The organism is Amycolatopsis sp. cmx-4-54, assembly GCF_046548895.1.
In the GTDB taxonomy this organism is placed as follows: domain Bacteria; phylum Actinomycetota; class Actinomycetes; order Mycobacteriales; family Pseudonocardiaceae; genus Amycolatopsis.
The window spans coordinates 169,870-281,538 of record NZ_JAEBEJ010000003.1 but is presented as its reverse complement, the minus strand read 5'-3'; the positions used below and the strand labels follow the sequence as shown (position 1 = coordinate 281,538).

The following is a 111,669-nucleotide window of genomic DNA, read 5'->3' as shown; positions in this document are numbered from 1 at the left end:
CATGCTCCAGTTCGAGGTGTCCGGTCAGGGCTGGCACGGCAAGGCACGCGCCGAGCTTGTCGCCCGCGTCGCGGAAGCCTACGGCGCTCAGGTGTGCACGCTGGGAAACAAGATGAACGGATCGCCGCGCTGGGTCCTGATCATGGCTCCTGGTGCCACGCTCAAAGCTCTGGAACTTCTCCTGCCGTCGATCGTGCTGCAGGCCGAAACGAACGGCATGAGGGCGACCCGCGAACACATGGCGGGGCTCAAGGGCCGGTTCGACACCTCGGCTAACGCCAACATCGAGCGTCGGACGTTCTTCCGCAGCTACTTGCCCGGCTACGGGCGCGGTGTGGCCGACAAGATCGCCGAGTCCCGAAATGCTATGGCGGACAAGGTAAAGGGGAAGACGGGCGAGCTTGTCTTGGTCTCCGACGCCGAACGCACCAAGGCCGCCTTCGACAAGAAGTTTCCTGACCTCAAGCCGGTCCGGGGTGACAAGTACAGCGAAGCCGGTGCCGACGCGGGCCGCCGCGACGGCCGCACCGCCGACACCGGGCAGACCAAGGTCGGCGGCGGCAAGCGCGAGGTGACCGCCGGTTAACCACCCGACCCGCCGCCCCGGTCCTGCACCACGGACCGGGGCGGCGGCACACTGGTACCGGCCCACCACCGAGGCGGGCAGAGGAGGACAGAGACACGTGATCCCGGCGGGCCGCACGCTCATCACTCAAGAGGACGTAGCCGCGCTCTACGGCATGAGCCTGCGCACCGCTCAACGGGCCGACCCGCCGCCGTGGGAGCGGCCGGAGCACCCGCGACAGGTCAACCCGGTGCGCGGGCAGCGCGGACACCGCCGACTCTGGGACGCCGAGCAGGCCACCGCTTACGCGCACGGCAAGCCGGTGCCCGAACTGCCGCCGCTCGGCAGCCCGGAGGATCTCCTCGACCGGGCCGAGGCAGCCGAAGAGGCCGAGATGAGCACCGCCACGTGGCTGCGCTACGAGAGCGCCGAACGCAAGCGCGACCGCGAACCCGGCGAACGACCGCTCGTCCCGCCGCCGGACCAGGTGTTTGGCGGTGAGCCGTTTTGGTACCGCCGCACCGTCGAGGCCTACCGGGCCGACCGCGCGGACCCGGACCGTCCTCGCGGCGGAGGACGACCGCAGGGAACACCCGAGAAAGTGCCGCGCGCCGAGCTGGCCACGCGCACCGCCGAACTGCTTCTCGAACGTGACGAGGATGGGCAACCACTGTCCACTTCGGAAATCGCGCGACGTCTCGGCGTGCACTACCGGACCGCGCTTCGGCACGTGACCGCCGCACGTGAACAGAACCAGGTTGCGCCTGACCAGCACCGAACGTAAAGTCATTCACGTTGGACCCGTGTGCGTGTCGCACGGTCCCCTCGACAGCGACAGAGCCCCGGTTACTCCCTCCCCCTCATGTAGCCGGGGCTCTGTCGCGCCTCGCCCCCGTACCGACAGGACGGGGGCTTTCTCATGTCCGCATGGTCCGGCAGCGATCGCGCCGCCCGTCTCCCGCGCACCTGGCCCACGATCCGCCGCCGTGTCCTTCGACGTGACCCGACGTGCCGCGTGTGCTGGTCCGCGCCGTCGACCGAGGTCGATCACATCGTGCCCGGCGACGATCACCGCGAGAACAACCTGCAAGGCATCTGCTCACCGTGTCATGCGAGCAAGAGCGGACAGGAAGGCGGACGCGCAGCCGCAGCACGACGCCCGTCCGCGCGCCGACCACCCGAACCGCATCCCGGCCTGATCGAAAGGTGACCACATGCGCGTGAAACTGTTGCGCCCGCTCGGCGGACGACCCGGCGGCAGCGTCATCGACCAAGACACCGCCGCCGCTGAATGGCTGCTCTCGGTCGGGTTCGCAGTCGCCGCTGATGACGCTGAGCCCGTCGACGAGCCCGGACCGGACACCGAACCGGCACCGGTCGAGCCGTCGCTCGGCACCGAAGCGGCGGCCAGCTCCGCGCGGCGCGGACGGCGTTCGCCACGTACCGCCCCTGGGGGGTGACCCCGCGCCACGGCCGCCGCACACCGGTTAGGCATAGCACCTCGCGGTCTGTACGAAACTCGGGCGTTTTCGCCACACCGCCCAGTTGCCGGCCGCAGCCTGCGGCGAACCCATCACCGAACCCGAAGGCGGTGCGTCGTCCGCTGAACCTTCTGTCCTCCGCCCAACGAAAGAAGACCGCCGCTGAGTCCGAACCCGACTTTCGCCCGAGCACCGTCGTTCCCCGGCTCGACCAGCTCTCCGCCCGCACTCTCGCCCGACGACAGCGTGACGCGACCGCCGCCGGGAGGACCCCACACTGACCCGTCCGTCCCGCTGCTAGTCGCGCCGTGCCACTGGTCGGCAGCGCAGTACGCCGTCCTTCGCTGGCACTACTCGCAGAAGATGCCGAGAAGCAAGATCGCGCCGTTCGGGATCTGGGAACACGGTGAATTCGTCGGCGCGATCATCTTCGGCCGCAGCGCCACCGCCGCTCTCGGCAGCCCCTACGGCCTCGGCCAGACCGAATGCGTCGAGCTGCTGCGCGTGGCGCTCCGGCCACATGAGCACCCGGTCACGCAGATGCTCGCCGCGAGCCTCCGTCAGCTCCGCGCCGCCTGCCCTGGGCTTCGGCTGATCGTGTCCTATGCCGACACCGCCCAGGGGCACCACGGCGGGATCTATCAGGCCGGTAACTGGATCTACACCGGCACGACCGCGCCCACCAACGCCTCCTACGTCGTGCATGGGCAGCTCGTGCACGGCCGCACCTTGCGGCACATGGCCGTGCACCGCCCGGCAGGGGAAACCGCGGAAGCCTTCGTGCGCCGCACCATCGACCCCGGCGTCACGCGGGTGATCGAGCGCACGGTGAAACACCGCTACCTCTACCCGCTCAACCGCTCGACCCGCCGCCAGGTCACCACCCTGGCGAAGCCCTACCCCGAGAAGGAGCCCACGGAATGACACCGAAGACCACCTCCGACCAGATCCCCGGCAGCGTCGGGCTCCTGACACCGCCGGAGAAAGACCGCTACCGCGAGAAGTTCGCCGTCCTGGTCGAATGCGCCGACGCCGCTGCCCAGGAAGCCGTGTACGTCGAGCTGCGGGAGCGCGGATGGCGGTGCAAGGTGGTGACCGTGTGAAGCGGATCTCAATCCGGCACCGCTCACCGGCCGCCGAGTCCTACCGTGCCGCGCGGATCAAAGCGCTGTTCAACGCCACCGACGACCAGGCCACCCGGTTCGAGCTCGACGCCGATCTCGACGTCGAGGACGACCGGTGGCGCATCGGGGTTGTGGTCGGCCCGTCCGGGTCGGGCAAGTCCTCCATCGGCGCGCGGATCTGGGACGACACCGCGATCTATTCCGGCGACGGCTGGCCCGACGACGCGCCGATCGTGGACGCCATCGCACCTGATTCCCCGGTGGACGAGGTTACCGCAGCACTGTCCCAGGCCGGTCTCGGCGACGTTCCGGCGTGGCTTCGCCCGTACACCGTCCTCTCGACCGGGCAGAAGTTCCGCGCCGACATGGCGCGCATCCTCGCCGAACGACCGCCCCGCGTCGTAGTGGACGAGTTCACGTCCGTCGTTGACCGGCAGATCGCGCGCGTCGGCGCTGGGGCGTTCGCGAAAGCGTGGCGGCGCGGGACCGGGCAGGCCGTTCTGCTCACCTGCCATTACGACGTCCTTGATTGGCTGCAGCCCGACTGGGTGTATGACACCGCCACCGGCACATTTACTCGGGGGTCGGTTCAACACCGGCGGCCGAGGATCAACGTGGAGGTCCGGCTGGGCGGGTGGTCGCTTTGGCCGCTTTTCAAGCCGCATCACTATCTAGACGTCGGCCCGATGATCGCGGCACGGGTCTACGCCGGATTCATCGACGGCGAACCGGTCACGCACCTCGGCGTCTCGACTCGTGGCCTGTACTTCAAACGCGCGGGGAAGAGCATCACCGCCGTTGAGGCCCGCGCCGCCCGGCTGGTCGTCATGCCCGAATGGCAGGGAGCCGGGCTCGGGACACGGTTCCTCAACCATGTAGCCGGGCTGCAATACGCCGGGAAGGGCGTTCTCCCTGACCGGGCGATGACGACGCTGTTCCACACCTCGCACCCGCACCTGTGCGCCGCGCTGCGCCGAGATCCGCAATGGCGTCAGATCTCGGCAGCGCTGCACGGCACGAATAAGGCCAAGAGCCGCGCCTCCATCAAGGGCGCTCCCCGCGGGCTCGCGGAAGCCGGATACGGCGGGCACTTCCGGCCGATCCAGGGCTTCCGTTACTACGGTCCGCCGACCTGACCCGAAGCCGCGGAGGTGATGGTCCATGGCGATCACCGGACGGCCGCCGTCGGCGAACCCGCGCAACCGCAACGCGAAAGCCTATGACTGGACGCCGGTCGAGGCGGTGCCGTTCGACGGACCATCCCCGGACCTGCCCCGCAACGGCCGCAAGAAGTGGCACCCGGAAACGGTGGCGTGGTGGGAAGCGGTTCGCCGGATGCCGCACTGCCGGCTGTGGGCGGAGACGGACTGGCGGTTCGCGCTGGAGACCGCCGTCCTGGTGGACGCGTTCTGGCGCGGTGAGGCCGCCCGTGCCGCCGAACTCCGGTTGCGGGCGGCCAAGCTCGGGCTCACCCACGAGGACCGGCTCAAGCTCCGCATCCGGTACACCACCGCCGAGGACACCGACGCGCCCCCAGCACCGGACCCGGCGGCGGTGACCCGCCTCGATGACCGACGCAAGAGGCTGGGCCGTGGCACGTGAGCTCGTCTACGCACCCGGACATGACCGGAACCGCTCCCTCGGCTGGCTCGGCGCGGCCTGGATCGAACACTGGACCATCCACGGACCGGGCGACGTCCAAGGCGAACCGGTAGATCTGGACGACGAGTTCGCGGGCTTCCTCATCGACTCCTACGCGCTCGACCACCCCGGACGACGGCTCTACAGCCGCGCGGTACTCTCCCGCGCGAAAGGCCGCGCCAAAAGCGAGATCGCGGGCTTCATCGGCCTGTTCGAGGCATTCGGGCCGTGCCGCTTCGCCGGATGGGCCGGGGGCGGGGAAACCTACACCTGGCGCGATTTCACCTACACCTACGCGCCCGGCGAACCGATGGGCCAGCGGCTCACCTACCCCTATATCCGTTGCCTGGCAACGGAAGAGTCCCAGACCGGGAACACCTACGACGTCATTCACTTCAACCTCACCGAAGGCCCGCTCGGTGAGGACCTGCCCAAGAACGCCGCCGGGCTGACCCGGATCGAGATCCCCGGCGGCGGCGAGATCGTGCCCTCCACCGCCAGCTCGTCCGCCAAGGACGGCGGTAAGGAATCCCTCGCGATCTTCGACGAGCCGCACCTGTACACCACTGCCGAGTTGCGCCGCATGTTCAAGACGGTGGACCGCAACCTGCGCAAGAGACGGACGGCGCAGCCGTGGGCGCTGCTGACGTCCACGATGTACCAGGCCGGGGAAGAGTCCATCCTCGAAGCGCTCGACAAGCAGGCGAAAGCGATCCGGGAAGGCCGCGCCCGCTCAGCGCGGCTGCTGTGGGATCACCGCGAAGCGCCTGCCGCCGTCGATCTCACCGACCTTGACCAGATGGTGGCGGCGCTACGCGAGGTCTACGGACCGGCCGCCGACTGGATGGATTTGCCCGGCATCGTGGAGAACGAGTTCTGGGACCTCACCAAGGCTATCGAGGAATCCCGCCGCTACTTCTTCAATCAACGGTCTTCCGCGGCTACGGCCTGGACCACCGCGCCGGAGTGGGACTCCTGCCACGATCCCGGCCGCGAGCCGCTCAGCGACGGCGATACCGTGGTCATGTTCTTCGACGGCAGCAAGAACGACGACGCCACCGGGTTGGTGGCGGTGCGCATGTCCGATGGACACGCCGCCGTGCTGCATTGTCAGGAGAAGCCCGAAGGCCCCGCCGGGGCCGGCTGGGAGGTCGACCGCGTGGCGGCCGACCTCGCCGTCCGCACCGCCTTCGAGCGGTTCGACGTCGTGGGGTTCTTCGCCGACACTCGCGAGTTCGAGTCTTACGTGGACACTTGGGGGTGGGACTTCGGCGACCGCCTCATCATCGACGCCACCACCGGCCGCAACCGTCACGCCGTCGCCTACGACATGCGCGGCAAAACCCCCGAGTTCGCTCCGGCCGTGCAGCGGACGCTCGCCGAGATCCGGCAGTCCGCACTGACCCACGATGGGGACGAGCGGCTGAAACGGCACATCCTCAACGCTCGGCGTCACCCGACCCGCTACGGCGTCCTTATCCGCAAGGAAACCCCCGACTCGCCGCACAAAATCGACCTCGCGGTCTGCCTCATCGGCGCCCGCCACGTCCGACGTCTCGTGTTAGCGTCCCCGGAATGGGCAAAGCGCGGACGTAAGCGGACAGGTCGCCTTCGTGTGTTCACCTGAGGCCGCGCGGTGCCCTGGCGGCGTCCTGCAATAACGTCAGATCGAAACGCGACGTTGTCAGATCATCACTCACCACGAGGATTTGACGGCCGGGATCGCCAGGTGCATGATTGTGTGGTGACTGAAGGTAAACGAAATCCCATCATTGCTGAATGGCTTAACGGACTTTCAACGGGTGATCGAGATGAGGCCAGGGTGGCCGCACTGAGGGCAACGAACCAGCTCAACGCCCTGCGCGTGTCAAGTGAGCTCGGCGTAGGAAACTTCCCGGATAACGTACTCACGGCATGGGCCATCGAGATCGTTCGCGCGCATCGAGTGGTAAACCAATCAGAATCCGCTTTTATCGAGGAAGCGCGCAACAAAGGATGGACTTGGGAGCAAATTCGTGATCGGCTCGGATTTCAGAGCCTGGAGGTCGCCAAGGGACGACAGGAGGCACTTGCGCTCGAACTGGAACGCACGCAGCCGCCGAACATACCTGGCGCGTACAGCTAGCGGCAGTGAACGCGCTCATCGTGCGGCGAGGTTATTCGAGTTACACGATGTGGTTCTAGTTCAGAGCACCCGCCGATCGAGTCGTCTGCTGCGGGTCGCAGCAGGCGACTCGATCAGCAGTTGATGGCTGCTACTTGTCTAGTGTCATCTTGCCGTCATATTTGTGAAGTTTGCCGATGTCGCCGCTGCCGTACCAGAGTTCGGCGATCTCGTTGTTGCCAAACTCTGCACACCAGGTGTACTTCCAGCCGAATGTGTCCGCGAGAAGATTGGCCGCCCCGTCGCACATCTGGCAGGCAGTCAACCGGCTGTCGCCGTAGTAGTGGTCGTAGTACATATTCGTCACATCCGGCTTGGTGAGCAACCCACCGTCGCAGCCGGGACTGATGCCCATTCTCTCGATGGATGACGGACTACCGTTTGCGACTGACGCGTCCGCAGCGCTCGCGACGCCGGAACCCATGATCAGGCCAGCAGCGCTGGCGGCAATAGCGGTCAATAGGCCAATCTTTCGCATGGCTAAACCCTTTCATTGCGTAAATTGAATTTCGTATTACTGCGCATTGGTACCATGTCTGCTCGTAGGCATGGCCCATTAGGATTGCGGCCGAAAATTGCCGAATCATGCAAAAATGTGCCGTGAAATTCTAGTGATTATCCCCTCCCGCAAACCACGTTAGTTAGTTGCCTTCTGACTGACCACCCGCCATCCGGGTGATAGATCGACAACTGTTTGACCTGTGGAATCAGCCCGACTTGCCGCTGCATGCAGCGGTTTCCGTCAATGCGAGGGGCATCAAGGGCTAAATCATTTTGGGGGGTCGTATCTCGCTATCGAAACCTGATGCACAAGACGTTGCTAGGCGAATTGAAGCGATCTGGCCGGATAGATTGCGCAATGACCGTATTCACCGTTATGTCCAAGGTGACCACGATCTGCCGTTCGCGCCCCGTTCGGCGCGCAAGGCCTACCGCTGGCTGCTGGACCGATCGCGCACCAACTGGTGCCGCCTGCTCATGCAGCTTCTCGCGCAGAACCTGTTCGTGGACGGCTACCGCGTGCTCGGACACGATGATGCGGTCGAGCCGCTCGGCTGGTCGCATTGGGTCCGTAATGGAGTGGCTCGACGTCAGGCGGCGGTACATCGCGCGACGCTGAAATACGGCTGGGCTTACACCACCGTCCTGCCGGGTGATCCGGTCCCGGTGATCCGGGGTGTGTCGCCGAGGCACATGACGGCGGTTTACGCCGACGAATCGGACCACTGGCCGGTGTATGCGTTGCAGCGCAAGACCTCGTGGACACCGGACGGGCCGCGCATGATGTATCGGCTGTTCGATGACCGCGCCGTCTACACGCTGGCCGAGAACAAGCTCGGAGAAGGGCCGTCCTATCTGGATCACGCCGAGCACGGCCTCGGTGTCTGCCCGGTAGTGCGGTTCCTCGACGAGGACGACCTCGACTCCGACACCCCCGGCGTGGTCGCTCCAGTCCTGGATATCCAGGACCGGCTGAACTATCAGACGTTCCTGCTGATGACGACCGGCGAGCACGGCGCACACCGTCAGCGGTGGGCCGCCGGGCTCGAACTCGATGAGGACGAAGAACCGCCCATCGGGCCCGACCGGCTCCTGCACTCCGACAGCCCGGAGACGCGGTTCGGAACGTTCGACTCCACGGACATGACCGGCTATATCGCGGTGCTGGAGCAGATCCTGCGGCACCTCGCGGCGATCACCCAGACCCCGGCGTGGTCGTTGCACGGGTCGCTGGCCAACCTCGCGGCCGACACCATCGACGCCGCCGACGCCGGTCTCCAACGACGAGTCGGTGAGCGGAAGACCTCCTACGGCGAGTCGTGGCAGCAGGTCCTGCGGCTGTCTTGTCTCGCCGCCGGGAACCTCGCGGGCTGGGACGACACCAGCGCCGTGGTCCGCTGGCGCGACACTTCCACTAGGTCGCTGGCTGGAGTGGTCGACGCCTGGGGCAAGGCAGTGCAGATGCTCGACGTCCCCGCCCGCGCGACGTGGGAGCGCCTACCAGGAGTAACCGACCAGGACGCCCGACGCTGGGCCGACATGCCCCGTCCCGTCGACGGGCACACGCTCCTGGCCGACTCGTTGAGCCGCGCGACCGACCCGGACCGGGGGTGACCCGTTGGCGACGTCACCGGATGGACGGGCGGCGACCCGCGCGCACAAGCTCGCGCAGGGCCGTCTCGCCGTGCGCGTGGTCTCCGAGGTGCTCACCGTCTGGCAGGCGGTAGACCCGCTCCGGCTCGCGGCCCTCGACTGGTCCTCACCGATTCTCGCGGCACTCGGCCGTCTCCGGTCCGAGTCCCGCGACCTGGCGACGACCTACTACCAGACCCTGCGCCGCGCCGAGGCTCCCACCGGTCCGCGTCTGCCGCGCGAAGCGTTCGCCGACGAGGACGACCGGTGGCGCGAACGGGCACTGACCTCGCTCCGAGTCACCGGTACTCGCGCAATCGCCCGGCTCGTCGGTGCCGGTCTCGACCCCGCCCGCGCCCTGGACCAGACCGGTCCTGGGGTCGCGGCCGCCTCGGTCCGGCACACCCTCGCGGCCGGACGGTCCCGCGTGGAAAGGGCGACCGCCGCCGATCCGGCCGCGCGCGGATGGCTGCGGGTCACCGACGGCGACCCGTGTTGGTGGTGCGCGATGCTCGCCAGCCGCGGAGCCGTGTACCTGTCCCGAGAGTCCGCCAGTACTCGAGGTGGCACCGAGGCCGAGTACCACGACGGCTGCGGCTGTCAGCCCGAGCCGTTCTTCCATGCGCCAGTGCTCCCGGACACCACGCGCGAGTTCGGCGCCCTGTGGGCCGATTCCACGCAAGGGCTGTCCGGCAAGGACGCCCGCCTCGCGTTCCGCCGCGCCTACGAAGCGCGCCGCGCGAACGCCTCCTGACCGGCCGCCCGCCCGGATTCCGAGGACAGCCCTCCACATTTCCTGTCCCACTGCGGAAACCGGGCGGGCAGGCCACTCCACCTCGCTCAACACCAGCACGGAGGACCGCTTGACCGACACCACCACCGGCACCCCGCCCGCCGACGACACGGCCGCCACCGCACCCACGACGGCGGCACCGCCGCCCACCCCGAGGCCGGCTGCGGCGGCCGAGAAGCCCGCGGAGCACCCGGAGCTGGCGACCCTGCGCGAGCAGGCGCAGCAGCTCACCGCCCAGGCCGAGACCGCGCAGCAGCGCGCGGAGAGAGCCGAACTCGACCTCGCCCGGCTGACCTCGATCCGGTCCGCGCACCTGCCGGACGCGCTCGCTGCCCGCCTGCACGGTGCCAGCGAAGACGAACTCAAGGCCGACGCCGCCGCGCTGGCCGAGATCATCACCGCCCTGATCGACGCGGCGGCCCCGCCCGCCCGCGCGGCCACGGCTCAGCCCGTCGAAGCGCTCCGGCCCGCCGCGAGTGCACCGATCGAACCGGTCGAGGACACCCCCGAGCAGATCAGCCGCCTCGTCTGGGGTTCCTAACCCACCCGCTCACCGCTCTGAATCTCTGGAGGCTCGTACCCGCCTATGGCGAACAAGTTCCTTACTCCCAAACAGCTCGCGTCCGCGTCCATCGCGGCCCTGACCCAGCAGACCGTCCTTGCCGGAACCACGTGGCGGGACGCCGAAGCGGACTTCGGCGGCAAGCAGGGCGACACCGTGACCGTGCGCACCGAAACCGTGGTCGGCGCGGCCCGCACGTTCAACCGCGCGGAGGGCAAGCCCATCGTGGTGGACGACGTCGAAGAGAAGTCCGTCGACGTCAAGCTCGACACCTACCTCTACAAGGGAATCAATCTGCCGGACGAGCAGCTGACGCTGAACGTCAAGGACTTCACCAAGCAGATCGCCATGCCGCAGGCCAAGAGCGTCGCGACCGGCGTGGAAACGATGGTCGCCGCGCAGATGAACGCCCTGCCCTCCGGCGTCCCGGTCAAGGCGGACGGTACCGACCTGCACCGCCAGCTGATTCGGGCGCGAGCAATGCTGAACAAGGCGGGCGTCCCGTTCGACCAGAGGTGGTTCGCGGTGTCCACCGAGCTGGAGTCCATGCTCCTCAACGACGAGGTAAAGAAGCTGGTCCCCGTGGACGCCTCCGGCTCCCCTCAGGCCCTGCGCGAGGCGATCATCGGGCGGCTTTACGGTTTCACGATCCTGCCGAGCAACTACCTCGCGGACGGGTCCGGTGTCGCGTACCACACCAGCGCGTTCCCGCTCGTCACCCGCGCGCTGGAAGTCCCCGCAGGGGCCACCTTCGGGCAGGCTATGAGCTTCGACGGGTTCGCGATGCGGCTGGTCCGCGACTACGACCCAGGTTTCCAGCAGGACCGCAGCGTCGTCTCGACGCTGGCCGGAGCGAGCACCACCGTGGACGACGGCGCGGTCAAGCGGGCCGTCAGGTTCACCACTGCCGCCGCGTGACCGAACCGGCGGAACCCGCTCCGCTGGCCTCCCTGGCACAGCTCAAGGCGAGGCCCGGCGTCGTCATCGTCGGTTCCGATGCCGAGGCCCGCGCCCTCACCGCGCTCGTCGACGCCTCGAACCTCGTGCGCGCCGAGCTGCCGCCCGCATTGCTCACCGGACCGGTTCCGCCCGCCGCTGTCACCGTCGTGTGCCAGGCGGCGGGCCGGGCCGTGCGCAATCCACAAGGCTTCGAGTCCGAGACCGCCGGGCAGTACTCCTACCGCTACGGCGACGCGGCCACGTCCGGGGTCTACCTCACCGAGGACGAGCGCACTCTCCTGCGGCGGATCTCCCGCCGCAGCGGCCTGCGCTCGGTCCGCACCCCCTACGCGGCAGCCCCCGACAACTCGGCCCCCTACAGCCTGCCCGTGGCCGGACACTCCGAGCCGTTCCCGTGGGAGCCCCCACCGTCGTGAACCTGCCGCACGAACTGACCGTCATCACGCCGCGCGAGATACCCGACGCCTACGACAATCCCGCGCCGACACTCGACTACGGCCCGGACGCGCCACGTCGCCCCGTTGCCGGCCTCGTGCTCCCCGGCGGCGCCGCCAGACGCGGCGGAACCGACGCCACACCGGGCCGCACGGCAGTCACCGGCTCCTGGTGGCTGCTGACCACCGAACCCGTTCACGCGCGCGAGCGCGTCATCCACAACGGACGCACCTTCACGGTGGACGGCGAACCGGCCCGGTTCGAGCCCCGTCCCGGTTTCGTCCACTACGAAACCGTCCTGACCCACACCGAGGGCTGACCTATCGCATTACCGCCCATCTTCGGAATCACCATCGACAGCGACGGAGCCCGCGAACTCCTCAACTCCGCGGAAGTGGCTGCCGCCGTGCACGCGGCGGCCGAACGGATCGCGGCCACCGCCAGCGCACAAGGCCACCGGGTCACCAGCGGCGCACCGCTACCGGTGAAGGTGATCACCGAGGCCGGGACTGATCGCCCCTCGGCCACCGTCGCCGTCACCCACCCCGCTGGAGTGGGCATGGAGGCGCGGCACGGGCTGCTCAAGCGCGCCGCCGAGGCCAACGGCTTCGAGGTCACCGGCCTCGACCCCGGCACATCCCGATGAGCCCGTTGCCGCCGGTCCCGCTCGACGGCGCCGAACTCGTCGTCCGGCGGCTCCGCGCGTACCTCGCCGCCGTCACCGATCCGACAGCCGCACGGGTCCAGGTCTCCACCGAGACCGGCCGAGGGCACGACGGGGGACCGCCGTCGTTGCCCTGGCTGCTGGTCGCCGAGGACGGACACGGCTGGGACTGGCCTGCCGTTCAGCGCGTCGTCATCCGCCTCACGTGCTGGCACCGCGACACCCACACCGCGAAACGACTCGCCGGGGTCGCGCTCGGCCTGCTGTGCGCGCCGCAGCCACGCGGCGCACTGCTCCGCGGAATCCCCGTTGCCGCACCGGTCGCCGGAATCGACCCCTACACGGCCGCGCCGCTCGCAACCGCGAGTCTCACCGTCCACCTGCGGACGCCAAACTGAACCACCGCCCGGAGGCTTTCCGCTACATGGCAATGAACTCAGCGCTCGTGCGCGTACCCGGAACCGGCGAGATCGCCCTCGCTCCCGCCGACACCCCGGAACCGGCCGACGCGACCAGCCCGCTCGCGGCCCCGTGGACCGGTCTCGGTCTGTCCACACCGGACGGCGTGACGCTGTCCAGGAAAGTGGAGAAAGAGGCAACCGAGCACTGGCAGCAACTCACTCCCGCCCGCTACATCTACAAGTCCCAGGAACTGACCATCGCGTCGACGTTCCAGGAGACCAAGGGCGAAGTCCTGTCCGTGTACTTCGGCGGGATGAAGTTCGCCGCAGTCGGCACGGGCACGCCGAAGAACTACCGGGCTGAACTCAGCTCCATCCCGAAAAGCGACGTTCGCGCTCTGTGCGTCGACTGGGTGGACGTCGTTTCTGATGAGGAGGTCTACAGCCACCGGCTCTATCTGCCGCGCGCCGAGGTCTCCGAAACCCAGGACGCGCAGTTCTCACGAACTCAGGAAGCCCGCTGGGGCCTCACTTTCTCCGCTCTCGCGCCGCCGAAGGGAAAGAGCTACATCGCGGTCTGGCTGACCAACGACCCCGCCGTCTTGTTCGGTGCCCCCGCTGTCGCGACCGGCGCGCTCGACGTCATCACCGAGGACCTGCCGAGCGCGAAGTGACGTTCGCACCATCCGGACACCAACTCATCGAAGGAGCACACACGACCGATGGCGACTCGACAGCGCGCGGAAGCGACGGGAAAGCCCGCTTCACCCGGCGGGAATTTGGCTGTGACGTGGCGCGGCAAGAAGTTCACGCTGCCCACCCCCGACCGGTTCCCGCTCGCCGCGATGGAAGCGGAAGAAGAAGGTAGGCACCTGACCGCGCTCAAGCTCATTCTCGGCGCGGACCAGTACTCGACCTGGCGAGCCCTGGCCTCCACTGCCGCCGACGCCGAAGACTTCTCAACTGTCGTAATGCAGGAGCTGGGGCGGGGAAACCCCTGACGGTCGCCGTCCTGCTGGCGGATGAGGCGACCGCTGAAGCACTCGAAACAGACCTTCTCCGGTATGGGGTCGATCTCCTCGACGTCTACCGGGGCAGTTTGTCCTACCGGCGACTCTGTGCGCTGGTGACCCATCTGCCCGGCGACGCCGCCGTGTGGCGGGTGGTCGATCCGAACGGTGGCTGGACGCGCGCGGATCTCCTGGCCTCGGTCACCGAACGCAGGGTCACTGCCCTGTGGGCGACCGTAGCGGCAGCACTGGGCCACGAACTGACCGACGAGCAGCTCGCTGACCCGCTCCAGGCGCTCACCGGTGGACACGGCTCACCGACCGCCGGGCAGCCCGAGGCCGGCTGCGGCGAGCCGGAAATGAAGTCACTGCGGGAGATCGCCGTATGGATGCGTAACGGGTAACACCTCGATAGCCGGGCGGGGGTGAACGCCTGGTGGCGACGGTCGGTCACGCCTACTTCAGGCTCATGCCTAGCCTGCAAGGGCTCGGCCGCGAGATCCGCGACCAGGTGCGGACGTCGGAGCGGGACGCGCCCGCGATCACCTTGTCCGCGCAAGTCCAGACGGCGCTGCTGAAAGAGCAGATCCGCACGGCGGCGCGCGAGGGCAACGAGTCCGCGATCCGGCTTCTGGCTGAGCTGGATGCTGTTCCCGCCGAGACCCGGTTTCAGCGGCTCACGCGGGAACTGAGCGGGCATTCGGTTGTGATCAAGGCCGTCGCGGACAAGTCGATCGGCGCAACCGTGCGCGGCCTCGGTGAGCTGGATGACGGTCTGAACCGCGCCACCGTGCAGTTTACCCGGATGACTCTGACAGTCGGCGCGTCCGTGCTCAAGTACGCCGCGCTGGCCGCCGCCGTGGGCCAGGCCGTGACAATCGTTGGCGGCCTCGGCTCCGCGGCGGCGACCGCATCCGGGGCCCTGCTGGTGGTCCCTGCGGCGGGGATCGCCGCAGCTGCGGCGATCGGCACGCTCAAGCTCGGCGTCGCAGGGTTCTCCGACGCTCTGAGGCAGTCGGACCCGCAGAAGTACGCCGAGGCGATCAAGGACTTTCCGCCCGCGATGGCGGCGGCCGCGAACGCGGTCCGTGCGCTGCGTCCGGAGTTCCTCGGTCTGCGGCAGGAGGTTCAACAGCGGCTGTTCACCGGCCTGGCTTCGGAGATCACCGCGCTGTCCGGCACATATCTGCCGTTGCTGCGGCACGGGCTGGGCGGGATCTCCGAGGGCCTGAACGCCGGTGCGCTTGGCTTCGTCGCGTTCGCCCGTGAAGGTCGCACGGTCTCCGACGTCGGGGCGATCCTGGGCAGCACTTCGGCGACCATGCACGAGCTCGCGCAGGCGGTGCAGCCGTTCCTGCAAGGGCTGCGCGATATCGCCGCCGTGGGCGCGGAATTCCTGCCCGGCTTCGGCTCCGGCCTCGCCGACGGCGCGCAGAAGTTCGCTGACTTCATCGCGGCGGCACGCGAGTCCGGGCAGCTCCGCGACTGGCTCTCGGCCGGACTGTCGGCCGTCGGTGACCTGGTCACGGTTCTGAAGAACCTGGGGCAGGTCGTGTATGGGGTGTTCTCCGCCGCCAGCACCGGCGGCGGTGGGCTGCTGACGGTCCTGGTCGACGTTACGGGCCAGATGGCCGAGTTCGTGCGCTCCGCCGAAGGCGCGGGCGCGCTCAGCCAGATCTTCACCGGCCTGCACGCCGTCACCTCCGGTTTGATGCCGGTTCTCGTCGCGCTCGGCCAGGCCATCATCGGCTCGATCGCCCCGGCGATCGCGCAGCTGGGGCCGATGATCGGGACGGCGTTCGCCGCGCTGGCCCCCGCGATCGCTCCGCTGGGCCAGGTCCTCGCTGCCTTGGCTCCCGTGCTGGGCACGGCGGCCCAGGCGTTGGCGGCGGTCCTGGTTCCGGCGGCTGCCGCGCTGGCCCCGATTGTCGGCGCGCTGGCCCCGGCCGTCGCGGAGCTGGTGGGGCAGCTCGGCGGCGCTCTCGGCGCGGCGGTCACCGAGCTGACTCCCGCCCTGGTGGAGCTCGCGCGGACGCTCGCGCCGTTGATCACGCAGTTCGGCGGGCTCCTGGTGCAGGCGTTGCGGCTCGCGGCCCCGGCGCTCGGGCAGCTGCTGACCGCGCTGTCGCCGATCATCGGGCAGCTCGGTGGCGCGCTGCTGCAAGCCCTCGCGGCCGTGCTGCCGGTGCTGTCCGCGCTGGGCGGGGTGTTCACCTCGGTGCTGCTGGCCGCCCTGAACGCGGTCATGCCGGTGCTTCCCGTTGTGGTGCAAGCGATCCAGCAACTCGCAGGCGTCGTGTCGACCGCTTTGCAGGCGGCCACGCCGGTGCTGTCGGAGGTCGGCGGGCTGCTCGGTCAGATCGCTGGTCAGATTCTCGCGGCGTTGCTGCCGGTGATACCGCCGCTGGCAGAAGCGTTCCTCGGGATCGTGACCGCGCTATTGCCGATCCTGCCGCCGCTGCTGCAACTGGTGTCCGGGCTGCTGCCGCCGCTGCTCGATTTGGTGACGTCGCTGCTGCCGGTGATCGTGCAGGCCGCAGGACTGTTCACTCAGCTCGCCGTCGCGCTGACCCCGCTGATCACGCAGATCAGCCAGCTGTTGATGCCGATCATCCTGGAGCTTTTCGGGCTGGTGAAGGGCAAGTTCTCCGCGATCGTGGAGATCATCTCCGGTGCGCTGACCGTGATCTCCGGCGTTATCTCTGTGGTGACCGGTTTGATCTCGGGCAACTGGGATCAGGCGTGGACGGGCGTGAAGAACATCGTCTCCGGTGCCTGGGGAATGATCAAAGGGATCGTCTCGCACAGCATCGGCGGCGTGCTCGATCTCGTCGCCAGCATTCCCGGCCGCATCCTCGGCGCGCTCGGCAATCTCGGTTCCCTGCTGTGGGAAGCCGGGCGGAACGTGATCCGCGGCTTGGTCGACGGCCTCACCTCCGGGTTCGGCTGGGTGAAAGACCGGCTCGGGGAACTCACCAACTGGATCACCTCGTGGAAGGGACCACCCGCACGGGACCGGGTCCTCCTCACCGGGAACGGCCGCTTGATCATGCGCGGTCTGCTGAGCGGGCTGGAAGATGGCGAATCGCAGATCCGGGACTACCTGACCGGCCTCACCAACACCCTGCACGTGGACACACCACCCGCTACCGGCACCGCATCGGCGGTGAACGGCCAGACGTCGGCACCGGTCCGGCCGGTGTTCCCGTCGGGGACGTCCGCGTTGGATGCCGCGTCGATCTCGGCCGCTGTGACGGCGGGGGTGCTGCTCGCGCTGGATGGCGCGCGGCTCCGTGTCGATGGGGCTGGGACTGCGCGACTGGTGAACACGGTCAACGCAGCCAACTCCCGACGCTGACGAAAGGGACGGTGATGGCGGTGGTTGATTCCGTGTTCTGGCTGGGGCCGCTCGGCGCGCTACGGGCGCTGCCGTCACCGTCGCTGGGTGGTGCCCCGGAAATGGTGCCTGTCCGCACCGGCGGGCTGCATCGGTCGATCACGGGGCGCCCGACAGTCGACCGGCTCGGGATCCGCCGCACCTGGGTCCTCACCTGGCCCTACCTTGACGAGGACACCCACCGGTGGCTGTCGCTGCTGTACGCGGGCCTGCTCGGCGGACCGGTGTGGTTGCTGGACCCGACCGCTGGAAACCGGCTACCTGTCCAGGTGGCCACCGCCGGGAGCGTCGAGCATGGCCCGGAAGGGTTCGCCACTGCCGGAACCCTCACCTGGCAGGCCGCCCCGGTCACCCCACCCGATCACCCCGCACCTGCGGGGTCCGGGGCTCTGACCTGGACCACGGCCGACCCTGGCGGCGGTCTGCTGCTGACCCGGTCCGCCGTCCCGATCCTGCCGGGCGAGCCGGTGACGTTCGCCGCCAGCGTCGCCTCCACGGTCCCGGTGGCGCTGACCGCGTTCGTGCTCAACGCGGCCGACGTCGTGATCACCACCATGTCGACGACACCGGCCACACCCACCAGCGGCGGCGCCCGGATGAGGTTGACCGTGCCCGCGACGGACGGTGCCGCGTCGGTACGCCCGGGTCTGCTGCTCGGGCAGGCCGCAACGGTGACCACCTCGGCGTGGTCGCTCACCAGCGGACCGGAGCCGGTGGTGTGGTCGGCCGGGGGCGGCGCCGCGATGGTGCTGATCGAGTCGATGCCGTGGAAGTACCCCGTTCCCGGGTCGTTCGCGACCACGCTCACCCTGCTGGAGGTATAGGTGACCCAACTCGACGAGCTGGCGGCGGCGGTCGACGCCGCGCAACGCCAGCCCCGCGCCAAGGTTCGCGTGGACTGGGGCCGCAGCGGCGGGTTCGACCATCCGCTCTCGGATCTGTCCACTGTGGCCGAAGACCTGGTCATCGAACGGCAGATCTCCGGGGATCTCCCGGACGAGTGCACCCTGATCGAGGGCTACACGACCGCGACCCTGGCCGCCACCCTCGCCGGCCAGCGCGCCGACGATTCCCGCGACATTGCCCGGATGCTCACGCCGTACAGGCCGGATTCCCTGCTGCGCGACACCGACCTCGTTGACGCCCCGTTGACGTGTGACCTGGGGTTGCTCACCGCGTCGGGGCGGGAACTCGTCCGCCAGTTCACCGGCTCCACCCGCACGCTGACGTTGTCGGCGACCGGCCGGTCGGTGACGCTGGCCGCGCTGGATCCAGCCGAAACGCTCCGGGCATCGGTGACGCTGCCGCCGGTCGCGCAAGAGGAGGAGCAGCACTACAACACCACCGAGTGGCCGTTCCAATGGCGCATCAACACCCAGTGGGTCATCGACTATGTGTTGCGGCGCAACGGCATTTTCGCCTCCCCACCACCCCGGCCCGACTGCATGTTCGCGATGACCTGTCACGGCGGCCTGATCGCCGACGTCGGGTTCAACTCCGACTTCGGCTACGGCGAAAGGCTCGACGCGAGCGTGCCCGCGTTCATCCCTGGCCCCTACGGGATGCTCGCGGCAAACGGGACGGCGAAACTGTCCGCGAACATGAACGCCAACGCGGCGCTGGAGTTCTATCCCAGCTGGCCAAACCGGGGGCACCTGTTCGAATTCCACTGCAAAGCCGGTGCCAGCAACACCTTCGCACCGAACATGAACGGCGACATCCTCAGCATGAGCACCGGCGTCCGGGGCATTTCCGGTGGGACGTTCGCCGTCGGCGTGACCACCGGCGGGCGAGTCGTGCTGAAGGTCCACTCGAACCGGTCCCTGGTCACCACGATCAACGGCCCCGCCTTCACGGGTGAGGCCGCGTGGCATCGGGTCGGCCTCTGGTTCCGCTACACCTCGTACCCCACGTACACGATCGAGACCTGCTGGATGGTCGACGGCATGATCACGCCCATCGCGACCGAGACCGTGCCCCTGATCTCCGAGGAAAGCAGCAGCCTCGGAACCCGGGTCTTCGCCTGCACGCCGGTCCCGGTGAGCTGCCTGCACATCAGCATCGCGGCCGCGCCACCTGCGGACTGGGGCGCCCCGCACACGCCACAAGCGGAAGTCGACACCGGCCTGAACTGGATGACCGGCCTGCCCGACATCGTCAACGCCGACTCCTTCGACGTCCTCAAACAAGCAGCGGCAGCGGAGTTCGGGGTGATCACCTACACCGAGAACGGGCGGTTCCGGTTCCTTAACCGCGACACCGTCCACGCACTGGCCGCGCAGCCCGCAACCGCGACACTCTCCGCTGCCGGGGCGCTCACTGAACTGTCGCTCTCGACCTCGCTGGACTCGATCCGCAACGAGATCAGCCTCACCGCCACACCCCGGCTGAAATCCATGAAAGACGTCAACGTCTACGAACCCGCGACCGCCGACGAACTCGAAGCGCCCATGGGCACCAGTCGACCGATCGTCACCTTCCACACCAGATCCACGTTCAACGGCAACCTTCTGTCGGTGTACCCCCTCAGCACCTACACCAACGAAGGCTACAAACATTTCTCCGCGTGCCGCCCGATACGCCGGGACACCGGAGCCGAGGTCACGACCGGCATCAAGGTACGAGCGATGCCCGTCAGCCAGGACCGCGTCAAGCTGGAAATCCAGAACACCAACACCTTCGCCCTGCGGTTCGCCCTCGACGACCGCCGCACGCCAGCCTTGCGGCTGGTCGGTAATCCCGTGATCAATGGCCGCCCCATAGCCCACGTCGCCACCCATGACGCCTCCATCGCCCGCTATGGCCGACGTGTTCTCGCCCTGCCGGACAACCCGTTCCGGCAAACCCTCGACTCCATGCAGGCCATCACGACGTCCCTGCTGGCCGACCTCGCCCAGCCCACCACCGTCCTCAGAGACATCGCCGTCGTCGGTGACCCCCGCCGACGGCTCCTCGACACACTCCACATCCACGACCCCGACGGGCTCGGCGGCCCTATCGCCGCTGTCGTCATCGGCAGCCGCCGGACCCTCAGCACCACCGACGGTCTCGCCGACACCCTCACCCTCCGGGTCCGCCGCTGAGCCCTTGGAGCCGCCCGTGACGCCTGACTGGCTCACCGCGCTGGCCGCGTTCCTCGGCCCCGCCACCGGTGCCCTCACCGGACTTCTCGCGGCCCGCCGCGCGATCCGCACCGCCCGTACCTCGGCCGATCACCAGGCGCTGGCCGAGCTGCACGCCGGATATCAGGCGCTGCTGAAAGACCGCGCCACCCACACCCGCGACGTCCTGGCCGAACTCACGGCCGTGAAAACCGAACTGTCCGCCGTGCGCCAGGAGAACGCGCGGCTGCTGCTCGAAGTCGGCGCCCTGCGCGCCCAGATGAACAAACCGATCACGGAATCCCCAACACGCCAAGGAGAACTCGAACCCTGACCGACTACGGCATCGACGTTTCGCACTGGAACCCGGTTAAGGACTGGAAAGCCGTGCGAGGCAACGGAATCAGCTATTGCTCGTTCAAGCTCACCGAGAGCACCGGCTACGTCGACCCGACCAGCGGCCCGCGCATCGCGGCGGCTCGATCCGCCGGCATTGCGCCCGGCGGTTACCACTTCGCCCGCCCCGGTGACCCCGTCGCCCAGGCCAACCATTTCGCAACCCAGCTTCGGCTCAACGGCCTGCATAGCGCCGGGTCGCTCGCGCCGATGCTCGACATGGAAGCCGCGGAGCTGCGCGGCACCGCCAACAGCTTCGTCCCGGCGTTCATCGCTCGGCTGCGCGCCGTGATCGGCGTGCACCGGGTCCTCGTCTACGCGAACCTGGACTGGTTCACCCGCGTCCTCGACCCCGCCCGGTGGGCCGACGACGGCGTCCTCCTCTGGATCGCCCGCTACAACGGTAACCCCGGCAACCCCGGCTGGACCCACCCGAAGCTGGCGCTGCACCAGCACACCCAAACAGGGACTGTCCCCGGCATCGGCGGCAACGTCGACCGCAACGCCACTATCGGGAACTACGCCCTCGCTGACCTCACCATCAACGGCAGTGGTCCGGCTCCACAGCCGGTTCCTCCGGCACCGACGCCTCCGGCCGACACCGAGGTCTACACCGTTCGATCCGGGGACACCCTCTCCGGCATCGCCGCCCGATTCGGCACCACCGTGGCCAGTCTCGTGGCACTCAACGGGATCACGACCCCGGACCGGATCTACACCGGGCAGCAGGTCCGAATTCGTGGCGGCACAGCCGCCGGGCGTCGATATCAGGTTCGGTCCGGCGACACCCTTTCCGCGATCGCCGCACGGTTCGGTACGACGGTCGCCGCAGTGGCCTCGCGTAACGGCATCGCGAATCCGAACCGCATCTACGCGGGCCAATGGCTCACGATCCCGTGACCGAAGGCGGCGGGGGCTGGCTGGTCCTATTCGTCCTGCTGACCTGGCTGACCTGGAAGACCGCCCGAGCGCTCGTGCGCTCCTACGACTACCTCGACTCCCTTCCTCCCCGAAACCACAAGGAGAAACGCACCATGTCCCGTTACCCCCTGCGCGTCGCCGGATCGATCGTCGGCGCGCTCACCGCGATCGTGTCCGGTCTCGTCGGCTCCGGCCTGTTCACCGCCGACCAGGGAAGCGCCGCCACCGGTCTCATCACCGCAGTGATCACCCTGCTCACCGCCTTCGGTGTGGTCGTCTCGACGGAAAAGAAGGTCACTCCGCTCGTGGACCCCCGCAACACGGACGGCGAGCGGCTGACGGCTTCCCAGGACGGAGACACCTTCGATGCCTGACACCACGTCCGCCCCGTCCGCGCTCGACCCGCAGTCGGTCCTGACCCCCGCCGAGGTAGCCGCCGCGCACGCGGCCGCCGTCGACGCACCCCCGTTCACCGACGATCAGCGCGACCAGTTGCGCAGCATCTTCGGCCCAGCCGTGCACCGCCTGCACACCACGAACACATAGCCCCACGCCAAAGAGCCCCGGCCCTCCCTCACGGGAGCGCCGGGGCTCTTTCTTGCGTCGAGCGCTACGCCGCGACCGCTTCCTCGACCTCATCGACACCCGGAATGGGCGCCGGACGCCCGAGCCACGACAGCGTGATCGCCCTCGGGTCGAACGGCGCGCGGCCGCCCTTGGTTCGCTGCAATCTCGGCCGGACCAGCGCGCGCACCACGTTCCGCTTCTGCGCCACCGGCAGCGATGCCCACACCTCCGGAGCTTGCGGGCCCATGAGCCCGGACACCACCGGGGACACACCGACCTCCTTCGCGCGCTGTTCGGCCGCCGCGATCTTCGGCAGCAGGCTCGCCTCGATCCGCGCCAGCCGTTCCGGCGTCAGTTCTCCCTTGATTGCCGTATCGGTGAACGCATCGAGCCGCGCACGGAAGTCCTGGGCCTCCTTGACCCACCGGCTCAGATCGTGAGCCTGACCCGCGACCTGGAACAGTTCGCGAACCTCATCGGACGCAAGCCGGTGCAGGATCGCCTCGACCACGAGCGAGTCAGCCTTCGCCATGTTCCGGGTGAGATGCCCATCCGGGCACTTATAGATCTTGTGCTGGCGATCCTTACCAGTCGAAACCGGCTTCTCACAGACGCCGCAGAGCATGATCCCTGACAGTAGGTACTTGACCCGCGTGCCGTCCTTCACCCATCGCCGTGAGGGGTCACTGAGCTTTGCGACGACCGCGTAGTGGTCCTCCGGCTCAATGATCTTCGGCCACGTGCCCTCTCGGATGATCGTTCCCCGCCAGACCCGCAAGGCCGCCAGCGCGGGATTGAGTCCAATATTGCGAACCTTCGCCGAATCCCACTTACCTGGCATCGGGTGCGCCGAATGCGCGCGGTTCATGTCCTTCGCCACCTGCGCCGGAGAATCCGACCGCAGTCGGACAAGCGCGTCATAGGCCGACTCCTGCTGCTCAACGGACAAGCCGTCCAGGAATTTCGCCCAGCCCTCGGCATCCTGCGAAAGGGCGTGAAGCTTCCGGACCTGATCGGCCCGCCACACCGTCGCGCGGGCACACGAGATCCCCCGCTCGTTGAAGTCCCTCGCGATCTCCGACTCGTTGCCGGTCTCGATCAACCGTTTGACCAGTTCCACCGCCGCCGGTTGCGCGTCGGGATCGATCAGCCGGTCGGCCTCACCGGTCTGCGGGTCGTATTCCACCTTGAACCCGAACGACACGGGTCCCGCCCACAGGCCCGCCCTCGCACGAGACTCGACACCGCGAAGAACCCGCTTGCGCAGCTTCTCCGACTCCCGCTCGGCGTCCATCGCATCTTCGGCGGTATCAATGCGGTCGTCCGGGTCGTTCATGTCATAGACGCGGTCCTCATAAGCCCAATAGCCGCCCGTCTTCGACAAGAGCTTCCGCATCCGCACGAACGTGTCCAGTTCACGCTGCGCCCGGCTGTTTTCCCAGGTCCACAGCGTGTTCGCCTCACCGGTCGCGATCAGACGCAGGGCTTCCTCGTAATCGCCGCGTACCTCGGTCCCGTACCTCGATGCCGACAGGTCGTTGTCGACCAGAACCGCAACCACCACGGCCCCCGCCCGCTCACACCACGCCTTGCCCGCCTCGATCTGCGAACCGACCGAGACCTTCCGGCCCTTCGTATCGCTCGATGCCCGCGCGTAGATCACCACCTGCAACTGCGGCAGATCTCCCGAAGCGGCCCGAAACACTCGATTTCTCGATGCCCTACCCATGAATGAACCCCCATGCACACCGGGGGTGGAGGTCGCCATTGGACCCTGTACCTGGCTGATCAAGCTTAGCCGACGAGCCGCAGGTCAAGGCCCCTTCCTGTCCGCTCAGCGCGTCCAGGACGTTCCCAGCGGGCACCTCGGTACTCTCGACGTGCCCCGACGGGGGCTGGACCCGCGACCCCGCAGGTCCAGCCCCCTTTTCAAGCTTCGTTCCGTTCATGGTTTAGCAACGTAAGTAGGAACGCAGCTAAAGTGGCTTTCGCAACGCTGCACCTGCGGGGAAAGCGCCCTTCGGCTCCCTCAGTACAGCGTGCGCGGGTTCGCGTCGATGCGGACGTGCACCAGATGCGGCCGCTCGTCCGGCAGCGCGGCCTCCAGCACCGGCTTGAGGTCCTCCGCCTTCTCGACGACCGACGTGTTCAGCCCCAGACTCTTCGCCAGCGCGGGGAAATCGATGCCGCCGAGGTCGACGCCCGGCACCTTCTCCCCGCCCGCGGCCTCGCCGAGGATGCGCACGGCGGCGTACTGCGAGTTGTCGAAGATCACGAACGTCACCGGCAGGTTGTGCTGCGCCGCCGTCCACAGTGCCTGGACGCAGTACATGCTCGATCCGTCGCCGAGGATCGCGACGACCTTGCGGTCCGGGCGGGCCAGCGCGGCACCGACGGCGGCCGGGAGGCCGTAGCCGAGGGTGCCGCTGGCGACGGTGAGGAAACCGGTGTCGGTGGCCTTGATCGGCAGGTGGTCGTGCAGTTCGTTGCGGTGGCTCGGAGTCTCCTCGACGACGATCGCGTCGTCCGGCAGGACCTCCGAGATCACCGAGTAGGCGAAGGCCGGGGTGATCGGCGTGACCGCGGCGGGCTTTTCCAGCCTGGCGCGGGGTTTCGGCGCTTCCCGCGGCGCGGCGCGGTCCAGCAGCGCGCGGATCGCGAGCATCGGCGTCGCGCGGATGCCGGTGCCTTCCGCGGCCCTGGCGAGGATCTGGTCGTCGTCGCTGACCAGGAACAGCGGCGGCAGCGCGGTTTCCGACTCGCCCCGGTACACGTGGTAGGTGAACGCCGGGGCGCCGATGACGACCACGAGATCGTGCTCGGTCAGCGCGTTCGCGAGCGTTTTCCGTTCCGGCTGCAGGAATCCGAAGAACTGCGGGTGGTCCTCGGGGAAGGAGCAGCGCGCCCCCATCGGCGGCGCCCAGACTCCGGCGCCCACCTTCTCGGCCAGCTCGACGACGTCCGGCACGGCGCCTTCCCCGTCGATACCGGGGCCGACGACGATCGCCGGACGTTCGGCGGCGTCCAAGGCGGACACCAGTTCGTCCAAAGCGGACGGATCGGGCGCGAAACCGGGGATCCGCGGCCGGGAGACGACCGGCTTCGAGGTCTCGACGTCCCAGTCGTCGACCGGCACCGAGACGAACACCGGACCCATGGGCGCCTGCGTCGCGATGTGGTACGCCCGCGCCAGCGCCGCCGGGACGTCCTCGGCCCTGGCGGGCTCGCAGCTCCACTTCACGTACGGCTTGGGGAAGTTCGCCGCCTCGACGGCGCCGAGGAAGGGGTCGTCCGGCAGCAGCGACCTGGTCTGCTGGCCCGCCAGGATGATCAGGGGGGCGTTGTTGCGGTACGCGGTGAAGACATGCCCGAGCGCGTGGCCGACCCCGCCGGCGGAGTGCAGGTTCACCAGTGCCGCCTGCCTGCTCGCGCGGGCGTACCCGTCGGCCATCGCGACGACGGACGCCTCGTGGAGCGCGAGCACGTAGGTGAAGTCGTCGGGCCATTCCGTCAGGAAGGCGATCTCGGTCGTGCCGGGATTGCCGAAAACGGTGGTCAGGCCCAGATCGCGCAGCAGTTCCCTGGTCGCGTCACGTACGGTGCGGGTAGCCATGGCCACACGCTATCTCGTCCACACCGGATAGTTGAAGATGCAACCTCGTATCACCGTATGTGGTCTGGACCTGACCCCCCGCGTACGGCACCGCCCGCATTTCGTCCTCTGAATGCGGTAGTCGCATACGCGGCCTACTCCTTGACCAGCGCCGCCCACTCGCGAACGGCGGCGACGTCCACAGTGTCCATGCCGGACTCCCAGCCGCCAGGGCGGACCGCGCCGCCGACGTGGAACGCGTCGACCCCGCCCGCTCGCAGCAGATGCACCTGCTGTGCCCGCAGGCCGCCGCCGACCAGCAGCCGAGGCCCGTCCTCACGGCGGGCGAGCCGCTGCAACACCGAAAGCCCGTGCGCGACGCCGTGCGGATGCCCGGCCGCGAGCACCGTGTCGCAGCCGAGGGAGGCCAGCTGGTCGTAGGCGCGCAACGGGTCCCGCGCGCGGTCGATGGCGCGGTGGAAGGTCCACGGCAGCCCGTCGAGCTCCTTGACCAGGGTCTCGCAGGCTTCGACGTCGATTTCGCTTTCCAGGTCCAGGAAGCCGAAGACGAACTCCCGCGCACCCGCGTCGATCAGGCGCGCGGCGTCCGCACGCAGCCCGTCGAGGTCACCGGCGGCGAAGGACATGTTGTCGCGCAGCATGACCCGCACCGGGAGATCGGTGGCACCGAGTACTTCGCGCAGCGTCCCGACCGACGGCGTGAGCCCGTCGCTGGCCATGTCGCTGACCAGTTCGAGGCGATCGGCCCCGCCCTCCTGCGCGCGCTCCGCGTCCACCGCGGTCAGCGCGATCACTTCCAGCAGGCCGGTTTTCGGGGTCATGAACCTTCCAATTCGCTCAATGTCCGTCGGTGAACCCGCGGCCGCGACAGCGGAGCCTTCGGCGGAGGCGGGTTCAAGCTCAGGGTCGCCTTCCGGGTACATCGCAGCTCCGCACGTTCGCTCAATCCGAGGGGTTGTCTTCACCCCTGGCGTGGCGACCGCGCCGGAATCCGCCTTGCAGGCTGGTCATCCGTTCGCGGACCGCTTCGGGGGAAAGTGAGAGTATCGGCCTCTCCCCTCGCGGCTTCTCCGGCCTGTCGTCCTGCGACCGGGCCTCGGGAACGACGGCGGGCAGCACCGGCCAGGTCTCCTCCGCGCCGTCCTCCTGTTCCAGTTCGGCGGGCGTCGGCCAAGCGGGTTCCGGCTCCTCTTCCTTCGGCGCCACCGGCTTCAGTGTCGGTTCGGTCGGCTCGTCGGGATCCTCGGGTACGGCGTGCTTCACCGGCTCGAACGATGGCAAGGAAGGCGGGCCGGGTTCCGCGGGCGAAGGTCCTTCGCGCGGGCCTCCGTGGTCGAACCACTGCGAAAGCACGCTCTGGTACTTCGGCATCCGCTCGGTCGGCGCGTCCAGCTCGAGATGGTCGACGGCGTCGTCGTCCGAAGACGGCCATTCCGGCGGGTTCTCTCGCTCGACGACGGGAGCGCGCCGCAGCGGCCCGGGGTCCAGCACGGGCGCGAACCGCGACTCCTCGGCGCTCTCCTGTGGTTCCGGCAGCGGCGGGACTTCCAGTGGCGGCTCGGGTTCCGGCTCCGGGACGACGACGGTCACGGGCACGGGTTCCGGCATCGGGGCCCGCCGGGGCGCCTCGACGATGAGCTCGGCGGGCACGACGACCACCGCGGTGATCCCGCCGCCGTCGGCGGACCGGAGGCGGACGTCGATCTGGTGCCGGATCGCCAGCGTCGCGACCACGAACAGGCCCATCCGCCGGGAGACCTCGACGTCCACGTCGGGCGGGTTCGCCAGCCGCGCGTTGGTCCGGTCGATCTCCGCCTGCGGCATCCCGGCGCCGTGGTCGGAGATCTCGATCTGCCATTCCCCGCGATCGGTCTCGTGCCCCTCGACCTGCACCATCGTGCTCTGATCCGAATAGCGGGTCGCGTTCTCCAGCAGCTCGGAGACCACGTGCACGAGGTCGTTGACGGCCTCGCCGCGTACCGCGATCCGCGGCGCCGGGCCGAGTTCGATCCGCTGGTAGTGCTCGACCTCCGAGAGCGCGGCGCCGATGATCTCGTCGGCGACCACGGCGCCACCGTCCTCACGGACGACGTCGGTTCCGGACAACACCAGCAGGTTCTCGCTGTTGCGGCGCATCCGGGTCGCGAGGTGGTCGAGTTCGAAGAGCCCGGCTAGCGTGTCGGGGTCCTGTTCGTCGGCCTCCATGCGGTCCAGCACGGACAACTGCCGCTCGACGAGATCCTGGCTCCGCTGCGACAGGTTCACGAACATCGCGTTGATGTTCTCCCGCAGCATCGCCTGTTCCCCGGCGAGCCGGACGGCCTCGCCGTGCACCGCGTCGAACGCGCGCGCCACCTGGCCGAGTTCCTCGCGGCTGAACACCGGGACCGGGGCGACGGCCAAACGCCGCCGCAGGTTCTCCGGCTGCGGTTCGGGGTCGCTCAGCAGACCTTCGACGGCAGCCGGCAGCTGGTGCTCCGCGACGTGGAGCGCGCTGCGGCGCAGGATCCGCAGCGGCCGTAACAGCGAACGCGCGATGATCACCGAGAGCACCCCGGCGACGACCAGCACGGCGAGCACGATGCCGCCGTCCCAGATCGCGGACGTCCTCGCCCGTGCCGCGAGGGCGTCGGTGCGTTCCTGAAGCTGGACGAGCAGCGCCTGCTGCACCTGGTGGGCCAGATTGACCGTGTAGGTGGCCGAGGTGTCCCACTGATTCGGGTCCAGCCCGCCGAGCCCCTGATCGTTCTCCGCGCGGATGAGCGCCGATTCGACCATGTCGTTGCCGATGTCGACGATCAGACCGATGACCGTGTCGTCGTACATCCGCTGCTGCTCGGGGGTCGCGAAAGTGCGGTAGTCGTTGCGGGCGGCGGCGAGTTCGGCCTCCGCGCCGAGCAGCGCGCGGGTCCGGTCCCGGTTGAGGCCGCCCTCCGCGAGCGCGGCCGCCATGATCGCGCGTTTGACCGACATCTGGTCCTTGACCCGCGCGAGCGCGTTGCCCGCGAGGCGGAGTTTCCCCAGATCCGGGTCGGAGACGTCGGCGGCGGTGGAATCGCTGATGTCGAGCAGACCGGAGATCAGGTCGCTGTAGGAGCGCAGCACCGCGTCGGCGGGGAAGGCGGAGTGTTCCGCGGAAAAGCGGAGGCCGGTCAGCACGCGCAGCCGGTCGCTGGTCTGCTGCAGGCTGGTCGCGGTCTTGCCGCCGAGCCTGCTCTTGCTTTCGCCGAGCGTGCGGTCGAAGGTGCCGATGGCCTCGTCGACGCGCTTGCGCTGTTCGGTCAGTTCGGAAAGGTCGCCCTTGCGCTCGCCGGCGACGAAGCGGACGGTGAGATCTCGTTCGCGCTGGAGCTGGTGCACGGCTTCGGCGACGGTGCTGTCGACGCGGCCGCGGGTGGCGAACTCGGCCAGCTGCCTGGCGTCCCGCAGATCGGAGTTGACCCGGAGACCGACGAGGGCGACCACCGCGAGGGCGGGAATCAGGAGTACCACGAAGAGTTTGGTACGCAGGTGCCAGTTCCGCAGCCGCCAGCGCCCGCCGACACGAGGATGCCGTTCCGCCGCGTCGCCCCCACGGGGACGCTTGTCGCGACGGGCCACCTGGTTTCCTTTTCCCACCACGGGACCCTTTCCCATGGCTGACATCGGGGACGAGAGCCCGAACCTACTGTAGAGTAACAAGGTTCGAGAACGATCGAAAGCCGCGCCATCCGGCGCCTCCCGCAGGCGATCGTATGGGGCCTGGACCATACGATCCAGAAGGAGGAGCACATTCTCTCGGTAGGTGAGCGGTGACGAAGATGCGCGTCTTGGCGATTCCGCTGGTAGCGGCGCTGCTGGCGGCCGCCGGTTGCGGAGTGTTTTCCGGCGGTGACGCAAGCACCGACGCGCCACTCGAACGGACGGAACTGCGCATCGGCGTCGGCAGCCCCATCGACACGGCACCCTTGCGGGTCGCCGTCGCCGACGGGAAGTTCACCGCGGCCGGGCTTTCCGTGACCCTCGTCGAAGTTCCCGCCGACCAGGCGATCGGCAAACTCTCCGCGGGCGAGATCGATCTGGCGTTCGCGAGCGACGTGTCGATCTTCCGCGCCGCCGCGGCCGGGACGGCGCTCCGGTTGCAGGGCGAGGCGTACACCGCCGGCCGCAACACCATGGCGCTCGTCACACTCCCCGGCTCCGACTACACCGAGCCGACGCTGAAGAAGTCACCGAAGATCGCGGTGAACATGCTCGACGACGTCGGCGTGCTGGCGGCCCGCTCGGTATTGGGGACCGCGGGCGTCGACGTGAACCGGATCCAGTTCAAACAGCATCCGTTCGACCGGATGCCCCAGGCGTTGCAGGCGGGCGAAGTCGATGCCGCGTGGATGGTCGAGCCGTACATCACCAGGGCCGAGAAGGAGCTCGGGGCGAGCATCCTCGCCGACGGCGCCCGCGGCGCGACACTGGACTTCCCGATGTCGTCCTACGTTTCGACGGGAGCCTTCGGACAGGGCAACGCCCGCACGCTCGCCGTCTTCCGCAAGGTGCTCGGCGAAGCGCAGGTGCGGGCGGCCGACCCGGCCGTCGTCCGCGACGCGCTGCCGTCGTTCTCCGACATCGACCGGACCACGGCGTCGCTGATCTCGCTCGGGACGTACCCGGTGTCCCTCAACGGCATCCGGCTGCAACGCGTCGCCGACCTGATGCACAACTCGGGGATGCTCGGTGCGCGGCTCGACGTGCAGTCGATGGTGGCGCGCCCCTAAATGTTCTCTCCGGTCGGCCTGAGGCACACGGTGCGCACGGGCGGTCCGGTGTAGCGCAGTTCGGTGTCCTCCGGCATGCAGACGGCCTCCGATCCCCGCATCACCGTCGCGCGCGCCTCCGCGCTGATGTCGGTGCAGCGGACCTTCGCGATCCGCGTCTCGTGCACGACGTCGCGCAGGCAGTCCCCGCTCTCGACGTTCAGCGCGAGGCAGAGCGTCTTTTCCGCCCTCTTGCTCGACGAACCCCCGTACAGCTCGAACTGGATGTAGTCGGCGGTACGGCAGTCCGAGGAGCCCGTCCGCACCTCGTCGACGCGGAAGGTCGCGCGAGTCGACGAGCAGCCGGCCGTCGTGTAGCTCTGTTTGCCGCTCGCTTCGTCGGTCAGGTACAGGCATTTGCCCGCCTCGACCTTGCCGAACCGGCTCGACTGCGAGAGCCCGAAGGCGGCCAGGCTCCCCAGGCCCAGCGCGGCGACGACGCCCAGCACGATCGAGGCCTTGGCCAGCACGCTCAGCGGCGGCGGCTTGGGGAACGGCGTCGGCGGTACCGCCTCCGGCATCGGAGGCAGCGGCGCGGGCGCGTTGAACGGGTCGTACTCGGGTGTCCCGCCGGTCGGTGTTGTCGTCAAGGTCCCCTCCTGCTCACCTGCCGCATATCCTTCCACCAGCGGTGCCGCGGCGGGGGCAAGTGTGGCCGGAACGTATAAAGGACGTTGTGACCGATGGCCCGCTGATCGTCCAATCCGACAAGACCGTGCTCCTCGAGGTCGACAACAGCCAGGCCGACGACGCGCGGATCGCCATCGCGCCGTTCGCCGAACTGGAACGCGCGCCCGAGCACGTCCACACCTACCGGATCACGCCATTGGCGTTGTGGAACGCCCGCGCGGCGGGCCACGACGCCGAACAGGTCGTCGACGCGCTGACGACGTACTCGCGCTTCCCCGTCCCCCAGCCGCTGCTCATCGACATCGTGGACACGATGGGCCGGTTCGGGCGGCTGCAGATCGCCAACCACCCGGCGCACGGCCTGGTGATGTCGACCATCGACCGCGCGGTGCTGGAGGAGATCCTCCGGCACAAGAAGATCAGCCCGATGCTGGGCGCCCGCATCGACGAGGACACCGTCATCGTGCACCCGTCCGAACGCGGACGGCTCAAGCAGGCGCTGCTGAAGGTCGGCTGGCCCGCGGAAGACCTCGCCGGCTACGTCGACGGCGAGGCGCATCCGATCGACCTCGCCGAGGTCGACTGGGAGCTGCGCGACTACCAGCGCAAGGCCGCCGAGGCGTTCTGGGCGGGCGGGTCCGGCGTCGTCGTGCTGCCGTGCGGCGCGGGCAAGACGCTGGTCGGCGCCGCGGCCATGGCGCACGCGAAGGCGACCACGCTGATCCTGGTGACGAACACCGTCGCCGGACGGCAGTGGAAACGGGAGCTGGTCGCGCGGACCTCGCTCACCGAGGAGGAGATCGGCGAATACTCCGGGGAGAAGAAGGAGATCCGGCCGGTCACCATCGCGACGTACCAGGTGGTCACGCGCAAGACCAAGGGCGAGTACAGGCATCTGGACCTGTTCGATTCGCGCGACTGGGGCCTGGTCGTCTACGACGAGGTCCACCTGCTGCCCGCGCCGGTGTTCCGGATGACCGCGGACCTGCAGTCGCGGCGGCGGCTCGGCCTGACCGCGACCCTGGTGCGCGAGGACGGACGCGAGGGCGACGTGTTCTCCCTGATCGGACCGAAGCGGTACGACGTCCCGTGGCGTGACATCGAGGCGCAGGGCTGGATCGCGCCGGCGGAATGCACCGAGGTCCGGGTGACGCTGACCGACGCCGAGAGGCTCGCGTACGCGACGGCCGAGGCCGAGGAACGGTACAAACTGGCGGCGACCGCGGACACCAAGACCAAGGTGATCAAATCGCTGGTCGACCGGCATCCCGGCGAGCCGACCCTGGTCATCGGGGCCTATCTCGACCAGCTGGAGATGATCGGTGACGAACTCGACGCGCCGGTGATCCAGGGCGCGACGCGGAACAAGGAACGCGAGGAACTGTTCGACGCGTTCCGGCGCGGCGAGATCAGGACGCTGGTCGTTTCGAAGGTCGCGAACTTCTCGATCGACCTGCCGGAGGCGTCGGTCGCCATCCAGATCTCCGGGACCTTCGGTTCGCGGCAGGAAGAAGCGCAGCGGCTCGGACGGCTGCTGCGGCCCAAGGGCGACGGACGGCAGGCGCATTTCTACTCGGTCGTCTCGCGGGACACCGTCGACACGGAGTACGCGGCGCATCGGCAGCGATTCCTGGCGGAACAGGGGTACGCGTACCGGATCGTGGACGCGGACGACCTGCTGCGGCCCATGTAGCCGCCCGCTTCGGTCCTGCCAAGTACGTGAAGGCCCCCTTCATTGCGTTTAGCGCAGTGAAGGGGGCCTTCATGTACTTGGCAAGGCGTGAAGGTCGAGTTTGCTCGGCTGAGCCGAGGGAAGGGGGCCTTCACGCGCGGCCGCTGTGCCTGCTGGTGTACCTGGGACGAGAGCGGCGGCGGCCCGGAAGGACGCGTTGCGAAAGCCACTTTCGCAACCTTCAACGTTGTGAAAGTGGCTTTCGCAACAGCACCTTCGCCCGTGGCGAGCGTCCACTGTGGACAACCATGGTGCCCATGTGACTCCAGGGACACCTGAGGCACCCGCCGTGAGATCCCGCAAACGGGGTATCGAAAACTGTCGGTGCTTCGAACTAGTGTTCGGGTAGAGTTGACCGAACACCAGTTCGAGGGGAAGCCGATGACGATCGCACCGTTCCGTCCGGGTACGCCGCCCGTCCAGACCCTGCCGCCCGGCCGGTGGCACGGCCGGATCTGGGTTTCGGACCTGCCGTTGGCCAGGCCGGAGCGCTACACCGGCTGCGTCGCCGAGTTCGACCGCTCCGGTCTGTGGCCGGTGCTGATCCCGCACGACCGGCGCTTCGCCGCCAACGGCGAGGACTGGATCGACGACCGCGGCAGGCTCGCCCCCGCCGATCACCGGATCTCCTCGGTGGATCCGGCCGAGGTGCTGGCCCGCTGGTGGGACACGTCGTGCTGCGACGGCGCCTGCCTGCGCCCGTTCGGCGCGAAGTTCCCCGGGCTCGCCCGTCGCCCGGCTCGCCGGGCGGATCCGCTGGCCGAGGCGGGTAACACCGGGTCGATTCTGGCCGCGCGCGGGCAGCATCGGCTGGCTCTGGTGCAGACGGAGCGGCCCGCCGACATCCCGGCGATCCTCGGCTGGACGGGCATGATCAAGGCGACCGACCAGGTCCACGAGCTGTCCGCGGTCCTGCGCAGCTGGGAAGACCGTTTCGGCGCGACGCTCACGGTGCTGGGCTTCGACTCGATGGAGCTGTCGGTGGCCGCGCCGCCGCGCACCCAGGGCCGAGCGCTCACCGTCGCCGCCGAGCACCGGGCGTTCTGCCTGCCCTCGTTCGCCGGGCAGCCGGGCAATCTGCGCGAGTTCGCCTCCAGCCTCGTCCAGACCCGCCGCTGGCGGTTCTCGTGGGCGTGAGCGGGCGTTTGCGCCGGCCGGAGAGGGGGAATCTGGGCGACACGGAAAGGCGGTGATCGACGTCGCGGAGCTGAGGATCGGCACTTCGGGCTGGCGCTACCCACCGTGGCGCGGGGACTTCTACCCCCGCGGCCTGGTGCAGCGGCGCGAGCTGGAATACCTGTCGTCCCGGATGAACTCGGCCGAGATCAACGGTTCGTTCTACTCGCTGCAGCGCCCCGAGCGGTACCGGACGTGGGCAGAGGAGACACCGGACGACTTCGTCTTCGCCGTCAAGGGCGGCCGCTTCATCACGCATATGAAGCAACTGCGGGACGTCGAGACGCCGTTGGCGAACTTCTTCGCGTCCGGCGTGCTGGCGCTCGGCCGGAAATTGGGGCCGCTCCTCTGGCAGCTGCCGCCGCGGCTGGCGTTCGACGCCGAGCGCGTCGAGGCGTTCTTCAAGCTCTTGCCCCGCACCAGTGACGCCGCCGCCAAGCTCGCGAGTAAGCACGACGACAAGCTGAAGACCGAGCCGCACACCGATCCGAAGCCTCGCCGGCAGCTCCGGCACGCCGTCGAAGTACGGCATCCGAGCTTCGCCGAGCCCGAAAGCCTCGAACTGTTCCGGAAGCACGGCATCGCGCTCGTGGTCGCCGACACCGCGGGCAAGTTCCCGTTCGTCGACGAGATGACGAGCGACGAGTTCGCGTACGTCCGCCTGCACGGCGACGAGGAACTGTACGTCAGCGGGTACAGCGACAAGGCCTTGAAGAAATGGGCCAGGAAGATCAAGGGCTGGGGTCGAGACACGTACGTCTACTTCGACAACGACGTCAAGGTCGAGGCGCCGAAGAACGCGATCGCCCTCGCGAAACTGCTGGCCTGAGCAGCGCACGCTGCACAGTCAGCGCGCAGTGAGCGGTGTCCTGTTAGGTGACGTGTGCGGGCACGGGCGTACTCGCGTGCTGCGACTGGGGGTCGGCACGCCGGGCGCCCGTGCCTCACTCCGCCTTGGCGGTTTCGCCCACGAGCGAGGCCAGCTTCGTCCGGACGTCCTCGGCGTCGGGATGCGCGAGCTCGGTCAGCACCCGGACCGAACGCAGCCAGCATTCCCGTGCCGAGGAGGGGTCACCGAGCCGCAGCTGGATCCCGCCGAGCTGGGCCAGCACGTCGGCCGCCTCGTAGAGCTCGCCGTGGGCGAAGAACATCTCGACGGCGCGCCGCATGCAGGCGATGCCCTCGTCGCCCCGGCCGAGCCCGACCAGGGCGGTCCCCTTGGTGTGCAGAGTGAAGCGGGCTTCGTCCGGGAGCGCGTGCGCCTCCAGCGCCAAGGCCTGATCGGCGAAGTCGAGCGCCTGCTCGAAACGGCCCGCCTGGGTGCAGATGTCGCCGAGAGCCTGCAGCGCGCTGGCCTCCATGCCGGCGCCGACGTTGCTCTCCCGGATGAGCCGCAACGCCCGCGTCCCGTATTCCCAACCGGTTTCGGGGTCCTGGCTCGCCAGCGTGAGGTTGTAGAGGGCCCGCGCCTCACCTTGCCGGTCCCCGACCTGCCGCTGCAGTTCGACGACCTGCTTCAGGTAGGCGATGCTGTCGTCGTACTGGCGGGCGACCCCGCAGGCCACGCCGAGCCCGCTGAGGATGGCGGCCTCGCCGGGGCGGTCCCCCAGGTCGCGGGCGGCGCGGAGCGCCACGCCGAACACCGAACGCCAGTCCTCCAGCCGGGCCCGCACGATGAAGTACGACTGCAGCAGCCACGCCAGCTGCCAGCACTCCCGGTACCGCCGCTCCCGGTACGCGACGTTCACCGCGGCGATGAGGTTCCCCGCCTCCTCGTCGAACCAGTCGAGCGCCTGCTCGTAGTGCCCGAACCGCAGCCCGGCGCCGTCGAAGCGCTCCGGATCGACGAGCCGGTAGTGCCGTTCCGGACGCAGGAGCCGGGACGCGTTCAACGCCGAAGCCAGGGACGCGTGGAGCAGCCTGTCCAGCACGGCCGTCCGCGCTTCGGGCCCGTCGATCTTCGCCGAAAGCTCGGCCGCGTACGCCCGGATCAGATCGTGGAACTGGTGCCGGCCTGGCCTGGAGCGCGCGATCAGGTGCGCGGACGCGAGTTTCGTCAGATCCTCGTGCGCTTCGGCGATGTCGACCCCGGCCACCGCCGCGGCCACGGGCACGCTGAAGTCGCCGCCGGTGGGCAGGCCGAGCAGCCGCAGCAGCCGGGCGGCCCGTTCGTCGAGCGCCCGGTACGAGTACGAGAAGACGGCGCGGATGTTCGTCTCATCGCCGTCGGCGAGGTCGAACGAACCCAGCCGGTCCTGTTCGGCTTCCAGCAGCCGGACGAACTCCCGCAACCCGAGATCCGGGAACTGCGCGGCCCGCACCGCGAGGATCCGGATGGCCAGCGGCAGCCCGCCGCAGTACCGGACGAAGCGTTCGGTGGCCTCGGGGTCTTCGGCGATCCGGTCCAGCCCGATCGTCGACGCGAGGAGGGCGATCGCGTCCTCGTCCGGCAGTTCCTCCAGCGCGACGCGGCGCGCGCCGTGGGTCGCCACGAGCGCCTGCAACTGCCAGCGGCTGGTCACCAGCACCAGGCAACCGGGGCCAGGCAGCAACGGCCTGATCTGCTCGGTGCTCCCCGCGTTGTCGAGCAGGATCAGCATCCGGCGGCCGGCGCTGTGGGTGCGCCAGGTGGCCGCGCGTCCGTCGACGTCGGCGGGGATCCGGTCGGCGGGGACACCGACGGAGACGAGCATGGTTTCGAGCGCGGCGGCGGCTTCGACCGGCTCACCGGGGCCGTAGCCGCGCAGATTGAGGTACACCTGCCCGCCGGGGAAACGGTCCCCGACCTCGTGCGCGAAGTGGACGGCGAGCGTCGTCTTTCCGATCCCGCCCATCCCTTCGATCGACGCGATCGAAGTCGAGCGCTCGGTGTCCAGCGCCTCCGGGACGAGGCCGTGCAGCGCCTTGAGGTCGCGTTGGCGGCCGGAGAAAGCCCGCAGATCGGCGGGAAGCTGCCGCGGGATCAACGGTTCGGCGCCGAGCCGGTACCGCGTCAGTCCGGAGTCCAATGTGGTCTCGACGGACTCTTCACCGGTCAGGATGGCCTGGTGCGCCCGCTGCAGTGACGCGCCGGGGTCGAGGCCGAGTTCTTCGGCCAGCACCGCGCCGATCCGGCGATAGACGTTCAGCGCCTCGGCCTGTCTGCCGGAGCGGTAGAGCGCGATCATCAACTGCTCGTGCAGCCGCTCCCGCAGCGGGTGCTCGCGGCACAACCTGGTCAGCTCGGGAACGACGGTGGCGTGCTCGCCGAGCGCGATGAGCGCGTCGGCCCACTGCTCGCGCACACGCAACCGCTCTTCGCCCAGCTGGTCGGCTTCGTCCCGAAGCAGCGCTTCGGAGTGGACGTTCTGCAACGCCGGGCCACGCCACTCGGCCAGCGCGGCGGCGAACCGGTCCGCGGCCCCGCGCAGGTCGCCGTCCCGCGCGGCCTCCGTCCCGGCCGCGGCGAGAGAACGGAAACGGGTGAGGTCGAGCAGCTTCTCGTCGAGTTCGAGCAGGTAGCCGCCGCGTTCCGTGCGAATGGTGACGTCGTCGCCGAGCGCGCGGCGGACCCGCAGGATGTAGGTCTGCAGGGCGCCCTTGGACCGCCGCCGGTCGTCCGGCCACAGCCAGCGGCCCAGTTCTTCGACCGGCACCACGGTGTTCGCGCGCAGCAACAGGCCCGCCAGCACGATGAGCGGCCTGCTGCCGCCCAAGGGCACCGGCAGCCCGTCCGCCGTGACCTCCGTGGGCCCCAGCACGCGAAAGTCGAGTGCCACGTCGCTCATTCTGTCCGGAACAGGAGAAAACGGCACGCGATTCCCGCGGTGGCATGATCGGTGCCGATGGACGTCTACGCGATCCCCCTGCGCACGCGATTCCGCGGCATCACCGTCCGTGAAGGACTGCTGATCCGCGGTGAAGCGGGCTGGGGCGAATTCTGCCCGTTCTCCGACTACTCCGACGCCGAGAGCGCGCCGTGGCTGGCGTCCGCGCTGGAGGCGAGCGAACGCGGCTGGCCGTCGCCGGTGCGGGAGAGCGTCGAGGTGAACGCGACCGTCCCGGTGGTGTCCCCGGACAAGGCGTACGAACTCGTGTCCGCGTCGGGTTGCCGCACGGCGAAGGTGAAGGTCGCCGACCCGCGAGTGAGCCTCGCCGAGGACTGCGCCCGGGTGGAGGCGGTGCGGTCCGCGCTGGGCCCGCGGGGAGCGGTCCGCGTCGACGCGAACATGGCCTGGGACGTGGACACCGCGGTCAAGGCCATCGGTGAACTGGACCGTGCGGCGGGTGGGCTCGAGTACGTCGAGCAGCCGTGCCCGTCGATCGAGGAGCTCGCCGACGTCCGGCGCCGGGTCGGCGTCCGGATCGCCGCGGACGAATCGATCCGGCGGGCCGAGGATCCGCTCAAGGTGGCCGTGGCGGGAGCGGCCGACGTCGCCGTGCTGAAGGTCGCGCCGCTGGGCGGGGTCCGGCGGGCGCTGGAGGTCGCCGAAGCGTGCGGGCTGCCGTGCGTGGTGTCGTCCGCCGTCGAGACGAGCGTCGGTCTCGCCGCCGGGCTGGCGCTCGCGGGCGCACTGCCCACTTTGGACTTCGCCTGCGGACTGGGCACGATGTCCTTGCTGACGGGGGACGTCTGCGGCGACTCACTGTCCCCTGTGGACGGACGCCTGCCGGTTCCGCGGCAGGCTCCCGCCCCCGACCTTTTCACCGCCCACGCCGCCGGCCCGGACGTCCGGGCAGTCTGGGAAGCCCGCCTCACCCGCGTCCGCACCCACCTCCCGACGCCATGAAAGGTCCTTTCCTTGCGAAATTTGCAAGGAAAGGACCTTTCATGGCGTTCGGGAGACGATCAGGTGCAGTGCTCGAAAGGCGATTCGTAGCTGGTGGAACCCGCCGAGCCGCCCCACCGGACGCACTTCGCGCCGGCGGCCGCGCTCACCGGGCCCGCGTAGTACTCGAAGCTGCCGGTGTCGGTCTTCCTCGCCGAACCTTGGACTTCGAGGAAGGCCGAAACCGCGCTGCCCGTGCCGACCGAGGTGGACTTGATGGTGGTGACGCAGTTGTTCTTGGTCGTGCCGTTGTACAGCAGGTACGCGGTCGCGGCGCTGCCGAGCGCCTGCGAGTCGATCACCTTGTAGCCGTCGCCGCACACCTCGACGGCGTCGTACGGGTTGGGATTCCCGTTGCCGCTGCAGGTGTTCTTCGAGGTCACGTTGGCGTTGGGGTAGCCGAACTTCACGCCGTTGAAGTACGCGGGCTTGATGTTGCTCGGCCACGACGAGTCGTTGGTGCGGACCTCGTAGTGCAGATGCGGGCTGATGTTGTTGCCCGGCTTGGAGGTGTTGCCGACCTCGCCGATCTTCTGCCCCTGCGCGACCTGCGCGTTGAGCGCGACCGAGCGGACCTTCAGGTGCGCGTAGTAGGTCGACCACCCCCCACCGTGGTCGATCTTCACCAGGTTGCCGAACCCGTTGTCCGAGCCCTGGTGCGCCGAGATGACGACCTTGCCCGCCGCCGCCGCGACCACGGTGTCGCCGAGGTCCGCCCCCGCGGAGCTGCCGCGGTTGAAGTCGATCTCGTAGGCCCGGTGCGCGCTGCTGTTGTCGTTGTCGCCGTTCCACACCTGGTTGCAGGGGAACGGGAGCTGGAAGTTGGGCCGCGGCCCGACTGCGGCCTCGGCCGACGTCGCGGTGATCGCCAGCCCGGCCATGCCCAGCAAGGCGGTGGCGGCCGCCGTGACCACTCGTCTGAATCTCATCGGATGTCCTTTCTCGGCGTTTCGTGAGAAGCGTCCCGAAAGGGCGTACAAGCGAGATACAAACGAGCACGGGCCCTCCTGGCCGAGGGGTCCGGGAGGGCCCGTGGCTCAGCCGACCCGCTCGATGGCGGCCCGGCGGATCAGGAACTTCCCGGGTTCGCGGACCTGCTCGAAGGCCGCGTTGTTCAGCAGCGCGCAACTGCCGGAAACGCCGGTGACCTCGACGGTCGTGGACTTGTCGTTGTCCAGGTTCGTCACCTTCAGCTTGGTGCCCGCCGGGAACTCGCCACTGGACGCGGCGGGCGCGCCGCCCTCGCCGGACAGCGTCACCGTGGAGCCCTCGCAGACGACTTCTCCTTCCCCGGCGGCCGCCGCTCCTTGATCGACGGCCTCTCCGGCCATGGCATCGGCCTGGACGTCCTCGGTGCATCCCGCGGCTTCGCGGCGCTGCTGGATGAGGTCGACGACGGCCTGCCGGTTCGCGATCCGCGCCGCGGACTGCGCGTCCGGATCCGCCTGCTGGCCGTCGATGAAGTTCAGGTTGTTCCGAAGGGCGGTGTCCAGTCCCTGACAGCTTTCCGCGGCCTGCCCGTCCGGAGTGCTGATCGCGAACATCGCCGCGGCGATGGCGGCCACCCCGAGAACGGACGCGATGCCGATCGTCGCACGCTTGCGGTGTTTCCCGGCACTGTTCATCATCGGTGCTTCCTCCGGTCTGGTTCCTCCTCACCCACATCCAGGGATACGGCCGGATAACGGAAGTGGTTCAAACCGATTTCAGCCGAGCCAGGGTTTCGCGATCCGCGCGTAGGTGCCGTCGTTCAGCGCGAGATGCAACCACTGGTCGGTCCACTCCTTGAACACGACGTCGCGCGGTACCAGGTACGCCTTCTCCGAGAAGGTGAACGGCTCGTCGGGACGCACCGCGCACAGGCGCGGATTCTGCTTTGCCTGCCAACGGGTTTCGGTCGCGTCGGTGATCATCAGATCGGCCCGCCCCGCCAGGATCTCGGCGAAGATCGTGTTGTTGTCGGGATGCCGCACGATGGTCGCGCGCTTGAGATTGGCGTCGGCGAACTGTTCGTTGGTACCGCCGGGATTCACGATCGCCCGGACACCCGGCTGGTCGATCTGCTCCAGGGTCTGGAACCGCTTTTCGTTCTCGCACAAGGTGATCGGCGTCTTGCCGTCACGAAGATAGGGAGCGGTGTAGAACCCCTTCTTCGCGCGGTCCAAGGTCACCGACACACCACCCATCGCCAGATCGCATTCACGCCCGACGTCGTCGGCGATCTTCTTCCATGTGGTCTGAACCAGTCGGAGCCGGACGCCGAGCCGCTTCGCGAGGTCGCCCGCGAGGTCGATGTCGATCCCGCTCCACGCGCCCGCCGTGTCCCGATGGGTGAACGGGCGATAGTCGCCCGTCGAACATACGCGGATTTCGCCGCGAGCCTGAACGACGTCGAGCCTGCTCCGCGCGTCATGACCTTCGGGCGCGGCGCCGGCCGTGCCGATTCCCAGCACGGTCAGCACCGCGACCCCGAACGTAAGTACCTTCGCCTTGATCGTCATCCAGGCATTTTCCACGCCCTGGACGCCGAGACGCATCACTTGCGTGGAGCATCTGGTTTTCCGGCCCCTCAGGGTCGGATTCCAGGGTCGGGTCGGGGCCGTTCCCCGATGTGCCGAGGGTCGTTCCGGAGCGAATATTGAGCCATGACGAACAGCGTGTACACCCCCCAGGCCACCAAGAAGCTCTACCGCAGCCGCACCGACAAGATGGTCGCGGGCGTCGCCGGCGGCTGGGCCGCCTACCTCGGCGTCGACGCCGCGATCCTGCGCATCGCCCTCGTGGCGGGTGTCTTCTTCACCGCCGGATTCGCGATCCCGCTCTACGCCGCCGCGTGGCTTCTGACTCCGGAACAGCCTGGCGAATCCTGATCGGGGCGGGCGTCGCGCGCAGGGGGCACGACGCCCGTCAGGGGCAGGGGGACAGAAGAAAGGCCCGGGCATGGGGATGCCCGGGGCTTTCCTTTCGCCGGATCACACGTGATCGGAGCCGTTACTCGCGTGATTGAAGCCGTAACACGCGTGTCTCGGGGCGTATGACCCACGGTTCACGCGAGTTCCGCGAACGGGACGAAGAAAAGCCCGGACGCGCGAGGCGCGTCCGGGCTTTCCGGTGGTGCTACCGGCTCGAACTCAGAAGTCCATGCCGCCCATGCCACCGGACGGGTCGGCGGGAGCGGCCGAGGCCTTCTCCGGCTTGTCCGCCACGACGGCTTCGGTGGTCAGGAACAGCGCCGCGATGGAAGCGGCGTTCTGCAGCGCGGAGCGGGTGACCTTCGTGGGGTCCGGCACGCCGGCGGCGAGCAGGTCCTCGTAGACACCGGTGGCGGCGTTGAGGCCGTGACCCTGCGGGAGGGACTTGACCTTCTCCGCCACGACGCCGCCTTCGAGGCCGGCGTTGATCGCGATCTGCTTGAGCGGCGCCTCGACGGCGACCTTGACGATGTTGGCACCAGTGGCCTCGTCGCCCTCGAGCTTCAGACCGGCGAAGGCTGCCTCGGCGGCCTGGATGAGAGCGACGCCACCACCGGCGACGATGCCCTCTTCGACGGCGGCCTTGGCGTTGCGCACCGCGTCCTCGATGCGGTGCTTGCGCTCCTTCAGCTCGACCTCGGTGGCGGCACCGGCCTTGATGACGGCCACGCCGCCGGCCAGCTTCGCCAGACGCTCCTGGAGCTTCTCGCGGTCGTAGTCCGAGTCCGAGTTGTCGATCTCGGCACGGATCTGGTTGACGCGACCCTGGATCTGGTCGGCGTCGCCCGCACCCTCGACGATAGTGGTCTCGTCCTTGGTGATGACGGCCTTGCGCGCCTTGCCCAGCAGGGAAAGGTCCGCGTTCTCCAGCTTGAGGCCGACGTCCTCGGAGATGACCTGGCCACCGGTCAGGATCGCGATGTCCTGCAGGATCGCCTTGCGGCGGTCACCGAAGCCCGGGGCCTTGACGGCGACGGACTTGAAGGTGCCGCGCATCTTGTTGACGATGAGGGTGGCCAGGGCCTCGCCCTCGACGTCCTCGGCGATGATCAGCAGCGGCTTGCCGGACTGGATGACCTTCTCCAGCAGCGGCAGGACGTCCTTGACGGTGGAGATCTTGGAACCGAAGAGGAGGACGTACGGGTCCTCGAGCTCGGCTTCCTGACGCTCCGGGTCGGTCACGAAGTAACCGGAGATGTAGCCCTTGTCGAAGCGCATACCCTCGGTGAGCTCGAGCTCGAGCCCGAAGGTGTTGCTCTCCTCGACGGTGACGACGCCTTCCTTGCCGACCTTGTCCAGCGCCTCGGCGATGAGCTCGCCGATGGTGCGGTCCGCGGCGGAGATCGACGCGGTGGCGGCGATCTGCTCCTTGGTCTCGATCTGGACGGCCATCTTGTGCAGCTGCTCGGTGATGGCCTCGACGGCCGCCTCGATGCCGCGCTTCAGGCTGATCGGGTCGGCCCCGGCGGCGACGTTGCGCAGACCCTCGCGGACGAGAGCCTGGGCGAGCACGGTGGCGGTGGTGGTGCCGTCACCCGCGACGTCGTCGGTCTTCTTGGCAACTTCCTTGACGAGCTCGGCCCCGATCTTCTCCCACGGGTCCTCGAGCTCGATCTCCTTGGCGATGGAGACACCGTCGTTGGTGATCGTCGGCGCGCCCCACTTCTTTTCGAGCACGACGTTCCGGCCCCGCGGGCCGAGGGTCACCTTGACGGCTTCGGCGAGGGTGTTCAAGCCGCGCTCAAGACCGCGGCGGGCGTCCTCGTCGAACGCGATCAGTTTGGCCATTGCGGTGTGGTCCTCCGGTATTGGGCGCCGCCGCACGCCTACTACAGCGCGGCGGCAGGACTCTTCCTCGGCCAGGCTCGGTGCCCGCGACGGACGACCCACCCGATCAAGGGTGCGGCCTCACCGTCCCGACCTTCAGGCGAGCGATCGGTGACCGCTCTGCCTGGCACTCGACGGCGTCGAGTGCCAATGTCGTGTTTAGCACTCCCCAGGGGAGAGTGCAAGAACCGCAGGTCAGCGCGGTGGTATTCAGTTGCTCGGCTTGATGGAGATCGACGACGGCGGCGGCTTCAGCGAGGATCCGGGGGCCTGCGACTGCGAGCCGCCGGGGCCGACCGGGATGTTCGGCGCGGTGGTCTGCGGGCCGTTGCCGCTGCTCGAATCACCGAAGACGAAGATCGCGGCGACGACCGCGCCCGCGACCACGAGCGCGCCGACGACGATCCAGATCCACTTGGCGCCGCCGCCCTTCTTGGGCTGCTGCTGGAAACCGCCCTGCTGCGGCGGCGGGCCGTAACCCGGGGGCGGACCCTGCTGGTAGCCACCCTGCTGGAAACCGCCTTGCTGCGGCGGCGGGCCGTAACCCGGAGGCGGACCCTGCTGGAAACCGCCCTGTTGGTAGCCGCCTTGCTGCGGCGGCGGGCCGTAACCGGGCGGCGGACCCTGCTGGGGCGGGGGCCCTTGCGGTCCCGGTCCCTGCTGGCCGTAGCCGGGCTGCTGTCCTCCGTACGGGTGCACGGGGCCCCCCTCTCCCTGTGGCGGCGTGTTCTGCCGTGGCGCCTGCTGGACCGACGCCGCGGCCCCGGGCGGGCCGGGAGGCTCGTTCGAAGTCGCGAGCGGACCGAGCGCGCGCCTGGCGGCCGCGATCATCTCAACACAGTTGGGGTAGCGATCGGCGGGATTCTTCGCCATTCCCTTCCGGACGACCTCGTCGATCCCGGCGGGCAGGCCGACGATCCGCGAGATGGCCGGGGGCTCACCGTTCAGGTGTCCCTTGATGACCGTCTGCACGTCGCCCTTGAAGGGCGGGCTGCCGGTCAGGCAGGCGTAGAGGACGCAGGTGAGCGCGTACTGGTCGGTGCGGCCGTCGAGCGGCTCGCCGCGCAGGTGCTCGGGGGCCGCGTACGTCGGCGAGCCGAGGAAGTCGCCGCCGCGGGTCCGGTGCCCGGTGGCGCCGCGGCGGGTCAGGCCGAAGTCGGCGACGTAGACGTGCTCGCGCGAGGTCTCCTTGCTGGTGACCAGGACGTTCGCCGGTTTGACGTCGAGGTGCACGAGACCCCGGTTGTGCAGGGTGTCGAGCGCGTCGGCGACCTGGTCGAGCATGTTCAGCGCGCGGACGGGGGCGATCGGGCCGCCGGAGATCAGCCCGGCGAGGTCGCCGCCGTCGACCATCCGCATGGCGATGTAGAGCATGCCTTCGAGCTCGCCGAAGTCGTACAAGGGCACGACGTTGGCATGGTCGATCGCGGACGTGTTCCGCGCCTCGTCGACGAAGCGTTCGCGGAACTCGGCGTCGGCCCCGAGGTGATCACCGATGACCTTCAGTGCCACCTTGCGTCCGAGCCGCACGTCCGTGGCCTTGTAGGTCACGCTCATGCCGCCCTTGCCGAGCACCCCGTCGATGCGGTAGTTGCCCAGCCGGCGACCGGTCAGGTCCCCCGACTCATCGCCTGTCACGCAGCGCAGCCTAACGCGCCAGTTCCCGGGGCCGCCGGGGGTCGGCCGAAGTCTCGTCAGGAGACCTTGCGGACGTCCGCGGCCTGACTCCGCCCGTCACGGCCGGACTGGACTTCGAATTCCACGCGGTCACCCTCGTCGAGCGTCCGGAATCCGTCGGCCTGAATGGCCGAGTAGTGGACGAAGACATCGGGCCCTTCGGTGGATTCGATGAATCCGTAGCCCTTTTCCGAGTTGAACCACTTGACGGTGCCGACTGCCACGGCGCTCTCCCTCAGCACAGGATCCGTCGGCCTTCTCTGCCCCGGCCGGCGGTTTCGAGTGCAGTTCACGCTACCCGAATCACCGGCGTCGGCAATGCTCAATTCGTCCGAAGGTCATCCGCGCGAAAGCCGCCTATTGCGCGCTTGCACGAGGACGCGTCCTGGTCCCGCGAAGTCCAAAGCGAGCCCTTCGCCGGTGCGGAGCGACTGCGGTCCGGACGGGTCGATCGCGCGGAGACGGCACTGCACGGTGTCCGGGTAGGCCAGCAGGAAGTCCGGCCGGACGGTGACGAGTTCCCCCGCGGTGAGTTCGAAGGCGTCGACCGGTCCTTGCGCGGCCAGCACGAGCGGCCCGGTCCCGCTGTAGTGCTCCAGGAATCCGGAGTCGGACCCGAAGAGTGTCTGCAGCGGCGCCCAGCCGGCATCGTGCCGGACGGTCGACGGCCGGGCGAGGATCGCGTCCCGGCTCACGCACCAGCCGCTTCCACCGGTGAATTCCAGCGGGTAGACGTCGCCGGCCGCCAGCGGCGCGAAGTCGATCCAACCGCCGCCTTCCGGCGCGCTGAACACCGACGGCGTGCCCTTGCCCGCCCGCGAACCACCTCGGGAGGGAACGGTTTCGGTGATGCCGAAACTGCTGGCCAGCAAGGTGTCCCCGGCGGCCTGGACGGCCTCGCCGGGGGACAACAACACTCGTGCGACCCCGAAGTTCGGGGTGTGTCTCGTCTGGACCCGCATGGGCTCAGCGGGAGGGAACCTGGGCGATCACCCAGGCGGACAGGGCTGACGGGTTGCGGGTCTGGGTGAGCAGCTGGCCAGGACCGGCGAAGTCGAAGACGAGGCCCTCACCGCTCTTCATCGACTGGATGACGCCGGTGGCGACCTTGCGGATCTGGTACTGCAGGGTGTCGGCGAACGCGACGACGTGCCCGGTGTCGATGGTGATCACCTCGCCCTGCTGCAGGGTCACCGTCTCCAGCGCGCCGTAGCAGGCCACGACCAGCGGGCCCTGTCCCGTCGCGTGGGTCAGGAAGCCGCCCTCGCCGCCGACGAGGTTCTTGAGCCCGCCCCATTTGGTCTCGGTCTGCACGCCGTGCGACGACGCGAGCCACGAGCCGCGGGTGACGCACCAGCCGGTGCGGCCGTCGAGGTTGATGATCTGCAGGTCGCCCGGCAGGTTCGCGGCGACGTCGACCCAGCCGCCGTTCTGCGGGGCGGTGTAGGTGGAGATGAAGAACGACTCGCCGGAGAGGAAGGCGCGGCCGAGGCCCTTCATGATGCCGCCCTGTGCCTGGGACTGGACCTGCACGCCGTAGCTCGTCGCCATCATCGCGCCCGACTCGACCTGCGCCGGTTCACCCGGGGCGAGCATGAGCCTCGCCACCGCGAACGAGGGCTGGTGACGGATCTGAACCTGCATGTCTTCTTCTCCCCGGTGGTGGTTGTGACGCGCAGAGTCTTGCATGCGTCCTCCGACCGAGGAGGATGGTCGGCGTGATCTCCGTCGACGCCCACCGTGAGACCGTCACCGGCCTGCTCGGAAACGCCCCTGTCATCCGCCTTCCGCTCGCTTCCGCCGCCGGGCTCGTCCTGGCCGAGGACGTGCGCGCGGGGGTTTCGCTGCCGCCGTTCGACAACTCGGCGATGGACGGTTACGCCGTCCGCGCGGCCGACATCGCCGACGCGCCGGTGACGCTTCCGGTCGCCGAAGACATCCCCGCCGGCCGGGTCGACATCACGAAGCTGGAGCCGGGCACCGCGCACCGGATCATGACCGGCGCCCCGTTGCCGCCCGGCGCCGACGCGGTGGTGATGGTGGAGCACACGGACGGTGGCGTGACGGACGTCCGAATTCTCAGGACAGCCGTCCCGGGCGCGCATATCCGGCGCCGGGGCGAAGACGTCGTCGAGGGCACGGTGGCCCTTCCCGCCGGGACCGTGCTCGGCCCGGCGCAACTGGGCCTCGCGGCGGCCGTCGGACTCGCCGAGGTTCCCGTGTTCAGGCCGTTGAAGGTGCTCGTCGTGTCCACCGGGACCGAACTCGTCGACGCGCCGGAACCCTTGCGGCACGGGCAGATCTACGAGTCGAACAGCATCATGCTGGCGTCGGCGATCCGCGCGCTCGGCTGCGAGGCCGAGGTCGTGCGCAGTGTCGTCGACGACGTGGACGAGTTCCGTTCGGTGATCGAGCCTCGGCTGGCGGACGCGGATCTGCTGGTGACCTCGGGCGGGGTCAGCGCCGGCGCGTACGAAGTGGTGAAGGACGCGCTGACCGGACAGGGTGTGGAGTTCCGGAAGGTCGCGATGCAGCCGGGCGGGCCGCAGGGCTGCGGACGCTGGAACGGCGTGCCGGTGGTGACACTGCCGGGCAATCCGGTGAGCGTGCTCGTCTCCTTCGAAGCGTTCCTGCGGCCCGCGTTGCTCGCGGCGATGGGGCACGCGGGCGTCGACCGGCAGCAGGTGCGGGCCCGGCTGACCGAGTCGATGACCTCCCCCGCCGGGCGGCGCCAGTTCCGGCGGGGCTTCTACACGCATTCCGAAGGCGAGGTCACCGGGATCGTCGGTCCGCGCGGCGGGCCGGGCTCGCATCTGCTGGCGTCGTTCACGCAGGCGAATTGCCTGATCGTGCTGCCGGAGGACGTGGACTCGGCCGAGCAGGGCGACGAGGTGGACGTCCTGCTGCTCTGACCTGCGTTCAGCGGGCTAAACGCGATCCGAGGGGAAGTCGCGGCACCGGCCGATCGGCGTGAACAGCAGCGCGAAGACGGCGACGACCTCGAGCCCGGCCATCAGCCCGAGCGTCTGCCGCACGCCGGCGGTCTCGCCGAGGATCCCGCCGAGCAGGCCGCCGAGCGCGATCGCGCCGAAGCTGAGCACGGACATGCTCGCGGTGACCCGGCCGAACATCGACGCCGGGACGTACCGCTGCTTGAAGGTGGCGTTGAGGACGTTCGAACCGACGACGCCGGCGCTGAGCGAGAACCCGGCGGCGACGAAGAACGCGAGCCCCCAGCCGCCGTTCGCGAGCGGGCCGAGCAGCATCATCAGCGCACCGAAGGCCTCGCAGAGCACGAAGGCACGAGCGGTGCCGATCCGCGCGGCGAGTTTGCCCGAGAGCGCGGCGCCGATGACGCCGCCCGCGCCGGCGAGCGCGAGCACGAGGCCGGTGGCGCCCGCTCCCACGCCGAGGTCGCGGACGAGGAAGACGACCTCGATCGATTGGTAGCCCATGAGCGCGACGTTCGAGATCGCGCCGAAGACCGCCAGGACACGCAGATACGGGTCGTGGACGACGAAAGCGAGGCCGTCGCGGATCTCGTCCCGCAGCCGTGACCGCGTCTTCGCCGGACGTTCGGGCTCTCGGTGACGGATGGATCGCAGGCACAGCGCGGAGATCCCGAAGCTGATGGCGTCGGCGAGCACTCCGGCGACGGCGCCGAACCCCTGCGCCAGCAGCCCGGCCAGTCCGGGGCCGCCGATCTGCGCGGCGGATTCGCTGCCCTGCAGCTTTTCGTTGGCTTCCTGGAGTTGGTCCTTCTCGACCAGCGAAGGCAAGTACGCGCGGTACGCGACGTTGAAGAACACCTTCGCGACGCCGCCCGCCAAGGCGACGACGATCAGCTGGGTCATCGTGAGCAGGCCCGTCCACGCGGCGACCGGGACGCTCAGGAACACCAGCAGGGAGAGGCTGTTGCACACCAGCATGACCGGGCGTTTCGGCCGCCGGTCGACCCAGGCGCCGGCGGGCAGGCCGATCAGCAGCCACGGCAGCCAGGCGGCCGCGGTCAGCAGCCCGACCGCGAACGTGCTTGCCTGCAGGGTGACCACCGCGACGAGCGGCAGCGCGACGACGGCGATGGAACTGCCGAGCACGCTGGTCGTCTCGCCCGTCCACAGGAGCCGGAAATCCCGGGAGCGCAGCAATCCGCCGCGTTCGCGGGTGGTCACGGGCGGGCCGGGACGGCGCGGGTGGCGATGAAGACGGGGCGGCGCTCCTGGCCGTCGTCCGGGATCTCACGGCCGCTGTAGGACTTGATCAGCTCGTGGACCTTTTGTTCGAGTTCGGCCAGTTCGGCGACCGACATCTTCGCCCAGCTGTCGGTGGCGAAGGCGGCGCGATGCCACTCCTCCGGGTAGGTCTCGCGTTCGGCGAACCATTGGCGCGCCATGGAAACCTGACGTTCGAGGGCGAGGGATTCGGCGGCGGCCGCGACCGGGTCGTCGGGGAAGTCCGACGGGGACCAGGAAACCGCGTAGCCGACGCGGCGCCACCAGCGCTCACGGCGGTCGCGGGCGAGTTCCGGTGCTTCCTCGACGAGATCGCTGGCGGCCAGCACCTTCAGGTGGTGACTGACGTTCCCGACCGCCTGCCCGGTCCGCTCGGCGAGCACGGACGCCGTGCACGGGCCGTCGAGGCGGAGGACGTCGAGCAGGCGGCGCCGCAACGGATGCGACATCGCGGCGAGCACCTTCGAATCGTGGACTTCATGTACCTCACGGTCGACCATAACGCACAACAGTAGTTGTACAAGATCTCTTGCACAATCCCCCTTGTGCGAATTTCGGCCGCCGTGCCGTGAAGGCCCCCTTGAGGGACCCAGAGTCCCTCAAAGTTCCCCTCACCCACTCGGAACATCACCTTGAGCCCCGGCAGAACCATCAGTCACACCGCAGCGCGCCACCGGGCGGGCCCACGCCGTCCACGTAATCTCGACGGCATGGGTTTCTTCTCGTGGATCGTGTTCGGCGCCATCGCCGGGTGGCTGGCCAACGTCGTGGTCGGCGGCCCGGACCGGCGGGGCGGCTGCCTGTTCAGCATCCTGATCGGTGTGCTGGGCGCGGCGCTCGGCGGTTTCGTCTACCGCCTCGCCACCGGCACCGAGCGGGCCTTCGAGTTCGACTTCCCCAGCTTCGGCGTCGCCATTCTCGGTTCGATCCTGCTGCTCGCCCTGCTGCGGCTCGTGCGCGGCTCCAGGCGGAGCGACTCCTCTCGCCGATGACCGATGGAGTAACCGTTGGTAACGGTTCTCTCGCGACGGGTGATCACGGGCGCCTGGCGAACTAGAGTGGGAGTTTCGCTCAGTTCCAGTGGCCGCGTCCGGTCGCATGTGCCGTCGGGGGGCATATGCGTCCGGACGCGCGTGCCTCGGCGATGACCGAGGCGGCGCGGACGGGATCGACGAGCGGAGGCATCGGCGCCGCCGAAATGTCCCTCTTCCAGGCGCGGAACAGCTCGGCGAGTCGCTCGCCTGCGGGGTCCGGGCTGGCGGGCATTCACGGGTCCTTCGAGGTCGGCTATCGGCGTCAACTACCTAGAGTTATCGCGTATTTCGACCTTCCGTTACCGGGATGTGGCCCCTCCCACCCGGGCCGGGGAAACCCTTCCGGGGGAGGCCACGGCCCGTCTTCGGACAGGGCGGTAGCGTGGAGGCTCTTCCTGTCCCGACCCCCCGACACGAACTGCGGTGAACCCGACCAATGAGCGGCAACCGGCCGGAAGCCACTGGCAATCCCCTCGCGCACGCCGTGAAGCTCGCCCGCGAGACCGTCCCGCCGATGCACCCGGCCGGCAGGCCGTTCGTGTTCGGCGGTATCGCCGCGACGCTGGTGCTGCGGAGGTTCTCCAAGCGCCTGGGCGTCGTCGGCGCGCTCGCGACGGCCGCCACGGCCGCGTTCTTCCGTGAGCCGAAGCGCGTCCCGCCCGCCCGGTCCGGCCTCGCGGTCGCGTCGGCGGACGGTCTGGTCTCGTTGATCGAGGAGGCCGTGCCGCCGCCCGAGCTGGGGCTGCCCGCCGAACCGCGGATGCGGGTGAGCGTGTTCCTGTCGGTGTTCGACGTGCACGTCCAGCGGATCCCGGCGTCGGGTGTGATCGAGCGGGTCGCGTACCGGCCGGGGAAGTTCCTGTCCGCGGACCTGGACAAGGCGAGCGAGGACAACGAGCGCAACTCCGTGCTCATGCGCACCGAAGACGGCCATGAGCTCGTCGTGGTGCAGATCGCCGGGCTGGTGGCCCGGCGCATCCTCTGTGAGATCCGCGAGGGTGACAAGGTCGGCGTCGGTGCGACGTACGGCATCATCCGCTTCGGCTCGCGAGTCGACCTGTACCTGCCGCCGGGCAGCAAGGTGCTCGTCTCGAAGGGCCAGCGCACGATCGGCGGCGAGACGCCGATCGCCGAGCTGCCCACGGCGCCGCGCCCGGAAGGCTGATCCATGGTCCGCGTGACCACTCCCGGCGTGCGGCTGCTGCCGAACGCCATCACGGTGCTCGCCCTGTGCGCCGGTCTGTCGTCGGTGCAGTTCGCGCTGATCGGCAACTATCCGATGGCGATCGCGTCGATCGGGATCGCCGCGGTGCTCGACAGTCTCGACGGCCGGATCGCGCGGCTGCTGGACGCGACGTCGAAAATGGGGCAGGAGCTCGACTCGCTGTCCGACGGGATCTCGTTCGGTGTCGCGCCCGCGCTGGTGCTGTACGTCTGGCACGCGGAGGGCGAGCGGATCGGCTGGGTCGCTTCGCTGATCTTCGCGGTCTGCATGATCCTGCGGCTGGCGCGGTTCAACACGCTGATCGAGGACACCGAGCAGCCGCCGTACGCGGGCGAGTTCTTCGTCGGTGTGCCCGCGCCCGCCGGTGGTCTGCTGGCGATGCTGCCGCTGATCCTGGAGCTGCAGTTCGGGCAGGGCTGGTGGTCGCACCAGTACGTGGTGTGGGTGTGGACGATCGCCGTCGCCGCGTTGCTGATCAGCCGGATCCCGACGCTGTCGCTGAAGACGGTGAAGGCGCCGCCCAAGGCGATCGCTCCGCTGCTGGTCGGGGTGGGTCTGCTGGCCGCCGCGATCATCCAGTTCCCGCTGGTGGCGCTGGCGATCGCGCTGATCCTGTACCTGGCGCACATCCCGTACTCGGTCTACCGGCAACGCTGGCTGGCGAAACATCCCGAAGCGTGGATGGCGCCGCCGCGGGAACGGCGCGCGATCCGGCGTTCTTCGAGCCGCCGCCGTCTGGGTCTGCGCCGCCCGCCGCTGCGGCGGGTGGTGGCCGGGGCCGCTCAGCGCGTCCGGCTCCAGCGGGGCGAACAGCACGTCGCGCGCACTCCGCGCACCATCAGCACCGACAAGGACCGCGACAACGGCCGAGGCCCGCGACGCCGCTCATGGCGCCGGATCGGCCTCCGAAAGCGCTGACCCGCCTCACCCCACCCCCCGCCCGTCCCTTGGGGGACGGCCCCGCGCCCAGCGTATCGGGGGTGTCCGACGGGACCTGGGGAAACGGGGGTCGGAGGCGGGAGTTGTCCACAAGTGGGTGACCCTGTGGACAACCTGGGGACTGACGGCTTGTGCGCATAGAGGCCCTTTGATGCACTCAAGCGCCGCGCGGCGACGGCTGGGCGCGCGGCGGCTGGATAGGGTGACGGGGTGAGCGCACCCCAGATCACGCTGACCGTCCGGCACACCCCATCCGCCCTGGACTCCCGCCGCGGCGTCGTCCGGCTGCACCCCGAAGTCCTCGACGCGCTCGGCCTGATGGCCTGGGACGCCGTCCGCGTCACCGGCGCGCGCGTCAGTTCGGCGCTGGCCGCCCCGTCGGACACGGAGGGGATCCCGGGGGTGATCCTCCTCGACGACGTCACGATGTCGAACCTCGGCGTGACCGAAGGAGCGGAGGTCGTCGTCGCGCCGGCGGAGGTGTCGGCCGCGAAGACGGTCACCGTGTCGGGTTCGCGGATGGCGAGCGTGTCGCTCTCCCCGCACACCCTGCGGCTCGCCCTCATCGGCAAGGTCCTGACCGTCGGCGACGCCGTTTCCCTGCTCCCCCAGGATCTCGCGCCCGCGCCGGGCTCCGACGTCTCCGCGGTCCGCGGCCAGTTGTCCCGCGCCATCGGCATGACATGGACGAACGAACTGCTCACCGTCACGGCCACCGAGCCGTCGGGGCCGGTCGCCGTCGGACCGTCCACTGTGGTCAGCTGGCGGGACGGCGCCCGCACCGGCGAGGCCGCGCCCGCCGCCGCTCCGGCCCGCGCCGGGACGACGCTGGTGCGCAGCACGCCCGCCACACCGCACGAGGATTTCATCGACGCCGAGATCGTCGAAGACGAGCGGATCGACGAGGTGGCCGAGGAATCCGTGCCGCCGTTGTCGGACCTCGCCGGTTCCGAAGCGGCCGCGCGCAAGCTCGCCGAATGGTTCGACCTGGCGTTCCACCGGCCGGAGCTGCTGGCGAAACTCGGCACGTCGGCGCATCTCGGGGTCCTTCTGTCCGGGCCGGAAGGCGTCGGGAAGGCGACGCTGGTCCGCGCCGTGGCGCAGGCCGAGAAGGTGCGGGTGGTGTCGCTCGCGGCGCCGAACATCGCCGTCCTCGAACCGAACGTCGCCGCGGCCCGCCTGCGTGAGGCGATCGAGCAGGCGACCCACGACGAAGACCCCGCCGTCCTGCTGATCACCGACATCGACGCGCTGCTGCCCGCGGCCCAGCCGCCGCCGCTCGCGACGGTGGTCCTCGACGACCTGCGCAAAGCCTTGCGCAACAAGGGTTTCGCCCTCGTCGCCACCACTGGGCGAGCCGAGTCCACCGATCCGCGGCTGCGTGCCGCCGACCTGCTCGACCGCGAACTCGGCCTGCCGCTCCCGGACTCGAAGACCCGCACGGAACTGTTGCGTGTGCTCCTGCGCGAGGCTCCGCTGGAGCCCGGCGTCGACGTCGGACCGATCGCCGAGCGCACCCCCGGCTTCGTGGCCGCGGACCTCATCGCGCTCCGCCGCGACGCCGCCCTCCGCGCCGCGCTGCGGCAACGCGACGCCGACGAACCCCGGATCTCCCAGCAGGACCTGCTCGACGCGCTGACCACCGTCCGCCCCATTTCGATGTCCACTTCGGACAATCTGGCGACCGGCGGGCTGACCCTGGACGACGTCGGGAACATGACCGACGTCAAGCAGTCGCTCACCGAGGCGGTGCTGTGGCCGCTGCGCTACCCGGACTCGTTCGCCCGTCTCGGCGTCGACCCGCCGCGCGGCGTGCTCCTGTACGGGCCGCCCGGTGGTGGCAAGACGTTCCTGGTCCGCGCCCTCGCGGGCACCGGCGCGTTGAACGTCTTCGCGGTCAAGGGCGCCGAGCTGATGGACAAATGGGTCGGCGAGTCCGAACGCGCGGTGCGGGAACTCTTCCGCCGCGCCGCCGAGGCCGCGCCTTCGCTGATCTTCCTCGACGAGATCGACGCGCTCGCCCCACGCCGCGGCCAGTCCTCGGACTCCGGCGTGTCGGACCGCGTCGTCGCGGCCCTGCTGACCGAATTGGACGGGGTCGAGCCGATGCGCGAGGTCGTCGTCCTCGGTGCGACGAACCGGCCGGAACTGGTCGACCCGGCCCTGCTGCGGCCGGGGCGGCTGGAGCGCCGCGTCTACGTCCCGCCGCCGGACGCGCACGCGCGCGAGGCGATTTTGGCCGCCAGCGCCAAGAACACGCCGCTCGCGTCCGATGTGGACCTCGCGGCGTATGCGGCCACTTTGGACGGTTATTCGGCGGCGGACTGCGCGGCGCTGATCCGGGAGGCCGCGCTGACCGCGATGCGCGAATCGCTGGAGGCCAAGGAGGTCACCGCCGACCATCTGGCGAAGGCGGCCAGGGCCGTGCGTCCGTCGCTCGACCCGGCGCAGCTCACGGCGCTGGAGGCCTACGCGCAGACCCAGGTCTGAAGTCCGTGAAAGGGCCCTCTTCCTCGCGAGGAAGAGGGCCCTTTCACGGATCGGCTAGGAGCCGTCCTTGTCGTTGGTCTTGTAGTCCTTGGTGAGGATGACGATCACACCGGGGCCGACGTTCTCGATCTCCTTGAACCTCGGCTCGGCACGGAAACCGAACTCCAGTGCCAGCGCCTTCGCGGCCGCTTCCTCGTCGGTGCCCGGCCGGTAGTAGGCCACGGTCTCGGGGAGCCTGCCGGGATAGCCCTTGACCTCGGAGACGTTCCAGCCGGAGGCGCGGAAATCCTTCGCGGCCTGCTCGGCGAGGCCCTGGATCGTGCTGTTGTTGTAGACGCGCACCGTCACCCACTTGTGCGACGCCTGCTGATCACCGCCGGGCTGACCCGGACCGGGCTGCCCCGGACCGGGCTGGCCCGGACCGGGCTGGCCCGTCTGCCCGGGCTGGCTCGCCGGCGGCGCGGAACTCGCGGGCGCGCTCGACGGCGGCGCCGAGGACGCGGGTGGCGTGCTGGCGGAGGGCGAACCCGGCGCCGGAGACGAAGGCTGCGGCGCGCCTTCAGAGGACGTGGGCGTGCTACCGGGCGGCGTCGCGGTGTCCGAGTCACCGCCTCCGCCGGCCAAGGTGATCCCGCCGATCACGGCGGCGACCACGGCGACACCGACCAAGGCCAGTCCGGCGGCCTTCATCGGCCGGGACAGACCCGAAAACAGACTCATGAGAGATCGATCCCCAGTCGCCGGGCCGCGCGATTGCGCTGCCGGGCCGCTCGCGTCTTTCGCAGGCGCTTCACCAGCATCGGATCGGCCTGCATGGCTTCGGTCTTCTCAAGCAGCCGATTCAGCAACTGGTAGTAGCGCGTCGACGACATAGAGAAGCGTTCGCGGATGGCCTGTTCCTTCGCGCCGGCGTACTTCCACCACTGACGTTCGAACGCGAGCATGTCGAGCTCGCGCTCGCTGAGGCCGTTCACGGTCTCCGACGGGGACGGCTGGTCGGGCTCAGCCATCGACTCCGCGGCGTCCATCCGACTCCTCGCAATCAGGTCAGTGCTCGGCGGGCGTGAAACCACAGGCTTGTCATTCCGCGGCGCCATTAGACCACGGATGCGGCGACCGGCCTCGCTAACGACGTCGGCGCGTCATGGGTAAGGGTCTACCAGAAGGGTCCGACTAAACTGCGCGCGTGACCGTCCATCCCATCGTGATCGCCGGCGAGCCCGTGCTGCACAACCCGACTCGGGAGATCACCGAGTTCGACGACAAGCTGCGCACGCTCATCGACGACATGTTCGAGACCATGTACGCCGCCGAAGGGGTGGGCCTCGCGGCCAACCAGATCGGCCTCGACCTGCGCGTGTTCGTCTACGACTGCCCCGACGACGAGGGCACGCGCCACAAGGGCGTCGTGGTGAACCCGAAGCTCGAGACGTCGGAGATCCCGGAGACCATGCCGGATCCGGACGACGACTGGGAAGGTTGCCTGTCCGCACCCGGCGAGTCGTACCCGACCGGTCGCGCTTCGTGGGCGAAGGTGACCGGCTTCGACGTCGACGGTAATCCGATCGAGGTCGAAGGGACCGGTTACTTCGCGCGCTGCCTGCAGCACGAGACCGATCACCTGAACGGCTTCATCTACCTCGACCGGCTGGTCGGGCGCCACGCCCGTGCGGCGAAGAAGATGCTCAAGGCGAACAAATGGGGCGTTCCGGGCAATTTGTGGCTGCCGGAGCCTCAGCCCTCGGACGACTGATCCGCTCACCCGCTCCCGTGCAATGAAGGGGCCTTTCATCGCAAATTTTGCGATGAAAGGCCCCTTCATTGCACTAGCGAGCGAGGATCAGCAGCCCAGGAAGTGGCACCGCACCACCCGCGGCTGCTCGATCACCTTCCCCGCCTGCACCGACCACGCGAGCCGCAGATACTGCGCGTGCGTCCAGGCCAGCGGCGTCGCGGACGCGGTCGGAGTGCCCGCCGGGAAGCCGGGTTGCCCCGATGGCGCGTTCTCGTCCCAAACCTGCTCCGGCATCGTGTCCCCGGAGCTGCTGACGCGCCCCAGGTCGCGAAGGCGCTTCGCGGCCGTACCGCGGTCACCGTTGGCGAGGTCGTACTCGCCGCGTTCACCCGCCAGCAGCGGCCACAGTCGCCCGAAAGTGGTCCGGCTTTCGGCCGGGAACGTGTAGTCCCACGGTGAGCCGTCGGCCTTCTCGCCGTAGCCGTCCTTCGTGTACCGGTGCCAGAACTGTCCCGCCGGGGTGGTGAAGGCGATGTCGGCGTCGGTGACCTTGACGCTGTTCCTGATCACCGGATCGTCGGCGCGGTAGATGCCCAGCCTCACCAGTTCGAGGAATCCCGCGTCGGTCACGGCACGCTGGTCCATGGTCACACTGGAGTTGCCGAGGTTGTACTTCGTGCCGTTGTTCGCGTTGCCGTCCTTGGTCAGCCGGACGAAGTACGGGTCCTTCGACAGCGGGCCGTTCGTGGTCACGGTCCACTGGGTGAGTTTCGCCTTGAACGCGTCGGCGGTGTCGAGGTAGCGCTTCGCGTCGGCGGCGGCGCCGTTCGCCTTGGCGATGTCGGCCGCGCAGACGAGTCCGGCGATCACCGCGGCGATCGTCGAAGGCGAGTAGCCGTCCTGTTCTTCCCAGCGTTCCTGCTGGCTGTAGGGCGACGCGTGCCCGTTGTCCGCCTTGTAGGACACCAGGAATTCCGCCGCCTTGCGCACACCCCGCCAAGTCTTGGCGTCGGTACGGCCGAGCTGCTGCGCGAGCACGATCGGCAGCGCGGTCTCGTCGAGCTGGATGGACGTCCAGTACGGCGTGCCGTCGACGTGGCTGTTCTGCGGCAGATGCCCGTCCGGCAGCTGCTGCGTGCCGAACATGTAGTCGACCGACCGGTTGGCGGCGTCGCGGTCGCCGGCGGCGAGCAGACCGGTCGCGATCTGGTAGAGGTCGCGCGGCCAGACCAGGTGATAGGTGCCCGACGGCGACCATTCCGGGTCGTTGTTCCCGAATCGCCACGGCATACTCGGCGACGCGATGAGCGCCCCTTGGTGGATCTTGTCCTCGCTCGCCGCGAGCATGAGCACCGACGCCTGGTAGAGGTCCCGTTCCTGCTTGGTCTTGAGCGACGACGGCGCGTCCTTCACCTGGCGGAGGTACTGCTTCCAGCCGCGGTCGTACGCACGGGCGGCGTCGGAGAATCCGCGCCGCAGGGAGGCTTTCGCGTTGGCGAGCGCGGCGGAGTCCTTCGCGCCCATGCCGAGCGAAAGCGTGAAGTCCCGTGAGCGGACGCCGTCGGCGGAGGTCTGCCCGGTGATCAGCACGTTGCCCTTGGCCGCGGTCGCGTAAGCCTTCAGAGCGAAGGATTTCGTCAGCTGCGTGATGCCGTCGGAGGCGCCCGCGTAACCCACGGAGCTGCGCGAGAACGCCGGTTCCGCGGCCAGCGCGGCAGCCGTCTTCGCGTCGGAAGCGACCGCGTTCACCCCGTCGGTGCGTGCTGAGTCGTCGGATCCTTCGTTCGTGAGATCGGGATCCGCGACCGCGTACACCTGGTACGGGCGGCCGGTCAGCGAAACGAAGTCGACGTCGATCAGCACGCTCGTACGCGCCGGGTCGGTGACGTAGGTCTTGCGGAGCTTCCAGCGGCGCCGATCGTCGGTGATCGTCTGCTCGTAGGTGAGGCCACCGGTGCGTCGCACCTGCTGCGCCTTGGCCGAGGAATCGACCGTCGCGAAACTCGTCCCGTCGGTGACGACGAGGTCGAGCGCGCGAACGCTCGGCGTGGACAGATCCGGGTAGTAGACCTCGGACATCCGGCCACCCTGGAGGGTGAACCAGACATTGCTCGCCCGTTCGCGGGCGGTACCGAAGCCGGTCTTGTCCGCCGGGAGCCAGCTCGGATGCGCGCCGGGCGCTCCGGGCGCCTCACCGCCCTGTGCCGCGGCCACCGCCGGGACCAGCCCCGCGATCAGCACGCCTGCCAGTGCCGGCAACACGAGTTTTCGCATATCCACCCCAGACTTCTGTAACGGTGCAGAACCCCCGGGATTCTGTCGTGAATCCCCGGCGCGCACATGCTCCAAACCGGTGAACCGCTAACGCTGTCGACATGTCGGCCCGAAGATCGCGCCGCTCGTGGCAGCCCTTGTCCCCGGCGATCGGGGAACGCCGAACGTGCCGACATCGTCTGGTATTCGCCGCTCGCCTTGCTGGTCACACGCCTGGGTGAGGGGCCGCGCCGCGATCGCGTCAAGCTGTGGCTGGAGCGCACGTCCGGCGGTGTCCTGGTCGGCTTCTCCAGTGACCGTCGCCGTCGAGGGTTGATTGTCCGCGCCCCGGCGTGGCATGGTCGGGGCACAACCAAACAACCGCGGGAGCTCGCGCCATGGCGGGCTGAGAGGGCGGCTGGAGTCTTTTTTCTGGAAGACCCGGCGCCGCCGACCGCATGAACCTGACCGGGTAATGCCGGCGTAGGGAGTGAACGTCGTTGACGACGCTTGAGAATGCCCAGGGCATCACGCCGACCGTGACCACCGGGCCGATCACCGGTTCCCGGAAGGTCTACCACCAGACGGAATCCGGCCTCCGGGTCCCCACGCGGCGGATCGATCTTTCGAACGGCGAGCATTTCGACGTTTACGACACCTCCGGCCCGTACACCGACGACGACGCGCAGATCGATGTCCACAGTGGACTCCATCGGCTGCGCGCCGGCTGGGCCGACGGTCGTGAGCACAACACCCAGCTCGGCTGGGCGAAACAGGGCGTCATCACCCGCGAGATGGAGTACGTCGCGGCACGCGAGCGCTGCTCGCCGGAATTCGTGCGGGACGAGGTCGCGCGCGGTCGCGCGGTGATCCCCGCCAACCGCAAGCACCCGGAGACCGAGCCGATGATCATCGGCAAGAAGTTCCTGGTGAAGATCAACGCCAACATGGGCAACTCGGCCGTCTGGTCCTCCGTCGAGGAGGAGGTCGACAAGATGGTGTGGGCCACCCGCTGGGGCGCCGACACGATCATGGACCTCTCCACCGGCAAGCGGATCCACGAGACGCGCGAGTGGATCGTCCGCAACTCGCCGGTGCCGGTCGGCACCGTGCCGATCTACCAGGCACTGGAAAAGGTCAACGGGGAGCCGGAAAAGCTGTCGTGGGAGGTCTACCGCGACACCATCATCGAGCAGTGCGAGCAGGGTGTCGACTACGTCACCGTGCACGCCGGTGTGCTGCTGCGCTACATCCCGCTGACCGCGCGCCGGGTCACCGGCATCGTCTCGCGCGGTGGCTCGATCATGGCGGCGTGGTGCCTCGCGCACCACAAGGAATCGTTCCTGTACACCAATTTCGCCGAACTCTGCGAGATCCTGCGCGAGTACGACGTCACGTTCTCCCTCGGTGACGGCCTGCGGCCGGGTTCGATCGCCGACGCCAACGACCGCGCGCAGTTCGCCGAACTGGAGACCCTCGGCGAGCTCACGCACATCGCCCGCGAACACGACGTCCAGGTGATGATCGAGGGCCCCGGCCACGTGCCGATGCACAAGATCAAGGAGAACGTCGAACTCGAGGAGAAGCTGACCGGCGAGGCGCCGTTCTACACCCTCGGCCCGCTCGCGACCGACATCGCGCCGGCGTACGACCACATCACCTCGGCCATCGGCGCGGCGCAGATCGGCTGGTACGGCACGGCGATGCTCTGCTACGTCACGCCGAAGGAGCACCTCGGCCTGCCGAACCGCGACGACGTGAAGACCGGCGTCATCACCTACAAGATCGCCGCGCACGCCGCCGACCTCGCCAAGGGGCACCAGTACGCGCAGGAGTGGGACGACGAGCTTTCCAAGGCCCGCTTCGAATTCCGCTGGAACGACCAGTTCAACCTGTCTCTGGACCCGGACACCGCCCGCGCGTACCACGACGAGACGCTGCCCGCGGAACCGGCGAAGACGGCACACTTCTGTTCGATGTGCGGGCCGAAGTTCTGCTCGATGCGCATCACCCAGGACGTCCGCAAGTACGCCGAGGAGCACGGACTGTCCACTGTGGAGGCCATCGAGGCAGGCATGGAGGAGAAGTCGAACGAGTTCGCCGAGCAGGGCAGCAAGGTTTACCTCCCGGTGGTCAATCAGTGACGGAGACTCCCCGGACCGCCCTCACCATCGCCGGATCGGATTCCGGTGGTGGTGCGGGCATCCAGGCCGACCTGCGCACCTTCTTCGCCAACGGGGTGCACGGGATGGTCGCGCTCACCGCGGTCACCGTGCAGAACTCGCTGGGCGTGCAGGGGTTCAGCGAGATCCCGGTCGACGTCGTCACCGGGCAGATCAAGGCCGTCGCCACGGACATGGGCGTCGACGCGGCGAAGACCGGCATGCTCGCGACGGCCGAGATCATCAACGCCGTCGCGAAGACCCTCGACGAAGTCCACATCGGACGCTCCTCGGCCACGCCGTTCGTCGTGGATCCCGTCGCCGCTTCGATGACCGGGCACGCGTTGCTGCGCGAGGAGGCGCTGGAGGCGATCCGCACCGAGCTCTTCCCGCGCGCCACGCTGATCACGCCGAACCTGGACGAGGTACGGCTGCTGACCGGCGTTTCCGTGACCGGGCCGTCGACTCAGCGGGAAGCGGCGGAAGCGTTGCTGGAGTTCGGTTCGGAGTGGGTGCTGGTGAAAGGCGGGCATCTCGACGCGGCTCAGGACTGTGTGGACCTGTTGTCCGACGGCGAGTCCTGGGTCGAGCTGAGCGGCCCGCGCTTCGACACGCGGAACACCCACGGCGGCGGGGACACGATGGCTTCGGCGATCACGTCTTCGCTGGCGAAGGGGGCCGATGTGCCGACGGCCGTCGCCGAGGGGAAACGGTTCATCGAGCGGTGTGTGGCGGAGTCGTATCCGCTGGGGGCCGGGGTGGGGCCCGTGTCGCCGTTCTGGAAGCTGCGGTAAGCGTTGGCGGCTTTGGCCGCAGGTCCGTGAACCCTGAAGGGCAGGGCCCCGGCAAAGTCGCATAGCTGCTGGTCTGCGCCACTGCCATGGGATGCATATCGTGACGGGCCCGCAGGAGCGGGCTCAGCCAAGAGACTGGATCTGGACTGTCCACAAGGGACTCAGATCGAGGAGGCGCTGCCCGATTCGGGCGATTTGCGCGTCTTTGCCAGGGGGTCGTGAGTGTTTCGGGTCGCTCTAACCCTCTTTGCCACTCACGACCCCCGCGTTGGACATTCAGGTGTCAGAAAATGTCCTTTGTGGACGCTTGTGGTATTTGCCCGCCCTGTCAGCGTTCAGAACCAGGTCTGCGCTATCTCGAGTTGCCGGCCTCACACCCTGGAGGCCTTACCTGACACTGAACCGAGGAGCGTCCACGGCCCAGTACCAGTTGTTCCCCGCCGCGTAGAGCCGCCAGGTCAGCTTCACCGACCGAGCCCCCGCAGGCACCTTGACCGAGGCCGACGTCGGCACCGAAAGCACGTCACCGCCCCGGTTCGCCGTACCGGATTCCGGCCCGTAGGCCAGCACGTTCTGCTCGGCACCACCGTCGAACGACGCCGTCAGCGCACCCCGCTGCGTCCCGTCCTGCCGGTAGTGCGAAACGAACGAGACGTCCACAGTGGACTTGCCGGAAATGTCGAGCGAGGGCGACACCAGAGAAGAGTCGAAGGTGCCGCGCGAAGAGGGCGAGCCCTTGTCGTCCCACTCGTCCGGATCCGCGACCGCGAACACGCCACGCGCCCGGGCGTTCGCCTCGCGCTGCTGGCCGGGAGCGGTGCGGGTCCAGAAGTCGTCGGTGGTGAAGGACCAGCCCTGCCATTCCGTCACACCGGCGGGCATGCCGGACGCGTTGCGCACGCTCCAGCCGCCCGGCGCGTCGTGCGTCCAGCCGAGGACCCCTGCCGGGACACCGGTTTCGTCCTGCCGGGCCTTCAGAACGGCCGAGTCGAAGACGTCCGAAGGCGCGGCGCCGAGCGCGTAGCCGTCGTAGACCGCCGGAGCCGCGACGCCGAGGTGCCGCAGCACCGTCGGCGCGATGTCGACGATCTTCGGTGCCACGGCAGGGGTTCCGGCCGGGACCGCGCCACCGGCGGCGATCACGAACGTCATCCGTTCCTCGGGGGTGTCGCCGCCGTGACCGCCCGAGGGCGTGTGACCGTGGTCCGAGGAGATCATGATCAGCCAGTCTTCGTTCGCGCGGCCCGCGCGGGCGTCGACGGCGGCGAGCAGGCGGCCGATCAGCGCGTCGTCGGTGCGCAAGCTGGCTTCGTACTGCGGGGAATCCGCGCCGTGGTCGTGGCCCGCGATGTCCGTCTGTCCGAAGTAGACGAACGAGGCGTCGGCCTTGTCCTGTTTCAGATGCTTCTCCGCGTCGACGGCGACCTGCTCGTCGGTCTTCTCGTAGCCGGCGCTGTCGCCGTTCAGGACGAACTTGCGGTCCTGGCCGGTACGCAGGATCCGATCGCTGATCGGCGTCCAGTCGACGGCCGCGTAGGTGTCCAGCGCCGGGTTCGCGGTTTCGGCGCGGGCGAGCCAGCTCGGATGCGAGGCGAGGTCGTTGCCGGTGAAGGAGTTGTCCTTCACCTTGTGTTTGTCCGGCCAGACGCCGGTGAGGATCGTGGACCAGCCGGGACCGCTAACCGTCGGCGCCATCCCGCTGCCGTACAGCGAGCTGCGCGAGGCGTAGCCGCGCTCCACCAGCGCGTGGACGTTCGGGGTGTCGGCGGCCATCAGCTTGTCGAACCGGGCGCCGTCCAGGCCGATGACCAGCACCTTGGGCGTTTTGGCCGCGGCGACGGCGACACCGGACGTCAGCCCGGTGACGGCCACCAAAACCGACAGGAGGGAAAGCGTTCTGCGCACGAAAGCCTCCGGATAACTTTTTCGAACCAATTGGTCGTCAAGTTAATGCGCCGAACTGTCTTCCCGATGAAGTCCGCGTGCCGCCGCGGCGGACTTCAGCCGACGGGCTCCAGCACCCGCGAGTCGTACGCCTTCCGCGACTCGAGGATCCCGTCGAAGTTGGCGACCGACCATTCGCTGACCGCCATGAGCAGCGTGCCCGCGCTCGCGCCGCGTTCGGTCAGCGCGTACTCGACGGTCGGCGGCGTGGTCGGGAAGACCGTGCGCGTGACCAGGCCGTCGCGTTCGAAGGCGCGCAGGTTCTGCGTCAGCATCTTCTGGCTGATCCCGCCGACGGCGCGGCGCAGTTCCCCGAACCGGTGCGGCCGCCGCGACAGCGCGCCGAGCACCAGCGCGGTCCACTTGTTGGCGAGCAGATCGAGGACGTCTCGGCACGGGCAGTTCCGCAGGTAGATGTCCCACGGGGATTCCGGCACTTCACAGGTGGTTTCCATCAGGTACCTAGTTTACCTTTAAGTGCCTTCTGGCGAAAAGAGACCAAGCGGTCGAGCATGGAAAGCACCAACAACGGAGGAGCTTTCGATGCGTGTCGTGACCCAGGAGCGGCTTGGTGGCCCGGAAGTGCTGGAGGTGACCGAAACCGATCGGCCGTCCCCCGCCCCGACGGAGGTGCTCGTGCGCGTGCGCGCGGCCGGGATCAACCCGGTCGACTGGAAGACCCGGGCCTACGGCGTCTTCATGGGCGAGCCGCCGTTCGTCCTCGGCTGGGACGTCTCCGGGGTGGTGAAGGAACTCGGCGTGGGCACCACGCGTTTCGTCGTCGGCGACGAGGTCCTCGGTTTCCCCTGGTTCCCGCGGCAGGCCGGTGGCTACGGCGAATACGTGACCGCGCCCGCCCGCCAGTTCGTGCGCAAACCCGCGAGCCTCACCCATGAGGAGGCCGCCGGGCTGCCGCTCGCCGGGCTCACCGCCTGGCAGGGCCTCGTGGACATCGCCGACGTCCAGCCCGGACAGCGGGTGCTGATCGACGCGGCGGCGGGCGGGGTCGGGCACCTCGCCGTGCAGGTGGCGAAGGCGCGCGGCGCGTACGTCCTGGGCACGGCGAGTGCCGGGAAACACGACTTCCTCCGCGAGCTCGGGGTCGACGAGCCGATCGACTACCACGACGAGACCGCGACCGTGTCCGATGTGGACGTCGTGTTCGGGCTGGTCGGCGAGCAGAGCGACCTGCGCTGGCTGGACGCGGTGAAGCCCGGCGGCCTGCTGATCGCGGTCCCCGGAGGCGCGAGCGAGGCTGTCATCGCGAAGGCCGGAAACCTCGGTGTGCGGACATCGGGGATGCTCGCCGAACCGGACGAAATCGGTCTCCTGGCGTTGACCAACCTCATCGAGAAGGGTGAATTGCGCGTCCATGTCGACCAGACCTTCCCTCTCGAAGACGTCGCGAAGGCGCACGAAACCGGCGAAGGTGGCAGGGTCACCGGGAAGCTCGTCCTGACCCTCTGAGAACGCGCGTGGAAAATGAACCCATGAGCGAGAACCCGAGCCCACCGTCGGCGCTGACCATCGCGGGGTCCGACTCCGGCGGCGCCGCCGGCCTTCAGGCGGACCTGCGCACGTTCCTCACCTGTGGCGTGCACGGGCTGGTCGCGGTCACCGCCGTGACCGTCCAGAACACCCTCGGCGTGCACGACCGCACCGACATCCCGGCGAGCATCGTCGCCGGGCAGATCGAGGCGGTCGCGGCCGACATGGGTGTCAACGCGGCGAAGACCGGCATGCTCGCCTCGGCCGAGATCATCCACGCCGTCGCCGCCGCGTGCGACAAGGCCGAGATCGGCCGCGACGCCAAGGTGCCGTTCGTGGTCGACCCGGTCGCGGCGTCGATGCACGGCCATCCGCTGTTCGACGAGGCCGGGCTGGTGGCCCTGCGCGACGAGCTCCTGCCCCGGGCGACCGTTCTCACGCCGAATCTCGACGAGGTCCGCCTGCTGACCGGGATGACCGTGACCACCCGCGAACAGATGCACCAGGCGGCCGTCGTCCTGCACCGGCTCGGGCCGAAGTACGTGCTCGTGAAGAGCGGTCACCTCGTGTCCGACCCGGAGTGCGTCGACGTGCTCTTCGACGGTTCCACGTTCGTCGAACTGCCGGGCGAGCGGTTCGCGACGCAGCACACGCACGGCGCCGGGGACACGATGGCGTCGGCGCTGACGGCCGGCCTCGCGAAGGGGATGTCCGTCGTGGAGGCCGCGCGCTACGGCAAGTGGTTCGTTTCACACGCGGTCGAAAACGCCTACCCGATGGGCGCGAAGGTCGGTCCGGTCTCGGCGTTCTGGCGGCTTGCGCCGGAGCACTGAGCACCCGTCCGGTTACCATCTGCGCCGTGACCGCACGCGAAACGGTGGCCAAGGTCGTAGAAGACCGCCGCTTCCAGAACTTCATCATCGCGGTGATCGTCTTCAACGCCGTCACCCTCGGCCTGGAGACCTCCACGAGAATGCTCGCGGAGTACGGGGGCCTGCTGCACACGGCCGACTACGTCGCGCTCGGGATCTTCGTCCTCGAACTGGGTGCGAAGCTCTACGCCTACCGCGGGAAGTTCTTCCGCGACCCGTGGAACATCTTCGACCTGGTCGTCGTCGGTATCGCGGTGATCCCCACGACCGGCCCGTTCGCGGTGCTGCGGGCGTTGCGGGTCCTGCGGGTGCTGCGGCTGATCTCGGTCGTTCCGTCGATGCGGAAGGTCGTCACCGGCCTGCTCGCGGCGATCCCCGGCATGGCGTCGATCGCCGCGCTCCTCGCGCTGATCATCTTCGTCGCGGGCGTGATGGCGACCAAGCTGTTCGGCGCGATCTCGCCGGAGAACTTCGGCGACCTCGGCACTTCGCTGTTCACACTGTTCCAGGTGATGACCGGTGAGGCTTGGCCGGACATCGCCAAGGAGGTCATGAAGGAAGCGCCCATGGCCTGGGTGTTCTTCGTGGTCTACATCCTCGTGTCCAGTTTCGCGGTGCTGAACCTCTTCATCGCCGTCGTGGTGAGCGGGATGGAGGACGAGCTTCGCCAGGACATCCGAGAGGAAGAGGCGAAGCAGGCCGAGACCCAGGCTGTGGCGAACAAGGAGATCCTCGACGAGCTCCGCGCCCTTCGCGCCGAAGTCAGCGCTCTTCGTCAGCGATGAGTGCTTCGAGCGCGGGAAGAGCCGCCGCCAGGGCCGCCTGATGCTCCGGGGTCAGCCGTTCGAGGCGTTTGCCCAGTTCGTTCACGCGCGTCGACCGGACACCGGAAACCAGCCTTTCGCCCTCCTCGGTCGCCTCCGCGAGCCAGGCACGCCTGTCGATCGGGTCCGATTCACGGCTGACGTAGCCCGCTTCGACCAGCGAAGCGACGATCCGCGACATGGTGGCCGCGGCGACGCCTTCCTTCGCCGCGAGGTCACCCAGGCGGAGCTGTCCGTAATGCACGAGCGTGGCGAGCGCCGAGATCGCGCCGTGGCCGGGCCCGGGTACGCCTGCCTGGCGCAGTGACCGGGACAACCTGCCCACCGCCAGGAACAATCTGCCTGAAACGTCCTGGACCGCTGACGTGGTCACCACTGGCTCCTCTGGGTACACGGCGGCGGGTGCGCCTGCCGGAAAGGTGCCGTCAACCATACGGGCTTCCGATGCGAACTCGCCGTGAAGGCCGTGAACCGTACAAAAGGGTTACCGGGGCGGGCTCGACGCGTGCGCCCAGAACCGCTGCGGGATCCGCCCCGCGCCGGCCGCCAGCCGTCCCGCGGTGACGGCGGCCCGCATCGCCGACGCCATCCGTTCCGGGTCCGCGGCCCTGGTCACGGCGGTGGAGAGCAGGACCGCGTCGCAGCCGAGCTCCATCGCCAGCGTCGCGTCGGAAGCCGTGCCGATCCCGGCGTCGAGGATCACCGGGACTCCCGCGCGCGACACGATCAGCTCGATGTTGTGCGGGTTCCGGATGCCGAGACCGGTTCCGATGGGCGCGCCGAGCGGCATCACCGCCGCGCAGCCCGCCTCCTCCAGCCGCAGCGCCAGGACAGGATCGTCGTTGGTGTACGCGAACACGGTGAAGCCGTCCGCAGCGAGCTGTTCGGCCGCTTCGAGGGTCTCGAACGGGTCCGGCAGCAGGGTGCGATCGTCGGCGTGGACTTCCAGCTTGACGAGGTCGGTTTCGAGCGCTTCGCGGGCGAGCTGCGCGGTGAGGACCGCTTCGGCGGCCGTCCGGCAGCCGGCGGTGTTGGGCAGCAGGCGGATGCCGAGGCGGCGAAGCAGTTCGAGGACTCCGGAGCCGCCTTCGGCGTCGGCCTTGCGCATCGCGACGGTGGTCAGTTCCGTGCCGGACGCCACCAGCGCGCGTTCCAGCACGGCGAGGTTGCCCGCGCCGCCGGTGCCGATGATCAATCGCGACGAGAGCTTGTGCTCGCCGATGACGAGTTCGTCACCGTTCATGTCAGCCTCCTTGCACAGCGGTGAGGATGTCGACGCTGGCGCCCTTGCGCACCACCGCTTCCGGCCATTCGCCGCGCCGGACGACCACGCCGTCCACCGCGACCGCGACGCCCCGCGTCGCCGTGCCCAGCGCCTCCAGCACGCCCTCGACGGTGGTCCCGTCGGGGAATTCACGCCACTGGCCGTTGACCTGGATCTCCATCACACCCGCTCCTCGCTTCGCCGCGACGGTGTGGCCGCCGCGACCTCGTCCGGCAACGGCGCCCCGTCCAGCCAGGCGACCGCGGCGTCCGCGGTGACCGGGGCCATCAGGAGACCGTTGCGATGGTGACCTGTCGCGGCGAAGACGCCTTCGCCCAGCTCACCGATGAAGGGCATCGTGTCGACACTCGCCGCGCGAAGCCCGGCGGCGGTCTCGACGAGTTCGTATTCGGTGAGGCCGGGAAAGACGCGCTCCGCGCCTTCGAGCAGCTCACGAACGCCCCGGACGGTGACGGTCTCGTCGAAACCGGCTTCGTACTGGGTCGCGCCGAGGACGAGCTGACCGTCGTCACGCGGGACGAGGTAGATCGGGCGGCCTTCGACCATCGCGCGGACGGTGCGTTTCGGCGGCGGCAGGCAGCCCCGTCGCGGCCGGAGGCGGAGGATCTCGCCCTTGAGCGGGCGGACGGCACCGTCGAGCGCGGGGTGCAGCCGCCCGGTCCAGGCGCCCGCGGCGAGGACGACGTCGCCGAGTCCTTCGAGGTCGGTGACCGTCTCGTGGCGGAACTCGACGCCGCGCTCGTCGCAAGCGTGGCTGAGCGCGTGCAGCAGCCTTCTGTTGTCCACGACCAGATCCCCGGGCACCAGGAGTCCACTTCGGACGGATCCGGCGAGACCGGGCTCGGCGCGGCGGGCCTCGCGGCCGGTCAGCCGCTCGACCTCGCGGCCGAGTCCGGCGAGGTACGCGGCGAGCATTTCGAGGTTGCCCGCGTCGGCGCTGTCCAGCGCGACGACGAGCGTGCCGTACGGGGAAAGGCCCGGGTCGACACCCTCTTCCGCCAGGTCACGGGCGAAATCCGGCCAGCGCCGCAGCGACGCTTCACCGAGGGCGAGGACGTCCTCCTCGCCGGGCCAGGCCTCGGTGACCGGCGCGAGCATGCCGCCCGCGAGCCACGACGCGCCGCGCCCCGGGTCGGGGTCGTACACGGTGACGCGATGGCCGCGCGCGGACGCGCGCCAAGCGACCGAGAGGCCGATGACCCCGCCGCCGACAATCGAAAGTTCTCTCATGAACGCACGCTCCCTGCGCCGGCATGACCCGGATCAGGTTCCACGGTCGGAGCGGTCGCGGCTCCCTCTCAGCCCGTCCTCGGGCTCCCGTGCGGACCACCCCACCGTAGCGCGCGGGTACCGTCGCCGCCATGCCCACCCTGTCTGGTTCGCTGATCCGCGCCCGGCTCGCGGACGCCCGCCTCTACCTCTGCACCGACGCCCGGTCCGGCCGCGGTGATCTCGCCGAATTCGCCGACGCCGCGCTGGCGGGTGGGGTCGACATCATCCAGCTGAGGGACAAGACCGGCGGCGCGCCGATCGAGGCGAAACACGAGATCGCCGCCCTGGAAGTGCTGGCCGAGGCGTGCGAGAAGCACGACAAGCTGCTGGCGGTGAACGACCGCGCGGACGTCGCGCTCGCCGTCGGCGCGCACGTGCTGCACCTTGGCCAGGACGACATCCCGGTGTCGCTCGCGCGCCGGGTGCTCGGGGACGACGTGGTGATCGGCCGATCCACCCATTCGGCCGAGCAGGTCGCGGCCGCCGCCGCGGAGCCCGGCGTGGACTACTTCTGCACCGGCCCGTGCTGGCCGACCCCGACTAAGCCGGGCCGGTCCGCTCCGGGGCTCGATCTGGTGCGCTCGACGGCCGCCTCCGGGACGACGCGACCGTGGTTCGCGATCGGCGGGATCGACGTCGAGCGGCTGCCCGAGGTGCTGGACGCGGGGGCGTCGCGGATCGTCGTCGTCCGCGCGATCACCGAGGCCGAAGACCCCGAAGCCGCCGCCCGCACCCTCCGCTCCGCCCTCTCCTGACCTCCCTGCCCCCACGCGTTTCGTCCTCTGGATGCGGTCGTTGGTATCGCGAACTACCGCATTCAGAGGACGAAACGCGGGAAGGGGGTCAGGGCGCGGGGGTCCCGGAAGCGGGGGCCGAGGGGGTCGTTGGGGGCGCTTGGGAGGTCGATGGCGTCGTCGACGGCGCGGTCGGCGTCGTCGGGGGCGCCTGCGTAGTGGTGGGCGTCGATGATGGGGTCGGCGTGGTCGACGGCGTCTTCTCGGGCTGGTTGTCCCGCGTCCCCGAAGGGGTCGTCGCCGGCGGGGTGTCGTGTTCGTCCTGCGGTTCCTGGGCCTGACCGCCGCCGATGATCTTCCCTATGGTCGTCCCGGTCCCGCCGCCGAAGGTCTTCCCGGTCGCCCCCTCGAAACCGGTTATCGCGACGAGCGCCACCGCGAACGCCACCACGCTGACCCCGGCGATCACCGCCCAGCGCGGTTTGAACTTCCGCCCGGTCTGCTCTTCGTCCTCCGCCTGGGTGATCCGGACGGTCTCCTGCTCCGCCGGGTCGAGCACCTTGCGGCGGCCGGGGACGGTCAGCACCACTCGCGCCTTCAGTGCCGCGTCCTTCGTCCGCTGGAGCGAACGCAGGTAAAGCTCGCCGCCGAGCGTGGTGATCACACTCGCCAGCCCGGCGCCCGCCACCGTCCCGGCCACGCCGAGGGTGGAACCCAGCAGGGCCGCGGTGATCGCGGCCATCGCGGCCGCCGTCACCTGGACGATCCGGCCCTGCTTTTCCGTCTTTTCGGTGTCCTTCTCGGAAGTCTCCTTGGTCATGATCCCGTTCTGCAGCTAGTCGGTCCTCATCGGTCCTAACGACTAAGGCGCACGGGATGCTCCCTTCGTTGTCCGCACGTGAGCAGCGCCACGCCGTCTGTCCAAAAAGGACTGTCCAGAGTTCACAATTCCTTGACATAATCGGGCGTATGGACCTGGTATCGATCGAAGAAATCCGCGACGCGGCGAGCCGCGTCAAAGGCGTCGCGGTGCGCACCCCGCTGCTGGAACAAGGGTGGGCGCCGTTGTGGCTCAAACCGGAAAGCCTTCAGCCGATCGGCGCTTTCAAGGTTCGCGGCGCGTACAATGCGATCGCCGCGTTGAACGAAGAGCAGCGCGCCCGCGGCGTCGTCGCGTTTTCCAGTGGCAACCACGCGCAAGCGGTCGCGTACTCGGCGAAACGATTCGGGATCCCCGCGGTGATCCTCATTCCGGACGTCGCCCCGCGCGCCAAGGTCGAGGCCACCAAGGCGCTCGGCGCCGAGGTCATCGAGGTCCGGATCGACGCGCAGGAGTCCTCCGCGCTCGCCGTCGCCGAGGAACGCGGGCTCACCATGATCCCGCCGTTCGACCACCGCGACGTCATCGCCGGACAGGGCACCGTCGGCCTGGAGATCGCCGAAGACCTGCCGGACGCCGGCGTCGTGCTCGTACCGCTCAGCGGCGGCGGGCTCGCCTCGGGCGTCGGCACGGCGATCAAGGCGCTACTGCCCGGCGCGAAGGTCATCGGCGTCGAGCCGGAGCTGGCGGGCGACACCGCCGAGGGCCTGCGCGCGGGCAGGCGGATCGAGTGGCCGATGGACCTGCGGGCGCGCACCAGCGCCGACGGCCTGCGCGCCCAGCCGTCGGACCTGACCTTCGCCCACCTCCAGTCGGTGCTCGACGACGTCATCACCGTTTCGGAGAAGGAGATCCGGGAGGCCGTCCGGACGCTGGCGCACCGCGCCCGTCTGGTCGCCGAGCCGAGCGGTGCCACCGCGACCGCCGCGTTCCTTTCCCACCGGGACGCGCTGCCGCCGGGCAAGGTCGTTTCGGTCGTTTCGGGCGGCAACCTGGACCCGGCGACCCTGGCCGAACTCCTCGCCTAGGACGACACATGTGTCCAGACGGACGACACGCGTGATTGGAAGGACGACACGCGTGATCAGGTGGACGACACGGGTGATGTCCGTCTGATCACGCGTGTCCGGCGGGGCGGACGTGCGTCGGGGGCGAGTCGACCCCGCAATGGAGACATTCGCCGGGGTGCGGTGACTCGTCGGCCTCCTCGGCCGAAGAGGTGTCGAGGACGCCGTTGTGGATGCCGAGCGCGATCAGCCCGCCGCCGATCGCGAGCGCAGCGCACACCAGCAACGCCGTCCGCCAGCCCGCGGTCAGCGCCACCGGATCGGTGTAGGCGGCGCCGGACAGCCCGGCGACGGCGGGCAGTACGGCGATCGCGAGCAGGCCACCTGACCGGGCGATGGCGTTGTTGACCCCGGAGGCGACGCCGGCGTACCGGTCCGGCGCGGCGGCCAGCACCGTCGCGGTCACCGGCGCGACGACGGTCGCCAGCCCGGCGCCGAACACGACGACGGCCGGCAGCACCGATCCCAGATACGAAGACCCCGGCCCGACGCGCATCAACAGGAGCATGCCCACGCCGACCAGGATCGGGCCGACGACCAGCTGCGTACGCGGCCCGATCTTCTGCGCGAGCGCGCCGGACCGGCCGGAGAACAGCAGCATGATGACGGTGATCGGCAACCCGGCGAGCCCGGCCGCGGTCGGCGAGTAGCCCAGCGACACCTGCAGCTGCATGACCATCAGCATCATCACGCCGCCAAGCGCCGCGTAGACGACGAAGGTCAGCGCGTTGGCGAGGCTGAACGTCCGGTCGCGGAACAGTTTCGGCGGCACCAGCGGGTCGGCCGAACGGTGCTGGATCACCAGGAACGTCCCCAGCCCCGCGACGCCGAGCACGATGGCGACCAGGACGACGACGTCGCCGAGACCGCGTCCGGGTGCCTCGACCAGCGCGCCGGTCAGCCCGGCCAACCCGATCGCGCCGACGGCGGCCGCGAGGAAGTCTGGATGCCCGGTCGCCTCGTCGTCGCGGGACTCGGGCACGTATCGGCGGGCGAGCAGGACGCAGACCGCGGCGAGCGGCAGGTTGATCAGGAACGCCAGCCGCCACGACCACACCTGCACGAGGACGCCGCCGAGCAGCGGGCCGATCGCCGCCGCGATACCGCCGAGCCCGGACCAGGCACCGATCGCGCGGGCCCGGTCTTCATGGGCGAACGACGCTTGAAGGATCGCCAGCGAGCCGGGCGTGAGCAAAGCTCCCCCGATCCCCTGGAGGATCCGGGTCGCGACGAGCAGCTCGGTGGTCGTCGCGGCGGCGCACAGCCCGGAGGCGACGCCGAACCAGACGACGCCGACGATGAACATGCGACGACGGCCGTAGCGGTCGCCGAGGGATCCGGCGACGAGGATCAGCGCGGCGAGCGCGAGCAGATAGCCGTCGAGGATCCATTGAAGGCCCGCGACGGACGCATCGAGTTCTTCGCCGATCCTCGGGAGCGCGACGTTGATGATCGTCCCGTCGAGCATCGCCATGCCCGAGCCCACGATCGTGGTCGCGAGCACGCCACGCGCCACCGGCGTCCCCCACCGGATCCCCGCCGCCGTGTCAGTCATGGGACGACTGAATCACGACGACGAGGACCGGGCCACCGCGAAATCGGCGAGAATTCCCGAAAGCGGCTCGGAATTACCTGACTCGTCAGGGAAGCAGCGTGGTGACGAATTTGTAACGGTCACCCCGGTAGATCGCGCGCGCGAACTCGACCGGTTTTCCGTCGGTGGCGAAGGAATGCCTCGAAAGGAGCAACATCGGCATTCCGACGTCGGCGCCGAGCATCTCCGCCTCGTGCGGTCCGGCGAGGGCGGTCTCGATCGTTTCCTCGGCCCTTTCGAGTTCGACGCCGTAGTGCTCCCTCAGCACGGCGTACAGCGAACCACCTGCGGAAACGTGTTTGCGCAAACCGCGGAAGCGGCCGAGCGGGAGATGGGTGGTCTCCAGCGCCATCGGCTGCGAATCGGCCAGCCGGAGACGGCGAAGGCGGAGGATCTTCGCGCCGACGCGGATTCCGAGCAGTTTCGCCAGATCGGCTTCGACGGGCAGTTCGTCGATCTCCAGCAGCTTGGACGACGGCTTGAGCCCCTGCTTGTGCATGTCCTCGGTGTAGGACGACAACTGCAGGCGCTGCGCGAGTTTCGGCTCGGCGGCGAAGGTGCCCTTGCCCTGAACGCGGTGGAGCCTGCCCTCGGCGGTGAGGTCGGCGAGCGCCTGCCGGACCGTGGTGCGCGAAACGGTGAATTCCCCCGCCAGTGCCCGTTCCGTCGGAATCGGCGACCCGGGCGGCAACGCGTCGAGCAGATCGAGCAGATGCTGTTTCAGCGCCCAGTACTTGGGTTCGCGCTGCCCGCGCATCCCTGCCGTAGCGCCCGCCTCACTCGCGGTGGTTGTCTCCAACATGACCGACTCCCTAAGCCTTCCCACTCAAACGCGCACCGTCCCCGCTAGGAAACGTACCCTTCACCACAAACGTCCATTCGGGCTAGCATTGGTCTAGACCTACTCGGGGGACGAAGTACGTCCCGGTGGAAGGGAACGAGATGACCGAACAGCGCCCCGGCGAGCACATGGCCGCGGAGATCTCCCAGCAACCCGCCATTCTGGCAGGAATCGTGGAGCGACAGGCCGAAATCGCCGAGGTGGCCGAAGCCATCTCCAAGCGCCCGCCCAGGTTCGCACTGCTCGCCGCCCGCGGCTCCAGCGACCACGCCGCCCTGTATGCGAAGTACCTGATCGAAGTACTCCTCGGTCTCCCCTGCGGTCTCGTCTCACCCTCCACCGCGACTCTGTACGGCGCCCGTCCCGATCTGCGGGACGTTCTCTTCATCACAGTAAGCCAAAGCGGTGGTTCCCCGGATCTCATCGAGGTCACCGAAACCGCGCGTCGCCAGGGAGCGCTGACCGTCTCGGTCACCAACACCCCGGAGTCGCCGCTTCGCGCCGCCGCGGAACTCGGCGTCGACATCGGCGCCGGACTGGAAAAGGCCGTGGCCGCCACCAAGACCTACTCGGCCACCTTGCTTTCGCTTTACCTTCTGATCGACGCGGTCCGCGGCGGCAAGGGCGCGGACGCGGAGAAGCTGGGCGAGCTGGCACAGCAGACCCTCGACGGCTCCGAGGAAGGCGTGCGGCGCGCGGTGGACCGCTACCGCTTCGTCGACCGGGTGCTCACCACGGGCCGCGGTTACTCCTACGCCACCGCGCTGGAAGGTTCCTTGAAGCTGGCCGAAACCAGCTACCTCGCGGCCCGCGCGTACAGCGGCGCGGACCTGTTGCACGGTCCGGTCGCCGCGGTCGACGGCGAGACCGCCGTGCTCGCGGTGACGAGCCAGGGACACGGAGTGGGCGCGATGCAGGAGGTCCTCGAAGCCGTCGGCAAACGCGGCGCGGATGTGCTCGCGGTCGGCTCCGCCTCGGCCGACGTCCCCGCGGCGTTGCGGATCGGTGTCGCGCCGTCCGCCGAAGAGGTCGCCCCGATCCTGGAGATCCTGCCCATCCAGCGGATCGCGCTCGGCCTTTCGCTGGCGCGCGGCGGTGACCCGGACAGCCCGCGCGGGCTGCTCAAGGTGACCAAGACCCGGTGACCCACCGCCGACGTACTCTCCCCCGCGGAGGCGGCGGAGGACACTGTGTCGGTGTGGACGCCGGAGGCACGTCGACGCGAGCGATCGCCGTCGACGCCTCCGGCGCCGTCATCGGCACCGGACGCGCGGGTGGGGCGAATCCCAACTCCCATCCGCCGCACGAGGCCGCGGCGCGGATCGCGAGTGCGATCACCGGCGCGCTCGGCGGGCTGGATCCGGCCGCGACGGCGGCGTGCGTCGTCGGCATGGCGGGCGTCAGCAAGCTGAGCGATCCGTCGATCGCGGAGATCTTCGAAGCCGCTTGGGAGGACGCGGGGATCAGTCCAGTGCGGACGGTCCCCGATCCCGAGGTCGCCTACGCGTCGGCGACTTCCGCGCCGGACGGTTCGGTCCTCGTGGCGGGCACCGGGTCGATCGCCGGCCGGATCCGCGGCAGGCGGATCGTGTCCACCGTCGGCGGCTACGGCTGGTTGCTCGGCGACGAAGGTTCGGCCTACTGGCTCGGCCGTGAAGCCGTTCGCTCCACTTTGGATGTTCTGGGCCGCGGCGGCGAACCCGGTCCGCTCGCGCGTGCCGTGCTCACCGAAGCGCTCGGACCGTCCGCAGTGGACCCGGCGAGCGACCGGACGCCGCTGTGGCGCGCGCTCATCACGAGCGCCAACGCCGAAGCGCCGATCAGGCTCGCCAGATTCGCCCCGTTCGTCAGCGAGGCCTACCGCGAAGGCGATCCGGCCGCGGACGAGATCACCACCCGCGCGGCCGCCCTTCTGGTGACGAACGTCATGACCGCCCGGGATCCCGGGGAGGACACGCCGATCGTCCTGGTGGGCGGCGTGTTGTCGCCGGAGGGACCGGTGGGGGCGAAGGTCCGTGCCCAACTCGCCGGCATCGAGGTCCTGACCAGCACCGACGGTGTACTCGGCGCCGCCTGGCTGGCCGCCGTCGACGCCTATGGAGAAGGGGCGCCGCGGCCGGTCCCACCCTGGAAAAACACCAAAAACGAGCCCTGAAAGACCAAACCATCGACTCCGGGGCCGAACTCCGGGTACCGTAGGACCCGGCCCCCGGACCCTCCCCCCTCGCCGGGGGCCGCCTTATGTCCTTGGCAGCCCGTCGGGCGCGGAATCCGAGGGATCCCCGTTCTCCTCCACCACCCGCAGGCCGGGATGTTCCGGAGGCAGCGTGCGGTACAGCACCCAGCCGCTCACGGCGACCGTCACCGCGACCAGCGGCCAGGACAGGACCGTCCGGGCGATGCCGAGCGCGACCACCTGGCCGCTCCACCACAGCGATCCGTACACGACCACCCGCAGCGTGTACTGGAGGAAGACCCAGACCCAGCTCGCCCGCGAATACGCGCGCAGCAGCGCGGGATCACGGCGCCATCGCGTCTTCTGTCCGATGACGAGCCCCACCACGACACCGAGCAACGGCCACCGGACGACGATGCTGGCCGCCCACAGCAGCGCGCTGGCCACATTGGACAGCAACTGGATGAGGAAGAAGTCTTCGGCGCGGCCGGTGTGCAGGGCGATCAGTGCGGCGGCGATCACCGCGGCGAGGCTCACCACGACCGCGCGGGCCTTGTCGCCGCGCACGACCCGGTACACGCCGAGCAGCACCGCCACCCCGATGGCCACCCCGGCGCCCCAGGCGATCGACTGGCCGGCGATCAGCCAGCCGAGGACGAAGGCCGCGGGCGGGATGCTCGCGTCGATGGCGCCTCGCCGCCCGCCGAGGATCTGGGCGAGCGACTCGCGCGAGGGTCGTGAGGTCACCCTTACAGCCTGCCGGATCTATGAGCCGGAACACCCGGGCGGGGAGATGTTCGCCACACGAGGTGTCCGGTTTGCGTCCACTTGAGGGGAATCTACGCAGCGCAGGAGTGTACATCCCAGTAATGGAGATGCATGGACGTCCGACAAAATAAGAGACTGTGTCAACGGGCTGAACCACGGGTTTCGGCCGGGTGGGATTGCAGGGGCGCTCTCAGCTGTTAGTTGTGGTGTACAAGTACCACCGGGGGCACACGGACGGAAGGGGACCCAACGTGTACGGATTCGACAGCTACGTGGCGATCGGTGACAGCTTCACCGAAGGACTCAACGACGGCTTGCCCGACGGCAGCTTCAGGGGCTGGGCGGACAGGCTGGCGGAGATCCTCGCCGAAGGCAGGCCCGACTTCCAGTACGCGAACCTCGCCCTCCGCGGGAAGATGCTCGACGAGATCCTCGAAGAGCAGCTCCCGATCGCCCTCGCGGTGAAGCCGGATCTGGTCACCCTGTGCGCGGGCGGCAACGACATCATCGTGCCCGGCGCGGACGTGGACGCCGTCGCCGCGCGGCTGGAGGCGGGGGTCGCCAAGCTGCGCGAGGCCGGGATCCCGGTGCTCATCTTCAACGGGCCGGACACCAAGTACCTGTCCGTGATGCACGTCCTGCGGGGGAAGGTCGGCATCTACAACGCGCATCTGTGGGCGATCGCCGACCGGCACGGCGCCAAGATGGTCGACATGTGGGCGATGGCCCCGCTGCACGACCGCCGTGCCTGGAGCGACGACCGGCTGCACTTCACCCCCGAGGCCCACCGGCGGATCGCGTTGCGCGCGGCCGAGGTCCTCGGCGTCCCGGTCGCCGACGACTGGCGTGAGCCGTGGCCGGCGTCCGAGGAGCCGAGTACCTGGATCACTTCGCGCCGCTCGGACCTCGAGTGGACGAAAGCGCACCTGCTGCCGTGGATCCGCCGCCAGCTCAAGGGTGAGTCCATGGGCGACGGCCTGTCCCCGAAGCGTCCCGAACTGGCGCCGCTGCTCCCGCTGGAGCAGATCGAGCCGGCGGCCGTCACCCTGCCCACCGCCGATCTGCGGGAGATCCACCACCACGCGAGCTGACCGCCTCGGACCCGGTCCCCTAGCGCGTGAAGGCAACCGGCGGCCTCGCTGTCACCCAGAAGGGTCATGTACTGACCGCCCGGTACACCGGCGCGACATCAGGGGCCAGTGCGGGAACGCGACCGACGTCGCAGGCCAGACCGGGTACGCGGCACCTCGCGGAGAGCGCACGACGGTGGTCCGAACGTGGGGAAAGCCGGTTCGCCAACCGGTCGGACGCGGCCTACAGTCCCTTCATGCCCGGTACACGCTGGAGCCGCTTGCTGCCTACAGCGCTGCTGGTCACGCTCGCCTTGACGGCGATCGCCGCCTGGTCGGCCTCGGACGACATCGAGGCCGAGCTGACCGCGCGCGCGAAGAACGCGCTCGCCGACGTCGGCGTCTCCGGCGGCCAGGTGAGCTTCTCCGGCCGCGACGCGAACCTCACCGGCTTCCCGCCGAACAAGGCGGCGCAGGCGATGGACGCCATCCAGCGGATCGACGGCGTCCGGACGGTCGAGATCTCCGGTGACACCGCCCCGCCCGCGGGCCCGGTGACGACCAGCGGCGAGCCGCCGAGCCCGCCGCCACCGAGCCCGCCGCCCAGCCCCACGCCGACGTCGGCCAAGCCGGTGGACAAGGCGGGTTTCCAGGCCGAGATCGACCGTCTGCTGGCGGCCACGCCGATCACGTTCGAACCGGACACCACCGAACTGACCGCCGATGGCGAACGCGGCGCGCTGGAGATCGCGAAACTGCTCACGGACGCGCCCCGCGAGCTGAGGTTCCGCATCACCGGGCAGGTCGCGTCCGGTTCGGACCGGAGGCTCTCGCTGAACCGGGCACTGACGGTCGAGCGGCTGCTGGAACGCAACGGGGTCGAACGCGACCAGGCGTACTCCACCCAGCGCAGGAACTCCGACGGCGCGAACGGCGAGGGCCGCCGCGTCGACATCAAGGCAGAACAGAGGTGATGGCCTGATGCTCTGGCTCTTCGGGCAGATCTGGCTCTGGCTGCTCATCTCGTTCGCGCTCGGCTGCGGTGCCACCTGGCTGCTGATGCGCGGCGAACGACGTGAGCGACCGGCCGCGGAACCGGTGGCCCGTCCGGAACTCCCGGCACCGGTCCCGGCCGAGCCGGAGCCCGAACCCGTGCCCGAACTGCTCTCCACCGAACAGACGCAGTTCCTGCCGCCCGCGCGGGTGCAGGACGACGACGAGCCGTACGACCAGGAGACGGAAGGCCACCGCGAGGGCCAGCTGACGCCGGAACCGCTGCGGACCTACCAGCCGGAGCCGACGGCAGCGGCCGCCCGCAACGGCGAGAGCGGCCACGAACCCGAACCCGTCTGGCCGAGCGACGAGGACTGGCCGCCCGCCGAACGGGCATGAACCCACCCCGGCCGAAGGCCCCGCCATCGCGGTGGCAGGGCGTCCCTTTCCGCTCCCGCGACCCGGTTGACCAGCGAAGCCCTGCCGACGTCGATGGCGGTCGTGGGTTCACCAATGAGCACTGACACTCGCCTGGTAAATTCGGCTACGCACTGTGAGCGGGACGCCGGGTACGTTTCTTCGATCGGGAGCTCCGGCACACGAAGGAGGCTCCGATTGGCGCTCCCCTATTGGACGCCGCACAACCTGCTGCCTCCTGGCCGCCATCCCGCCGATCTGGCCGACGTCTACGAGCGGCTGGTCTTCGACGCGCCGCACCAGAACGACCGTGAAATTCTGTTCAGCGCGCTGAACAGTTACCTCGGCGTCGCCCGGCGGATCATGCCGACCGGCCGCGCGTGGATCGGCGGCGATCTGACCGCCAGGACCCCGCACGCGCCGCTCGGGCTCGACGTGGTGCTGATCCCGGACGAATGGGGCGCGCTCAAACGGCTCGACGACACGGGCCGCTCGGCGCTGTACGGGCTGCTGACCTTGCGCGGGGTCATCGTCGGCCAGCCCGCCATGTACCTGGACCAGGTCCAGCCCGTCGGCGGCATGCTCGACGGGTTCCTCTGCCGCCCCGGCGACGAGGAGATCTGGGAAGAAGTGTGGGCATCGGGTGGCAGGGGAATTCCGGAGGTGATCTGGTGAAGAACGAATTCCGGCGTATCGCCGACGAGATCCCCGGCGGCACCTGGCTCGACGACCTCGCCCGCGCGTCGGCGATGGCCGCGTACGCGAAGTTCGAGCGCACATCGCGGTCGCCGCTGCTTCGCGTGTCCGTGCTGGGCGAGTCGCATCTGGACGCGTACACCTTCTCCGACATCAGCCGCGCTTTGCAGGACGCGACGGCGAAGATCGGCCACATCATCCGGAACCCGTCGGGCGAGGTGACCTTCGTCCAGCCGGCGGACCGGGAAAAGGCCCCGCTGATCCAGCGTGGACAGGCGGGCAACGCGATCTTCTTCGGTTTCCCGGAACCGGCGCTCGACGACGCGCTCATCCACGACGGGATCGAGTCGCTGTCCGAACGCGCGGTCAAGGAACTGTGCGACTTCCTGCCGGCCAACGGTTCCGACGACGGCGCGCTGGACGCGGTGCTGCTGCAGCGCGACACCGTCCGCAACGCGGTCAGCGACATCGTCAATGCGGTCAGCAAGCACGCCGGCATCGGTATGGCGCTGACCCCGACCGCGGGCGACGAGCTGACCCGCAGCATGACCACCGAGCAGGCGAGGGTCCTGTCCGGAAGCCTGCGCGAGTCACGTGAGGCCGTCGGTTACGAGACGGTCAGCGGCAGGCTGGACGGCGTCCGCACGCGGCGCCGGATCTTCTATCTCGAACGCGAATCGGGCGGCACGATCCAGGGCGCGGTCGCGCCGGATCTGCTCGACGAAATCAAGGAGAACCTGGACCGGCCGGTGACCGCGCGGCTGCGCGTCGTGCGCACCACGACCATCGACGGCCGCCGCGGCCGCCCGGTGCACGAACTGCTGGAGATCACGCCGGAAGTCAGCCTGTTCGATCAGTGATCGGGTTTCCGACATTTCGGCGTCGCCACAATTCTCGTCAGAAAATATCGGTGACCGCTAGATCATCGTTGAATGATGACTTTTTCCGGCAGGTAACAATTTCGGCCATTGCCCCGAACGATGGGTTAACGTCTTCGGACGGAAGCCTCCGAAAGGGCATGTATGCCGACCGATCCACCACTACCGCACCCGCCTGCCACCCGCTACGGCCCTGGGTTCGCCGCGCATGGAACACGGCACCGCAAACCCAAGAACGGCCTGGTCATCGCAGGTTTCCTGGTCGGCTTGGCGGCGCTCGGGGTCGCTTTCGTCCCGGTCGCCGGGATAGCCGCGTGGCCGCTCGCCGTGATCGGGCTGATTCTTTCCGTGATCGGTTTGACCAAAATCAAGAAGGGCGAGGCCGACAAGAAGGGAATGGGGATCGCGGGACTCGCGCTTTCGATCTCCGGACTGCTGGCCGCGGGCGGGTTACTGGTCTACACCAGTTTCTTCGCCACCGGCGAGTCGGGGCTGCACGTCCCGGCGGTCGCCGGGGACAAGAACACCGTCGAGTTCGTCGTCAGCGCTTCCGGCGGCGCGACCGTCCGGTACGGCTCGCTCAACGACCAGCGGACCGAGACGACCCCGGCCAGCACCGACGAATGGCGCGGCACGGCGTCCTTCAACTCGGGCGACTACCTGCTCACCGTCACCGCGGACACCCGGAACTCGTCGGTCAGCAACCAGATCGCCTGCACGATCCTGGTCAACGGCAAGAAGGTGGCGGAGAACAAGGGCCAGACCATCGCCCTGTGCACCGCCGGCACCGGCTGACCCCTGCGTTTCGTCCTCTGAATGCGGTAGTCGCACGCGCAAGGACCGCATTCAGAGGACGAAACGCAGGAAGTGCCGCCTGGCGGCCGGCCGGTATCGCCCCCACCTCCACCGGCCGGACCGCCACGAGCCGCTCCTGGCGGCTCTTCAGACGGGACCCGGAACGGGCCCGCCCGAGCGCCGATCACTACCGCTTGCCCCTCCCCTAGGGCTCGATCGACACTGAACCGGACCCTACGCGCGTGCGCGGCGAGGCCACTAAGAATCCGCTAAGGATCACTCACGGACTTTCGTCGAGGTCCGTGAGTTCCGTACGGACCAACGCGGCGAGCTTGGGATTGGCGTCCGCGAGGATCTTCAGCGCGAGCGCGAATTGTTCGCGGGCACCGTCCACATCCGACCCGGCCCGCAGCACTCTGCCCAGCGTCAGCCGCAGGACGCCCTCCTGGAGGACGAACCGTCTGCTGATCGTCAGGTCCACGGCTTCCCACACGTACCGCTCGGCCGCGGCGAGTTCGCCGATCCGCATGCTCAATTCGGCCAGATTGTTCAGCGAGACGACGACGTAGCTTTCGTCGCCGAGGGTCCGGTCGATCTCCAGCGAGGCGACCTGGTGCCCGATCGCCTCGATGAACCGGCCGGCCCGTTTTTCGGCCTCGGCGCAGTTGTTGAGCGCCTGCCCGCGCAGTTCGAGATCGCCGGTCCGCTCGGTCTCCTCGACCGCCTGCCGCAGTGTCCTGATCGCCTCGTCGTGCCGTCCCAGCAGGGTCAGCGCGGAGCCGAGGTGGATGTTCGCGGAGATCGTCAGCCGGTCGTCGCCGATCGCGGCCGCGAGTTCCAGCGCGCGTTCGGCGTCGGCGAGACAGCCCTGCGGCAGCTCGAAGGTGAGCGCGATGGCGCAGCGGGAGATCAGCATCCAGCACCGGCCGAGGACGTCGCCGGATCGCTCGGCGGCCTCCAGCCCGATCGCGACCAGCCGCGTCCACTCGTCCAGCAGCGGGTACACCGCGCGATAGGTGTGCGCGACCCTGGCCAGCCGCCAGACGTCGTCGTGGCGTCCGGCCGCGCGGGCCGCTTCGAGGACCTCGATCAGGTTCTCCCATTCCGCGGTGAACCAGTCCTGCGCCTCGTCGAAGGAACCCATCGGCGGCGTCTGCGCGTCGGTCAGCGCACCGGTGAAGTCGAGCGGGTCGACGATCCGCAGCATCTTGCGCCGGGCCCGGTCGGCGACGGCCTGGTAGAACCGCACCGAGCGCGACAGGACGTCTTCCCGGTCGGCTTCGTCGAGTTCGTTCTCCGCCAGTTCACGGAGGAACAGGCGGACGAGATCGTGCGGGACGAAGGAATCGCGGCCGGTTTCGGCGAGCAGGTTGTGCGCGGCGAGCACCCGCAGATGCCGCCGTGCCTCGGCGACGGTGATCCCGCCGATCGCCGCCGTCAGATGCGAACCGGCCGAAACGCACTGGACCACGCCGAGCCGCAGGAACGTGTCCGCGACCTCGGGCGGCAGCCCCCGGAAGGAGACGTCGAACGCCGCGCGGACGCCGTCGTCCGGGCCCTCGACGTCGAGGGCGGCCAGCCTGGTCCGTTCGTTGCCGAGTTCGTCGACCAGATCCTGCGCGGACCACTGCGCGCTGGCGGCGAGCCGGGCGCCCGCGATCCGCAGCGCCAGCGGGAGATAACCGCAGAGCCGGGCGAGCGCGTGGTTGAGGTCGAAGCCGGCGGGCCCGGCCAGTTCCTCGATCAGCCGGACGGCGTCGCCGGGCGCGAGGGTGCCCAGCACCCGCAGTTTGGCCGCGTTGGACACGGCGAGCCCGTCGAGCCGGGAGCGGCTGGTCACCAGCGTCATCGACCGCGAACCGGGCGGCAGCAACGGCCGGACCTGGTCGGCGGAGCGGGCGTTGTCGAGGATGACCAGCATCCGGCGTCCGGCGATCATCGAGCGGTAGAGGGCGACGCGTTCGTGGACCTGTTCCGGCACGCCCTCGGCCGGGACGCCGAGCCCGAGCAGGAACTGGGTGAGCAGGTCGGCGGGCTCCAGCGGCGGATGATGCGGGTCGAAACCCCGCAGCGACGCGAAAAGGATGCCGTCGGGGAAGCGGCGGCCCGCGCGATGCGCCCACCACACCACCAGGCTGCTCTTGCCGATCCCGGCCGTTCCGGTGACCACGCCGACCGCGGTCTCACCCGCTTCGGCCCGCTCGGCGAGCTCGTCGAGCCAGGCCAGATCGGCCTCGCGGCCGGCGAGGTTCGGCACCGCGGGCGGCAGCTGCTGGACGGGCGCCGCCTCGGCCTTCGGTTCCGCGGCGACCTTGACCGGCAGGTCGTCGTTGAGGACGCGTTCGTGCAGCCAGCGCAGGTCCGCGCCGGGTTCGACGCCGAGGGTGCGCAGCGTCGCCCTGGACACCGTGCGGTAGAGCTCGAGCGCGTCGCCGCGGCGGCCGGCGTGGTAGAGCGCGCGCATCAGCTGACCGGCCGTGCGTTCGGCGAGCGGATTCGCCCGGACGAGCGGGCTGAGTTCGACGATCAGTTCCGCGTGCCTGCCGAGCTCGAGATCCGCGTCGACCCTGGCGCCGTGGACGGCGAGCCGCAGATCCTCCAGTTCGGGAGCGCGGACCGACCCCGGCACACCGGCGAGCGCGGGCCCCTGCCAGAGCGCGAGGGCCTCGGTGAGCAGCTCGGCCGCCTTCTCCGACTCTTCCGCCGAAGCCCGCTCCAGCAGGGATCGGGCGCGGTGGACGTCGATCCGCTCGGGCTCGACGGTGAGCTGGTAGCCGGGCGGCGCGGTGAGGATCCGGGCGCCGCGCGGATGATCGCCCTGGATGCCCCGGAGCACGCGCCGCAGATGCGAGACGTTGCCGTGGACGATCGTGCGGGCCGTGGCGGGCGGGTCGTGCCCCCAGAGCGCGTCGATGATCTCGTCGAGCGCGACGACCTTGTTGACCTTCAGCGCCAGCAACGCGAGCAGGCCGCGGACACCGGGACCGCCGACGGGGACCGGCCGATCGCCGTCGAGGAGGCGCACGGGACCGAGGAGTTGGAAGCGGGCGGGGGAACCGCTTTCGCCCATGACAAGCCCCCCTCCTCCGATCTCTCCCCTTACCGGAGTAGCCAACCTACCGCGCGGAGACGCCGCCAACCAGGACGCGCGAGGTCGTGAAGGCCTCCTTCTCTACTTTCAGGCTAGGAAAGGAGGCCTTCACGACCTCGGCGATACGGACAAAGGGTGCCAAGCGGACTCTCTGTCCACTATGGACTTACGTTCCGGCGACACCCAGCGTCAGGGGCGCTGTGACCGCTGGCGCCAGTGGGGCACGTGTGGCGCCTCGCAAGTTCGTGAAGGCCTCCTTGAGGGACTCTGGGTCCCTCAAGGAGGCCTTCACGGACCGAGCCTGGGCCACGAGACGAGAAAGAAAAAGGCTCCGTGCCATCAGTCCCGATCTGATGGCACGGAGCCGGGAGATATCCGATTTGGGCCGCCTGGGGGCGCGACCCACACCGGACATCGGGGTCGGCGTCCGTCCGGGTGGGCTCACCCCGAGCGAAGAACCCGTTCGGTCGTCGACAACACACAACGCGTGCGAGCCCACTGGCCCGTTCACGTGGCGACAACGTAACAGGGCGCACACCGACGGCTACAGGCGCCCCATCATGGCCGTCGCGACCTGCGGTTTCCTCAGCGCGACAACGGGGTCGAGTCGCGGCCGGCGATGAACGCCGGACGCGGTTCGATCGCGGCGAACGGCTCCTGGAGCGCGTTCTCGACGCTGTTGAACACGACGAAGATGTTCGACCTCGGGTACGGCGTGATGTTGTTCGACGAACCGTGCATCACATTCGAATCGAACCAGAGCGCGGAACCGGCCTGTCCGGTGAATTGGTCGATTCCGTATTCGGCGGCGAGCGCGGTGATGTCTTCCTCGCCCGGGACGCCGACCCGCTGCTCTTTCAGCGAACTCTTGTAGTTGTTCTCCGGGGTTTCCCCGGCGCATTGGACGAAGGTCCGCTGCGAACCCGGCATCACCATCAGTCCGCCGTTGAACGGGTAGTTGTCGGTGAGCGCGATGGAGCAGCTGACCGCGCGGGGCAACGGCATGCCGTCCTCGGCGTGCCAGGTCTCGAAGTCCGAATGCCAGTAGAACCCGGTGCCCTTGAAGCCTGGCATGTAGTTCACGCGGCTCTGGTGGATGTAGACCTCGGAGCCGAGGATCTGCCGGGCCCGGTCGAGCACGCGCGGGTCGCGGACGAGTTCCGCGATCAGCTCGCTGGTCTCGTGGACGTCGAAGATGGAGCGGACCTCACCGGTCTTGGCCTCGGTGATCACGCGCTCGTCGTCGCGGTGGTCCCCCGACGACATCCTGACGAGTTCCTGCCAGTAGGTCTGGACCTCGCCCGGCGACAACAGCTGGTCGACGACGGTGTAACCACGCGTTTCGTGGTTCGCGAGCGTGGCCGCGTCCAGGGGACCGTCGGCCTCGGAGCCCCAGACGGTGGGGTGCGTCCTGGGCAGGTGTTCGGGCTTACCCGTGATGCGGGTCGGGTAACTGTCGTCGACTCGGGTGTCGGTCAGCGTCAATGCAGTCGCCTCCTCGAGCGATTTTCTAGGGTTCGGTGACGAGCGGGTACACGCCGTTTTCGTCGTGGACCTCGCGGCCGGTGATGGGCGGGTTGAACACGCAGACGCATTTGATCTCGGTCTTGGGCCGGACCTGGTGCTTGTCGTGGTCGTTGAGCAGGTACAAGGTGCCCGGCTTCAGCTGGAAGACCTCGCCGGTCGCGGTGTTTTCGAGCTCACCCTCACCTGAGGTGATGAACACCGCTTCGATGTGGTTCGCGTACCAGAAGTCGTTGACCGTCCCGGCGTACAGCGTGGTCTCGTGCACCGAGAAACCGACGCCCTCCTTGGCCAGCACGATGCGCTTGCTGCGCCAGTTCGGGGTCTTGATGTCGGCGTCGGTGTCGGTGACCTCGTCGAGTGTTCTGACAAGCAACTGAGAACTCCTTCTCGTTCCTGGTTGAGGGCGGTCGGTTCAGGTCAGTTCAGGACAGTGGCGACGGCCTCGTCGATGATCGACAGGCCCTTCGTGAGCTCGTCGTCGGTCAGCGTGAGCGGCGGGAGGACCTTCATGACCTCGCCGTCGGGGCCGGAGGTCTCCATCAGCAGCCCGCGCTCGAACGCGGCGGCGCAGACCTTGCCCGCGAGGTCGCCGTTGGCGAACTCGATGCCCCGGGCCAGGCCGCGGCCCTTCGCGAACAGGTTCGCGTCCGGGTACGCCTCGACGATGCCCTGGAAGGCGGCGGCGATGCGCTCACCCTTGGCCTTGGTCGACTTCTCCAGTGCGTCGTCGCTCCAGTAGACGCGCAGCGCCTCGGTCGCGGTGACGAACGCCGGGCTGATGCCGCGGAAGGTGCCGTTGTGCTCTCCCGGCTCCCAGACGTCGAGGTCGGGGCGGATCAGCGTCAGCGCCATCGGGATCCCGTAGCCGCCGATGGACTTCGACAGGCAGACGATGTCGGGTTTGATGCCCGCGTCCTCGAAACTGAAGAACGGGCCGGTGCGGCCGCAGCCCATCTGGACGTCGTCGAGGATCAGCAGGATGCCGTGCTTCTTGCACAGGTCGTCCAGCGCCTTGAGCCACTCGACGCGCGCGGCGTTGATGCCGCCCTCGCCCTGCACGCCCTCGACGATCACGGCGGCGGGCTCGTTCAGGCCGCTGCCGGAGTCTTCGAGCAGCTTCTCGAAGTAGAGGAAGTCCGGGATGGAGCCGTCGAAGTAGTTGTCGTACGGCATCGGCGTGGCGTGCACCAGCGGGACGCCCGCGCCGCCGCGCTTCATCGAGTTACCGGTCACCGACAGGGCGCCCAGCGTCATCCCGTGGAAGGCGTTGGTGAAGTTGATGACCGATTCCTTGCCGGTCACCTTGCGAGCGAGCTTCAGCGCGGCCTCGACCGCGTTCGCGCCACCGGGGCCGGGGAAGACGACCTTGTAGTCGAGCTCCCGCGGCCGGAGGATCTTCTCCTGCAGGGTCTCGAGGAAGTCCCGCTTGGCCACCGTGAACATGTCGAGCGCGTGCGTCACGCCGTCACGGGCGATGTAGTCGATCAGCGCCCGCTTCAGCGCGGGGTTGTTGTGCCCGTAGTTGAGCGCGCCGGCCCCGGCGAAGAAGTCGAGATACGCCTTGCCGTCCTCGTCGTACAGGTAGCTCCCCTGCGCCCTGTCGAACACGACGGGCCAGCCGCGGCTGTAACTGCGCACTTCGGATTCGAGTTCCTCGAAAATGCTCATAACGTTTTCTTTCTCCCTGAGATCCCCGGTTTTACGTTCTATTGACTGCTGAGCGGACCGATTCGATACAGGTCCTCCTGCTCATGCGTTCCTTCCTCGGCCGGGAAATCCGTCGCGGAGAACAGATCCTGGCGTTCCACGGTGGCGTCCCACCGCTTGGCGAACGAGGCGAACAACCGGATCGAAGCCTCGTTGTCCGGGGTGATCGTCGTTTCGAGGTACCGCACGCCCTGGGCGGTCAACTGGCCGAACAGCTCGTCGAGCAGGGCTCCGGCCAGGCCTTTTCCCCGCTGGGACGCGTCGACCGCGACCTGCCAGACGAAGCCGACGTCCTGCTTGCGGTACCCGATCACGAAGCCGACCGGCGTACCGTCGACCTTCGCGACGACCGAGGTGTCGGCGAAATCGTGGCACCACAGCAAATAGGCGTAAGGCGTGTTGAGATCCAGCTTCTTCGAATCGCGGGCGATTCTCCAGAGCGCGGCACCGTCTGCCTTGGTCGGATTTTCGATCAAGTGCTTTCCGGACATGTCCAAGAAACGTACCGGAGGATTCGGGCGCGGTCAGATCAGCGCGGCGGCGGCAACGCGGCTACCTGCAACAACCCTGAAACACACGTGACAAAGGTAACGGTAACGTTTGAAGCGCAGCACTTGTGGGTAAGGCCGCTTCGCTGCGGTCTCACTGCATGTGACGATACCAACCGTTACCACTTCGTCGCACGGTCAACACGCTATTCGGCGCCCGGTTCCGCTATTCACGACGCCGTTTGCGACCCGCGAGCGAACCGAGCGGCGTCCAGATGGCGGGTAGCACGAGCAACAAGCAGACCACCAGCCACCAGACCGGCGCCTCGCCGCGACGCCAGCCCGCGACGACGCCGCCGAGCCAGCCGAACAGCGGGTCGCGCACCGGTGGCAGGAACGCGGCGAACAGCAACGCCGCCACCACGAGTACACCGAGCACCGTGAGCACCATCCGCCACGTCTTGCGCAACGTCATCAGGCTCACCACCAGGAACACGATGGCGCCCGCGGCCACCGGCACGCCGACCCACTGCAGGACGGGTCCGCCGTGGCCACCGAGGACGAACCCCGCCAGCACGGTGATCAGCGCGGCGAGCACGTTCCACGGTGACGGCAGGGTGGCCGCGCCGCGCGTGATCCACCACGCGCTGCGCCCGGCGGCCTTCGCGAAGGTCGCGGCGGGCTGGACCGACTTCGGCACCCGCGTCGCCCCAGCGGCCGCGTTGATCCCGGCGGCACCGGCCTTGACCAGCGTCTTCGTCAGGAGCATCGTGCCGCGTTCGTGTTCGAACCGTTCGCCGGAGACCTGGCACGCCTGGAACGCGCGCTGGGTCTGCTCGTCGGTTTCGGGCTCGTTCTCGACGAGTTTCCTGAACCGTTCCGAGGGTTTTCCGTTCCCCTTGGCCGTTTTCGCGTCGTGTCCGCAGTGGAGGCCGACACACGGCAGTTCCTCGCGGGCGATCTCCAGTTGCTGCACCCTGGCGAGCACCATCGCCGTCACCGGCATGCTGATCGGAAGGCCCGCTTCGCCCTCCACATCGGCGAGTTCGCCGTCGAGACCGAGGAAAGCCAGCTCCCCGGCCAACTGTGCGCGCAGGGCGTTCGCTTCCTCTGTGGACAGTCCGTCTTCCGTGCCGGGTTGCCGCCAGCCGATCGCCTTGAAGGTGTCCCGCACCCGCGTCCGGAACTCCTCCCGTCCGACGACGTCGCGCAGCAGGCGCAGGCGTTTCGGGTCCAGCAGGCACTGCACCAGCCAGCCCGCGCCGTCGACCCGGCCCCACATCCAGTCGTTCGCGCGCCAGGACGCCTTGTAGAACGCGCCGAAGTAGTCGGCCTGCATCCCGGTGAGCTTGTCCCACGAGCGGCGTCGCTTCATGTCCAGCAGCGTCCGCGAATCCGCGCTCACCTGGACGAGATCGACCCGCTGGTCGACCGACGGCGGTTGCGCGAGCAAGCCGCGGGTCGCGATGTGCAGGCGCACGAGCCGCGAGGTGACGACGGGATCGCCGGCGCTCGTGCTGTCGGCGGTGAGCCCCGTCCACGCCAGGAGCGTGCTGACCGTGTCGGCGGCTTCGGTCTCGGGTTTCGCCTGCGCCAACGGCAAAAGGATCGGGGTGGCCTGCCGGAGGGCGGCGACGACGAGCGGCCACGCCTCCTTCAGCGTGTCCGAGCGGCCGAGCGCGGCCCATTCCTTGGCGAGACCTTCGATCCAGGCCGCCAAGGTGACGTCGGAGGGCGGCGGGTCCTGTTCGGTGATCCAGCCCGCCAGCCGCTTCCCCCGCGCGGCCCTGTGCCGCGCTTCGTGCAGCAGCACCCGGCAACGGTTGAGCTGCACCGCTTGCTCCGGCGACGGATCGAGCCGGAAACCCGCGTTCACCAGCTGCAGCCCGGTGGCGACCGAATCGTCGAGCGCGGTCGTGCGGAAGGCGACGACGTCCGCGAGTTCGCAGGTGTCCTTCGGCGGCTCGGCGGGCAGGCCGTCCCGCAGCCCGGCCGCCGCGGCCGCGCGCAGCTGCGCCGCCGTGCCGGACGCCCACTGACGGCCCTGATCCTCCACATCGGACAGTGAGAGCCTGCGGGTCGCGTCGCGGACCAGCGCGGTGGCGTCCTCCTGGACGCGCCGGTCGCGGTAGTCGTTCATCAGCCGCTGGTCGACCAGCGAGTCCGGGCCGCCGCGGACCCCCATCGCGGCGAGGGAAACCCGGGTCCCCCTGGTCCGGACGACGGCGTCGTTGTGCCTGGTCAGGTCTTCGAGTTCGGCGCTGATCGTCTGGCTCAGCACGGTGCCGACGACCTTGCTCAGCGCGCTGCCCAGCAGCGGCGGCCGGTCCGGTTCGACCGCGACCCGCTCGGCCTCGCGTTCCGCCGTCGGCACCACGTACAGCAGCAGCCGCCGGACGTCCGAATGCGACTGCCGTTCGAAGATCTCCCGCAGCGCCGGGCGCAACGGTTTGTTCAACAGGACCCCGCCGTCGGTGAGCCAATGCGAGCGGGTGACGTCGGTGTACTTCGTCATGTCCGGATGCAGCGGTCCGGTCTTCCCGCCGATCGGCATCCGGGAAAGTTCGAACGCGCCGGGGAACGACGCGGTGGACCGTGCCGCGAGCGCGAGCGGGCCGACCACGTCGTCTGTCCACAAAGGAGCGTCGAAGCGGAACAGGAGGCGGTGTTCGGTGTCCCGCACCAGGTTGCCGAGCGCGTCGTCGAACCTGGTCGTCTCGCCGTCGATCATCGTGCCGGTGAGCAGCACGGTGATGTCGGGGCAGTCGGGTTTCACCGTCGCCTTGTCGGTGATCCGGTGCAACGCGTCCTTGAGATCGCCGAGCAGCACCTTGTCGCCGTCGAGCAGCGAACGAGGCTCCTTCTCGCCGGGGTCGCGGATCAGGTTGTCGAGCGAGCCCGTGCTGATCCACGTGTCCCGCAGCACCTGCGGACTCGACCGGAACGCCTCGGCGAGCCCGAGGCACGCCGCGTTGATACCGCCGGCGCTCGTGCCGGTGAGCACGTCGAGCGAGACGGTGGCGTTGAGCAGATCGAGCAGGGCCCGGTACGGGCTCTTCGATTCCGGCGTTCTCGACGCCTGGAGCAGATGCGAGGTCTCGGTGGCGACCCCGCCCATCCAGACCGCGAGGCTCGCCCCGCCCACCATGGTCATCGCCAGCCGGATCTCCTGCGGCCACGGGCTCCCCGCGTCGGCCATGTGCGCCCTCCCCAAGGCTCAGTGCAGGGGGCACTCTAGACCGGACGGAGCACCCGGTGTACCGCCGATGAGGCAGCCATCCGCGCATTTCGTCCTCTGGATGCGGTCCTTGCGCGTGCGACTACCGCATTCAGAGGACGAAATGCGGGTCGTCAGGCGGCGAAGTGCTCGAGCAACAACACCTGCGCCTCACCGACGGCGAAACCCAGGACGGCGCCGGTCGCGATCAGGATCCATTCGTCCTGCTGGAACGCGGGCCGCAGCAGGCCTTCGAATTCGCGCGGCGTCAGCTCCTTCATCTTCGTCACCAGCACGTTCCGGATGTCCATCGCGTCGGTCGCGTAGTCCTCGATGTACCGCATGGTGGCCGGCAGTTCGGCCATGATCTTCTCGGCGATGTTCAGCTTCAAGTCCTGATACCGCTTGCTGCCGACGGCGAACACCACCAGCGGTTTCCCGACGCCGACGCGGCGCCCGAGCTGTTCGTCGAGCTGGCGCTGGATCAGCCCGAGCACGCGATCGGACAACGGGCCGTGCAGCACCGCCTCGATCACGTTGTGCGGGGTGATGATCTCCTTCGCGATCAGCCCGCCGTACGCCTCCGCGACCTCGCCGCGCCGCTTCAGGAACAAGCCCTGCCAGCGCACGCCGAAGTACCGGCGCTCCTCGATCGGATAGAAGATCATCCGCAGCGCGAGCCAGTCGGTGAACCAGCCGGTGAAAAGCCCGAACAGCGGCATGATCAGCGGGAACTTGAACAGCACCCACGCGACCATCTGGATCACGCCGATGAGCCCGCCGAAGAAGATGCCGGAGCGGGCGATGAACTTGAACTCCTTGTCGCCCGCCTCCTGGAAGATCCGGTTCAGCAGCCGTTTGTCCTTGACCAGTGCGGTGACCACCATGCCCTTGAGGTCGAACACACTGTCCACATCGGACTTGATCAGCTCCAGCACGGCCGCGACCATCCGCGGCGTCTCGGCCTGCACGCGCTGGATCACCAGCCGCTGCATGCCCACCGGCAGCGATTCCCACAGCCCCGGCCGGTACTGGGCGGCGACGTCGCGCACGATGTCCTCGACGGCGGCCTGGAGCGGTTTTTCGATCTCCTTGGCGATTCTCCGCGGATCGAGCCTGGCGACGACCTCGGCCGGTTTGATCAGCTGCTCGGTCATCGTGTCGCAGGCGATGCTCGCCATCCGCGCGGCGCGTTTGGGCACGATGCCCTGCCAGCCGAGGAACGGTTTGATGCCGACGAACTCGACCGGCTGGAACATCATCCGGATCGCGACGAGTTTGGTGGTGTAGCCGATCAGGGCGGCGACGATCGGGATGGAGACGTAGATCGGCCAGTGCTGGGCGAAGTCGGCGAGAATGCCGTCGAGGAACGCGCCCATGCCGAGGTCAGCCGGCGCTCGGGTCGCAGGCCTGCCAGAACTGGGCGCCGAGCCGGGAAATATGGACCGTGCGCTTCACGAACTTGGCTCGCTTCACCGACTTCTCCGCCTCGCGGACGGTTTCGTCGGTCAGCAGGATCTCGTACTGCGTCTCCAGCGCGGGCACCTCTTCGTCCAGCTCGACCAGGCCGAGCCCGATCAGCCTGGTGAGGTAGCCGGGTACCTGGTCCGGCAGCGACACCCCGGCGGCCTTGCCGACGGTGGAGGCGTTGCGGAGCACGAACCGCCCGGCCGCGCCGAGACTGGTCCGCTCGGCGACGTCGACGGCGGGGAACGGCGAACCGTCGGAAAGCGCGGAAAGGATGCGGGCCTCGTCCGGCGTGAGCTGCCGCAGGATGATCGCGTACAGGTATTCGCGGGCCCGCTCGCGGCCGAAGCCGATGGAGTGGTTGAGCAGTTCCGCCATCGCGGCGCGGAGCGGTTCGAGGTGGGCGCGGGTGTGCACGAGGGTGATGGTCGCCTCGACCGGCCGCGAACCGTCGGGATCGGGCCGGTTCATCGCGGACGCGGCGGTGAGCGCGGCGTGGTACGGGTCGTCGACCTCGTCGAGACGGCGGCGCAGCTCCGAAAGCAGCTGCCGCTCGCCCTGTTTGACGATCTGTTCCGCGATCTCGACACCGGGGAGTTTGCGGGTGAACTCGAAGCCCGTGCGGGCGGCCCAGCTCGCCAGCTGTCCCGCGCGTTTGGCGAATGCGGTCAGGTCGTCACCGGCGGGTCGATCGTTGCTCACGGGCACTCCCCTCGCGTTCGCGCTGATGCTACCTGCGAGTAGGCCGAATGGCCGGAAATGTGATGGACCTTGGTGTTTGGATGGTCACCATGAGCTTCACACGCTGGGGACCGCCGATCGACGTCCTCCCGCTGTTCGCGCGGGAGGAGCAGGCTCTGCTCGACGTGCTCACCGGATTGCACGCGGAACAGTGGGCCGCGCCGACGGTGTGCACGGGCTGGACGGTGCACGATCTCGCCGCCCACATCCTCGGCGACAAACTCGGCAGGCTCTCCCGCGACCGTGACGACTACCGGGCGACGGCACCGCGCGAGGGTGAACGCTTCGGGGACTTCATCGACCGGATCAACGACGAATGGGTGGTCGCGTGCCGACGGCTGTCACCCGAGGTGCTGTTCGCGATGCTGGTGGACAGCACCTCGCAGATCGCCGAGATGTGGGGCCGCGCCGACCTCGACGCCATCGGCGAGCCGGTGAGCTGGGCCGGGGACGAACCCGCGCCGGTCTGGCTCGACGTCGCCCGCGAGTACACCGAGTTCTGGGTGCACCAGCAGCAGATCCGCGAGGCCGTCGGTGCGCGAATGCTGGACGAGGCGGAGTTCCGCGGTCCGGTGGTCGACACCTTCATGCGGGCGCTGCCGTACACCCTGCGTGACGTCGAGGCGCGCGTCGGCAGGCAGGTCGGCTACACCGTCACCGGGCAGGGTGGCGGGAAGTGGACGGCGCGGCGGACCGCGGACGGCTGGGAACTCGACCGCGTCGCGCCGACGTCACGCACGCCGCTGGCCTCGGTGACGACCGACGCGGACACCTTCTGGCGGCTGTGCACCCGGAACCCGGCGGATCGCGACCGGATCACCGCGGAGGGCGACGAAAACGTTTGCGCCACCCTGCTCGGGATGACGTCGATCATCACATCAGGTAGCGGCTCACCTTCTCCGGCCGGATGACCAGCCGCACGAGATCGAGGGTCTGGATCCCCGCGAGTTCGTCGGCGTGGGCCGGGTCTTCGAGGTCCCAGTAGCGCTCGGCGAGCCGCGCGGCCAGTTCGTGCGCCCCGTCGGGCTCCACCGTGGTGCTCCCGGAGACCGAGACCCAGCGTTCGCGTTCGCCCACCGGCGCGGCGACGATGATCGACGCGCGGGGATCGCCGTCCAGCCGACGGACCTTGGGCGACTCGCGGGGGGTGAACAGCTGGATCGTGCCGTCGTCGGCGGCCTCGAACCACACCGGCCGGACCGGGCCGCCGGCCACGGTCAGGAACCCGTGCAGGGGGCGGCGGAGGAATTCGAGGTCGTCAGTGGTCAGCATGAGCTCGATTCAACACGGCGGACTTGGACGTGCCCATAGGCGAAGGGCCGGATCGCCTGCGTGTTCGTCCAGCGCGCTGAGGCCCTCCACCAACGTTGCGAAAGCCACTTTCGCAACGTTGAAGGTTGCGAAAGTGGCTTTCGCAACGTGCCGCCCTGGCCGTCCCCTTCTCTAACCTCGGCCAGGTGGATGTCTTCAGTGACCTGATCCAGCGGGGTGCGCTCCCACGGCTCCCTGTTCGGCAGCTCGACCCTGTCCCCGCCGTGGAACCTGCACTTCGTGGACGGCGCGCCGTTGACCCTGTGCGCCGTACTCACCGGCGCGGGCTGGATCGTGCCGGAGGACGGCCCGCCCGAGCCGCTTCGCGCGGGCGAGTCGGTCATCGTGCGCGGCCCGGCGACGTTCGCCTTCGTCGACGAGGTCGGCACCCGGGCCGGTCCGATCGCGTGCGGCGAGCACTGCGCGACGCCCGATCAGGGCGGAACGCGGCACCGGCTCGGCTGGATCGACGACCCGGGCGGCGAGACGACCTTGATCGTCGGCGCGTATCCGGTACGGGGCGAGATCGGCCGTCCGCTGCTGGACGCGCTGCCCGTCGTGCTGCGGGTGGACGCCGGTGGCGCGGGTGATCCCGTGCTGGAGCACGTCGCCGCCGAGGTCGCCATCGACGCGCCGGGGCAGCAGGTGGTCCTCGACCGGCTGCTGGACTGGTTGCTGGTCTGTTCACTGCGCGAATGGTTCGACCGACCCGGCGGACGGCCCCCGGCGTGGTGGGCCGCGCAACGGGATCCCGTGGTCGGCGACGCCCTGCGCCTGCTGCACACGGAACCGGCGGCACCGTGGACCGTCGGCACGCTGGCCGGGCGGACCGGGGTATCGCGGTCGACGCTGGCCAAACGGTTCGCCGATCTGGTCGGCGAACCGCCGCTGACCTATCTCACCCGCTGGCGGATGACGGTCGCGGCGGATCTCCTCGCCGGTCCGGAATCCGCGACCATCTCGGACATCGCCCGCACCGTCGGCTATTCCGACGCGTTCGGGTTCAGCGCGGCGTTCAAACGCGTGCGGGGCGTGAACCCGAGCGAGTTCCGGCGGGGCGCCCTTCAGCGCAGCTGATGCCGGGACTTCTTGGCCTGCTTGCGCAACTGCATGATCCGCGCGCCGCCGACGAGCGCGACCAGCGCGCCACCGGCGATCACGGAGAACAGCATCGCGACCGCCAGCGGCATGCTGCCGGACAGGCCGAGGAAGTGGACGGTGGCCGTGTCCTGGTTCTGCAGGATGAACACGAGCAGGAACACCAGCACGATCAACGCCACGATGACGGCGACCCAGGTGCCGCTCACCCGTGTCCGTTTGAGTTTCGGGCCGGCGTCGAACTTACCGCTGTGGCGTGCGCCGCCCGCGGTCTCGGACGGCTCGACGGGAACCTCGGCGGCGCCCTCCTCAGGCTGCGTCATGCAGGACAGTGTCCGCCGAAGCGGGCTTGATCGCGCCCTCAAGCGTCCGAACGGGTGACCTCGTCCGCCGCGCGCAGCACGCGCAAGGTGTTCTTCCCGGCCAGTTTCGCGCAGTCCTCTTCGCTCCAGCCGCGTTCCAGCAGCGCGGCGAACAGCACCGGGTACTTCGAAACGTCTTCGAGGCCTTCGGGCAACGTCGCGACTCCGTCGTAGTCGCCGCCGAGTCCGATGTGGTCGACGCCTGCCACTTCACGCGCGTGCTCGATGTGCGCGACGACGTCGTCGATACCCGCCTTCGGTTTCTCGGGTCCGCCTCGTTCGGCGGTGAACTTCGTGCGCTGGTCGATGTTCCGGTAGTCCTTGCCCGCGGCTTCCATGTCCTGGCGCAGCTGGTCGTCCCATTCGGCGACCTTCGGCGAGATGAAGCCCGGCACGAACGTCACCATCGCGACGCCGTCCTTGGCGGCCAGGGTTTCCAGGACGTCGTCGGGGATGTTGCGGGGATGGTCGTTGACCGCGACGCAGGAGGAGTGGCTGAAGATCACCGGCGCGGAACTGACCTCCAGCGCGGCGCGCATCGTGCTCGGCGCGACGTGCGAAAGGTCGACCAGCATGCCGATCTTGTTCATCTCGCGGACGACGTCGCGGCCGAACTCGGTGAGCCCGCCGTGCTCGGGCTCGTCGGTGCCGGAGTCGGCCCAGGAGGTGTTGTAGTTGTGCGTGAGCGTCATGTAGCGGACCCCGAGGCGGCGCAGGATCCTCAGCACGCCAAGGGATTCGGCGATGCTGTGGCCACCCTCGGCGCCGAGCAGCGACGCGATCTTGCCGTCGCGGAAAGCGGCTTCCGCCTCGTCGGCGGTGTCCACGAGGGCCAGGCGATCGGGGTAACGCTCGGCCATCTGGTGCACGATCTCGATCTGTTCGAGCACCGCCGTCACCGCGCTGTGGCCCTCGAACTGGCAAGGCACGTAGACGGACCAGAACTGCATCCCGAGCCTGCCCTCGGCAAGCTTCGGGAAGTCGGTGTGCAGATGCGGCTGACGGACCGTGAGATCCGTGCCGGCCACGGCCTCGACCGGATCCGGCCCGGTCGTGACCCGCAGCTCCCATGGCAGATCGTTGTGCCCGTCCGCGAGGAGGACCCTGTCGAGCAGGGCCTGGGCGCGGACGAGGTCCCCGTTAGTCATCGGCCGATGTTACGTTCGCGTGCTTTGCTCTCCCCGCTACGGGTTGAGCCACCCGGCGGCCGCTACCAAACCGTTGCCCGTCACCTGGTGCCCGCCGGGATGCCGGTGGGCGACGACGTCCGCGCCGCGCTCGCGCAGGTCACGGACGAGCGCGTCCGCCGACGCCAGCGGCGCCATCGGATCGTGCTCGCCGTTCGACAGGAAGACCCTGGTCCCGGACAGATCGTTCGGCGGCGGGGCGGGCACAGGAGACATCGCCGCGAACAGCGCGGCCTCGCTCACGGCGTCCGGGCGGAGCAGGGTCACCGCGGCGGCGATGTTGGCGCCGTTGGAGAATCCGATGGCGACCAGCCGCCGGTCACCGAGGCCGTACGCCTCACGCGAGGCGAGCACGAAGTCGGCCAGCTGGTTCGCGCGGAAGACGACGTCCTCGTGGTCGAAAACGCCTTCCGCCAGCCTGCGGAACCAGCGCGCCGCACCGTGTTCCGACACCGGTCCGGCGGGTGCGAGCAGCGCCGACGCCGGGCTGAGCTGCCGGGCGAGCGGCACGAGATCGTCCGGGCCGCCGCCGGTGCCGTGCAGGAGCAGCAGCACCGGCTCGTCGATCGCCCCTTCGACGTACTTGTGTTCCAAGGTGCTCATCGCGGGTTGTTCTCGCTCGGCAGGTCCAGCTTCGGCAGCATGGCTTCGATGTCCTCGCGTTGGGGCTCCAGCCACGGCGGCAGTTTCAGCGCGCGGCCGAGTTCCAGCAGCGGCTCGTCGATCGCGAAACCGGGTTCGTCGGTCGCGACCTCGAGCAGCGTGCCGCCCGGCTCGCGGAAGTAGATCGAGCGGAAGTACTGACGGTCCAAAATGGACGTCACGTTCACACCGTCGTCGATCAGCTCGTCACGCCAGGCGGCCTGGGTGTCCTCGTCCGGCGCGCGCCAAGCGACGTGGTGCACGGTGCCCGCCGCCACCAGCCCGCGCGGGGCGTCCGGTGTGACGAGGACGTCGACGAGCGCGCCGGGGCCGCCTTCACCGGCGGAGAACCGCAGACGGTTGCCGTCCTGGTGAGCGAAGGTCAGGCCGAGACCGTCGGTCAGCATCCCGGCGGTCGCGTCCTCTTTGGACACCGACAGCGTGACGGAGTGCAGCCCGCGGATGGCGTGTTCGGCGGGGACCAGCTTCGTGTCCCACGAGTCACGCGGGTCGCCCTGCGGATGCGCGACGAGCGCGAGTTCGAGGCCGTCCGGGTCGAGGAAGGTGAGCGTCTCCTCACCGTCGGCGTTGCGGACCTGGCTGGTCTCCACGCGATTCTCGGCGAGGTGCTGCTTCCACCAACCGAGGGAGGACTCCGGCACGGAGAACGACGTCGTGGTCGCCTGGCCGGTGCCGTGACGGCCCTTCGGCGCGTCCCGCCACGGGAAGAACGTCATCAGCGAGCCAGGCTTGCCGGACCCGTCGCCGTAGTAGAGGTGGTACGTGCCGGGGTCGTCGAAGTTCACGGTGGTCTTCACCAGCCGGAGGCCGAGTGCCCGGGTGTAGAAGTCCGCGTTGCGCTGGGGGTCGCCACCGATGGCGGTGACGTGGTGCAGACCCGAAGTCTTGATCGACATGGTGCCCCTCCTTTGGAGCCGGTGGACTCAAGCTAACCCGATAACCTCTCGCGCGCAAGATATATTCCAGGAAGAGTTTTGGGTGTACCCTCGCTCGCGTGACAGTGGTGAAACCGGAGGAACCGAACGACGACGAAGTGATCACGTGGTGGGGCCTGGTGATCGAGGGCTACCTGGCCACGCAGAACAGGCTGATGGGCGAGATCGCCGAACGATTCGGCCTGGCGCCGGCGTCGTTCGACATCCTGCTGCGGCTCGTGCGCTCACCCGAGCACCGGATGCCGATGACGCGGCTGGCCGTCGAGGCGGCGTTGTCGAGCGGCGGGTTCACCAAGGTCGCGGACCGGCTGGTCGCCGCGGACCTGATCTGCCGCGTGCCCAGCCCGGACGACCGCCGCGTCACCTTCGCGGCGCTCACCGACCACGGTCTCGACGTCGCCGAGAAGGCGCGGGAAGCTTGTGCCGAGATCCTGCGGCGCATCGTCCTGACCCCGCTCGGCGACGACGCGCACGACCTGGCCGAGGCCATGCGAACCCTGCGCACCGTCAACGGCGCTTGACGTCCGTGCAATCACGCGTGTCGTCCACCCAATCACGCGTGTCGTCCATCTGATCACGCGTGTCGTCCATCCATCCACGCGAGCTTGGCTTGTTGAATTGGCGATCACGCGTGATCAGATGGACGACGCATGTGATTGGGTGGACGACACGCGTGATTGGGTGGACGTCAGCCGGGCAGGGGCGAGGCCGGGTCCGGCTGGTATGTCCGGACCTCGTACATGTCCCGCACCAGTTCCCGGATGACGTTGCGCCGGATCTTCCCGGTCGCCGTCTTCGGCAGTTCGCCCAGCTCGACGATGCCCCGCGGCCGCTTGAACGACGCCAGCCCGGCCCGGCAGAACTCGATCAGCTCGTCCGCGTCGAGCCTGCCGCCGGGTACGCCGACCACGCACGCGACCGGTTTCTCGATGCCGTCGGCGTCGAAGGCGGCCACCACCGCGACCTCGGCGACCGCCGGATGCTGCAGCAGCCTGTCCTCGACCTCGGCGGGCGACACCCAGATCCCGCCCGGTTTCAGCATGTCGTTGAAGCGCCCGAGGCAGGTGTAGCTCCCGTCCGCGTTGCGCACGAAGCTGTCGCCCGTCCGCAGCCACTCACCCTGGAAGACCTGCTTCGTCGTCTCGTACCTCGCCCAGTATCCGGTCGCGATCGACGGCCCGGCGACGAACAGTTCACCGGGCTGCCCGTCCGGCACCGGCTCGCCGCGTTCGTCGCGCAGCGCTATCTCGTAGCCCGGCACCGGCACCCCGGTGCTCCCGGGACGGACCTGGCGCGGCCGGTTGGACAGGAAGATGTGCAACGCCTCCGTCGAACCGATCCCGTCCAGGATCTCGACGCCGAAGCGGTCGCGGAACCGTTCGTACAGCACGGCGGGCAGCGGTTCCCCCGCCGAAACCGCTTGGCGCACCGACGAGAAAGTGTCGTCGGGGATGTCGCCGGCGAGCAGCGCGGCGTAGAACGTCGGGACAGCGAAGAACAACGTCGGCCGTTCCGCGCGGACCCTGGCGGCGATCAGCCCCGGGGTCGGCCTCGCCGGTTCGAGCAGGGCCGTCCCGCCGGCCGCGAGCGGGAAGAACGCCGAATTCCCCAGGCCGTAAGCGAAGAACAGCTTCGGGACGGACAGGAACCGGTCGTTCGGCCCGACGTCCAGCACGCCGCGCGCGTACGTCTCGCAGACCGCGCGGATGCCGGCGTGCCGGTGCATCGCGCCCTTCGGTTTGCCCGTCGTTCCCGACGTGTACAACCAGAGCGCGGGCGAATCCTCCCAGGTCGGCGCCGGTTCGAAACCGACTTCGTCCACTGTGGACAGATCGCCCCACTCGTGCGTGCGGACCCCGGACGGCAGGTCCGCCGCCTTGGCCCGGTCCAGCACGACGTCCGTGACCTCCGGCGCCAGTCCCAGCGCGACCGTCGCCTGCGCGGCGAACTCGCCGGAAACACACAGGACCCTTGCCCGCGAATCGGCGAGCAGTTTGCCGAGGTCCAGCCCGGTGCCCATGGTGGACACCGGCACCGCGACCGCTCCGGCCAGCATCGCGCCGAGGATCCCGGTGAGCAGCTCGACGTCGTCGACCATGCAGAACAGGACCCGCTCCTCCGGGCGGACGCCGATCGCCTTCAGCCCCGCCGCGACCCTGCGGCTTTCGGCCGTCAGCCCCGCGTACGTGAGGCTCCGCCTCGGGGAAACGACCGCGTCCTTCGCCCCGCGCCCTTCCGCCAGATGCCGGTCGAGCAGGTAGCTCGCCGCGTTGAAACCGGTGGCAGCAGCGGACACAGGCACACCTTCTATCGGCTCAGCTCAGGTAAACGTATTCGTAGTCGAACGGTTTCCCATTGATGCCCTGGCGTGGCGGCGCCACCCAGCTCGCGATCTTTCCTCGCTCGTACACCGGGTGCATCAGCGATCGGACGAAGGTCAGGTCTTCGGGAGTGGGCAGCCACTTGCGTTTGCCGGCCAGCCAGGTCCGCTCGTCGACAACGGTGCCGTCGGGCGTCACATGGTGGCCGGAGTTTATGCCGACTTCGCGATTGAATCCAGGGTGCGGGAGGACGAATCGGAAGTCGACGCCCACGTCGTCGAGGATCTTGTTCCAGCGGTTGACGCCGGTCTGGCAGTCGGCGCGGTACTCCTCCCGCAGGTCGAGGTTCAGCAGCAGGATGGCCGCGAGTTCCTCGGTCTCCCAGGTGCCGTCGGCCCTCGGCCGGGACAGCGATCCGGCGGCGTCGGTGAGCTTGTGGTCGTCCTTGCGGCGGGTCTCCTGCCAGCGGCCTTTCAGCCCGGCGGTGTAGTAGTTCGCCGCGTTGGTCGACGTCTCGCCGCCGAACAGGTCGAGCGAGACGGTGTAGTGGAAGTTGAGGTAACGCTGGATGACCTCCAGTGGGATCCCGCCGGGCCCGGCGATGTCGAAGGTGTCGTGCTCGCGGATCAGTTCGGCACTGCGGGTGACCACCCGGTCGACCCCGGTGGTGCCGACGAACATGTGGTGCGCCTCTTCCTTGAGCATGAATTCACAAGTGCGGGAAAGCGGGTCGAAGCCGCTTTCCTTGAGGGTGCCGAGCTGATATTTGCCATCGCGATCGGTGAAATAGGTGAACATGTAGAAGGCGAGCCAATCCGCGGTCTCCTCGTTGAAGGCGCCGAGGATCCGGGGCGCGTCCGGACTTCCGGAATTCCGGAGCAGCAACCCTTCCGCCTCGTCCCGGCCTTCGCGGCCGAAGTAGGCGTGCAGCAGATACACCATCGCCCACAGATGGCGGCCTTCTTCGACGTTGACCTGGAACAGGTTCCGCAGGTCGTAGAGGCTCGGCGCGGTGAGGCCCAGCAGTTTCTGCTGCTCGACCGACGCGGGTTCGGTGTCGCCCTGGATCACGATGAGCCGCTGCAGGTCGGCGCGGTATTCGCCGGGCACCTGCTGCCAAGCGGGCTCGCCCTTGTGCTCGCCGAAGCCGATCACCCGGTCCGGATCCGGCTCCGCGAGGAAGATCCCCCATCGGTAGTCGGGCACGTCGACGTGGTCGAAATGCGCCCAGCCGTCCCTGCCGACGCTGACCGCGGTCCGCAGGTAGACCCCCTGCGTCCGCAGCGCGGGACCCATTTCGCCCCACCAGTCAAGGAACTTCGGTTGCCAGCCCTCCAGTGCCCGCTGGAGGCGCCGGTCACCGGAGAGGTCGACGTTGTTGGGGATCTTGGCGTCGTAATCGATCTTGGTCGGCATGGGCTGTTCAAACCCGCTTCCTGTCGAAGACGGCCTTCTGACCGGTACCGTAGCGACGCAGCGCGCCCTCGGGGCCGGATGCGTTCGGACGAGTGAAGATCCAGTTCTGCCAGGCGGCCAGGCGGCCGAAGATCTTGCTTTCCAGCGTCTCGGGGCCGACGAACCGGTGGTTCGCCTCCATTCCGGTCAGGGCGTCCGGGCTGAGCGAAGCCCGTCCTTCCAGCGCGATCCGGATCTCGTCCTCCCAGTCGAGGTCGTCCGGGGCGCCGGTGACCAGGCCGAGTTCGTTCGCCTGCGCAGGGCTCAGCGGTTCTCCGCGCACCTCCGCGAGCTTCGTGACGTGGTCCGGGTCGCCGAAGAACCGGGATTCGAGGCGGGTCAGGCCGTTACCCATCGGGAAGCGGCCGAAGTTGGCTTCCGACAACGTGATCGACGCTCGTTCTTCACTTTCTTCGTTTTCGATCGGTGGACCGTCCAAAATGTACTGCCGGTCCGCGGCGAGCGCGATCTCCAGCAGGAGCCCGGCGTAGCAGCTGCCAGGCTCGACGAGGGCGATCAGGCTGCGGCTGGTGACGTCCAACCGCTTCAGCGTCCGCTTGAAGTAATGGACGATTTCGTTGCTCAGACAGTCTTTCGCGTCGAACACGGCACGCTCGTGTTCGAGGACCTTCGCCGGATCGCCTTCGGTGCGGAGCACCCACGTGCCGAGTTCGGGTTCGTTGGTGCGCAGGCGCAGGATCGCGTCATCGAGTTCGCGGGTGACGTCCAGTAGCCAGCCGTCATCACCGTCCGGGCCCTTGACGGTGATCGTCGCTTCGGTCTTGGTGCGGGCGATGTCGACATAACGATGCTTGAGTGGCTTCAGTTCGACACCTTCGCCGTCGAGCCGCTCGCTCGTCCGCGCGAACTCCTTCGCCCTGGCCAGCACGGCTTCGCGGAAACCCTGCCGCGGCACGAGTTCGTCGACGAGCCGCCAGTCGACGGCGGTCCGCCCCTTCACCCCATCGGGGCGGGTGGCGAAGACGTCGGCGAGGTCCCGCCGCACCCCGCGTTTGTCGACCACCCTGGTCAGCCCTCCGGTGCCGGGCAGGACACCGAGGAGCGGCACCTCCGGCAGCGCGACGGTCGAGGAGTTGTCGTCGACCAGCAGGATCTTTTCGCAGGCCAGCGCGATTTCGTAGCCGCCGCCGGCGCAGGTGCCGTTGACCGCCGCGACGTAGAGCTGCCCGGAGTGCGCGGCGGCGTCCTCCATGGCGTTGCGGGTCTCATTGGTGAATTTGCAGAAGTTCACCTTCCACTCGTGCGACGACGAGGCCAGCATGCGGATGTTCGCGCCGGCACAGAAGACGTTGTCCTTCGCGCTGGTCACGATGACCACGCGTACCTCGGGATGTTCGAACCGCAGCCGCTGCGTCGCGTCGTACAACTCGATGTCGACGCCGAGGTCGTACGAGTTGAGTTTGAGTTCGTACCCCGGCACGAGACCGCCGTCCGCGTCGACGTCGAGTTCGAGCCAAGCGACGTCGCCGTCGGTGGACAGTTTCCAGTGCCGGTAGCCGCTGGGATGACGTTCGAACGTCACCGATGTGGTCCGCGTCACCTTTCCGATTGTCTACATTGCACTGATCAGCGTCAACGTCATGTAGAAAGTTGGTCACGGAGCAGGTCGAGGAAACGAGCCCAGTCGGCACCCTTGCGGATAACCGACGACAGGGCGCCGACCAGGAGATACACGTCGGCGACCGTGCAGTCCGGACGAAGGAGACCGGCGGCCTGATCGTGGGCGATGACCTCGGCGACCACGGTTTCGAGCCGCTCACGAGCGGTACCGCGCGGCTCGCTTCCGGGCCGCCCGCGGGCCGAATCGATGGCCGCGGTGAGACCGCGATCGCGGGACAACAGCTCGCCGACATAGCGGAGATAGCGCTCCAGACCGGAACTTTCGCCGAAGCAGTGCGCCCGGGCGTACTCCTCGATCTCCGCGAACCGATGTTCCGCCGCCGCCTCGACCAGTGCCTGGCGATCCGGGAAATGCCGATACACCGTCCCCACCCCGACGCCTGCCGCGCGGGCGATCTCCGGCATCTGCACGTCGTCGCCCCGTTCGGCGAACAACGCGCGCGCGACGTCGACCACCCGGGCCCGATTGCGCTCCGCGTCGGCTCGCGGCTTGGTTGACAACCTGCCTCCTTCAAGATTAAGTGGAAACGGAGTCCGTTTCCGAATGAAGGAGAGCATAGCATGTCGAAGGACCGATTCCTCCTGCTCAAACCCGGTGAGGCGCGCCCTGGCCGGGTGCGGCTGCCGCCCGCGTTCAGCGTCAAGGCGATGACCGAGGACACCGAGACGAGGTTCTCGTTGCTCGAGGTCACCGTCGCCATGGACATCCCGCGGCACGTGCATCACGAGGCCGACGAATGCATCTACGTCCTCGAAGGTGAACTCCGGATCGATTTCGACCACGAGAGCCACATCGCGACGAAGGGCACCTTCGCCCTGCTGCCGCGCGGCGTCCCCCACGCCCTACGCCGCGTCTCCGAGCCGCCCCGCGTTCTGCAGATTTCCTCCCCCGGCGGCTGGGAGCACTATCTGGAGGACCTGATCGAGGCAGGCCCGGCCGTCTTCAGCGACGGCCACCTCGATCCGGCGAAGATCAACAAGGTCGCCGCGCCGCACGGCATCACTTATGCCGGTTAGACCGTGCGCACGGGCACCCGGTTGAGTTTCGTCGCCGCCCAGGTCACGAAGACCCACAACGCGAGCGCCGAAGCCGTGTCGGTGTAGATCGTGGCGAACCAGAAGGCCGGGATCTGCGGCACGGCGACCAGGAAATGGCCGAGGCTCGCGAGGCCGGACAGCGAATAGACCATCAGGAACGCGAGCGCGCGCCAATAACGTCCGCGCAGGTAGTCGCGGTAGCCGAGCACGCCGAAGACGGTGAACAGGACGTACGCGACGACGACCAAGGTGGCGGCCATGCCCACCGAGACCCCCTCGACCTGCGGGTAGTCCGCGGCCCTGAGCACGTTGTGCGCGTAGTGCAGCGTGGTGGACAGCAGCGTGAAGGCGAGGATCAGCCGTAACGCGGTGAGTCCCCGGTCTCGAAGAGTTTCCATGTGCGCCCCCTTGCGACTTGATAGATCGCTCTAGCGAGAGAGTAGCCCATGGCGGGCGGGAGATGAAGGGACCTTTGCTACCGCTCGGCGTGACCGGGCGGACGACTGGTGGGCCGGGCCGGTGGGAGCGGGGGACCTTTGGTGCCGCTCGGACGACCGGTGGGCCGGGCCGGTGGGAGCGAGGGACCTTTGCTACCGCTTGGCGTGACCGGGCCGACGACTGGTGGGTGTGTGGAAATAGAGACGTTGAGTGTCCCTATTTCCACACACCTCTCACCCTGCGTAACGGCGGTGACCGACCGTGTGGGTTTGGTGCGTTGGATGCCTCGGAACCCACACAGTCACCTGAGGGAGCAAGGGACCTTTGCTACCGCTCAGCGCGACCCGGCCGACGACCAGAGGTTTGGAGATAGGGACGTTGAGTGTCCCTATCGCCACACACCCGCGTAGCGACCCTGACCGACCGTGTGGATTTTGGGACGTCAGATGTCCCAAAACCCACACGGTCACCTGAGAACTGAGCGTCGCGTGCGGGAGCAAGGGACCTTTGCTACCGCCTGTGCCCGGCGTAGCCCCCGGGCGCAGGTTGCGAAAGCCACTTTCGCAACGCTGAAGGTTGCGAAAGTGGCTTTCGCAACGCGCTCCGCAATCGAAGCCCAGTGACACATCAGAAAAAACCACCGCACCCCTTCGGCTCTCAAAAATGTCGGTGGGTGCGCGTAGACAAGGACGAGTGCCCGAACCGACCGTGCCCCTGATCGGGGTCGAGAACGTGAAAATGCCCGATTGGGCCACGCCCGACGAGACCGTGGCCGACGCGGGGATGGTCCAGGCCATCCGCGCGCTCCCGTCCGCCGTGGCGATCGTGCTGCGGCTGGCCTGGCGGACGTCACCGCGGCTGACCCTGCTCGCCGGCGTCGTCCACCTGCTTTCGGGCTGTGTCACGGCGTTCGGGCTGCTGGCCACGGCGAACGTGTTCATCGCGTTGCTGGAGAACGGGCCGACGCCGGAAAGGGTGCTGCAATCGCTGCCCGCGCTGCTGATCGTCGTCGGCACGTACGCCTTGCGCGCCCTGCTCGACACCGCGGTGGCCGCGGTCGAGGGCACGCTCCGGCCGCGGGTCGTGACCTCGGCGGGCGACGAGGTCACCGCCGCGATGGTCAGGGTCCGGTTGCTGGCCTTCAAGGACGCCGATTTCCGGGAGCTGGCCAGGCAGGGCGCGCGGGACGGGGTCCGGTCGATCGAGATGAGCCTGCGCTGGATCGCGGATCTGACGTCGGCGCTGATCTCGTTGAGTGCCGCGCTGGTGGCGGCGGGCCTGCTGAATCCGTGGCTCGCGCCGGTACTGCTGCTCGCGGCGACCGCCGACGGCTGGGCGGCGGCCAAGGTCGCGCGGCTGAACTACCGGCACTATCTCGACACCGTCGGCCGGAACATCCGGAAGAGGATCGTCGAAGAGGTGGCCACCTGGCGCACCTTCGCCCTCGAACGGCACGCGCTCACGCTGCAGGAGCCGCTGCTCCGGGAGTACCGGCGGATCACCGAAAGCCTGATGCGCGAAGAGGTCCGGCTCGCGCATCGCAGCAACATGGTCCGCCTGACCGGGCGCGCGGCGGCCGGGGTGGGCACCGCGATCGCGTATCTGGTGCTCGGTCTCCTGCTCTACACCGGCCGGATGGAGCTCGCCCTCGCCGGAACGGCCGCGCTCGCCATGCGGACGGCGTCGAATTCGCTGTCCATCACGATGCACGCGGTGAACTCCCTGTACGAGGAGTCGTTCTACATCGCCTTCTTCCACCGGCTGCTGGTGGAATCCGGCAAACGCGGCCCGGTGAAGGGCGGGGTCGCCGCTCCACCGGATCCGGCGGAGATCCGGCTGGAGAACGTCGGTTTCACCTATCCCGGTCAGGAGAACCCCGCGCTGCGCGAGGTTTCGCTGACCATCCGGCGCGGCGAGGTGATCGCCCTCGTCGGGGAGAACGGTTCGGGCAAGACCACGCTGGGCAAGCTGCTCACCGGGCTCTATCCGCCTTCGGAGGGAAAGGTGTACTGGGACGACGTCGATCTCGCCGGCGCCGATCACGAGTCGGTGCACGCCAACATCGCCGTCATCGCCCAGGACCCGGCCGAATGGCCGATGACGGCGGAGCACAACGTGACCGTCGGCAGGCTCGGCCGGGAAGACCCGGAGCGCGCCGCGTGGCACGACGCGATCATCTCCTCCGGCGCCGACGAAGTGATCGAATCCTTGCCCGCCAAGGAGAGAACGGTGCTGTCCAAGAAGTTCAACGATGGGCAGGACCTTTCGGGCGGGCAGTGGCAGCGGATGGGCATCGCCCGCGGGATCTACCGCGACGCCGCCGTCCTGGTCGCCGACGAGCCGACGGCGGCACTCGACGCGAAGGCGGAGGCCCGGGTCTTCGCGGGGCTGAGGCACGCGAGCGTTTCCGGGGCGGGCAGGCGCACGACGATCCTGGTGACCCATCGGCTGGCCAACATCCGCTCCGCGGACCGCATCCTGGTGCTGGAGAAGGGACGACTGATCGAGCAAGGCACGCACGCCGAGCTCATCGAGGAAGGAGGCCTCTACCACGAGCTTTACGAAATCCAGGCTCGCGCGTATCGCGGCGAATGAGTGGGTAACCGGTGGATGGAACGACCCCGATCCAGCGGAGGAACCATGTCCGACCAGGAAGACCGCGAAGCGGCCGACGGCCCGAGCCCGGCCGACGCGTCCGAAGAGGCCGTCCAGCTCAGCAAGCCCGACGGCGGCGAACCGGGCGACACCGAGCCGGAAGAGATCGCCGAGGACGCGGGCACGCAGCGAACCGCCGGGCCGGAGAGCCAAGCCGTCCACATCGAGGACGCGTAGCCGTTTCCGCCTTGGGCGGTCACACTGTCCTGATGCCGGAGAAGATCGCCGATGTGAACGGCGTCCAGCTGTGCCACGAGACGTTCGGAGCGCCGGATGGCAGGCCGTTGCTGATGATCATGGGTTTGGCGTCGCAGATGATCTGGTGGGACGACGAACTCTGCGAGAACCTCGCGGCCGAGAGGTTCTTCGTCATCCGCTACGACAACCGGGACGCCGGCCGGTCCAGCCGGATGTCCGGCCGCGCGAACCTGCCGCTCGCGTACACCCTGCGCACCGCGCCGTACTCGCTGGCGGACATGGCGGGTGACGCCGCCGGTCTGCTGACCGCGCTCGGTGTCGAGAGCGCACACGTCGTGGGCGCGTCGATGGGCGGGATGGTCGCGCAGACGCTGGCCATCGAGTATCCGTCGCGGGTGCGGTCGCTGACGTCGATCATGTCGACCACCGGCAACCGGTTCGTCGGGCGGCCGAGCGCCAAGGCGATGGCGATGCTGCTGACGGCGCCTCCTCGCGGCCGCGAGGAGTACGTCGATTCGCTGGTGCGCACCTTCCGCGTCATCGGGTCGCCCGGTTACCCCTTCGACGAGGCGCGGATGCGTGAGCGCGCGGAGCGGTCCTTCGATCGCGGCGTCAACCCCGGCGGGACCGCGCGGCAGCTGGCGGCGATCGTTTCGAGCCGGGATCGCTTCCGCGCGTTGCGGAGACTCGAAGTGCCCGCACTGGTCGTGCACGGTTCGAAGGATCCGCTCGTCCACGTTTCCGGCGGCCGGGCGACGGCCCGCGCGCTGCGGAAGTCCGAAGTGGACATCGTCCCCGGGATGGGACACGACCTCCCGCGCGCGATCTGGCCTCGGCTGACCCGCGGTCTGGTCCGGACGGCCGACCGCGCCGACGTCAAGACCCGGCGAGCGTGATCGAGCCCAGATGCGAGAAATGCGCCGCCACCCGTGAACCCGGGCGCACGTCGACGGCGTCGGTCATCCCGCCGGTGAGCACGATCCAGCCCGGCTCCAGCGCGAGCCCGCGAGCGCCGAGGGTGTTGGCCGCGAGCGACAGCGCTTCCGCCGGATGCCCCTGCACGGCCGCACCCGTGGCGGTGTCGACGATCGCGCCGTCGACCTCCAGAAGCGCCGCCTCCAGCGAAAGGTC

Annotated in this window: 110 protein-coding genes, 1 pseudogene and 2 riboswitches (2 of these 113 cut by a window edge); of the genes and pseudogenes, 62 read left to right on the top strand and 49 right to left on the bottom strand. The window is 68.9% G+C overall.

Features of this window, described 5'->3' with window-relative positions; all coding sequences use genetic code 11:
* From ACLJQ7_RS11545 to ACLJQ7_RS11500, 10 genes are all read left to right on the top strand, one after another.
* Window positions 1-586, top strand: partial view of a DUF2786 domain-containing protein gene (locus ACLJQ7_RS11545; RefSeq protein WP_410648177.1) — the 3' portion only. The gene continues 182 nt to the left of window position 1, outside the view; only the last 586 of its 768 coding nucleotides appear in the window; its start codon lies off the left edge, out of view; its stop codon occupies window positions 584-586.
* 97 nt (window positions 587-683) lie between these two features.
* Entirely contained in the window at window positions 684-1,349 is a 666-nt protein-coding gene (locus ACLJQ7_RS11540; RefSeq protein ID WP_410648176.1) for a hypothetical protein, read from the top strand.
* Window positions 1,350-1,484: 135 nt separating this feature from the next.
* A complete protein-coding gene (locus tag ACLJQ7_RS11535) occupies window positions 1,485-1,775 on the top strand; it encodes an HNH endonuclease (protein ID WP_410648175.1) in 291 nt (96 codons plus the stop codon).
* A gap of 4 nt (window positions 1,776-1,779) precedes the next feature.
* Window positions 1,780-2,025: a hypothetical protein gene (locus ACLJQ7_RS11530; protein WP_410648174.1), complete on the top strand. Its 246-nt coding sequence runs from the start codon at window positions 1,780-1,782 to the stop codon at window positions 2,023-2,025.
* 384 nt (window positions 2,026-2,409) lie between these two features.
* Window positions 2,410-2,970: a hypothetical protein gene (locus tag ACLJQ7_RS11525; protein WP_410648173.1), complete on the top strand. Its 561-nt coding sequence runs from the start codon at window positions 2,410-2,412 to the stop codon at window positions 2,968-2,970.
* Complete coding sequence (locus ACLJQ7_RS11520) at window positions 2,967-3,149, top strand: hypothetical protein (RefSeq protein WP_410648172.1); 183 nt, start codon at window positions 2,967-2,969, stop codon at window positions 3,147-3,149. The genes ACLJQ7_RS11525 and ACLJQ7_RS11520 overlap by 4 nt, the downstream gene beginning before the upstream one ends.
* The gene (locus ACLJQ7_RS11515; RefSeq protein ID WP_410648171.1) at window positions 3,146-4,306 is read left to right on the top strand and encodes an ABC transporter ATP-binding protein; all 1,161 of its coding nucleotides are present in this window, start codon (window positions 3,146-3,148) and stop codon (window positions 4,304-4,306) included. The genes ACLJQ7_RS11520 and ACLJQ7_RS11515 overlap by 4 nt, the downstream gene beginning before the upstream one ends.
* A 25-nt stretch (window positions 4,307-4,331) precedes the next feature.
* Window positions 4,332-4,772 carry a hypothetical protein gene (locus ACLJQ7_RS11510; protein WP_410648170.1) on the top strand — a complete coding sequence of 147 codons (441 nt, stop codon included), beginning with the start codon at window positions 4,332-4,334 and terminating at the stop codon, window positions 4,770-4,772.
* Window positions 4,738-6,438, top strand: a complete 1,701-nt coding sequence (locus ACLJQ7_RS11505) for a Terminase (RefSeq protein WP_410648169.1) — start codon at window positions 4,738-4,740, stop codon at window positions 6,436-6,438. The genes ACLJQ7_RS11510 and ACLJQ7_RS11505 overlap by 35 nt, the downstream gene beginning before the upstream one ends.
* A 117-nt stretch (window positions 6,439-6,555) precedes the next feature.
* A complete protein-coding gene (locus ACLJQ7_RS11500; protein ID WP_410648168.1) occupies window positions 6,556-6,936 on the top strand; it encodes a hypothetical protein in 381 nt (126 codons plus the stop codon).
* 130 nt (window positions 6,937-7,066) lie between these two features.
* On the opposite strand, the gene ACLJQ7_RS11495 is transcribed toward ACLJQ7_RS11500, so the two are convergent.
* The gene (locus ACLJQ7_RS11495) at window positions 7,067-7,453 is read right to left on the bottom strand and encodes a hypothetical protein (protein ID WP_410648167.1); all 387 of its coding nucleotides are present in this window, start codon (window positions 7,451-7,453) and stop codon (window positions 7,067-7,069) included.
* A 374-nt stretch (window positions 7,454-7,827) separates the two neighbouring features.
* On the opposite strand from ACLJQ7_RS11495, the gene ACLJQ7_RS11490 reads away from it, so the two are divergent.
* The 18 genes from ACLJQ7_RS11490 to ACLJQ7_RS11405 all read left to right on the top strand — a co-directional run bounded on the left by ACLJQ7_RS11490 (window position 7,828) and on the right by ACLJQ7_RS11405 (window position 22,294).
* A complete protein-coding gene (locus ACLJQ7_RS11490; protein WP_410648166.1) occupies window positions 7,828-9,090 on the top strand; it encodes a phage portal protein in 1,263 nt (420 codons plus the stop codon).
* 4 nt (window positions 9,091-9,094) lie between these two features.
* A complete protein-coding gene (locus ACLJQ7_RS11485) occupies window positions 9,095-9,862 on the top strand; it encodes a hypothetical protein (protein WP_410648164.1) in 768 nt (255 codons plus the stop codon).
* Between the two features lie 109 nt (window positions 9,863-9,971).
* Entirely contained in the window at window positions 9,972-10,442 is a 471-nt protein-coding gene (locus tag ACLJQ7_RS11480; RefSeq protein ID WP_410648163.1) for a hypothetical protein, read from the top strand.
* 45 nt (window positions 10,443-10,487) lie between these two features.
* Window positions 10,488-11,381, top strand: a complete 894-nt coding sequence (locus ACLJQ7_RS11475; RefSeq protein ID WP_410648162.1) for a hypothetical protein — start codon at window positions 10,488-10,490, stop codon at window positions 11,379-11,381.
* Complete coding sequence (locus tag ACLJQ7_RS11470) at window positions 11,378-11,839, top strand: hypothetical protein (RefSeq protein WP_410648161.1); 462 nt, start codon at window positions 11,378-11,380, stop codon at window positions 11,837-11,839. The genes ACLJQ7_RS11475 and ACLJQ7_RS11470 overlap by 4 nt, the downstream gene beginning before the upstream one ends.
* Entirely contained in the window at window positions 11,836-12,177 is a 342-nt protein-coding gene (locus tag ACLJQ7_RS11465; RefSeq protein WP_410648160.1) for a hypothetical protein, read from the top strand. Before ACLJQ7_RS11470 ends, ACLJQ7_RS11465 begins: the two co-directional genes overlap by 4 nt.
* A gap of 75 nt (window positions 12,178-12,252) precedes the next feature.
* Window positions 12,253-12,504 (top strand): hypothetical protein, encoded by a 252-nt coding sequence (locus tag ACLJQ7_RS11460; RefSeq protein ID WP_410648159.1) that lies wholly within the window; start codon window positions 12,253-12,255, stop codon window positions 12,502-12,504.
* Window positions 12,501-12,920: a hypothetical protein gene (locus ACLJQ7_RS11455; protein WP_410648158.1), complete on the top strand. Its 420-nt coding sequence runs from the start codon at window positions 12,501-12,503 to the stop codon at window positions 12,918-12,920. Before ACLJQ7_RS11460 ends, ACLJQ7_RS11455 begins: the two co-directional genes overlap by 4 nt.
* Window positions 12,921-12,952: 32 nt before the next feature.
* On the top strand, window positions 12,953-13,597 hold the full coding sequence (locus ACLJQ7_RS11450; RefSeq protein ID WP_410648157.1) for a hypothetical protein: 645 nt from the start codon (window positions 12,953-12,955) through the stop codon (window positions 13,595-13,597).
* 48 nt (window positions 13,598-13,645) lie between these two features.
* Complete coding sequence (locus ACLJQ7_RS11445; RefSeq protein WP_410648156.1) at window positions 13,646-13,924, top strand: hypothetical protein; 279 nt, start codon at window positions 13,646-13,648, stop codon at window positions 13,922-13,924.
* Between the two features lie 125 nt (window positions 13,925-14,049).
* The gene (locus ACLJQ7_RS11440) at window positions 14,050-14,337 is read left to right on the top strand and encodes a hypothetical protein (protein WP_410648155.1); all 288 of its coding nucleotides are present in this window, start codon (window positions 14,050-14,052) and stop codon (window positions 14,335-14,337) included.
* Between the two features lie 65 nt (window positions 14,338-14,402).
* Entirely contained in the window at window positions 14,403-17,291 is a 2,889-nt protein-coding gene (locus ACLJQ7_RS11435) for a hypothetical protein (RefSeq protein ID WP_410648154.1), read from the top strand.
* Window positions 17,292-17,305: 14 nt separating this feature from the next.
* Complete coding sequence (locus ACLJQ7_RS11430) at window positions 17,306-18,154, top strand: hypothetical protein (protein WP_410648153.1); 849 nt, start codon at window positions 17,306-17,308, stop codon at window positions 18,152-18,154.
* Complete coding sequence (locus ACLJQ7_RS11425; RefSeq protein WP_410648152.1) at window positions 18,155-20,413, top strand: hypothetical protein; 2,259 nt, start codon at window positions 18,155-18,157, stop codon at window positions 20,411-20,413.
* A 16-nt stretch (window positions 20,414-20,429) separates the two neighbouring features.
* Window positions 20,430-20,765: a hypothetical protein gene (locus ACLJQ7_RS11420; protein WP_410648151.1), complete on the top strand. Its 336-nt coding sequence runs from the start codon at window positions 20,430-20,432 to the stop codon at window positions 20,763-20,765.
* Window positions 20,732-21,727, top strand: a complete 996-nt coding sequence (locus tag ACLJQ7_RS11415) for a LysM peptidoglycan-binding domain-containing protein (RefSeq protein ID WP_410648567.1) — start codon at window positions 20,732-20,734, stop codon at window positions 21,725-21,727. The genes ACLJQ7_RS11420 and ACLJQ7_RS11415 overlap by 34 nt, the downstream gene beginning before the upstream one ends.
* Complete coding sequence (locus ACLJQ7_RS11410; protein WP_410648150.1) at window positions 21,709-22,122, top strand: hypothetical protein; 414 nt, start codon at window positions 21,709-21,711, stop codon at window positions 22,120-22,122. The genes ACLJQ7_RS11415 and ACLJQ7_RS11410 overlap by 19 nt, the downstream gene beginning before the upstream one ends.
* Window positions 22,115-22,294: a hypothetical protein gene (locus ACLJQ7_RS11405; RefSeq protein ID WP_410648149.1), complete on the top strand. Its 180-nt coding sequence runs from the start codon at window positions 22,115-22,117 to the stop codon at window positions 22,292-22,294. Before ACLJQ7_RS11410 ends, ACLJQ7_RS11405 begins: the two co-directional genes overlap by 8 nt.
* Before the next feature lie 64 nt (window positions 22,295-22,358).
* On the opposite strand, the gene ACLJQ7_RS11400 is transcribed toward ACLJQ7_RS11405, so the two are convergent.
* The 4 genes from ACLJQ7_RS11400 to ACLJQ7_RS11385 form a co-directional block, all read right to left on the bottom strand.
* Window positions 22,359-23,981, bottom strand: a complete 1,623-nt coding sequence (locus ACLJQ7_RS11400; protein ID WP_410648566.1) for a recombinase family protein — start codon at window positions 23,979-23,981, stop codon at window positions 22,359-22,361.
* 363 nt (window positions 23,982-24,344) lie between these two features.
* A complete protein-coding gene (gene mdlC / locus ACLJQ7_RS11395) occupies window positions 24,345-25,928 on the bottom strand; it encodes a benzoylformate decarboxylase (RefSeq protein ID WP_410648148.1) in 1,584 nt (527 codons plus the stop codon).
* Between the two features lie 134 nt (window positions 25,929-26,062).
* Window positions 26,063-26,749 (bottom strand): copper homeostasis protein CutC, encoded by a 687-nt coding sequence (locus tag ACLJQ7_RS11390; protein ID WP_410648147.1) that lies wholly within the window; start codon window positions 26,747-26,749, stop codon window positions 26,063-26,065.
* Between the two features lie 121 nt (window positions 26,750-26,870).
* Entirely contained in the window at window positions 26,871-29,528 is a 2,658-nt protein-coding gene (locus ACLJQ7_RS11385; RefSeq protein WP_410648146.1) for a nitrate- and nitrite sensing domain-containing protein, read from the bottom strand.
* A 191-nt stretch (window positions 29,529-29,719) separates the two neighbouring features.
* Between ACLJQ7_RS11385 and ACLJQ7_RS11380 the strand changes: the two genes are divergently transcribed.
* Window positions 29,720-30,679, top strand: coding sequence for an ABC transporter substrate-binding protein (locus tag ACLJQ7_RS11380; RefSeq protein ID WP_410648145.1), 960 nt, complete (start codon window positions 29,720-29,722; stop codon window positions 30,677-30,679).
* On the opposite strand, the gene ACLJQ7_RS11375 is transcribed toward ACLJQ7_RS11380, so the two are convergent.
* On the bottom strand, window positions 30,676-31,308 hold the full coding sequence (locus ACLJQ7_RS11375; protein WP_410648144.1) for a hypothetical protein: 633 nt from the start codon (window positions 31,306-31,308) through the stop codon (window positions 30,676-30,678). The two genes, ACLJQ7_RS11380 and ACLJQ7_RS11375, sit on opposite strands and share 4 nt — an antisense overlap.
* Before the next feature lie 86 nt (window positions 31,309-31,394).
* Here ACLJQ7_RS11375 and ACLJQ7_RS11370 point away from each other — a divergent pair, with 86 nt between their 5' ends.
* The 3 genes from ACLJQ7_RS11370 to ACLJQ7_RS11360 all read left to right on the top strand — a co-directional run bounded on the left by ACLJQ7_RS11370 (window position 31,395) and on the right by ACLJQ7_RS11360 (window position 35,085).
* Window positions 31,395-33,041, top strand: a complete 1,647-nt coding sequence (locus ACLJQ7_RS11370; RefSeq protein WP_378445243.1) for a DNA repair helicase XPB — start codon at window positions 31,395-31,397, stop codon at window positions 33,039-33,041.
* Between the two features lie 420 nt (window positions 33,042-33,461).
* Window positions 33,462-34,217 (top strand): DUF4253 domain-containing protein, encoded by a 756-nt coding sequence (locus ACLJQ7_RS11365; protein ID WP_410648142.1) that lies wholly within the window; start codon window positions 33,462-33,464, stop codon window positions 34,215-34,217.
* A gap of 52 nt (window positions 34,218-34,269) precedes the next feature.
* Window positions 34,270-35,085 carry a DUF72 domain-containing protein gene (locus ACLJQ7_RS11360; RefSeq protein ID WP_410648140.1) on the top strand — a complete coding sequence of 272 codons (816 nt, stop codon included), beginning with the start codon at window positions 34,270-34,272 and terminating at the stop codon, window positions 35,083-35,085.
* Window positions 35,086-35,200: 115 nt separating this feature from the next.
* On the opposite strand, the gene ACLJQ7_RS11355 is transcribed toward ACLJQ7_RS11360, so the two are convergent.
* A complete protein-coding gene (locus ACLJQ7_RS11355; protein ID WP_410648139.1) occupies window positions 35,201-38,023 on the bottom strand; it encodes a BTAD domain-containing putative transcriptional regulator in 2,823 nt (940 codons plus the stop codon).
* A gap of 57 nt (window positions 38,024-38,080) precedes the next feature.
* On the opposite strand from ACLJQ7_RS11355, the gene ACLJQ7_RS11350 reads away from it, so the two are divergent.
* Window positions 38,081-39,025 carry an o-succinylbenzoate synthase gene (locus ACLJQ7_RS11350; RefSeq protein ID WP_410648138.1) on the top strand — a complete coding sequence of 315 codons (945 nt, stop codon included), beginning with the start codon at window positions 38,081-38,083 and terminating at the stop codon, window positions 39,023-39,025.
* A gap of 59 nt (window positions 39,026-39,084) precedes the next feature.
* On the opposite strand, the gene ACLJQ7_RS11345 is transcribed toward ACLJQ7_RS11350, so the two are convergent.
* From ACLJQ7_RS11345 to ACLJQ7_RS11335, 3 genes are all read right to left on the bottom strand, one after another.
* Window positions 39,085-39,993, bottom strand: coding sequence for a M23 family metallopeptidase (locus ACLJQ7_RS11345; protein WP_410648137.1), 909 nt, complete (start codon window positions 39,991-39,993; stop codon window positions 39,085-39,087).
* Between the two features lie 108 nt (window positions 39,994-40,101).
* On the bottom strand, window positions 40,102-40,692 hold the full coding sequence (locus ACLJQ7_RS11340; protein WP_410648136.1) for a hypothetical protein: 591 nt from the start codon (window positions 40,690-40,692) through the stop codon (window positions 40,102-40,104).
* Window positions 40,693-40,770: 78 nt separating this feature from the next.
* Entirely contained in the window at window positions 40,771-41,565 is a 795-nt protein-coding gene (locus ACLJQ7_RS11335) for a transporter substrate-binding domain-containing protein (RefSeq protein WP_410648135.1), read from the bottom strand.
* A gap of 144 nt (window positions 41,566-41,709) precedes the next feature.
* Here ACLJQ7_RS11335 and ACLJQ7_RS11330 point away from each other — a divergent pair, with 144 nt between their 5' ends.
* The gene (locus tag ACLJQ7_RS11330; RefSeq protein ID WP_126730366.1) at window positions 41,710-41,934 is read left to right on the top strand and encodes a PspC domain-containing protein; all 225 of its coding nucleotides are present in this window, start codon (window positions 41,710-41,712) and stop codon (window positions 41,932-41,934) included.
* A gap of 261 nt (window positions 41,935-42,195) precedes the next feature.
* On the opposite strand, the gene groL is transcribed toward ACLJQ7_RS11330, so the two are convergent.
* From groL to ACLJQ7_RS11305, 5 genes are all read right to left on the bottom strand, one after another.
* Window positions 42,196-43,824 (bottom strand): chaperonin GroEL, encoded by a 1,629-nt coding sequence (gene groL, locus ACLJQ7_RS11325; RefSeq protein ID WP_034308290.1) that lies wholly within the window; start codon window positions 43,822-43,824, stop codon window positions 42,196-42,198.
* Window positions 43,825-44,073: 249 nt separating this feature from the next.
* The gene (locus ACLJQ7_RS11320; RefSeq protein WP_410648134.1) at window positions 44,074-45,501 is read right to left on the bottom strand and encodes a serine/threonine-protein kinase; all 1,428 of its coding nucleotides are present in this window, start codon (window positions 45,499-45,501) and stop codon (window positions 44,074-44,076) included.
* Between the two features lie 56 nt (window positions 45,502-45,557).
* Window positions 45,558-45,764: a cold-shock protein gene (locus tag ACLJQ7_RS11315; RefSeq protein WP_005164266.1), complete on the bottom strand. Its 207-nt coding sequence runs from the start codon at window positions 45,762-45,764 to the stop codon at window positions 45,558-45,560.
* 114 nt (window positions 45,765-45,878) lie between these two features.
* Window positions 45,879-46,502: an AIM24 family protein gene (locus tag ACLJQ7_RS11310; protein WP_410648133.1), complete on the bottom strand. Its 624-nt coding sequence runs from the start codon at window positions 46,500-46,502 to the stop codon at window positions 45,879-45,881.
* Window positions 46,503-46,506: 4 nt separating this feature from the next.
* Window positions 46,507-47,184: a TIGR00266 family protein gene (locus ACLJQ7_RS11305; protein ID WP_410648132.1), complete on the bottom strand. Its 678-nt coding sequence runs from the start codon at window positions 47,182-47,184 to the stop codon at window positions 46,507-46,509.
* A gap of 74 nt (window positions 47,185-47,258) precedes the next feature.
* Between ACLJQ7_RS11305 and glp the strand changes: the two genes are divergently transcribed.
* On the top strand, window positions 47,259-48,452 hold the full coding sequence (glp, locus tag ACLJQ7_RS11300; RefSeq protein ID WP_410648131.1) for a gephyrin-like molybdotransferase Glp: 1,194 nt from the start codon (window positions 47,259-47,261) through the stop codon (window positions 48,450-48,452).
* A 15-nt stretch (window positions 48,453-48,467) separates the two neighbouring features.
* Here the strand turns inward: glp and ACLJQ7_RS11295 are convergent, their stop codons facing one another.
* Together ACLJQ7_RS11295 and ACLJQ7_RS11290 are read right to left on the bottom strand one after the other, a co-directional pair.
* On the bottom strand, window positions 48,468-49,712 hold the full coding sequence (locus ACLJQ7_RS11295; RefSeq protein WP_410648129.1) for an MFS transporter: 1,245 nt from the start codon (window positions 49,710-49,712) through the stop codon (window positions 48,468-48,470).
* The gene (locus tag ACLJQ7_RS11290) at window positions 49,709-50,272 is read right to left on the bottom strand and encodes an ArsR/SmtB family transcription factor (RefSeq protein WP_410648128.1); all 564 of its coding nucleotides are present in this window, start codon (window positions 50,270-50,272) and stop codon (window positions 49,709-49,711) included. Before ACLJQ7_RS11290 ends, ACLJQ7_RS11295 begins: the two co-directional genes overlap by 4 nt.
* Before the next feature lie 210 nt (window positions 50,273-50,482).
* Between ACLJQ7_RS11290 and ACLJQ7_RS11285 the strand changes: the two genes are divergently transcribed.
* From ACLJQ7_RS11285 to ACLJQ7_RS11270, 4 genes are all read left to right on the top strand, one after another.
* On the top strand, window positions 50,483-50,764 hold the full coding sequence (locus tag ACLJQ7_RS11285; protein ID WP_410648127.1) for a GlsB/YeaQ/YmgE family stress response membrane protein: 282 nt from the start codon (window positions 50,483-50,485) through the stop codon (window positions 50,762-50,764).
* Window positions 50,765-51,242: 478 nt separating this feature from the next.
* Complete coding sequence (locus tag ACLJQ7_RS11280) at window positions 51,243-51,971, top strand: phosphatidylserine decarboxylase (protein ID WP_410648126.1); 729 nt, start codon at window positions 51,243-51,245, stop codon at window positions 51,969-51,971.
* A 3-nt stretch (window positions 51,972-51,974) separates the two neighbouring features.
* A complete protein-coding gene (pssA, locus tag ACLJQ7_RS11275) occupies window positions 51,975-52,949 on the top strand; it encodes a CDP-diacylglycerol--serine O-phosphatidyltransferase (RefSeq protein ID WP_410648125.1) in 975 nt (324 codons plus the stop codon).
* Between the two features lie 231 nt (window positions 52,950-53,180).
* On the top strand, window positions 53,181-55,460 hold the full coding sequence (locus ACLJQ7_RS11270; RefSeq protein WP_410648124.1) for an AAA family ATPase: 2,280 nt from the start codon (window positions 53,181-53,183) through the stop codon (window positions 55,458-55,460).
* Window positions 55,461-55,514: 54 nt separating this feature from the next.
* On the opposite strand, the gene ACLJQ7_RS11265 is transcribed toward ACLJQ7_RS11270, so the two are convergent.
* Together ACLJQ7_RS11265 and ACLJQ7_RS11260 are read right to left on the bottom strand one after the other, a co-directional pair.
* On the bottom strand, window positions 55,515-56,180 hold the full coding sequence (locus tag ACLJQ7_RS11265) for a LytR C-terminal domain-containing protein (protein ID WP_410648123.1): 666 nt from the start codon (window positions 56,178-56,180) through the stop codon (window positions 55,515-55,517).
* Window positions 56,177-56,488 (bottom strand): DUF3263 domain-containing protein, encoded by a 312-nt coding sequence (locus ACLJQ7_RS11260; protein ID WP_005160574.1) that lies wholly within the window; start codon window positions 56,486-56,488, stop codon window positions 56,177-56,179. The genes ACLJQ7_RS11265 and ACLJQ7_RS11260 overlap by 4 nt, the downstream gene beginning before the upstream one ends.
* 158 nt (window positions 56,489-56,646) lie before the next feature.
* Between ACLJQ7_RS11260 and ACLJQ7_RS11255 the strand changes: the two genes are divergently transcribed.
* Window positions 56,647-57,213, top strand: a complete 567-nt coding sequence (locus ACLJQ7_RS11255; protein ID WP_410648122.1) for a peptide deformylase — start codon at window positions 56,647-56,649, stop codon at window positions 57,211-57,213.
* Window positions 57,214-57,300: 87 nt separating this feature from the next.
* On the opposite strand, the gene ACLJQ7_RS11250 is transcribed toward ACLJQ7_RS11255, so the two are convergent.
* Window positions 57,301-59,469, bottom strand: coding sequence for a glycoside hydrolase family 15 protein (locus tag ACLJQ7_RS11250; RefSeq protein WP_410648121.1), 2,169 nt, complete (start codon window positions 59,467-59,469; stop codon window positions 57,301-57,303).
* Between the two features lie 352 nt (window positions 59,470-59,821).
* Window positions 59,822-59,955, top strand: a riboswitch (TPP riboswitch).
* On the opposite strand from ACLJQ7_RS11250, the gene thiC reads away from it, so the two are divergent.
* Together thiC and thiD (ACLJQ7_RS11240) are read left to right on the top strand one after the other, a co-directional pair.
* Window positions 59,949-61,592, top strand: coding sequence for a phosphomethylpyrimidine synthase ThiC (thiC, locus tag ACLJQ7_RS11245; protein WP_410648120.1), 1,644 nt, complete (start codon window positions 59,949-59,951; stop codon window positions 61,590-61,592). Its footprint overlaps the riboswitch before it by 7 nt.
* A complete protein-coding gene (gene thiD, locus ACLJQ7_RS11240) occupies window positions 61,589-62,404 on the top strand; it encodes a bifunctional hydroxymethylpyrimidine kinase/phosphomethylpyrimidine kinase (protein WP_410648119.1) in 816 nt (271 codons plus the stop codon). Before thiC ends, thiD (ACLJQ7_RS11240) begins: the two co-directional genes overlap by 4 nt.
* 387 nt (window positions 62,405-62,791) lie before the next feature.
* Here thiD (ACLJQ7_RS11240) and ACLJQ7_RS11235 read toward each other — a convergent pair whose 3' ends face one another.
* Both ACLJQ7_RS11235 and ACLJQ7_RS11230 read right to left on the bottom strand, forming a co-directional pair.
* Complete coding sequence (locus tag ACLJQ7_RS11235) at window positions 62,792-64,309, bottom strand: alkaline phosphatase family protein (RefSeq protein WP_410648118.1); 1,518 nt, start codon at window positions 64,307-64,309, stop codon at window positions 62,792-62,794.
* 95 nt (window positions 64,310-64,404) lie between these two features.
* Window positions 64,405-64,803, bottom strand: a complete 399-nt coding sequence (locus ACLJQ7_RS11230; protein WP_410648117.1) for a winged helix-turn-helix transcriptional regulator — start codon at window positions 64,801-64,803, stop codon at window positions 64,405-64,407.
* 88 nt (window positions 64,804-64,891) lie between these two features.
* On the opposite strand from ACLJQ7_RS11230, the gene ACLJQ7_RS11225 reads away from it, so the two are divergent.
* Genes ACLJQ7_RS11225 through ACLJQ7_RS11215 form a run of 3 tightly spaced genes read left to right on the top strand, consistent with a single transcriptional unit; the run spans window position 64,892 to window position 67,493 of the window.
* Window positions 64,892-65,815: an NADP-dependent oxidoreductase gene (locus ACLJQ7_RS11225; protein ID WP_410648116.1), complete on the top strand. Its 924-nt coding sequence runs from the start codon at window positions 64,892-64,894 to the stop codon at window positions 65,813-65,815.
* Window positions 65,816-65,838: 23 nt separating this feature from the next.
* Complete coding sequence (gene thiD / locus ACLJQ7_RS11220) at window positions 65,839-66,669, top strand: bifunctional hydroxymethylpyrimidine kinase/phosphomethylpyrimidine kinase (RefSeq protein ID WP_125683775.1); 831 nt, start codon at window positions 65,839-65,841, stop codon at window positions 66,667-66,669.
* A gap of 26 nt (window positions 66,670-66,695) precedes the next feature.
* The gene (locus ACLJQ7_RS11215; RefSeq protein ID WP_410648114.1) at window positions 66,696-67,493 is read left to right on the top strand and encodes an ion transporter; all 798 of its coding nucleotides are present in this window, start codon (window positions 66,696-66,698) and stop codon (window positions 67,491-67,493) included.
* Here the strand turns inward: ACLJQ7_RS11215 and ACLJQ7_RS11210 are convergent.
* From ACLJQ7_RS11210 to thiO, 4 genes are all read right to left on the bottom strand, one after another.
* Window positions 67,471-67,905: a MarR family winged helix-turn-helix transcriptional regulator gene (locus ACLJQ7_RS11210; RefSeq protein ID WP_125683770.1), complete on the bottom strand. Its 435-nt coding sequence runs from the start codon at window positions 67,903-67,905 to the stop codon at window positions 67,471-67,473. The genes ACLJQ7_RS11215 and ACLJQ7_RS11210 overlap by 23 nt on opposite strands.
* Window positions 67,906-68,016: 111 nt before the next feature.
* Window positions 68,017-68,775, bottom strand: coding sequence for a thiazole synthase (locus ACLJQ7_RS11205; RefSeq protein WP_410648113.1), 759 nt, complete (start codon window positions 68,773-68,775; stop codon window positions 68,017-68,019).
* A 1-nt stretch (window position 68,776) separates the two neighbouring features.
* Window positions 68,777-68,977 (bottom strand): sulfur carrier protein ThiS, encoded by a 201-nt coding sequence (gene thiS, locus ACLJQ7_RS11200; RefSeq protein ID WP_410648112.1) that lies wholly within the window; start codon window positions 68,975-68,977, stop codon window positions 68,777-68,779.
* Window positions 68,977-70,047, bottom strand: coding sequence for a glycine oxidase ThiO (thiO, locus tag ACLJQ7_RS11195; protein WP_410648111.1), 1,071 nt, complete (start codon window positions 70,045-70,047; stop codon window positions 68,977-68,979). Before thiO ends, thiS begins: the two co-directional genes overlap by 1 nt.
* Window positions 70,041-70,148, bottom strand: a riboswitch (TPP riboswitch). (Overlaps the previous gene by 7 nt.)
* 30 nt (window positions 70,149-70,178) lie before the next feature.
* Between thiO and thiE the strand changes: the two genes are divergently transcribed.
* Window positions 70,179-70,844: a thiamine phosphate synthase gene (thiE, locus tag ACLJQ7_RS11190; protein WP_410648110.1), complete on the top strand. Its 666-nt coding sequence runs from the start codon at window positions 70,179-70,181 to the stop codon at window positions 70,842-70,844.
* An 88-nt stretch (window positions 70,845-70,932) separates the two neighbouring features.
* Here the strand turns inward: thiE and ACLJQ7_RS11185 are convergent, their stop codons facing one another.
* Window positions 70,933-71,643 carry a hypothetical protein gene (locus ACLJQ7_RS11185; protein WP_410648109.1) on the bottom strand — a complete coding sequence of 237 codons (711 nt, stop codon included), beginning with the start codon at window positions 71,641-71,643 and terminating at the stop codon, window positions 70,933-70,935.
* A 149-nt stretch (window positions 71,644-71,792) separates the two neighbouring features.
* Between ACLJQ7_RS11185 and ACLJQ7_RS11180 the strand changes: the two genes are divergently transcribed.
* Window positions 71,793-72,731 carry a threonine/serine dehydratase gene (locus tag ACLJQ7_RS11180; RefSeq protein WP_410648108.1) on the top strand — a complete coding sequence of 313 codons (939 nt, stop codon included), beginning with the start codon at window positions 71,793-71,795 and terminating at the stop codon, window positions 72,729-72,731.
* 88 nt (window positions 72,732-72,819) lie between these two features.
* Here ACLJQ7_RS11180 and ACLJQ7_RS11175 read toward each other — a convergent pair whose 3' ends face one another.
* A complete protein-coding gene (locus ACLJQ7_RS11175; RefSeq protein WP_410648107.1) occupies window positions 72,820-74,325 on the bottom strand; it encodes an MFS transporter in 1,506 nt (501 codons plus the stop codon).
* Between the two features lie 85 nt (window positions 74,326-74,410).
* Entirely contained in the window at window positions 74,411-75,166 is a 756-nt protein-coding gene (locus tag ACLJQ7_RS11170; protein ID WP_410648106.1) for a GntR family transcriptional regulator, read from the bottom strand.
* Between the two features lie 140 nt (window positions 75,167-75,306).
* Between ACLJQ7_RS11170 and ACLJQ7_RS11165 the strand changes: the two genes are divergently transcribed.
* Window positions 75,307-76,350 (top strand): SIS domain-containing protein, encoded by a 1,044-nt coding sequence (locus ACLJQ7_RS11165; protein ID WP_219147819.1) that lies wholly within the window; start codon window positions 75,307-75,309, stop codon window positions 76,348-76,350.
* A gap of 53 nt (window positions 76,351-76,403) precedes the next feature.
* Window positions 76,404-77,360, top strand: coding sequence for an N-acetylglucosamine kinase (locus ACLJQ7_RS11160; RefSeq protein ID WP_410648105.1), 957 nt, complete (start codon window positions 76,404-76,406; stop codon window positions 77,358-77,360).
* Window positions 77,361-77,444: 84 nt separating this feature from the next.
* On the opposite strand, the gene ACLJQ7_RS11155 is transcribed toward ACLJQ7_RS11160, so the two are convergent.
* A complete protein-coding gene (locus ACLJQ7_RS11155) occupies window positions 77,445-78,128 on the bottom strand; it encodes a DUF3159 domain-containing protein (RefSeq protein ID WP_410648104.1) in 684 nt (227 codons plus the stop codon).
* Window positions 78,129-78,400: 272 nt separating this feature from the next.
* On the opposite strand from ACLJQ7_RS11155, the gene ACLJQ7_RS11150 reads away from it, so the two are divergent.
* The 6 genes from ACLJQ7_RS11150 to ACLJQ7_RS11125 all read left to right on the top strand — a co-directional run bounded on the left by ACLJQ7_RS11150 (window position 78,401) and on the right by ACLJQ7_RS11125 (window position 82,998).
* Entirely contained in the window at window positions 78,401-79,240 is an 840-nt protein-coding gene (locus ACLJQ7_RS11150) for an SGNH/GDSL hydrolase family protein (protein ID WP_410648103.1), read from the top strand.
* A 236-nt stretch (window positions 79,241-79,476) separates the two neighbouring features.
* Window positions 79,477-80,193, top strand: a complete 717-nt coding sequence (locus tag ACLJQ7_RS11145; protein ID WP_410648102.1) for a cell envelope biogenesis protein OmpA — start codon at window positions 79,477-79,479, stop codon at window positions 80,191-80,193.
* Window positions 80,194-80,200: 7 nt separating this feature from the next.
* Window positions 80,201-80,611, top strand: a complete 411-nt coding sequence (locus tag ACLJQ7_RS11140; RefSeq protein ID WP_410648101.1) for a hypothetical protein — start codon at window positions 80,201-80,203, stop codon at window positions 80,609-80,611.
* 216 nt (window positions 80,612-80,827) lie between these two features.
* Entirely contained in the window at window positions 80,828-81,304 is a 477-nt protein-coding gene (locus ACLJQ7_RS11135) for a DUF6932 family protein (RefSeq protein ID WP_101610959.1), read from the top strand.
* Window positions 81,301-82,185: a hypothetical protein gene (locus tag ACLJQ7_RS11130; protein ID WP_410648100.1), complete on the top strand. Its 885-nt coding sequence runs from the start codon at window positions 81,301-81,303 to the stop codon at window positions 82,183-82,185. Before ACLJQ7_RS11135 ends, ACLJQ7_RS11130 begins: the two co-directional genes overlap by 4 nt.
* Before the next feature lie 162 nt (window positions 82,186-82,347).
* Window positions 82,348-82,998 carry a DUF4190 domain-containing protein gene (locus ACLJQ7_RS11125; protein WP_410648099.1) on the top strand — a complete coding sequence of 217 codons (651 nt, stop codon included), beginning with the start codon at window positions 82,348-82,350 and terminating at the stop codon, window positions 82,996-82,998.
* A gap of 280 nt (window positions 82,999-83,278) precedes the next feature.
* Here the strand turns inward: ACLJQ7_RS11125 and ACLJQ7_RS11120 are convergent, their stop codons facing one another.
* The 8 genes from ACLJQ7_RS11120 to ACLJQ7_RS11085 all read right to left on the bottom strand — a co-directional run bounded on the left by ACLJQ7_RS11120 (window position 83,279) and on the right by ACLJQ7_RS11085 (window position 95,197).
* Window positions 83,279-86,068, bottom strand: coding sequence for a BTAD domain-containing putative transcriptional regulator (locus ACLJQ7_RS11120; protein ID WP_410648098.1), 2,790 nt, complete (start codon window positions 86,066-86,068; stop codon window positions 83,279-83,281).
* A gap of 606 nt (window positions 86,069-86,674) precedes the next feature.
* Entirely contained in the window at window positions 86,675-87,574 is a 900-nt protein-coding gene (gene thpD / locus ACLJQ7_RS11115; RefSeq protein ID WP_410648097.1) for an ectoine hydroxylase, read from the bottom strand.
* 25 nt (window positions 87,575-87,599) lie between these two features.
* Window positions 87,600-87,989, bottom strand: coding sequence for an ectoine synthase (locus tag ACLJQ7_RS11110; protein ID WP_007033454.1), 390 nt, complete (start codon window positions 87,987-87,989; stop codon window positions 87,600-87,602).
* A gap of 44 nt (window positions 87,990-88,033) precedes the next feature.
* Window positions 88,034-89,284, bottom strand: coding sequence for a diaminobutyrate--2-oxoglutarate transaminase (gene ectB, locus ACLJQ7_RS11105; protein WP_410648096.1), 1,251 nt, complete (start codon window positions 89,282-89,284; stop codon window positions 88,034-88,036).
* 38 nt (window positions 89,285-89,322) lie between these two features.
* A complete protein-coding gene (ectA, locus tag ACLJQ7_RS11100; protein WP_125683739.1) occupies window positions 89,323-89,814 on the bottom strand; it encodes a diaminobutyrate acetyltransferase in 492 nt (163 codons plus the stop codon).
* Between the two features lie 223 nt (window positions 89,815-90,037).
* Window positions 90,038-93,010 carry a patatin-like protein gene (locus tag ACLJQ7_RS11095; protein WP_410648095.1) on the bottom strand — a complete coding sequence of 991 codons (2,973 nt, stop codon included), beginning with the start codon at window positions 93,008-93,010 and terminating at the stop codon, window positions 90,038-90,040.
* A 152-nt stretch (window positions 93,011-93,162) separates the two neighbouring features.
* Window positions 93,163-94,407 carry a DUF445 domain-containing protein gene (locus ACLJQ7_RS11090; protein WP_410648094.1) on the bottom strand — a complete coding sequence of 415 codons (1,245 nt, stop codon included), beginning with the start codon at window positions 94,405-94,407 and terminating at the stop codon, window positions 93,163-93,165.
* 7 nt (window positions 94,408-94,414) lie between these two features.
* Window positions 94,415-95,197 (bottom strand): Abi-alpha family protein, encoded by a 783-nt coding sequence (locus ACLJQ7_RS11085; protein ID WP_410648093.1) that lies wholly within the window; start codon window positions 95,195-95,197, stop codon window positions 94,415-94,417.
* Window positions 95,198-95,277: 80 nt separating this feature from the next.
* On the opposite strand from ACLJQ7_RS11085, the gene ACLJQ7_RS11080 reads away from it, so the two are divergent.
* Window positions 95,278-96,147, top strand: a complete 870-nt coding sequence (locus tag ACLJQ7_RS11080; protein WP_410648092.1) for a maleylpyruvate isomerase family mycothiol-dependent enzyme — start codon at window positions 95,278-95,280, stop codon at window positions 96,145-96,147.
* Here ACLJQ7_RS11080 and ACLJQ7_RS11075 read toward each other — a convergent pair.
* Window positions 96,110-96,508, bottom strand: a complete 399-nt coding sequence (locus ACLJQ7_RS11075) for a pyridoxamine 5'-phosphate oxidase family protein (protein ID WP_410648090.1) — start codon at window positions 96,506-96,508, stop codon at window positions 96,110-96,112. The two genes, ACLJQ7_RS11080 and ACLJQ7_RS11075, sit on opposite strands and share 38 nt — an antisense overlap.
* Window positions 96,509-96,693: 185 nt before the next feature.
* Between ACLJQ7_RS11075 and ACLJQ7_RS11070 the strand changes: the two are divergent.
* Window positions 96,694-97,624: pseudogene (locus tag ACLJQ7_RS11070) on the top strand (AraC family transcriptional regulator).
* Here ACLJQ7_RS11070 and ACLJQ7_RS11065 read toward each other — a convergent pair.
* The 4 genes from ACLJQ7_RS11065 to ACLJQ7_RS11050 are packed head-to-tail and all read right to left on the bottom strand — an operon-like array spanning window position 97,612 to window position 100,753.
* Window positions 97,612-97,968, bottom strand: a complete 357-nt coding sequence (locus tag ACLJQ7_RS11065) for a lipopolysaccharide assembly LapA domain-containing protein (protein ID WP_410648089.1) — start codon at window positions 97,966-97,968, stop codon at window positions 97,612-97,614. The pseudogene ACLJQ7_RS11070 and the gene ACLJQ7_RS11065 overlap by 13 nt on opposite strands.
* 38 nt (window positions 97,969-98,006) lie before the next feature.
* Entirely contained in the window at window positions 98,007-99,155 is a 1,149-nt protein-coding gene (locus ACLJQ7_RS11060; protein ID WP_410648088.1) for a dipeptidase, read from the bottom strand.
* Between the two features lie 36 nt (window positions 99,156-99,191).
* Complete coding sequence (locus ACLJQ7_RS11055; protein ID WP_410648087.1) at window positions 99,192-99,797, bottom strand: alpha/beta hydrolase; 606 nt, start codon at window positions 99,795-99,797, stop codon at window positions 99,192-99,194.
* Window positions 99,794-100,753 carry a ring-cleaving dioxygenase gene (locus tag ACLJQ7_RS11050; protein ID WP_410648085.1) on the bottom strand — a complete coding sequence of 320 codons (960 nt, stop codon included), beginning with the start codon at window positions 100,751-100,753 and terminating at the stop codon, window positions 99,794-99,796. The genes ACLJQ7_RS11055 and ACLJQ7_RS11050 overlap by 4 nt, the downstream gene beginning before the upstream one ends.
* 98 nt (window positions 100,754-100,851) lie before the next feature.
* On the opposite strand from ACLJQ7_RS11050, the gene ACLJQ7_RS11045 reads away from it, so the two are divergent.
* Window positions 100,852-101,313, top strand: a complete 462-nt coding sequence (locus ACLJQ7_RS11045) for a MarR family winged helix-turn-helix transcriptional regulator (protein ID WP_410648084.1) — start codon at window positions 100,852-100,854, stop codon at window positions 101,311-101,313.
* Window positions 101,314-101,480: 167 nt separating this feature from the next.
* Here ACLJQ7_RS11045 and ACLJQ7_RS11040 read toward each other — a convergent pair whose 3' ends face one another.
* From ACLJQ7_RS11040 to ACLJQ7_RS11025, 4 genes are read right to left on the bottom strand one after another with little or no spacing between them, the layout of a single operon-like run.
* Window positions 101,481-103,088 carry a benzoate-CoA ligase family protein gene (locus ACLJQ7_RS11040; RefSeq protein ID WP_410648083.1) on the bottom strand — a complete coding sequence of 536 codons (1,608 nt, stop codon included), beginning with the start codon at window positions 103,086-103,088 and terminating at the stop codon, window positions 101,481-101,483.
* 19 nt (window positions 103,089-103,107) lie between these two features.
* Entirely contained in the window at window positions 103,108-104,529 is a 1,422-nt protein-coding gene (gene boxB / locus ACLJQ7_RS11035) for a benzoyl-CoA 2,3-epoxidase subunit BoxB (RefSeq protein ID WP_410648082.1), read from the bottom strand.
* Between the two features lie 7 nt (window positions 104,530-104,536).
* Window positions 104,537-106,129, bottom strand: a complete 1,593-nt coding sequence (gene boxC / locus ACLJQ7_RS11030) for a 2,3-epoxybenzoyl-CoA dihydrolase (RefSeq protein WP_410648080.1) — start codon at window positions 106,127-106,129, stop codon at window positions 104,537-104,539.
* 38 nt (window positions 106,130-106,167) lie between these two features.
* Window positions 106,168-106,710: a TetR/AcrR family transcriptional regulator gene (locus ACLJQ7_RS11025; protein WP_410648079.1), complete on the bottom strand. Its 543-nt coding sequence runs from the start codon at window positions 106,708-106,710 to the stop codon at window positions 106,168-106,170.
* 60 nt (window positions 106,711-106,770) lie between these two features.
* Here ACLJQ7_RS11025 and ACLJQ7_RS11020 point away from each other — a divergent pair, with 60 nt between their 5' ends.
* On the top strand, window positions 106,771-107,226 hold the full coding sequence (locus ACLJQ7_RS11020; protein ID WP_410648078.1) for a cupin domain-containing protein: 456 nt from the start codon (window positions 106,771-106,773) through the stop codon (window positions 107,224-107,226).
* On the opposite strand, the gene ACLJQ7_RS11015 is transcribed toward ACLJQ7_RS11020, so the two are convergent.
* Window positions 107,223-107,645: a hypothetical protein gene (locus ACLJQ7_RS11015; RefSeq protein WP_410648077.1), complete on the bottom strand. Its 423-nt coding sequence runs from the start codon at window positions 107,643-107,645 to the stop codon at window positions 107,223-107,225. The genes ACLJQ7_RS11020 and ACLJQ7_RS11015 overlap by 4 nt on opposite strands.
* Before the next feature lie 733 nt (window positions 107,646-108,378).
* On the opposite strand from ACLJQ7_RS11015, the gene ACLJQ7_RS11010 reads away from it, so the two are divergent.
* From ACLJQ7_RS11010 to ACLJQ7_RS11000, 3 genes are read left to right on the top strand one after another with little or no spacing between them, the layout of a single operon-like run.
* On the top strand, window positions 108,379-110,280 hold the full coding sequence (locus ACLJQ7_RS11010) for an ABC transporter ATP-binding protein (protein WP_410648076.1): 1,902 nt from the start codon (window positions 108,379-108,381) through the stop codon (window positions 110,278-110,280).
* 45 nt (window positions 110,281-110,325) lie between these two features.
* Window positions 110,326-110,517, top strand: coding sequence for a hypothetical protein (locus tag ACLJQ7_RS11005; RefSeq protein WP_410648074.1), 192 nt, complete (start codon window positions 110,326-110,328; stop codon window positions 110,515-110,517).
* A gap of 32 nt (window positions 110,518-110,549) precedes the next feature.
* Window positions 110,550-111,434, top strand: a complete 885-nt coding sequence (locus ACLJQ7_RS11000; RefSeq protein WP_410648073.1) for an alpha/beta fold hydrolase — start codon at window positions 110,550-110,552, stop codon at window positions 111,432-111,434.
* On the opposite strand, the gene ACLJQ7_RS10995 is transcribed toward ACLJQ7_RS11000, so the two are convergent.
* A protein-coding gene (locus tag ACLJQ7_RS10995) for a 2-keto-4-pentenoate hydratase (protein WP_410648072.1) crosses the window boundary here: on the bottom strand, window positions 111,415-111,669 show its 3' portion. The gene runs 507 nt beyond the window's last position; only the last 255 of its 762 coding nucleotides appear in the window; its start codon lies off the right edge, out of view; it ends in the stop codon at window positions 111,415-111,417. The genes ACLJQ7_RS11000 and ACLJQ7_RS10995 overlap by 20 nt on opposite strands.

What these genes read in the sequence shown, in the direction of transcription:
- ACLJQ7_RS11535 (WP_410648175.1), top strand. Translation starts at nt 1,485, where the DNA reads ATGTCCGCATGGTCCGGCAGCGATCGCGCCGCCCGTCTCCCGCGCACC.
- ACLJQ7_RS11530 (WP_410648174.1), top strand. Translation starts at nt 1,780, where the DNA reads ATGCGCGTGAAACTGTTGCGCCCGCTCGGCGGACGACCCGGCGGCAGC.
- ACLJQ7_RS11525 (WP_410648173.1), top strand. Translation starts at nt 2,410, where the DNA reads ATGCCGAGAAGCAAGATCGCGCCGTTCGGGATCTGGGAACACGGTGAA.
- ACLJQ7_RS11520 (WP_410648172.1), top strand. Translation starts at nt 2,967, where the DNA reads ATGACACCGAAGACCACCTCCGACCAGATCCCCGGCAGCGTCGGGCTC.
- ACLJQ7_RS11510 (WP_410648170.1), top strand. Translation starts at nt 4,332, where the DNA reads ATGGCGATCACCGGACGGCCGCCGTCGGCGAACCCGCGCAACCGCAAC.
- ACLJQ7_RS11505 (WP_410648169.1), top strand. Translation starts at nt 4,738, where the DNA reads ATGACCGACGCAAGAGGCTGGGCCGTGGCACGTGAGCTCGTCTACGCA.
- ACLJQ7_RS11495 (WP_410648167.1), bottom strand. Translation starts at nt 7,453, where the DNA reads ATGCGAAAGATTGGCCTATTGACCGCTATTGCCGCCAGCGCTGCTGGC.
- ACLJQ7_RS11475 (WP_410648162.1), top strand. Translation starts at nt 10,488, where the DNA reads ATGGCGAACAAGTTCCTTACTCCCAAACAGCTCGCGTCCGCGTCCATC.
- ACLJQ7_RS11455 (WP_410648158.1), top strand. Translation starts at nt 12,501, where the DNA reads ATGAGCCCGTTGCCGCCGGTCCCGCTCGACGGCGCCGAACTCGTCGTC.
- ACLJQ7_RS11450 (WP_410648157.1), top strand. Translation starts at nt 12,953, where the DNA reads ATGAACTCAGCGCTCGTGCGCGTACCCGGAACCGGCGAGATCGCCCTC.
- ACLJQ7_RS11445 (WP_410648156.1), top strand. Translation starts at nt 13,646, where the DNA reads ATGGCGACTCGACAGCGCGCGGAAGCGACGGGAAAGCCCGCTTCACCC.
- ACLJQ7_RS11435 (WP_410648154.1), top strand. Translation starts at nt 14,403, where the DNA reads ATGCCTAGCCTGCAAGGGCTCGGCCGCGAGATCCGCGACCAGGTGCGG.
- ACLJQ7_RS11430 (WP_410648153.1), top strand. Translation starts at nt 17,306, where the DNA reads ATGGCGGTGGTTGATTCCGTGTTCTGGCTGGGGCCGCTCGGCGCGCTA.
- ACLJQ7_RS11410 (WP_410648150.1), top strand. Translation starts at nt 21,709, where the DNA reads ATGGCTCACGATCCCGTGACCGAAGGCGGCGGGGGCTGGCTGGTCCTA.
- ACLJQ7_RS11405 (WP_410648149.1), top strand. Translation starts at nt 22,115, where the DNA reads ATGCCTGACACCACGTCCGCCCCGTCCGCGCTCGACCCGCAGTCGGTC.
- mdlC (WP_410648148.1), bottom strand. Translation starts at nt 25,928, where the DNA reads ATGGCTACCCGCACCGTACGTGACGCGACCAGGGAACTGCTGCGCGAT.
- ACLJQ7_RS11390 (WP_410648147.1), bottom strand. Translation starts at nt 26,749, where the DNA reads ATGACCCCGAAAACCGGCCTGCTGGAAGTGATCGCGCTGACCGCGGTG.
- ACLJQ7_RS11365 (WP_410648142.1), top strand. Translation starts at nt 33,462, where the DNA reads ATGACGATCGCACCGTTCCGTCCGGGTACGCCGCCCGTCCAGACCCTG.
- ACLJQ7_RS11355 (WP_410648139.1), bottom strand. Translation starts at nt 38,023, where the DNA reads ATGAGCGACGTGGCACTCGACTTTCGCGTGCTGGGGCCCACGGAGGTC.
- ACLJQ7_RS11350 (WP_410648138.1), top strand. Translation starts at nt 38,081, where the DNA reads ATGGACGTCTACGCGATCCCCCTGCGCACGCGATTCCGCGGCATCACC.
- ACLJQ7_RS11345 (WP_410648137.1), bottom strand. Translation starts at nt 39,993, where the DNA reads ATGAGATTCAGACGAGTGGTCACGGCGGCCGCCACCGCCTTGCTGGGC.
- ACLJQ7_RS11340 (WP_410648136.1), bottom strand. Translation starts at nt 40,692, where the DNA reads ATGATGAACAGTGCCGGGAAACACCGCAAGCGTGCGACGATCGGCATC.
- ACLJQ7_RS11335 (WP_410648135.1), bottom strand. Translation starts at nt 41,565, where the DNA reads ATGACGATCAAGGCGAAGGTACTTACGTTCGGGGTCGCGGTGCTGACC.
- ACLJQ7_RS11330 (WP_126730366.1), top strand. Translation starts at nt 41,710, where the DNA reads ATGACGAACAGCGTGTACACCCCCCAGGCCACCAAGAAGCTCTACCGC.
- groL (WP_034308290.1), bottom strand. Translation starts at nt 43,824, where the DNA reads ATGGCCAAACTGATCGCGTTCGACGAGGACGCCCGCCGCGGTCTTGAG.
- ACLJQ7_RS11310 (WP_410648133.1), bottom strand. Translation starts at nt 46,502, where the DNA reads ATGCGGGTCCAGACGAGACACACCCCGAACTTCGGGGTCGCACGAGTG.
- ACLJQ7_RS11305 (WP_410648132.1), bottom strand. Translation starts at nt 47,184, where the DNA reads ATGCAGGTTCAGATCCGTCACCAGCCCTCGTTCGCGGTGGCGAGGCTC.
- ACLJQ7_RS11290 (WP_410648128.1), bottom strand. Translation starts at nt 50,272, where the DNA reads ATGGTCGACCGTGAGGTACATGAAGTCCACGATTCGAAGGTGCTCGCC.
- ACLJQ7_RS11285 (WP_410648127.1), top strand. Translation starts at nt 50,483, where the DNA reads ATGGGTTTCTTCTCGTGGATCGTGTTCGGCGCCATCGCCGGGTGGCTG.
- ACLJQ7_RS11280 (WP_410648126.1), top strand. Translation starts at nt 51,243, where the DNA reads ATGAGCGGCAACCGGCCGGAAGCCACTGGCAATCCCCTCGCGCACGCC.
- pssA (WP_410648125.1), top strand. Translation starts at nt 51,975, where the DNA reads ATGGTCCGCGTGACCACTCCCGGCGTGCGGCTGCTGCCGAACGCCATC.
- ACLJQ7_RS11265 (WP_410648123.1), bottom strand. Translation starts at nt 56,180, where the DNA reads ATGAGTCTGTTTTCGGGTCTGTCCCGGCCGATGAAGGCCGCCGGACTG.
- ACLJQ7_RS11260 (WP_005160574.1), bottom strand. Translation starts at nt 56,488, where the DNA reads ATGGACGCCGCGGAGTCGATGGCTGAGCCCGACCAGCCGTCCCCGTCG.
- ACLJQ7_RS11250 (WP_410648121.1), bottom strand. Translation starts at nt 59,469, where the DNA reads ATGCGAAAACTCGTGTTGCCGGCACTGGCAGGCGTGCTGATCGCGGGG.
- ACLJQ7_RS11230 (WP_410648117.1), bottom strand. Translation starts at nt 64,803, where the DNA reads ATGGAAACCACCTGTGAAGTGCCGGAATCCCCGTGGGACATCTACCTG.
- ACLJQ7_RS11225 (WP_410648116.1), top strand. Translation starts at nt 64,892, where the DNA reads ATGCGTGTCGTGACCCAGGAGCGGCTTGGTGGCCCGGAAGTGCTGGAG.
- thiD (WP_125683775.1), top strand. Translation starts at nt 65,839, where the DNA reads ATGAGCGAGAACCCGAGCCCACCGTCGGCGCTGACCATCGCGGGGTCC.
- ACLJQ7_RS11205 (WP_410648113.1), bottom strand. Translation starts at nt 68,775, where the DNA reads ATGAACGGTGACGAACTCGTCATCGGCGAGCACAAGCTCTCGTCGCGA.
- thiS (WP_410648112.1), bottom strand. Translation starts at nt 68,977, where the DNA reads ATGGAGATCCAGGTCAACGGCCAGTGGCGTGAATTCCCCGACGGGACC.
- thiO (WP_410648111.1), bottom strand. Translation starts at nt 70,047, where the DNA reads ATGAGAGAACTTTCGATTGTCGGCGGCGGGGTCATCGGCCTCTCGGTC.
- thiE (WP_410648110.1), top strand. Translation starts at nt 70,179, where the DNA reads ATGCCCACCCTGTCTGGTTCGCTGATCCGCGCCCGGCTCGCGGACGCC.
- ACLJQ7_RS11185 (WP_410648109.1), bottom strand. Translation starts at nt 71,643, where the DNA reads ATGACCAAGGAGACTTCCGAGAAGGACACCGAAAAGACGGAAAAGCAG.
- ACLJQ7_RS11180 (WP_410648108.1), top strand. Translation starts at nt 71,793, where the DNA reads ATGGACCTGGTATCGATCGAAGAAATCCGCGACGCGGCGAGCCGCGTC.
- ACLJQ7_RS11175 (WP_410648107.1), bottom strand. Translation starts at nt 74,325, where the DNA reads ATGACTGACACGGCGGCGGGGATCCGGTGGGGGACGCCGGTGGCGCGT.
- ACLJQ7_RS11170 (WP_410648106.1), bottom strand. Translation starts at nt 75,166, where the DNA reads ATGTTGGAGACAACCACCGCGAGTGAGGCGGGCGCTACGGCAGGGATG.
- ACLJQ7_RS11165 (WP_219147819.1), top strand. Translation starts at nt 75,307, where the DNA reads ATGACCGAACAGCGCCCCGGCGAGCACATGGCCGCGGAGATCTCCCAG.
- ACLJQ7_RS11145 (WP_410648102.1), top strand. Translation starts at nt 79,477, where the DNA reads ATGCCCGGTACACGCTGGAGCCGCTTGCTGCCTACAGCGCTGCTGGTC.
- ACLJQ7_RS11140 (WP_410648101.1), top strand. Translation starts at nt 80,201, where the DNA reads ATGCTCTGGCTCTTCGGGCAGATCTGGCTCTGGCTGCTCATCTCGTTC.
- ACLJQ7_RS11125 (WP_410648099.1), top strand. Translation starts at nt 82,348, where the DNA reads ATGCCGACCGATCCACCACTACCGCACCCGCCTGCCACCCGCTACGGC.
- ACLJQ7_RS11120 (WP_410648098.1), bottom strand. Translation starts at nt 86,068, where the DNA reads ATGGGCGAAAGCGGTTCCCCCGCCCGCTTCCAACTCCTCGGTCCCGTG.
- ectB (WP_410648096.1), bottom strand. Translation starts at nt 89,284, where the DNA reads ATGAGCATTTTCGAGGAACTCGAATCCGAAGTGCGCAGTTACAGCCGC.
- ectA (WP_125683739.1), bottom strand. Translation starts at nt 89,814, where the DNA reads ATGTCCGGAAAGCACTTGATCGAAAATCCGACCAAGGCAGACGGTGCC.
- ACLJQ7_RS11095 (WP_410648095.1), bottom strand. Translation starts at nt 93,010, where the DNA reads ATGGCCGACGCGGGGAGCCCGTGGCCGCAGGAGATCCGGCTGGCGATG.
- ACLJQ7_RS11090 (WP_410648094.1), bottom strand. Translation starts at nt 94,407, where the DNA reads ATGGGCGCGTTCCTCGACGGCATTCTCGCCGACTTCGCCCAGCACTGG.
- ACLJQ7_RS11080 (WP_410648092.1), top strand. Translation starts at nt 95,278, where the DNA reads ATGGTCACCATGAGCTTCACACGCTGGGGACCGCCGATCGACGTCCTC.
- ACLJQ7_RS11075 (WP_410648090.1), bottom strand. Translation starts at nt 96,508, where the DNA reads ATGCTGACCACTGACGACCTCGAATTCCTCCGCCGCCCCCTGCACGGG.
- ACLJQ7_RS11065 (WP_410648089.1), bottom strand. Translation starts at nt 97,968, where the DNA reads ATGACGCAGCCTGAGGAGGGCGCCGCCGAGGTTCCCGTCGAGCCGTCC.
- ACLJQ7_RS11060 (WP_410648088.1), bottom strand. Translation starts at nt 99,155, where the DNA reads ATGACTAACGGGGACCTCGTCCGCGCCCAGGCCCTGCTCGACAGGGTC.
- ACLJQ7_RS11055 (WP_410648087.1), bottom strand. Translation starts at nt 99,797, where the DNA reads ATGAGCACCTTGGAACACAAGTACGTCGAAGGGGCGATCGACGAGCCG.
- ACLJQ7_RS11050 (WP_410648085.1), bottom strand. Translation starts at nt 100,753, where the DNA reads ATGTCGATCAAGACTTCGGGTCTGCACCACGTCACCGCCATCGGTGGC.
- boxB (WP_410648082.1), bottom strand. Translation starts at nt 104,529, where the DNA reads ATGCCGACCAAGATCGATTACGACGCCAAGATCCCCAACAACGTCGAC.
- ACLJQ7_RS11020 (WP_410648078.1), top strand. Translation starts at nt 106,771, where the DNA reads ATGTCGAAGGACCGATTCCTCCTGCTCAAACCCGGTGAGGCGCGCCCT.
- ACLJQ7_RS11015 (WP_410648077.1), bottom strand. Translation starts at nt 107,645, where the DNA reads ATGGAAACTCTTCGAGACCGGGGACTCACCGCGTTACGGCTGATCCTC.
- ACLJQ7_RS11005 (WP_410648074.1), top strand. Translation starts at nt 110,326, where the DNA reads ATGTCCGACCAGGAAGACCGCGAAGCGGCCGACGGCCCGAGCCCGGCC.
- ACLJQ7_RS11000 (WP_410648073.1), top strand. Translation starts at nt 110,550, where the DNA reads ATGCCGGAGAAGATCGCCGATGTGAACGGCGTCCAGCTGTGCCACGAG.